At 73.3% G+C, this 115,343-nt stretch carries 95 protein-coding genes, 2 pseudogenes and 1 riboswitch (1 of these 98 cut by a window edge); of the genes and pseudogenes, 67 read left to right on the top strand and 30 right to left on the bottom strand.

Annotated elements, in window-relative coordinates; genetic code table 11:
- Positions 1-280, bottom strand: partial view of a PadR family transcriptional regulator gene (locus tag ACFYPR_RS25065; protein WP_139586621.1) — the 5' end (the start) only. Its footprint begins 308 nt before the window's first position; only the first 280 of its 588 coding nucleotides appear in the window; its start codon is at positions 278-280; its stop codon lies beyond the left edge, outside the window.
- A gap of 112 nt (positions 281-392) precedes the next feature.
- Here ACFYPR_RS25065 and ACFYPR_RS25060 point away from each other — a divergent pair, with 112 nt between their 5' ends.
- Positions 393-1,616 carry an MFS transporter gene (locus tag ACFYPR_RS25060; protein ID WP_387262742.1) on the top strand — a complete coding sequence of 408 codons (1,224 nt, stop codon included), beginning with the start codon at positions 393-395 and terminating at the stop codon, positions 1,614-1,616.
- A 57-nt stretch (positions 1,617-1,673) separates the two neighbouring features.
- Positions 1,674-2,513, top strand: a complete 840-nt coding sequence (locus ACFYPR_RS25055; protein WP_354863316.1) for a GNAT family N-acetyltransferase — start codon at positions 1,674-1,676, stop codon at positions 2,511-2,513.
- A 70-nt stretch (positions 2,514-2,583) separates the two neighbouring features.
- Here ACFYPR_RS25055 and ACFYPR_RS25050 read toward each other — a convergent pair whose 3' ends face one another.
- Complete coding sequence (locus ACFYPR_RS25050; protein WP_387262739.1) at positions 2,584-3,147, bottom strand: hypothetical protein; 564 nt, start codon at positions 3,145-3,147, stop codon at positions 2,584-2,586.
- A gap of 858 nt (positions 3,148-4,005) precedes the next feature.
- Here ACFYPR_RS25050 and ACFYPR_RS25045 point away from each other — a divergent pair.
- The 4 genes from ACFYPR_RS25045 to ACFYPR_RS25030 all read left to right on the top strand — a co-directional run bounded on the left by ACFYPR_RS25045 (position 4,006) and on the right by ACFYPR_RS25030 (position 11,453).
- Positions 4,006-4,941, top strand: coding sequence for an ATP-binding cassette domain-containing protein (locus tag ACFYPR_RS25045; RefSeq protein ID WP_387262736.1), 936 nt, complete (start codon positions 4,006-4,008; stop codon positions 4,939-4,941).
- Complete coding sequence (locus ACFYPR_RS25040) at positions 4,938-7,172, top strand: YhgE/Pip family protein (RefSeq protein WP_387262734.1); 2,235 nt, start codon at positions 4,938-4,940, stop codon at positions 7,170-7,172. Before ACFYPR_RS25045 ends, ACFYPR_RS25040 begins: the two co-directional genes overlap by 4 nt.
- A gap of 10 nt (positions 7,173-7,182) precedes the next feature.
- Positions 7,183-7,776: a TetR/AcrR family transcriptional regulator gene (locus ACFYPR_RS25035; protein WP_354857591.1), complete on the top strand. Its 594-nt coding sequence runs from the start codon at positions 7,183-7,185 to the stop codon at positions 7,774-7,776.
- A gap of 95 nt (positions 7,777-7,871) precedes the next feature.
- Positions 7,872-11,453, top strand: coding sequence for an ATP-binding cassette domain-containing protein (locus ACFYPR_RS25030; RefSeq protein ID WP_387262732.1), 3,582 nt, complete (start codon positions 7,872-7,874; stop codon positions 11,451-11,453).
- Positions 11,454-11,608: 155 nt separating this feature from the next.
- On the opposite strand, the gene ACFYPR_RS25025 is transcribed toward ACFYPR_RS25030, so the two are convergent.
- The 4 genes from ACFYPR_RS25025 to ACFYPR_RS25010 all read right to left on the bottom strand — a co-directional run bounded on the left by ACFYPR_RS25025 (position 11,609) and on the right by ACFYPR_RS25010 (position 15,856).
- Complete coding sequence (locus tag ACFYPR_RS25025) at positions 11,609-12,673, bottom strand: NADH:flavin oxidoreductase/NADH oxidase (RefSeq protein ID WP_387262729.1); 1,065 nt, start codon at positions 12,671-12,673, stop codon at positions 11,609-11,611.
- A gap of 66 nt (positions 12,674-12,739) precedes the next feature.
- A complete protein-coding gene (locus tag ACFYPR_RS25020; RefSeq protein ID WP_354857680.1) occupies positions 12,740-14,032 on the bottom strand; it encodes a dicarboxylate/amino acid:cation symporter in 1,293 nt (430 codons plus the stop codon).
- Between the two features lie 197 nt (positions 14,033-14,229).
- Positions 14,230-14,898 (bottom strand): DUF998 domain-containing protein, encoded by a 669-nt coding sequence (locus ACFYPR_RS25015; RefSeq protein WP_387262726.1) that lies wholly within the window; start codon positions 14,896-14,898, stop codon positions 14,230-14,232.
- The gene (locus ACFYPR_RS25010; RefSeq protein ID WP_387262723.1) at positions 14,891-15,856 is read right to left on the bottom strand and encodes a glutathione S-transferase family protein; all 966 of its coding nucleotides are present in this window, start codon (positions 15,854-15,856) and stop codon (positions 14,891-14,893) included. Before ACFYPR_RS25010 ends, ACFYPR_RS25015 begins: the two co-directional genes overlap by 8 nt.
- A gap of 107 nt (positions 15,857-15,963) precedes the next feature.
- On the opposite strand from ACFYPR_RS25010, the gene pcaF reads away from it, so the two are divergent.
- The 11 genes from pcaF to ACFYPR_RS24955 all read left to right on the top strand — a co-directional run bounded on the left by pcaF (position 15,964) and on the right by ACFYPR_RS24955 (position 31,710).
- Positions 15,964-17,169 (top strand): 3-oxoadipyl-CoA thiolase, encoded by a 1,206-nt coding sequence (gene pcaF / locus ACFYPR_RS25005; protein ID WP_387262721.1) that lies wholly within the window; start codon positions 15,964-15,966, stop codon positions 17,167-17,169.
- A 154-nt stretch (positions 17,170-17,323) separates the two neighbouring features.
- Positions 17,324-18,136, top strand: a complete 813-nt coding sequence (locus tag ACFYPR_RS25000) for an SAM-dependent methyltransferase (protein WP_354857605.1) — start codon at positions 17,324-17,326, stop codon at positions 18,134-18,136.
- A gap of 5 nt (positions 18,137-18,141) precedes the next feature.
- Positions 18,142-20,304: a putative bifunctional diguanylate cyclase/phosphodiesterase gene (locus tag ACFYPR_RS24995; RefSeq protein ID WP_387262719.1), complete on the top strand. Its 2,163-nt coding sequence runs from the start codon at positions 18,142-18,144 to the stop codon at positions 20,302-20,304.
- Positions 20,305-20,350: 46 nt separating this feature from the next.
- Complete coding sequence (locus ACFYPR_RS24990; RefSeq protein WP_354857609.1) at positions 20,351-20,851, top strand: DUF456 domain-containing protein; 501 nt, start codon at positions 20,351-20,353, stop codon at positions 20,849-20,851.
- Positions 20,852-21,151: 300 nt separating this feature from the next.
- Positions 21,152-22,738 (top strand): amino acid permease, encoded by a 1,587-nt coding sequence (locus ACFYPR_RS24985; protein ID WP_354857612.1) that lies wholly within the window; start codon positions 21,152-21,154, stop codon positions 22,736-22,738.
- A 127-nt stretch (positions 22,739-22,865) separates the two neighbouring features.
- Positions 22,866-24,230: a glutamine synthetase family protein gene (locus ACFYPR_RS24980; RefSeq protein WP_387262716.1), complete on the top strand. Its 1,365-nt coding sequence runs from the start codon at positions 22,866-22,868 to the stop codon at positions 24,228-24,230.
- Between the two features lie 87 nt (positions 24,231-24,317).
- Positions 24,318-25,673: an aldehyde dehydrogenase family protein gene (locus ACFYPR_RS24975; protein WP_387262714.1), complete on the top strand. Its 1,356-nt coding sequence runs from the start codon at positions 24,318-24,320 to the stop codon at positions 25,671-25,673.
- Between the two features lie 5 nt (positions 25,674-25,678).
- Positions 25,679-26,446 carry a 3-oxoacyl-ACP reductase gene (locus tag ACFYPR_RS24970; protein WP_354857619.1) on the top strand — a complete coding sequence of 256 codons (768 nt, stop codon included), beginning with the start codon at positions 25,679-25,681 and terminating at the stop codon, positions 26,444-26,446.
- A 55-nt stretch (positions 26,447-26,501) separates the two neighbouring features.
- The gene (locus ACFYPR_RS24965; protein ID WP_387262712.1) at positions 26,502-27,257 is read left to right on the top strand and encodes a gamma-glutamyl-gamma-aminobutyrate hydrolase family protein; all 756 of its coding nucleotides are present in this window, start codon (positions 26,502-26,504) and stop codon (positions 27,255-27,257) included.
- A gap of 46 nt (positions 27,258-27,303) precedes the next feature.
- Positions 27,304-27,855 carry a pyridoxamine 5'-phosphate oxidase family protein gene (locus ACFYPR_RS24960; RefSeq protein WP_354857623.1) on the top strand — a complete coding sequence of 184 codons (552 nt, stop codon included), beginning with the start codon at positions 27,304-27,306 and terminating at the stop codon, positions 27,853-27,855.
- Positions 27,856-28,050: 195 nt separating this feature from the next.
- Positions 28,051-31,710: a SpoIIE family protein phosphatase gene (locus ACFYPR_RS24955; protein WP_387262709.1), complete on the top strand. Its 3,660-nt coding sequence runs from the start codon at positions 28,051-28,053 to the stop codon at positions 31,708-31,710.
- 48 nt (positions 31,711-31,758) lie between these two features.
- On the opposite strand, the gene ACFYPR_RS24950 is transcribed toward ACFYPR_RS24955, so the two are convergent.
- Entirely contained in the window at positions 31,759-32,073 is a 315-nt protein-coding gene (locus tag ACFYPR_RS24950) for an STAS domain-containing protein (protein ID WP_354857627.1), read from the bottom strand.
- A 95-nt stretch (positions 32,074-32,168) separates the two neighbouring features.
- Here ACFYPR_RS24950 and map point away from each other — a divergent pair, with 95 nt between their 5' ends.
- The gene (gene map / locus ACFYPR_RS24945; protein ID WP_354857630.1) at positions 32,169-33,026 is read left to right on the top strand and encodes a type I methionyl aminopeptidase; all 858 of its coding nucleotides are present in this window, start codon (positions 32,169-32,171) and stop codon (positions 33,024-33,026) included.
- Positions 33,023-33,736, top strand: a complete 714-nt coding sequence (locus ACFYPR_RS24940) for a VIT1/CCC1 transporter family protein (RefSeq protein WP_354857632.1) — start codon at positions 33,023-33,025, stop codon at positions 33,734-33,736. Before map ends, ACFYPR_RS24940 begins: the two co-directional genes overlap by 4 nt.
- A 6-nt stretch (positions 33,737-33,742) precedes the next feature.
- Here ACFYPR_RS24940 and ACFYPR_RS24935 read toward each other — a convergent pair whose 3' ends face one another.
- The 7 genes from ACFYPR_RS24935 to ACFYPR_RS24905 all read right to left on the bottom strand — a co-directional run bounded on the left by ACFYPR_RS24935 (position 33,743) and on the right by ACFYPR_RS24905 (position 40,292).
- The gene (locus tag ACFYPR_RS24935) at positions 33,743-34,480 is read right to left on the bottom strand and encodes a nucleotidyltransferase domain-containing protein (protein ID WP_354857635.1); all 738 of its coding nucleotides are present in this window, start codon (positions 34,478-34,480) and stop codon (positions 33,743-33,745) included.
- A 93-nt stretch (positions 34,481-34,573) separates the two neighbouring features.
- Entirely contained in the window at positions 34,574-35,074 is a 501-nt protein-coding gene (locus ACFYPR_RS24930) for a nitroreductase/quinone reductase family protein (protein ID WP_354857637.1), read from the bottom strand.
- A gap of 83 nt (positions 35,075-35,157) precedes the next feature.
- Entirely contained in the window at positions 35,158-37,947 is a 2,790-nt protein-coding gene (locus ACFYPR_RS24925; RefSeq protein WP_387262707.1) for an FtsX-like permease family protein, read from the bottom strand.
- On the bottom strand, positions 37,944-38,669 hold the full coding sequence (locus tag ACFYPR_RS24920) for an ABC transporter ATP-binding protein (protein WP_354857683.1): 726 nt from the start codon (positions 38,667-38,669) through the stop codon (positions 37,944-37,946). Before ACFYPR_RS24920 ends, ACFYPR_RS24925 begins: the two co-directional genes overlap by 4 nt.
- 5 nt (positions 38,670-38,674) lie before the next feature.
- On the bottom strand, positions 38,675-39,277 hold the full coding sequence (locus ACFYPR_RS24915; RefSeq protein WP_354857643.1) for a PadR family transcriptional regulator: 603 nt from the start codon (positions 39,275-39,277) through the stop codon (positions 38,675-38,677).
- A gap of 53 nt (positions 39,278-39,330) precedes the next feature.
- Positions 39,331-39,768: a ferritin-like domain-containing protein gene (locus tag ACFYPR_RS24910; protein ID WP_354857645.1), complete on the bottom strand. Its 438-nt coding sequence runs from the start codon at positions 39,766-39,768 to the stop codon at positions 39,331-39,333.
- Entirely contained in the window at positions 39,765-40,292 is a 528-nt protein-coding gene (locus ACFYPR_RS24905; protein ID WP_354857647.1) for a hypothetical protein, read from the bottom strand. Before ACFYPR_RS24905 ends, ACFYPR_RS24910 begins: the two co-directional genes overlap by 4 nt.
- A 154-nt stretch (positions 40,293-40,446) precedes the next feature.
- Between ACFYPR_RS24905 and rimP the strand changes: the two genes are divergently transcribed.
- The 10 genes from rimP (at position 40,447) to ACFYPR_RS24855 (ending at position 50,251) form a co-directional block, all read left to right on the top strand.
- The gene (rimP, locus tag ACFYPR_RS24900) at positions 40,447-41,163 is read left to right on the top strand and encodes a ribosome maturation factor RimP (RefSeq protein WP_354857650.1); all 717 of its coding nucleotides are present in this window, start codon (positions 40,447-40,449) and stop codon (positions 41,161-41,163) included.
- Positions 41,160-42,203, top strand: coding sequence for a transcription termination factor NusA (nusA, locus tag ACFYPR_RS24895; protein WP_354857652.1), 1,044 nt, complete (start codon positions 41,160-41,162; stop codon positions 42,201-42,203). The genes rimP and nusA overlap by 4 nt, the downstream gene beginning before the upstream one ends.
- Positions 42,204-42,219: 16 nt before the next feature.
- Positions 42,220-42,552 carry a YlxR family protein gene (locus tag ACFYPR_RS24890; RefSeq protein WP_266251254.1) on the top strand — a complete coding sequence of 111 codons (333 nt, stop codon included), beginning with the start codon at positions 42,220-42,222 and terminating at the stop codon, positions 42,550-42,552.
- Positions 42,553-42,645: 93 nt separating this feature from the next.
- Positions 42,646-45,660: a translation initiation factor IF-2 gene (gene infB, locus ACFYPR_RS24885; RefSeq protein ID WP_354857655.1), complete on the top strand. Its 3,015-nt coding sequence runs from the start codon at positions 42,646-42,648 to the stop codon at positions 45,658-45,660.
- A 90-nt stretch (positions 45,661-45,750) separates the two neighbouring features.
- Positions 45,751-46,047, top strand: coding sequence for a DUF503 domain-containing protein (locus ACFYPR_RS24880; protein WP_234588255.1), 297 nt, complete (start codon positions 45,751-45,753; stop codon positions 46,045-46,047).
- Positions 46,048-46,175: 128 nt separating this feature from the next.
- The gene (rbfA, locus tag ACFYPR_RS24875; protein ID WP_354857657.1) at positions 46,176-46,679 is read left to right on the top strand and encodes a 30S ribosome-binding factor RbfA; all 504 of its coding nucleotides are present in this window, start codon (positions 46,176-46,178) and stop codon (positions 46,677-46,679) included.
- Positions 46,676-47,734, top strand: a complete 1,059-nt coding sequence (locus tag ACFYPR_RS24870; RefSeq protein WP_354857660.1) for a bifunctional oligoribonuclease/PAP phosphatase NrnA — start codon at positions 46,676-46,678, stop codon at positions 47,732-47,734. Before rbfA ends, ACFYPR_RS24870 begins: the two co-directional genes overlap by 4 nt.
- Before the next feature lie 127 nt (positions 47,735-47,861).
- Complete coding sequence (locus tag ACFYPR_RS24865; protein WP_355133465.1) at positions 47,862-48,269, top strand: hypothetical protein; 408 nt, start codon at positions 47,862-47,864, stop codon at positions 48,267-48,269.
- Entirely contained in the window at positions 48,269-48,478 is a 210-nt protein-coding gene (locus ACFYPR_RS24860; RefSeq protein WP_234588302.1) for a DUF6186 family protein, read from the top strand. Before ACFYPR_RS24865 ends, ACFYPR_RS24860 begins: the two co-directional genes overlap by 1 nt.
- A 450-nt stretch (positions 48,479-48,928) precedes the next feature.
- Positions 48,929-50,251, top strand: coding sequence for an MATE family efflux transporter (locus ACFYPR_RS24855; protein WP_387262703.1), 1,323 nt, complete (start codon positions 48,929-48,931; stop codon positions 50,249-50,251).
- Positions 50,252-50,266: 15 nt separating this feature from the next.
- Here ACFYPR_RS24855 and ACFYPR_RS24850 read toward each other — a convergent pair whose 3' ends face one another.
- Positions 50,267-51,283 carry a hypothetical protein gene (locus tag ACFYPR_RS24850; RefSeq protein WP_387262701.1) on the bottom strand — a complete coding sequence of 339 codons (1,017 nt, stop codon included), beginning with the start codon at positions 51,281-51,283 and terminating at the stop codon, positions 50,267-50,269.
- A gap of 170 nt (positions 51,284-51,453) precedes the next feature.
- Between ACFYPR_RS24850 and truB the strand changes: the two genes are divergently transcribed.
- The 6 genes from truB to dapB all read left to right on the top strand — a co-directional run bounded on the left by truB (position 51,454) and on the right by dapB (position 58,742).
- A complete protein-coding gene (truB, locus tag ACFYPR_RS24845) occupies positions 51,454-52,356 on the top strand; it encodes a tRNA pseudouridine(55) synthase TruB (protein WP_387262781.1) in 903 nt (300 codons plus the stop codon).
- A 76-nt stretch (positions 52,357-52,432) separates the two neighbouring features.
- On the top strand, positions 52,433-53,362 hold the full coding sequence (locus ACFYPR_RS24840; RefSeq protein WP_354857671.1) for a bifunctional riboflavin kinase/FAD synthetase: 930 nt from the start codon (positions 52,433-52,435) through the stop codon (positions 53,360-53,362).
- A 190-nt stretch (positions 53,363-53,552) separates the two neighbouring features.
- Positions 53,553-53,822, top strand: coding sequence for a 30S ribosomal protein S15 (gene rpsO / locus ACFYPR_RS24835; RefSeq protein ID WP_007456699.1), 270 nt, complete (start codon positions 53,553-53,555; stop codon positions 53,820-53,822).
- A 226-nt stretch (positions 53,823-54,048) separates the two neighbouring features.
- Complete coding sequence (locus tag ACFYPR_RS24830) at positions 54,049-56,448, top strand: polyribonucleotide nucleotidyltransferase (RefSeq protein WP_354857674.1); 2,400 nt, start codon at positions 54,049-54,051, stop codon at positions 56,446-56,448.
- A gap of 47 nt (positions 56,449-56,495) precedes the next feature.
- Positions 56,496-57,893, top strand: a complete 1,398-nt coding sequence (locus tag ACFYPR_RS24825) for a pitrilysin family protein (protein WP_354857676.1) — start codon at positions 56,496-56,498, stop codon at positions 57,891-57,893.
- A gap of 96 nt (positions 57,894-57,989) precedes the next feature.
- The gene (gene dapB / locus ACFYPR_RS24820; RefSeq protein WP_354857678.1) at positions 57,990-58,742 is read left to right on the top strand and encodes a 4-hydroxy-tetrahydrodipicolinate reductase; all 753 of its coding nucleotides are present in this window, start codon (positions 57,990-57,992) and stop codon (positions 58,740-58,742) included.
- Between the two features lie 77 nt (positions 58,743-58,819).
- Here the strand turns inward: dapB and ACFYPR_RS24815 are convergent, their stop codons facing one another.
- Entirely contained in the window at positions 58,820-60,919 is a 2,100-nt protein-coding gene (locus ACFYPR_RS24815; protein WP_387262699.1) for a glycogen debranching N-terminal domain-containing protein, read from the bottom strand.
- Between the two features lie 144 nt (positions 60,920-61,063).
- Between ACFYPR_RS24815 and ACFYPR_RS24810 the strand changes: the two genes are divergently transcribed.
- From ACFYPR_RS24810 to ACFYPR_RS24795, 4 genes are all read left to right on the top strand, one after another.
- A complete protein-coding gene (locus tag ACFYPR_RS24810) occupies positions 61,064-62,053 on the top strand; it encodes a LacI family DNA-binding transcriptional regulator (protein WP_355066850.1) in 990 nt (329 codons plus the stop codon).
- 27 nt (positions 62,054-62,080) lie between these two features.
- The gene (locus ACFYPR_RS24805; protein WP_387183852.1) at positions 62,081-63,331 is read left to right on the top strand and encodes an extracellular solute-binding protein; all 1,251 of its coding nucleotides are present in this window, start codon (positions 62,081-62,083) and stop codon (positions 63,329-63,331) included.
- Positions 63,332-63,415: 84 nt separating this feature from the next.
- Complete coding sequence (locus ACFYPR_RS24800) at positions 63,416-64,537, top strand: sugar ABC transporter permease (RefSeq protein WP_355066848.1); 1,122 nt, start codon at positions 63,416-63,418, stop codon at positions 64,535-64,537.
- 1 nt (position 64,538) lies between these two features.
- Positions 64,539-65,426, top strand: a complete 888-nt coding sequence (locus ACFYPR_RS24795) for a carbohydrate ABC transporter permease (protein ID WP_387262696.1) — start codon at positions 64,539-64,541, stop codon at positions 65,424-65,426.
- Between the two features lie 36 nt (positions 65,427-65,462).
- On the opposite strand, the gene ACFYPR_RS24790 is transcribed toward ACFYPR_RS24795, so the two are convergent.
- On the bottom strand, positions 65,463-66,044 hold the full coding sequence (locus tag ACFYPR_RS24790) for a GNAT family N-acetyltransferase (RefSeq protein WP_354859186.1): 582 nt from the start codon (positions 66,042-66,044) through the stop codon (positions 65,463-65,465).
- A gap of 35 nt (positions 66,045-66,079) precedes the next feature.
- Between ACFYPR_RS24790 and ACFYPR_RS24785 the strand changes: the two genes are divergently transcribed.
- Positions 66,080-67,354: a glycosyltransferase family 87 protein gene (locus ACFYPR_RS24785; protein WP_387262693.1), complete on the top strand. Its 1,275-nt coding sequence runs from the start codon at positions 66,080-66,082 to the stop codon at positions 67,352-67,354.
- Here the strand turns inward: ACFYPR_RS24785 and ACFYPR_RS24780 are convergent.
- Positions 67,253-67,804: a GNAT family N-acetyltransferase gene (locus ACFYPR_RS24780; RefSeq protein ID WP_354859191.1), complete on the bottom strand. Its 552-nt coding sequence runs from the start codon at positions 67,802-67,804 to the stop codon at positions 67,253-67,255. The two genes, ACFYPR_RS24785 and ACFYPR_RS24780, sit on opposite strands and share 102 nt — an antisense overlap.
- An 80-nt stretch (positions 67,805-67,884) precedes the next feature.
- Here ACFYPR_RS24780 and ACFYPR_RS24775 point away from each other — a divergent pair, with 80 nt between their 5' ends.
- The 5 genes from ACFYPR_RS24775 (at position 67,885) to ACFYPR_RS24755 (ending at position 73,463) form a co-directional block, all read left to right on the top strand.
- A complete protein-coding gene (locus tag ACFYPR_RS24775; RefSeq protein WP_387262690.1) occupies positions 67,885-69,114 on the top strand; it encodes a winged helix-turn-helix domain-containing protein in 1,230 nt (409 codons plus the stop codon).
- The gene (locus ACFYPR_RS24770; RefSeq protein WP_387262687.1) at positions 69,104-69,664 is read left to right on the top strand and encodes a DUF2752 domain-containing protein; all 561 of its coding nucleotides are present in this window, start codon (positions 69,104-69,106) and stop codon (positions 69,662-69,664) included. Before ACFYPR_RS24775 ends, ACFYPR_RS24770 begins: the two co-directional genes overlap by 11 nt.
- 343 nt (positions 69,665-70,007) lie before the next feature.
- The gene (gene thyX / locus ACFYPR_RS24765; protein ID WP_145785820.1) at positions 70,008-70,748 is read left to right on the top strand and encodes an FAD-dependent thymidylate synthase; all 741 of its coding nucleotides are present in this window, start codon (positions 70,008-70,010) and stop codon (positions 70,746-70,748) included.
- Positions 70,749-70,795: 47 nt separating this feature from the next.
- Positions 70,796-71,722, top strand: coding sequence for a 4-hydroxy-tetrahydrodipicolinate synthase (gene dapA / locus ACFYPR_RS24760; RefSeq protein ID WP_355066842.1), 927 nt, complete (start codon positions 70,796-70,798; stop codon positions 71,720-71,722).
- A gap of 52 nt (positions 71,723-71,774) precedes the next feature.
- Positions 71,775-73,463 carry a ribonuclease J gene (locus ACFYPR_RS24755; RefSeq protein ID WP_124854118.1) on the top strand — a complete coding sequence of 563 codons (1,689 nt, stop codon included), beginning with the start codon at positions 71,775-71,777 and terminating at the stop codon, positions 73,461-73,463.
- Between the two features lie 68 nt (positions 73,464-73,531).
- Here ACFYPR_RS24755 and ACFYPR_RS24750 read toward each other — a convergent pair whose 3' ends face one another.
- Both ACFYPR_RS24750 and ACFYPR_RS24745 read right to left on the bottom strand, forming a co-directional pair.
- A complete protein-coding gene (locus ACFYPR_RS24750; protein WP_387262778.1) occupies positions 73,532-75,130 on the bottom strand; it encodes a YbjN domain-containing protein in 1,599 nt (532 codons plus the stop codon).
- Between the two features lie 89 nt (positions 75,131-75,219).
- Entirely contained in the window at positions 75,220-75,690 is a 471-nt protein-coding gene (locus ACFYPR_RS24745; protein ID WP_355066841.1) for a YbjN domain-containing protein, read from the bottom strand.
- A gap of 113 nt (positions 75,691-75,803) precedes the next feature.
- On the opposite strand from ACFYPR_RS24745, the pseudogene ACFYPR_RS24740 reads away from it, so the two are divergent.
- Positions 75,804-79,727, top strand: a pseudogene (locus ACFYPR_RS24740) (DNA translocase FtsK 4TM domain-containing protein); the annotation flags it as partial.
- Between the two features lie 87 nt (positions 79,728-79,814).
- Here ACFYPR_RS24740 and ACFYPR_RS24735 read toward each other — a convergent pair.
- Together ACFYPR_RS24735 and ACFYPR_RS24730 are read right to left on the bottom strand one after the other, a co-directional pair.
- Positions 79,815-80,060 carry a hypothetical protein gene (locus ACFYPR_RS24735; RefSeq protein ID WP_354859203.1) on the bottom strand — a complete coding sequence of 82 codons (246 nt, stop codon included), beginning with the start codon at positions 80,058-80,060 and terminating at the stop codon, positions 79,815-79,817.
- A 76-nt stretch (positions 80,061-80,136) separates the two neighbouring features.
- On the bottom strand, positions 80,137-80,451 hold the full coding sequence (locus ACFYPR_RS24730) for an SMR family transporter (RefSeq protein ID WP_354859204.1): 315 nt from the start codon (positions 80,449-80,451) through the stop codon (positions 80,137-80,139).
- A gap of 55 nt (positions 80,452-80,506) precedes the next feature.
- A riboswitch (guanidine-III (ykkC-III) riboswitch) is annotated at positions 80,507-80,577 on the bottom strand.
- Between the two features lie 93 nt (positions 80,578-80,670).
- On the opposite strand from ACFYPR_RS24730, the gene ACFYPR_RS24725 reads away from it, so the two are divergent.
- The 7 genes from ACFYPR_RS24725 (at position 80,671) to ACFYPR_RS24695 (ending at position 87,100) form a co-directional block, all read left to right on the top strand.
- On the top strand, positions 80,671-81,594 hold the full coding sequence (locus ACFYPR_RS24725) for an ornithine cyclodeaminase family protein (RefSeq protein ID WP_354859207.1): 924 nt from the start codon (positions 80,671-80,673) through the stop codon (positions 81,592-81,594).
- Positions 81,595-81,688: 94 nt separating this feature from the next.
- Positions 81,689-83,197 carry a 30S ribosomal protein S12 methylthiotransferase RimO gene (gene rimO / locus ACFYPR_RS24720; RefSeq protein WP_354859208.1) on the top strand — a complete coding sequence of 503 codons (1,509 nt, stop codon included), beginning with the start codon at positions 81,689-81,691 and terminating at the stop codon, positions 83,195-83,197.
- A gap of 77 nt (positions 83,198-83,274) precedes the next feature.
- Entirely contained in the window at positions 83,275-83,871 is a 597-nt protein-coding gene (pgsA, locus tag ACFYPR_RS24715; RefSeq protein ID WP_354859210.1) for a CDP-diacylglycerol--glycerol-3-phosphate 3-phosphatidyltransferase, read from the top strand.
- A gap of 117 nt (positions 83,872-83,988) precedes the next feature.
- Positions 83,989-84,606, top strand: coding sequence for a CinA family protein (locus tag ACFYPR_RS24710; RefSeq protein WP_387262685.1), 618 nt, complete (start codon positions 83,989-83,991; stop codon positions 84,604-84,606).
- Positions 84,607-84,758: 152 nt separating this feature from the next.
- A complete protein-coding gene (locus ACFYPR_RS24705) occupies positions 84,759-85,220 on the top strand; it encodes a helix-turn-helix transcriptional regulator (protein WP_354859213.1) in 462 nt (153 codons plus the stop codon).
- A 201-nt stretch (positions 85,221-85,421) separates the two neighbouring features.
- Positions 85,422-86,294, top strand: a complete 873-nt coding sequence (locus ACFYPR_RS24700; protein WP_355066838.1) for a PspA/IM30 family protein — start codon at positions 85,422-85,424, stop codon at positions 86,292-86,294.
- 20 nt (positions 86,295-86,314) lie between these two features.
- Complete coding sequence (locus ACFYPR_RS24695) at positions 86,315-87,100, top strand: hypothetical protein (protein WP_354859216.1); 786 nt, start codon at positions 86,315-86,317, stop codon at positions 87,098-87,100.
- 15 nt (positions 87,101-87,115) lie between these two features.
- Here the strand turns inward: ACFYPR_RS24695 and ACFYPR_RS24690 are convergent, their stop codons facing one another.
- The gene (locus ACFYPR_RS24690; protein WP_387262683.1) at positions 87,116-90,883 is read right to left on the bottom strand and encodes a hypothetical protein; all 3,768 of its coding nucleotides are present in this window, start codon (positions 90,881-90,883) and stop codon (positions 87,116-87,118) included.
- A gap of 72 nt (positions 90,884-90,955) precedes the next feature.
- Positions 90,956-91,765 (bottom strand): DNA-formamidopyrimidine glycosylase family protein, encoded by an 810-nt coding sequence (locus tag ACFYPR_RS24685; protein WP_354859220.1) that lies wholly within the window; start codon positions 91,763-91,765, stop codon positions 90,956-90,958.
- A 109-nt stretch (positions 91,766-91,874) separates the two neighbouring features.
- On the opposite strand from ACFYPR_RS24685, the gene ACFYPR_RS24680 reads away from it, so the two are divergent.
- Positions 91,875-93,143 (top strand): hypothetical protein, encoded by a 1,269-nt coding sequence (locus ACFYPR_RS24680; RefSeq protein WP_387262681.1) that lies wholly within the window; start codon positions 91,875-91,877, stop codon positions 93,141-93,143.
- Positions 93,144-93,167: 24 nt separating this feature from the next.
- On the opposite strand, the gene ACFYPR_RS24675 is transcribed toward ACFYPR_RS24680, so the two are convergent.
- Together ACFYPR_RS24675 and ACFYPR_RS24670 are read right to left on the bottom strand one after the other, a co-directional pair.
- Complete coding sequence (locus ACFYPR_RS24675; protein ID WP_039905669.1) at positions 93,168-93,410, bottom strand: CPCC family cysteine-rich protein; 243 nt, start codon at positions 93,408-93,410, stop codon at positions 93,168-93,170.
- A 25-nt stretch (positions 93,411-93,435) separates the two neighbouring features.
- Positions 93,436-94,236: an S-adenosyl-l-methionine hydroxide adenosyltransferase family protein gene (locus ACFYPR_RS24670; RefSeq protein ID WP_387262678.1), complete on the bottom strand. Its 801-nt coding sequence runs from the start codon at positions 94,234-94,236 to the stop codon at positions 93,436-93,438.
- A gap of 189 nt (positions 94,237-94,425) precedes the next feature.
- Here ACFYPR_RS24670 and ACFYPR_RS24665 point away from each other — a divergent pair, with 189 nt between their 5' ends.
- On the top strand, positions 94,426-95,040 hold the full coding sequence (locus ACFYPR_RS24665; protein ID WP_355133500.1) for a hypothetical protein: 615 nt from the start codon (positions 94,426-94,428) through the stop codon (positions 95,038-95,040).
- 491 nt (positions 95,041-95,531) lie between these two features.
- On the opposite strand, the gene ACFYPR_RS24660 is transcribed toward ACFYPR_RS24665, so the two are convergent.
- Positions 95,532-100,304, bottom strand: coding sequence for a DEAD/DEAH box helicase (locus ACFYPR_RS24660; RefSeq protein ID WP_387262675.1), 4,773 nt, complete (start codon positions 100,302-100,304; stop codon positions 95,532-95,534).
- 178 nt (positions 100,305-100,482) lie between these two features.
- Between ACFYPR_RS24660 and ACFYPR_RS24655 the strand changes: the two genes are divergently transcribed.
- The 10 genes from ACFYPR_RS24655 (at position 100,483) to ACFYPR_RS24610 (ending at position 110,768) form a co-directional block, all read left to right on the top strand.
- Positions 100,483-100,869 carry a hypothetical protein gene (locus ACFYPR_RS24655; RefSeq protein ID WP_354859914.1) on the top strand — a complete coding sequence of 129 codons (387 nt, stop codon included), beginning with the start codon at positions 100,483-100,485 and terminating at the stop codon, positions 100,867-100,869.
- 131 nt (positions 100,870-101,000) lie between these two features.
- Positions 101,001-103,835 (top strand): Na+/H+ antiporter subunit A, encoded by a 2,835-nt coding sequence (locus ACFYPR_RS24650; RefSeq protein ID WP_354859917.1) that lies wholly within the window; start codon positions 101,001-101,003, stop codon positions 103,833-103,835.
- On the top strand, positions 103,832-104,320 hold the full coding sequence (locus tag ACFYPR_RS24645; protein ID WP_387262672.1) for a Na(+)/H(+) antiporter subunit C: 489 nt from the start codon (positions 103,832-103,834) through the stop codon (positions 104,318-104,320). The genes ACFYPR_RS24650 and ACFYPR_RS24645 overlap by 4 nt, the downstream gene beginning before the upstream one ends.
- Positions 104,321-104,339: 19 nt before the next feature.
- Positions 104,340-105,845, top strand: a complete 1,506-nt coding sequence (locus tag ACFYPR_RS24640) for a Na+/H+ antiporter subunit D (RefSeq protein ID WP_363937062.1) — start codon at positions 104,340-104,342, stop codon at positions 105,843-105,845.
- Entirely contained in the window at positions 105,842-106,447 is a 606-nt protein-coding gene (locus ACFYPR_RS24635; protein WP_354859921.1) for a Na+/H+ antiporter subunit E, read from the top strand. Before ACFYPR_RS24640 ends, ACFYPR_RS24635 begins: the two co-directional genes overlap by 4 nt.
- Positions 106,444-106,707 carry a monovalent cation/H+ antiporter complex subunit F gene (locus ACFYPR_RS24630; protein ID WP_354859923.1) on the top strand — a complete coding sequence of 88 codons (264 nt, stop codon included), beginning with the start codon at positions 106,444-106,446 and terminating at the stop codon, positions 106,705-106,707. Before ACFYPR_RS24635 ends, ACFYPR_RS24630 begins: the two co-directional genes overlap by 4 nt.
- Positions 106,707-107,114 carry a monovalent cation/H(+) antiporter subunit G gene (gene mnhG / locus ACFYPR_RS24625; RefSeq protein WP_354859970.1) on the top strand — a complete coding sequence of 136 codons (408 nt, stop codon included), beginning with the start codon at positions 106,707-106,709 and terminating at the stop codon, positions 107,112-107,114. Before ACFYPR_RS24630 ends, mnhG begins: the two co-directional genes overlap by 1 nt.
- Positions 107,115-107,275: 161 nt before the next feature.
- Entirely contained in the window at positions 107,276-108,631 is a 1,356-nt protein-coding gene (locus ACFYPR_RS24620; RefSeq protein WP_387262669.1) for a hemolysin family protein, read from the top strand.
- A complete protein-coding gene (locus ACFYPR_RS24615; RefSeq protein WP_354859928.1) occupies positions 108,628-109,692 on the top strand; it encodes a hemolysin family protein in 1,065 nt (354 codons plus the stop codon). Before ACFYPR_RS24620 ends, ACFYPR_RS24615 begins: the two co-directional genes overlap by 4 nt.
- A 146-nt stretch (positions 109,693-109,838) precedes the next feature.
- Entirely contained in the window at positions 109,839-110,768 is a 930-nt protein-coding gene (locus ACFYPR_RS24610; protein ID WP_387262667.1) for a sporulation protein, read from the top strand.
- A 6-nt stretch (positions 110,769-110,774) separates the two neighbouring features.
- On the opposite strand, the gene leuE is transcribed toward ACFYPR_RS24610, so the two are convergent.
- On the bottom strand, positions 110,775-111,446 hold the full coding sequence (gene leuE, locus ACFYPR_RS24605) for a leucine efflux protein LeuE (RefSeq protein WP_354859933.1): 672 nt from the start codon (positions 111,444-111,446) through the stop codon (positions 110,775-110,777).
- On the bottom strand, positions 111,446-112,687 hold the full coding sequence (locus tag ACFYPR_RS24600; protein WP_387262664.1) for a bifunctional pyridoxamine 5'-phosphate oxidase family protein/GNAT family N-acetyltransferase: 1,242 nt from the start codon (positions 112,685-112,687) through the stop codon (positions 111,446-111,448). Before ACFYPR_RS24600 ends, leuE begins: the two co-directional genes overlap by 1 nt.
- Positions 112,688-112,721: 34 nt before the next feature.
- Here ACFYPR_RS24600 and ACFYPR_RS24595 point away from each other — a divergent pair, with 34 nt between their 5' ends.
- Positions 112,722-114,062 (top strand): aminotransferase class I/II-fold pyridoxal phosphate-dependent enzyme, encoded by a 1,341-nt coding sequence (locus ACFYPR_RS24595; RefSeq protein WP_387262661.1) that lies wholly within the window; start codon positions 112,722-112,724, stop codon positions 114,060-114,062.
- A 260-nt stretch (positions 114,063-114,322) separates the two neighbouring features.
- Positions 114,323-115,027 carry a UdgX family uracil-DNA binding protein gene (locus ACFYPR_RS24590; protein ID WP_354859940.1) on the top strand — a complete coding sequence of 235 codons (705 nt, stop codon included), beginning with the start codon at positions 114,323-114,325 and terminating at the stop codon, positions 115,025-115,027.
- 84 nt (positions 115,028-115,111) lie between these two features.
- Here ACFYPR_RS24590 and ACFYPR_RS24585 read toward each other — a convergent pair.
- Positions 115,112-115,343, bottom strand: a pseudogene (locus tag ACFYPR_RS24585) (hypothetical protein); the annotation flags it as partial.

The following is a 115,343-nucleotide window of genomic DNA, read 5'->3' as shown; positions in this document are numbered from 1 at the left end:
GGGTGGGGTAGATCGAACCCGGGCTGGGCCGCCAGGCGCCGCCGGTGCGGGAGTCGATCTCCTGGATCATCTCGTAGCCGTGCATCGGCCGCTCGGTGAGCAGGGCCAACACCGCGCCACGGACGTTGGGGCGTCGACCCCTGCCCCGTCCGCGACCGCGTCCGCCCCACGGGCCGCCGTGTTCGTGGCCGTGACCATGCGGGCCGGGCGGGACCGGCGGGAAGCCGAACCCCCGCATCCGGGCCTCGTGCATCGGGTGGTGCTGTCGATGGAACCTCATGAGGTTCTTCCTCTCTGCGTACTGTCGCTGATGCATCAACGATATATCGGCAATGCATCGCTGACAAGCTCCTATCTGCAAACCGTACGTACGTCTTGTTAAAGTGTCCGGCATGCGCCTGCTCCCACCGCCCGGTCCGGCCCGGATCCTCACCCTCAGCACCCTGATCAAGACCGTCGGGCGGGGCCTGTGGCTGGTCGCCAGCGCGCTCTTCCTCACCCGCTCGGTCGGCCTCTCGGCCACCCAGGTGGGTGTCGGGCTGACCATCTCGGCGCTCGTCGGCGTGCTCGCCAGCGCACCGAGCGGCTACCTGGCCGATCGCGTCGGGCCGCGCGGCGCACAGGTCGGCGGGCTGATCGCGGCCGGCGTCCTGATCGCCGGCCTGATCGCCGTCCGATCGTTTCCCGCCTTCCTGCTGGTCGGCGCCGCCACGGCGCTCGCCGACGCGGTCGACCGCGGCGCCCGGGGAGCGCTCATCGCCGGCGCGATCCCGGCCGACCAGCGGGTGCACACCCGCGCCTACCTGCGGGCCACCACCAACGTCGGGATCTCCGTCGGCGCCGTCCTGGGCGGCTTCGCCATCGCGGCCGACACTCGCGCCGGCTACCTCGCGCTGATCCTGACCACGGCGGCGGCGTCGCTGGCCGCAGCGGCGATCTCCGTCCGGCTGCCCACCGTCGCACCCGTCGCCGCCCCGACGCGAGGACCCCGGCTGGTCGCCCTACGGGACCGCCCGTTCCTCGCCTTCACCCTGCTCGACGGACTGATGTCCATGCACTTCAGCCTGCTCACTCTCGCTCTGCCGTTGTGGATCGCCGGGCACACCACCGCACCGGCCTGGATGATCTCGGTGTTGACGCTTGTCAACACCGCGCTGGTGGTGCTCCTGCAGGTACGCGCGGCACGCAGCGCCGTCACCCTGCCGGGGGCCGCCCGCGCGTCCCGCCGGGCGGGGGTCGTCATCGCCCTGGCCTGCGTACTGTTCGCCGCCAGCGGCGCGCTGCCCACACCGGGCGCCATCGGCCTGCTCTGCTGCGGGTCGCTGGCGCACGTGATCGGGGAGCTGTGGCACTCCGCCGCCGGATGGGGGATCTCCTTCGGGCTGGCGCCCGCCGACGCGCAGGGGCAGTACCAGGGGACGTACGGCATGGGTTACGAGCTGGGCAAGATGCTCGCGCCCGTCGTGGTGACCAGCCTCGCCCTCGGTTGGGGCGTACCGGGATGGCTCGCGCTGGGTGGGCTGTTCCTCCTGCTCGGTGCCCTGGTGCCCCCGGTCGTCCGGTGGGCCGGCCGGACCCGTCCGACCAGCCCGGTCGCCGAGCCGATGACCGTGTGACGGCGGGCTCGCCACTCGGCCGGCGGGGCGGGGGGTCGATCTGGCAGGCTGGTAGTCGTGCTGACGGTGCCGGTACGGCAACTGGGGGAATCGGAGCGCCGCGCGGTCGAGCGCCTGCTCGACCGTGACCCGTTCGCGGGCGCGCAGGTCGCGGAGCGCATCGCCGCGCGCGGGCTCTCCTGGTGGCGCGCCGAAGGGCGGATCCTGGGGTACGGCGCCCGGCGCAACCTCGAATCGCTGTGCTGGCTCGGTGGCAACCTGACGCCGGTGCTCGCCACCGACGCCGCCGTGTCCGCCTTCGCCGACCTGCTCGCGGGGGAGGAGCGGCTCTGCTCCTCCATCGTCGGCCGTGCCGACGCCGTCCTCGGCCTCTGGGACCGGCTCTCCGACACGTGGGGCCCGGCCCGCGACGTCCGGCCCAACCAGCCGCTGCTGGCCACCGACACACTGCCGGCCGTACCGGCCGATCCAGAGGTACGCCGCGTCCGCTCCGGCGAGGTCGACAGGCTCTTTCCGGCGGCGGTCGCCATGTACACCGAGGAGGTCGGTGTCTCCCCGCTCGCCGAGGACGCAGGCCGCAGCTACCGCCGCAGGGTCAACGACCTGGTCCGCGCCGGCCGCGCGTACGCCCGGTTCGTCGACGGCAAGGTCGTGTTCAAGGCCGAGCTGGCCGTGGTGACCAAACGGACCGCCCAGGTCCAGGGCGTCTGGGTCGCACCGGAGTGGCGGGGCCGCGGCATCGCGGCCGCCGCGATGGCCGCCGTCGTACGCGACGCGTTGCTCCGGGTCGCCCCCACGGTCAGCCTGTACGTCAACGACTTCAACCTGCCGGCTCGTCGGGTGTACGAGCGCTGCGGCTTCCAACCGGTCGGCACACTCGCCACCGTCTTGTTCTGACCCGAGCCGGGGCTGGGCATGCCAATGGCCGGCACCCCGGGTTCGGGGTGCCGGCCATTGGTTCGTGCGGTCAGCTGTTCCAGTGCTGGGTGACCAGGTCGGTGGCCTGCTGCTCCCACTGGGCGTAGGCGTCCGGGTACGCGGAGACCTGCACGGTCTGCGCAGCCTGGGTCAGCGGCATGTCCTGCCAGCCGTCGACCTGCTTGAGGCCCTTGAGGAACGCGGTGGTGGAGTACTCGGGGTCGGTGATCTGCTCCGGCGTGCCCCAACCACTGGACGGACGCTGCTGGAACAGACCCAGCGAGTCGTGGTCGTTCATGTCGCCGAGGTGGCCGAGGTTGTCCAGCTTCGACTCCTGCAGGCTCGTCGCGATGGAGATGACCGCGGCGCGTTCGGGCAGGCCGGCCTTCTTCGTGGCGGCGATGATCGCCTTGGCGTTGGCGGTCTGCTCGCCGTTCAGGCTGATGTGCGACTGGTTGCCCTGCGGCTTCGACACTGCCGTCTGCACGGCGGCCGCGACGGGCTTGGCGTCGGTGGCGGGGTTGGCGTGGGCGGCGATCGGGCCGGCGAAGACACCGCCGGCGAACGCGAGACCAGCAACGGACAGCATGCTCTTACGGAAGATCGTGTTCATGGGAGTAGCTCCTTCAGGGGTAGGAACACCACACGCCACCACACGGGGGTGGGTGACGCGGGTGTGAGCACCTCGTCGGGCGCTGCACAAAAAAGGGGGGAAAGTTTGGGGGCGGCCTGCGAGCCGGGGCTCGCGGCGCGGCGGCCTGCGAGCGGGGGGCTCGTGGCGCCGGGACGGTGTGTAACGACCGTCGGGCCGGGGGATTCCCGGGGCGGCCCGCGAGTGGGGCTCGTGGCGCCGGGACCGTGTGTAACGACCGTCGGGCCGGGGTCATTCCCGGGACCTCACCGGGGCCGAATAGCGGACCCGGGGGCGAGCCCACGGTCGTTCCGGGGTCTGCAACGACCCGGCCCGGCCGGCCATTCCCCCGCCGGTTGAGCGGGCACGGTGGCCGTGGTCCTGCGATCGTCAGGGTATGTAACGACCCCCGGCCCGCCACGATTCCGCCTCACGGATGCGACCGGTCACACCCCGACACCGCCCGGAAGCGGACATCTCACCCCCGACGGCCGCCGGGAAGCGGACATCCCGCCCCGACGGCCGCCCGGAAGCGGACATCTCACCACGGCGGCCTCCGGGAACGGTCATCTCGCCCGTTCGACGCGATGGACACGGTCGACGGGGTGCGTCCGGGCGGTGATCGACTCGGGATCGCCGATGTCGGGGTGTCCGGGGCGGGTTGATACCCCGACATCGCCGACCTCGTGTTGATCAAGCCGGAGCGGCGGAGCGGGCCCGGTGGCACGCATCCACGCTCCCGTGATGACCGGGATCACGCGTCCCAGGCGGGCGCGAACCCGACGACCACGCCTATGCTGGGTCATGTTTTTAGACTGACCAGTCAGTACAGTGATCGGGGTGGGCGTCGTGGTGGTCGAGGCGAGGGGTCTTGGCCTCCGTACCTCTCGAGGGTGGGTTTTTCGGGATGTCGACCTTGCGGTCAACGCGGGTGAGCTGCACGCGATCGTCGGGGCGCCCGGTAGCGGACGGACCTCTCTGCTCCTCGCCCTGGCGAACCGCTTCCCCACGAGCGAAGGCCAGGTGGAGCTCCGTGCGGCCGCGGCGCTCGGTCAGGTGGCCGGGGTGCACGAGCCCGACCCGGAGTTGACGGTCGCCGAGCACATCTCGGAACGACTGTCGCTGCTCGGGCGGCGAGCTGACCGTGCCGGGCCGACGGCCCTTCGTCCCGGTGCGGCAGACGAGCTCCCGGCAGACGAGCTTGCCGACGCCGAAGCCGAAGCCGAAGCCGAAGACGAAGTCGAAGTCGAAGTCGAAGTCGAAGTCGAAGGCCAAGCCGGAGGCCAAGCCGAAGCCGAAGGCCAAGTCGAAGGCCAAGCCGGAGGCGGAGGCGGGCCCGACCGACGGTCGACGGGCCGTCGAGGGTTTTTCGGGTACGGCACGGTGGGCGGTCGACCGACTGGACGGCGCGGGTCGCCCAGGCAGGGCCGGCGGGACGCGGTCGCCGCGGTGATCACGGGTGCCGGACTGGGTACCGACGTCCCGCTCGACCCGGCCAGCCGAGGACGGGACCTGACCCCGGTGCAGCGCCAGATACTCGGGCTGGTGCTCGCCACTCTCGCGGGGCCGGGGTTGATCCTCGCCGACGACATCGACGCGGGTACGGACGGCGCGGACCGCGCCCTGCTCTGGGACCTTCTCGGTCGGCTGACCGACCGGGGCATCGCGGTGGTGGTGACCGCCCGCGAGGTGGAACCGCATTCGCCGTCGATCGTGCACCGACTGGGCCCACGAGTAACCGCTGCTGCCGACCAGGACACCGAGGTGAACCGATGAGTGTTGTCCGACTGGCCTGGTTCGAGTTGCGCCGGATGACCCGGGGCCGGCTGCCGCGCGCCGCGCTGGCCGTGCTGACCGTCGTGCCGCTGCTGTACGGGGCGCTCTACCTCTACGCCTTCTGGGATCCGTACGGAAAGATGGACCGGATTCCGGTCGCCCTGGTGAACGCCGACCGGCCGGCGACGGCCAGCGACGGGTCGGTGGTGCACGCCGGGCAGGACCTGACCGACGAGCTGATCGACCGCCGGGTGTTCGGCTGGCAGGTCACCGATGCCGAGGACGCCGACGCGGGGTTGCGCAGCGGCCGGTACCACCTGGTGTTCTCCATTCCGGCGGACTTCTCGGCCACGCTCGCCGCGAGCCCCGAGCCCGGCCAGCCGGCCCATCGGGGCGAGCTGAAGGTGGTCAACGACGACGCCACCAACTACCTGTCGGGTCTGCTCGCCCGTTCGGCGTTCAGCGAGATCCGGGCCGCTGCGGCGGAGAGCGCCGCGTCCGGTTACTTCGCCCGGATGCTGGTGGGCTTCACCGATGCCAAGGCCGAGACGGGTCGGGCCGCCGACGGCGCCGGTCAGCTCGCCGACGGGCTGGGCAGCTCCGAGGCGGGCGCGGGTCGGATCGCCGACGGGTTGGACAGCTCGGCCGACGGTGCCGGGCAGGTCGCCGACGGGTTGGACAGCTCCGCCGCCGGGGCGGGCCGGCTCTCCGCCGGCCTGGACGCGAGCGCGCGGGGCGCCGACGAGTTGGCCACCGGGCTGGATCAACTGCGGACCGGCGCCGCGCAGCTCGCCGACGGCACCGCGCGGGCCGCGACGGCGACCCGCGCGGTGGCCAGCAGGGTGGACGGTGCGGCCGCGAGGATCGAGCCGGTCCTGCGGGAGAACGCCGAGCGGATCGAGCGGTCGGCGACGGCCATCGCCGACGGGGCGCAGGCGCTCGCCGACGGCCTGGATGCTCTGCCGCAGCGTGCGCAGAAGGCCCAGGCCCAGGCCCAGGTGGTGCGCGATCGGCTCGACGCCCTGGTTGCCGCGCACCCGGAGTTGGCCGACGATCCGGACGTCGTCGCCGCAAGGGCGGCCGCGGTGGCCGGAGTCGAGGCGGCGCGGGCGGTCGTCGATGGTCTCGATCAGGCCGACCTGACCGCGCTGCGCGAGCGGATGAGCGCGGTGGCCGCCACGGCGCGGCAGATCGCCGCCGCGGCGCCGCACCTGGCCGACGACGTGGCCGCCGCACGTGGCAAGGTCGACGAGCTGGCGGCCGGGCTGGGCACCCTCGCCGACGGCAGCGCCGAGCTGCGCGACGGTCTCGGCGACGCGGCGACCGGGGCCGATCAGCTGCGCGGCGGGCTGTTCCGCCTGGCCACCGGGGCCCGCGAGCTGGACGGCGGGCTCGACCGGCTCAGCGCCGGCGGCGACCGGCTCGCCGACGGCCTGATCCGGCTGGAGAGCGGCGCCGGCGAGTTGGCCTCCGGGCTGACCCGGCTGGGCGGCGGGGCCGGCGACCTCGCCGACGGCCTGGCCGACGGCGAGAAGAAGATTCCGGGGTACGACGACGCGGACGCCCGCTCCGGCGTCCTCGGCGATCCGGTGTCACTGGACCGCTCGGCCCGCCACCCGGCCGGCTCGTACGGGGTCGGCTTCGCGCCGTACTTCCTCGGTCTGGCGCTCTGGGTCGGCGCGATGATCACGTACATGCTGCTGCGGCCGGTCAACCGGCGGCACGTCATGTCCGGCGCACCCGCCTGGCGGGTCGCGCTGGCCGGTTTTCTGCCCGCCGCGGCGGTCGGGCTGGCCCAGGCCGGTGTGCTCTTCACCGTGGTGACACTGGTGTTGGGGCTGGACCCGGTGCACCCCGCCGCGACGCTGGGTCTGCTGGCGCTGGTCTCGCTCGCCTTCACCGCGATCATGCAGTGGCTGGGCGCCCAGCTCGGCCCCGCCGGGCGGCTCGCCGCGCTGGCCCTGCTGATGCTCCAGCTCACGTCCTCGGGCGGCACCTACCCGGTCCAGACCTCGCCCGGCTTCTTCCAGGCGATCCACCCCTGGTTGCCGATGAGCTACGTGGTGGCGGGGCTGCGGCACACCATCAACGGCGGCCCGGCCAGCCCGGTGGTGACGGCGGCGCTCGTGCTGCTCGGCTTCGCGGTGGCGGCGCTGGCCCTGACCACCGGCGCGGCCCGTCGCTCACGCCGGCTCACCCCGGCGAAGCTGCACCCCGAGCTGACCATGTGAGGATGGGCCGGTGACGGACGGACGGTCGAGGCGGCGGGAGGACACGCGTCAGCGGCTCTTCGTCGCCGCGGTGGACCTCATCGCCGAGCGCGGTTTCTCCGCGACCACGGTGGACGACATCGCGGCCCGGGCCGGTGTCGCGAAGGGCACGGTCTACTACAACTTCGAGTCCAAGACGGTGCTCTTCGAGGAGTTGTTGCGCCACGGCATCGGCCTGCTCACCGCCGAGTTCCGGGCGGCGGTCGCCGGGCAGCCGCCGCGCGCCGCGCTGGCGGCCCTGGTCCGCGCCGAACTGGAGTACATCCGCCGGTACCGGGCCTTCGCCCAACTGCTGCTGTCGGAGATGTGGCGGACCAACCGGGAGTGGCAGCAGACGTTGCGGCTGTTGCGCGGCGAGGCGATCGCGGTGATCGCCGAGACCGTGCGGGCCGGGGTGGACAGCGGGGACCTGCCGGCCGATCTGGACGTGCCCACCGCCTCCTCGGCGCTGTTCGGGGTGGGCCTGGTGGTGGCCGTGGACTGGCTGGTGTTCCAGCCCGACCGGCCCATCGCCGACGTGCAGGAGGCGCTGCTCGGCATCGTGCGCCGGGTCGCTCAGACCTGACCGCAAGTCCTGCTCAGGGCGGGTAAATCGGTTGAGTCGACGGGGCTGCTGCCGGCACGCTGGGTGTTCCGCCACCCACGTCCGGAGGAACTCCGATGCGCCTGCTCCGTGATCTGTGGGGCACCTCGCCGCGCCGTCTGACGCTCGTGGCCGTCCTGATCGTGCTCGGCGGCGCCGGTCAGGCGGGCGCGTCGGCGCTCGCCGGCGCGGTGCTGGTACACCGGTCGACGAGCTCCTTCGCGGTCCTGGCCGCGGCGCTGGCCGCCGTGGTGCTCAGCGATCTCGTGGTGAGCCTGTTGATGGCCGGGCTCACCGCCGACTGGTCCGCGGACGTCCGTCGGCGGCTCTGCCGGGTCGCGCTCGGGCAGGACCTGCCGAGCCTCGAGACCACGCCGGTGGGCGAGCTGCTCGACCGCATCGACGGGGACGTCTACCAGGTGGCGTCGGCGGTACGTAACCAGGGCTCGCGCCTCGCCCAGGGGCTCTGCGTCGGCCTGCTGTCGATGGTGGTGGCGCTGGCCGTGTGGTGGCCGGCCGGGATAGCGATGCTGCTGCTCACGGTGCTGCTGGGGGTGGGGCTGCGCCGGCCCACGGCGCGGATCGGCCCCGCTCGGATGGTCGAGGAGGAGGCCTGGTCGGACCTGGCCGCCGTGATGGAGGAGGCGGTGCACGGTCAGGACGACGTGCGGACCAGCCTGGCCCAGCCGTACGTGCTGCGGCTGTACGCCCGGCGGGCCGCCGCCGTGCTGTCCCGCGGCCACCGGGTCTGGGTGCTGTCCGCCCGGGTGGCGACGGTCGCCACCGCGACGATCCGGGCCGGCGTCGGCGTGGTGGTGCTCGGCGGCGCCTGGGCCCTGGCCACCGACCGGGTCGACGCCGCCCGGCTCACCGCGATCTGGCTGCTCGCCCTGGCCTTCGGGGCCACCGCCGAACACGTCAGCCGGATGGTGCCCGAGCTACAGGAGGCCCTCGGCGCGTGGGCCCGGGTGCAGTTGCTCCAGAAGGCCCGGCAGGAGCCGGTCGGCGGGGCCAGTCCGGCCGAGGGTGACCTGCGCATCCGGGACCTGACGTTCGGATACGAGGTGAGCGGCCCGGAGAGCGGGCGGGGTCCGGCCCTGCGCGGGCTCAGCCTGACCTTCGCGCGCGGCCGGTCGTACGCCCTGATCGGGCGGACCGGGTCGGGTAAGTCGACCCTGGCGAAGGTGCTCACCAGGGCCGTGGACGTGCCGTCGGGCACCGTGTTCCTCGGCGGCACCGACCTGTGTGACCTCGACGTCGAAGAGCTGCGCCGCTGGGTGGCGCTGGTGCCGCAGCGCACCGAGATCCTGGCCGGCACGCTCGCCGAGAACGTCGCGCTCTACGACCCGGAGCTGCTCGACGCCGCCGCCCGGGCGTTGGACGAGCTGGGCCTGGCCGGCTGGATCGCCGAGCTGCCCGACGGGCTCGCGACCCGGCTGGGGGAGGGCGGGCACGTGCTCTCCGCCGGCCAGGAGCAGTTGGTGGCGTTCGCCCGGATCCTGGTGCGCGATCCGCACGTGGTGATCCTGGACGAGGCCACCGCGCGGCTGGACCCGGTGACCGAGGCGCGGGTGCAGCGGGCCACCGAACGGCTGCTGCGCGACCGGATCGGCATCGTCATCGCCCACCGGCTCTCCTCGGTGCGTCGCTGCGACGAGGTGGTGGTGCTGGCCGACGGCGCGGTGGTCGAGGCCGGCCCCCTGGAGACGTCGACGCGCTTCGCCGAGCTGCTGGCGACCAGTCACGCCGCCGTGTACGCCGGCGGGGCGTCGGCGTTCCGGTCCGGCGGCGGCACCGACCTGCTGACCGGCCCGCAGACCGCCAGCACCGACCTGTTGACCGGTTCGCAGACCGCCAGCGCCGACCTGTTGACCGGCTCCGAGACCGCCGGCACCCGACCGGGCGCTGGTCCGGTCGGACCGGCCGTGACGGGTGAGCCGGGCCCGGCGGTGCGGGCCGAGCCGCCGCCGTTGCCACCGACCCCGCCGGCCCGCACGTTCCGGGAGATCATCCGGCTCTGCACCAACGACCCCCGGTACGGCGCGGCGGCGATCGCGCTGTTCCTCGGGCTCAGCCTGCTCGGGCTGGACGGCCCGCTGCTGCCGTGGCTCTGGGCCGACCTGGTCGACGGGACCGGCAACCCGTACCTGCCGGCGCTGGGCATCGTGGCCGGGCTGCTGGTCACCCTGCCGCTGCCGTACTACACCCACGTCTGGTTCCCCCACTGGTGGGTGCGGCAGATGCTGCGGATCGGCCTGCGTCTGGTGCACGGCCAGACCGGCCCGCGCCGGGTCAGCTCGCACACCCCGGCCGAGGTCGTGGCGCAGGGCGGTGACACCGAGCGCGTGGTGCAACTCGCCGACAACGTGCTCGACCAGTCCGTCGCGCTGGTCCTGGTGGTCGCCATGACGGCGGTCACCGGCAGCGTCGTACCGGGGCTGTTCTTCCTCGGCACGATGGTCGTCTCCGGGCTGGCCGCGACGCTGTTCGGTCCGAAGCTGGAGCGTGCCGCCCGGGCGACCGTGACGGCGCGGGCGGCGTTCGCCACCGCCCTGGTCTCGGCGCTCTCCGCGGCGCGGACGGTGAAGCTCGCCGGCGCCACGGCGGCGGTGCTGCGTCACCTCGCCGTCCTGGACGCGCTGCGCAGTGACCGGCAGCGACGGGAGATCTCCGTGCAGGTGTGGTCGCGGTCGACGCCGTCGGTGGCCAGTGGCCTGCTGCCGATCGGCGCGTGGGCCCTCTACCTGGGCGGCGAGCTGTCGGCCGGCGCGGTGCTGGTGGCGGTCTCCACGCTGGGCGCGGCCCGGTGGTTCGCCTGGACCACCGCGTCGTTGATCTCCCAGCTGCCGTCGGCGCGGGTGTGGACCCGCCGGACGGTGGCGATGACTGGCGTGGGCGCGTACACGGCGGCGGTGCCGGCGGTCGACCTGGCCGCCGGGACCGCGCCCGCGCCGACGTCGCCGCCCCGGCACCCGCTGTGCCGGTTGGAGCTGCGCCGCTTCTCGGTGGTGCACTCCGACGGCACGGTCGCCGTCCGGGACGTGGACCTGACGGTGCAGCGCGGGCAGTTGGTGCTGGTCGTGGGGCCGGTCGGGTCGGGCAAATCCTCGCTGCTGCGGGCGCTGGCCGGCATCGTGCACCACACCGGCGAGCTGTCGTGGAACGGCGACCCGGTCACCGAGCCCGAGCTGTTCCTGCGCCCCAACCAGGTCGGCTACGTCGGCCAGTTGCCCCGGGTGCTCTCCGGCACGGTGGCCGACAACATCGCGCTCGGCCACCAGGTGGACGCGGCCGGCGCGGTCAGCACCGCCCAGCTCGACCACGACCTGGCCGCCGCCGGCGGTGGGCTGGGTCTGCTCATCGGGCACAAGGGCACCCGGCTCTCCGGCGGCCAGCTACAGCGGCTGGCGCTGGCGCGGGCGCTGGCACCGCGTACCGAACTGCTGGTCGCCGACGACGTGTCGTCGGCGCTGGACGTCACCACCGAGCTGGCGCTGTGGCGGGCGCTGCGGGCGCACGGGGTGACCGTGGTCGGATCGACCGCGAAGCGTGCCGCGCTGGTCCGCGCCGACCACGTGGTGGTGTTGCACACCGGGGCGGTGGCGGCGCAGGGCACCTGGCGGGAGCTGGAGGGCGACTGGTCGCACCTGGCCGGCTGACGGTCGGGGGGGGGGGGGGCCCCCGCCCCCCCCCCCCCCCCCCCGCCCCCCCCGGGGGGGGGGGGGGGGGGGCGGGGCGCGGGGGGGGGGGGGGCCGGCGGGGCGCCGCGGCCGCCCCCCCCCCCCCCCCCCCCCCCCCCCCCCGGCGGAAATCCTCAGGCGCGGGCGTACTGGGCGGGTCCGCTGTACGCGACGCCGAGCTTCGCGGCGGCGCGGCGCGGCCAGTACGGGTCGCGCAGCAGTTCCCGGCCGAGCAGCACCAGGTCGGCCTCGCCGTTGGCGACGATCTCCTCGGCGTGCTCCGGCTCGACGATCAGGCCGACCGCGCCGGTCGGCACGCCCGCCTCGCGGCGAATCTGGGCGGCCAGCGGCACCTGGTAGCCGGGGCCGAGCGGGATGCGCTGGTCCGGGCTGACGCCGCCGGAGGAGGCGTCGACCAGGTCGACGCCGACGCCGGCCAGCTCACCGGCGAGCACCACGCTGTCCTCGACGGTCCAGCCGCCCTCGACCCAGTCGGTGGCGGAGATCCGGGTGAGCACCGGCACGCTCTCGCCGACCGCGGCGCGCACGGCGCGGGCGACCTCCAGGGTGAGCCGCATCCGGGCGGCCCGATCGCCGCCGTACGCGTCGGTGCGGTGGTTGGTCAGCGGCGACAGGAACTCGTTGAGCAGGTAACCGTGCGCGGCGTGGATCTCCACGGCGGCGAAGCCGGCGGCGAGGGCCCGCTCGGCGCCTGCGGCGAACGCCTCGACCACCCTGGCGATGCCCGCCGCGTCGAGGGCGGTCGGCGTCCGGTAGCCGGGCGTGAACGGCTCGGACCCGGGGGCGACGGGCGTCCAGCCGCCCTCGGCGTCCGGCACTCCGCCGCGCTCCGGCGCCCACGGCCGGTAGGTGGAGGCCTTGAAACCGGCGTGCGCGAGCTGGACGGCCGGCACCGCACCGTGGGCGGCGACGAACTCGGTGATCGGTCGCCAGGCGTCCACGTGCGCGTCGGACCACAACCCGGTGTCCTGCGGGGTGATCCGACCCTCGGGGAGTACGGCGGTCGCCTCGGTCAGCACCAGCCCGGCCCCGCCGACCGCGCGGCTGCCGAGGTGGATGAGGTGCCAGTCGGTGGGCAGGCCGTCCGGGCCGGCCGAGTACTGGCACATCGGCGCCATGGCGATCCGGTTGGGCAGGGTGACCCCGCGCAGGGCCAGGGGAGTGAACAGGGAACTCATCAGGTCATCCTCTCCGAAACGGCGACGGGCCCCGGGTAGAGGGGCCCGTCGTCGTGCAGTGACTTGTCAGGCAGGGACGGGGCTGAGCTCGGGCCGGGTGTCGGCGACCGGCTCCGGGTCGACGAGATCCCGGCGGCCCGCGGACTCGTACGCGGCCCGGTCGAGGGTGCCCTCACGGGCAGCGACCACGGTCGGCACGAGCGCCTGCCCGGCCACGTTGGTGGCGGTACGGATCATGTCCAGGATCGGGTCGATGGCCAGCAGCAGGCCGGCGCCGGCCAGCGGCAGACCCAGCGTGCTCAGGGTGAGGGTGAGCATCACGATCGCCCCGGTCAGGCCGGCGGTGGCCGCCGAGCCGACCACCGAGACGAACGCGATGAGCAGGTAGTCGGTGACGCCGAGGTGCACGCCGAACACCTGCGCCACGAAGATCGCGGCGAGGGCCGGGTAGATCGCGGCGCAGCCGTCCATCTTCGTGGTGGCGCCGAACGGCACCGCGAACGAGGCGTACTCGCGCGGGACGCCGAGCCGCTCGACGGAGCGCTGGGTCACCGGCATGGTGCCCACCGACGAGCGGGACACGAAGGCCAGCTCGATCGCGGGCCAGGCGCCGGCGAAGAAGCGCAGCGGGTTGAGCCGGCCGGCGAGGATCAGCACCAGCGGGTAGACCACGAACAGCACGATGGCGCAGCCGACGTAGACGGCGGTGGTGAACTTCGCGAGGGGTGCCAGCAGGTCCCAGCCGTACGAGGCGACGGCGTTGCCGATCAGGCCGAGGGTGCCGATCGGGGCGAGTCGGATGACCCACCACAGGGCCTTCTGCACGATTTCCAGCAGCGAGCGGTTCAGCGCCACGAAGGGCTCGGCGGCGTCGCCGACCAGCAGGGCCGCGGCACCCACCACGAGGGCGAGGAAGACGATCTGGAGGACGTTGCCCTCGACGAACGCGCCGACCGGGTTGGTGGGCACGATGCCGGTGAGGAAGTCCGTCCAGGAGCCGGTGTTCTTGGGCGGGGTCGCGCCACCCAGGTCGAGGCTCACGCCGCGGCCCGGGTTGACGAGCAGGCCGAGGCCGATGCCGATGCTCACCGCGATCAGTGCGGTGATGCCGAACCACATCAGGGTCTTCAGCGCGAGCCGGGCGGCGTTGGCCACGCCGCGCAGGCTGACCACGCTGACCACGATGGCGGTGAAGACCAGCGGCGGCACGGCCAGCTTGAGGAGCTGGATGAAGAGGCTGCCGACGGTGTGCAGGGTGCTGGTCAGCCAGCTCAGGTCGTTGCTGCGGGCCAGGAAGCCGAGCGCGACGCCGAGCACGAGGCCGAGAAGGATCTGCACGGAGAACGGAATTTTGCGCAGGCCGAAGGGCATGAAGTGTCCAATTGTCTGTTCTGGTCGGGGTAGGCGCGAGGAGGGCGGCTACGCCGGACAGATGCCGCTGGCCTGCAGTCGGAGATCGACATACAGGCGAACAGTGAGGCCCCAGACATTGGTCATCGCTCGCCGACAGTACGCCGATCAGCGCGATCTGCAAGGAACGGTGGCCGTGACGCTCCTTACAAGCCCCGCTCGCGGCGGGCCAGGGCCAGGGCCGTGCCGGTGGCCACGCCCCACAGCACCGCGAGCCCGAGAACCAGCCGCTCCACCACGCCGACCAGGGCGCCCCGGCCGACCACGAGCATGGCCAGGCCGACCGTCGCGCACAGCGGCAGGGCGAGCACGGCCGTGCCGGCCGCCAACCGGCGGACCACCGGCCCGGCCGGCCCGGACACGGCCAGCGCGACCATGGCGAGGACCACCGCCGCCGTCGCCGCGATGCTCGCGCCCCCGTGCACCAGGTCGGCCACCGTGGTCCGCTCGAACGGCGGCAGTGGGCAGCCGGCGGAGCAGGTCACCGCCCCGGACACCGCGGTGAGCACCGCGCCGGTGGCGAGCAGCGCCGGCGCCACCCGCACCCCGGGAGGCAGCGCCGCGGCGATCAGCAGCAACGCGCCGGCCAGGGCGAGGACCCCGATCCGGTACGTCACGGCGTGCGCGCTGCCAGCGATGCCCGCCTCGCTCACGTACCCGGTGAGACCGGGACCGGGACCGGCGACGACCGCGACCGTCACCGCGACCGCGCCGGCTACCGCGCAGCCGGCGGCGGCGGACCCGGCGACCCGGCGGGCGACGTCCCCGCGGGCGGCGGGTGCCGTCGCGGTGCCGGCCCGCCCCGGCTCAGCCACGCCCGTGCGGCGTCGTCCAACCGGACTCGTCGGGCCCCAGCGGCACGATGCCGGTCGGGTTGATCTCCCGGTGGGTGCCGTAGTAGTGCCGCTTGATGTGGTCGAAGTCCACCGTCTCGCCGAAGCCCGGGGTCTGGAACAGGTCCCGGGCGTACGCCCAGAGCACCGGCATCTCGGTCAGCTTGCTGCGGTTGCACTTGAAGTGCCCGTGGTACGCGGCGTCGAAGCGCACCAGCGTGGTGAACAGCCGCACGTCGGCCTCGGTGATCGCGTCTCCCATCAGGTAGCGCTGCCCGGCCAGGCGTTCGGACAGCGCGTCCAGTCGGGCGAAGAGCGCCCGGAACGCCTCGTCGTACGCCTCCTGCGAGGTGGCGAACCCGCACCGGTAGACGCCGTTGTTGACGTCGTGGTGGATCTCGGCCATCAGCGCGTCCATCTCCGGGCGCAGCGCGACCGGGTACAGGTCCGGGGCGTCGGGGGCGTGCAGCGACCGCCACTCGGTGGAGAAGTCGAGGGTGAGCTGCGGGTAGTCGTTGGTGACCACCCGGCCGGTCAGCGTGTCGACAAGCGCCGGCACGGTCACCCGGCCGGTGTAGTCCTCGTCGGTGGCCAGGTACGCCTCGGAGAGGAAGCTGACACCGAGGACCGGGTCGAAGCCGTCCGGGTCGAGGGCGAACGCCCAGCCCCGCTCGTCCCGGATCGGGTCGACGGTGCCCAGCGAGATCGCGTCGTCCAGCCCGAGCAGGCCGCGCACGATCCTCGCCCGGTGCGCCCACGGGCACGCGCGGCACCAGATCAGCCGGTACCGGCCGGCCTCCAGTGGCCAGCGGTCCTGCTCGTCCGGGCCGCCACCCGGCGGGGAGGTCGAGTGGGGGGTGACCCGACCGGTGAAGCGGTTGGGCTGGCGGACGAAAGCGCCACCACGGCTGGTCTCTGCGCTGAACTGGGCCCGGGCCATGCCGCCAACCTATCCGCTGGGAGCGTGGATATCCTGGCGGCTGGGGAGTCCCCCGCGACCCGGTGGACGCCCGCACCCCCGCCCTTCCCACCCCCGAAGGACTCGCGATGACCGTGGCATACCTGGTGGCCGGTGTCCGTACCCCCATCGGCCGGTACGCCGGCGCGCTGGCCGGCGTCCGCCCCGACGACCTGGCCGCACACGTGATCCGCGAGCTGGTCGCCCGGCACCCGTCGGTGGACTGGGCCCGCGTCGACGACGTCGTGCTCGGCTGCGCCAACCAGGCCGGCGAGGACAACCGCAACGTGGCCCGCATGGCGGCGCTGCTCGCCGGCCTGCCCGAGGAGGTGCCGGGCAGCACCGTCAACCGGCTCTGCGGCTCCGGTCTGGACGCCCTCGCCATCGCCGCCCGGTCCATCGTGGCCGGCGAGGCGGACCTGGTGGTCGCCGGTGGGGTGGAGAGCATGAGCCGGGCGCCGTTCGTCGTGCCGAAGGCGACCTCGGCGTACTCCCGCTCGGCCGAGATGTATGACACGACCCTGGGCTGGCGGCTGGTCAACCCGCTGATGCGTGACGGCTGGGGGGTCGACTCGATGCCGGAGACGGCGGAGAACGTGGCCGCCGAGTACGGCGTCGACCGGGCCGAGCAGGACGCCTTCGCGTACCGCTCGCAGCAGCGCGCCGCCAAGGCGCAGGCCGACGGCCGGTTCGCCGAGGAGATCGTGCCAGTGTCCGTGCCGGCCGGTCGCCGGGAGACCCGACTGGTCGAGGTCGACGAGCACCCCCGGGAGACGTCGCTGGAGAAGCTGGCCGCGCTGCCCACCCCGTTCCGCGACGGCGGCACGGTGACCGCCGGCAACTCCTCGGGCGTCAACGACGGCGCGGTCGCGCTGCTGGTGGCCAGTGAAGCGGCGGTGCAGCGGTACGGCCTCACCCCGCTGGCCAGCATCGCTGGCGCGGCGACGGCAGGCGTACCGCCGCGGATCATGGGAATCGGCCCGGTGCCGGCCACCCGCAAGCTGCTCGACCGGGTCGGCGTGGAGCTGGGCGCGGTGGACGTCATCGAGTTGAACGAGGCGTTCGCCGCGCAGTCCGTGGCGGTGCTGCGCGAGTTGGGGTTGCCGGTCGACGCCGAGCACGTCAACCCGAACGGTGGCGCGATCGCGCTCGGGCATCCGCTGGGCGCCAGCGGCGCGCGGCTGGCGCTGACCGCCGCCCTGGAGCTGCGCCATCGCGGCGGCCGCCGGGCCCTCGCCACCATGTGCATCGGCGTCGGGCAGGGCATCTCGCTGCTGCTGGAGTCGGCCGCCTGAGCGCGGAAAGTTACGTGAAGGGATCTGCCGTACGTGGGAGTTGTCGGCCTAGAGTGGTCCACACCACACGACCCGCGGGGTCGGCCGGCGGTCGCGCGCGCTCGTCGACGCCGGTGCCGCCTCGCGCCGCGGCGACGAACTGGGGAGCACACTGATGCCGGACGCACTGCCGACCGAGATTGACCTGACCAGGCCGAGCGCGGCCCGGGTGTACGACTATTTCCTGGGCGGGGCGCACAACTTCGAGGTCGACCGGCAGTTGGCCGAGCAGATCGCCAGCATGACCCCGAATCTCGCCGCCACCATGCGCTCCGGTCGGGAGTTCCTGCGCCGAGCCGTCCGGGTGCTGCTCGACGCCGGCATCGACCAGTTCCTCGACATCGGCTCCGGCATTCCGACAGTGGGCAACGTGCACGAGGTGGCCCAGGCGGCCAACCCCAAGGCCCGGGTGGTCTACGTCGACATCGACCCGGTCGCCGTCGCGCACAGCCGTGAGCTGCTCGCCGGCAATGACCTGACCGGGGTGATCCACGCCGACCTGCGCGAGCCGGAGCGCATCCTTGCCGAGACCCGGCGGCTCGGGCTGATCGACTTCAGTCGACCGATGGGCATCCTGCTGGCCGGGGTGGTGCACTTCATCCCGGACGCCGACGGTCCCGAGGAGATCCTGTCCACCCTGCGGGCCGCCGCCGCGCCCGGCAGCTTCCTGGTCATCTCGCACTCGACCTTCGAGGACCAGCCGCAGGAGATGCTGGACGCCCAGCGCCTCTCCGCCCGGACGGCCACCGAGATCACCCTGCGCTCCCGCGCGCAGGTCACCGGCTTCTTCGGCGACTGGACGGTGCTCGAACCGGGCGTGGTGCACATGCCACTGTGGCGTCCCGACTCGCCGGCCGACGTGGATGAGCACCCGGAGCGGTTCGGCGCCTTCGGGGGCGCGGCCCGGTACGACCAGCCCGCCGGCTGATCGCAGTGGCCGCCGTCCCGGACCCCACCGGGGTCGACGTCGGCCGGGGCGGCGCCCAGGGCTACGCCGCCGACTGGGCCCGCGCCGTACGCCGCATCGGTTTCGTGCCGCTCAGCGCGGCCGAGACCGAGCGGCTGCTGCTGCTGCACACCGTCCGGCTGGCCCAGGTGGTGCGGGCCGAGCCGTTCAGCACCCGTCCCGCCGAGGAGGTCGGGCGGGCGCTGGTGGAGGCGCACCTGACCGAGCCGCGGGCGTTGGAGTGGTCGCTGCGCGCGCTCGGCGACGACTTCCCCGATCGGGTCCTGGCGTCCGGCGACCGGCCGGCCGACCTGGGCGAGCGGATCGCGGCGGTGCAGGGCGGGTTGGCCGCCGGGTTCGCCCGCGCGCTGCGCGACCGCACCTTCACCCAGCAGGAGCGCATCGCCCGCTCGGCCTGGCAGGCCCGCGACGAGGTCGAGCAGGCGCTGCGGGACAGTGAGGCGCGGTTCCGGGCGGTCTTCACCGGCGCGGCGATCGGGATCGGCATCGCCGGGGTGGATGGCCAGATCATCGACGTCAACACGGCGTTCGCCGACATGCTCGGCTACTCGATCGAAGAGCTGTGCGAGATGAACGTGGCGCAGCTGTTCCACGCCGACGACGCCGCCGGCATGTGGGAGCTGTACCAGGAGCTGATCGAGGGCAAGCAGGACTCGGTCCGGGTGGAGAAGCGCTACCACCGCAAGGACGGCAGCGTCGTCTGGACGGACCTGGCCGTCTCGTTGATCCGGTACGACGACGGGCGACCCCGGTTCACCGTCGCCATGATCGAGGACATCACCGAGCGGTACGAACTCCAGCAGCGGCTGCGTTTCCAGGCGCTGCACGACCCGCTGACCGGGCTGCCCAACCGGACCCTGTTCTTCGAGACGCTGGGCCGGGTCTTCGACACCGCCGGGCCCGGTCAACGGGTCGGGGTGTGCTTCCTCGACCTGGACGGCTTCAAGGCGATCAACGACAGCCTCGGCCACGACCTCGGCGACCGGCTGTTGGTGGCGATCGGCCGGCGGCTCGCCGAGTGCGTGGCCGACCACGGCCACCTGGTCGCCCGGATGGGCGGCGACGAGTTCGTCATCCTGGTCGACGGCGGCGACGACGTCGATGACGCGGTGGCCGTGGCGGAGTCCGCGCTTGCCGCCGTCGCCGCCCCGGTGCATCTCGGCGACCAGCAGTTGGCGGTCTCCGCCAGCGTGGGCATCGTGGACTGCCCGGCTGCGGAGACCACCGCCTCGGAGCTGATGAAGGCCGCCGACACGACGCTCTACTGGGCCAAGGCGGCCGGCCGCGGCCGGTGGGCGGTGTACGACCCGGAGCGCAGCGCCCGCGACCTCGCCCGGTCGGCCCTGGTCGCCGGGCTGCCGGCCGCGCTGGACCGGGGCGAGTTCGTGCTGCACTACCAGCCGATCGTGTCGCTGCTGGAGGGCACGATGCTCGCGGTGGAGGCGCTGGTCCGCTGGGAGCACCCGGAGCTGGGCCTGATCGGCCCGGACCGGTTCATCGGCCTCGCCGAGGAGACCGGCCTGATCGTCCGGCTCGGCGAGTGGGTGCTGCGGCGGGCCTGCCACGACGCCGAACGCTGGCGGCGGGAGTTCCCCGAGGCCCGGCTGGTGGTCAGCGTCAACCTGGCCGCCCGGCAGGCCGACGACCCGGCGATCGTCGCCACGGTGGCGGACGCGTTGGCCACCAGCGGCCTGCCGGCGGAGCTGTTGCAACTGGAGTTGACCGAGAGCGCCGTGATGGGTAGCGCCGGCGAGCCGCTGCGCAGCCTGCACCGACTCGCGGCGCTGGGCGTCCGGCTGGCGGTCGACGACTTCGGCACCGGGTACTCCAACCTCGCGTACCTGCGGCGGCTGCCGATCCACTGCCTGAAGCTGGCCGGCCCGTTCGTCGAGGGCATCCGCGCCGACGGGACGGACGCGGTGGCGGACCACCGCGACGAGCGGATCGTCGACGCGTTGGTCCGGTTGGCGCACGCGCTGGAGCTGTGGGTCACCGCCGAGGCGGTGGAGACCCCGGTGCAGGCCGAGCGGCTGCGAGCGCTGCGCTGCGACACCGGGCAGGGGCGGTACTTCGGCGCACCGTCGCCGGCCGAGGAGATCACCGCCCGGCTGCGGCGGGCGACGGCGTGAGCGGTGGATCGGGCCGGTCCCGATGGTGGCGACGGAAGGCGACGGTGTGAGCCTGAACGACTCGCAGACGGTGGTGACAGTGGTGGCCGCGCTGGCCATCCTGGCCGGGCTGGCTGGCGTGGTGGTGCCCGGCCTGCCGGCGCTGCCGCTGTGCTGGGGTGGGGTACTGGTCTGGGCGATCTTCGGTGGTGCCGGCCCGGGTGGCTGGGCTGTGTTCGCCGCCGCGACACTGGTCGCTGTCGGAGGCATCGTCGTGAAGTACCTGTGGCCGGGGAGGAACCTCAAACGCACAGGCGTGCCGACGTGGTCCCTGCTGGCCGGGGGCGCGCTCGGCCTGGTGGGGTTCTTCGTGATCCCCGTGGTCGGTCTGCTGCTGGGCTTCGTCGCGGGAGTGTGGGCCGCGGAGCGGCTGCGGCTGGGCAGCAACCGGCTCGCCTGGCCGTCCACCGTGCAGGCGCTCAAGGCGGCTGGCCTGTCCATGCTGGTGGAATTCCTGGCCGGCCTGACCATCGGCGCCCTCTGGGTAACCGGCCTCCTACTAACCTGACCCACCCCCCGCACCCGGGAGCGGAGGGGGCGGCGCGGGGCATTTGTGGGTACGGCGGTTGCCGTACGGAGAGAGAGGCGTGCCCCGCGCCGCCGCGGTGCCGGGCGGTCCGAGTGCCCGGTGGTGGCCCGTCGCGATCGGGCCTGGTCACGGGGTCAAGCATGCGGGCGGGCTGGACGGGCGGCAACGCAATTAGCCGGGACGGCGGTGAGATTCCCACCGGGATCGTATTGACCTGTCTTGATCGGCGGGACGACACTTTGCGCACTCGTTCGCGGAACCACCTCAGGGAGGTGTGCAGTGGCCACGACGCCCGTGCCGACCGCAGAGCAACCGATCGACGACGACGCCCGACGACTCGCCGAACTCGGCTACAAGCAGGAGCTACGCCGCAAGTGGAGTGGCTTCTCCAACTTCGCCATCTCGTTCTCCATCATCTCGATCCTGGCCGGCTGCTTCACCACCTTCGGCCAGGCGTGGAACAACGGCGGGCCGGTCGCCATCTCCTGGGGCTGGCCGCTGATCTCACTGTTCATCCTGATCATCGGGTTCTGCATGGCCGAACTGGTGTCGGCCTACCCGACGGCGGGCGGGATCTACTGGTGGGCGGCGACCATGGGCCGCCCGGTGCACGGCTGGTTCACCGGCTGGCTGAACCTCATCGGACTGGTCGCGGTCACCGCCTCGGTCGACTACGGCTGCGCGACCTTCCTCAACCTCACCCTGTCGGCGCTCTTCGACGGCTGGGCCGGGACGTTGCGGCAGGCGTTCGTCCTCTTCGTGATCATTTTGGCGCTGCACGGCCTCATCAACATCTTCGGGCACCGGATCATCGACGTACTCCAGAACGTCTCGGTCTGGTGGCACGTGGCCGGCGCGGCAGTCGTGGTGGCCATCCTGGTGTTCGTTCCGGACGATCACCAGAGCTTCCAGTTCGTGTTCACCGAGCGGTTCAACAACTCGGGCTTCGGTGACGGGGACACCGGCGGGCTGACGTTCTGGTTCTACGTGCTGCCGCTGGGCTTCCTGCTCACCCAGTACACGATCACCGGCTTCGACGCCTGCGCGCACGTCTCCGAGGAGACCCGGGGCGCCTCGCAGGCCGCCGCGCGCGGGCTCTGGCAGTCGATCTTCTATTCGGCGGTCGGCGGTTGGATCCTGCTGCTGGCGTTCCTGTTCGCGGCCACCGACGTCGAGGCGGTCAACGCCGCCGGCGGCTTCTCCGGCGCCATCTTCGAGTCCGCCCTGACCCCGGTCTTCTTCAAGATCGTCATCATCATCTCCACGATCGGGCAGTTCTTCTGCGGGATGAGCTGCATCACCTCGATGAGCCGGATGGCGTACGCCTTCAGTCGGGACCGTGCGGTGCCGGGTTGGCGGCTCTGGTCGAGAGTGAACCGCAACGGCACCCCGGTCAACGCGATCATCGGCACCACGATCGCCGGCCTGGTGCTGACCCTGCCGGCGCTCTACGAGAGCTCGGCCGGCATCCCGATCGCCTTCTACGCGGTGGTCTCCGTCGCGGTGATCGGCCTCTACCTGTCCTTCCTCATTCCGATCGCGCTGCGGCTGCGCCTCGGCGACCGGTTCGTGCCCGGCCCGTGGACGCTGGGGCGCAAGTACAAGCTGCTCGGCTGGATCGCGGTCATCGAGATCGCGGTCATCGCCGTGTACTTCGTGCTGCCGATCGTGCCGGCCGGCGTGCCCGGCAACGACGACTTCACCTGGTCGGCGGTGAACTACGCGCCGCTCGCCGTGGGCGGGGTGCTGCTGGTGGTCGCGGTCTGGTGGTACGCCTCGGCCCGGAAGTGGTTCGCCGGCCCGGTGCGTACCGTCGAGGAACCCGCGCCGGCGGCCGACCCGGCGCCGGTCGACGGCCCGGCCTGACACCCGCCCGGCGGGACGGTCATCGCGGCCGTCCTGCCGGTGCGGTCACCGGGTTTGCCGCCCTCGGCCCCGGGGGCATTGACGGTGATCCGGTTTGCCAGTAGACCTTGGTGATGGAGGCCCGCGAATGACGAAAGCTCCGCTCACGCTGGAACAACTGCGGGTCGCCGTCGCCGAGGGCGAGATCGACACCGTCGTGCTGGCCCTCGTCGACATGCAGGGCCGCCTGCAGGGCAAACGGTTCCACGCGCCGTTCTTCCTCGACCAGGTGGTGGCCAACGGCAGCGAGGGCTGCAACTACCTGCTCGCCGTGGACGTCGACATGAACACCGTCGACGGGTACGCGATGTCGAGTTGGAAGCGCGGCTACGGCGACTTCGCGATGGTGCCGGACTTCGCCACCCTGCGTCGGGTGCCCTGGCAGCCCGGCTCCGCCCTGCTGCTGGCCGACCTGACCTGGCTGGACGGCTCCGGTGACGTGGTCGCCTCGCCTCGGCAGATCCTGCGCCGGCAACTGGACCGGCTGGCCGAGCACGGGCTCACCGCGTACGCCGGCACCGAACTGGAGTTCGTGCTGTTTCGCGACTCGTACGAGGATGCCTGGCGGCGCGGCTACCGCGACCTCACTCCGGCCAACCAGTACAACGTGGACTACTCGCTGCTCGGCACCGCCCGGGTGGAGCCGCTGCTGCGCCGGATCCGCACCGAGATGGCCGGCGCCGGGCTGACCCCGGAGAGCGCCAAGGGCGAGTGCAACCTCGGCCAGCACGAGATCGCCTTCCGCTACGACGAGGCCGTGGCCTGCGCCGACCACCACGTCATCTACAAGAACGGGGCCAAGGAGATCGCCGCTCAGGAGGGCATGGCGATCACCTTCATGGCCAAGCCGAACGAGCGGGAGGGCAACTCCTGCCACATCCACTTCTCGCTGCGCGACCGGACGGGCGCCTCGGCGATGCTCGGCGACGGGCCGGCGCACCTGTCGGAGACCGGGCAGCGGGTGCTCGCCGGGCTGCTCGCCACCATGCGGGAGTTCAGCCTGCTCTTCGCCCCGAACATCAACTCCTACAAGCGCTATCAGCCGGGCTCGTTCGCCCCGACGGCACTGCGCTGGGGGGTGGACAACCGCACCTGCGCCCTGCGGGTGGTGGGGCACGGGCAGGGCATGCGGGTGGAGAACCGGGTGCCGGGGGCCGACGTCAACCCGTACCTGGCGATCGCCGGGTTGGTCGCGGGCGCGCTGCACGGCATCGAGCGGGAGCTGGAGCTGGGCGAGGAGTGCACCGGCAACGCGTACGACGATCCGCAGGCCGAACGGGTCCCCGGCACATTGCGCGACGCACTGGCGCTCTGGGAGGCGTCGACGGTGGCCCGGGAGGCGTTCGGCGACGAGGTGGTCGCCCACTACGCCAACCAGGCAAGGGTGGAGCTGGCGGCCTTCGACGCGGCGGTGACGGACTGGGAGCTGACCCGTGGCTTCGAGCGCCTCTAACCCCTGGTCCGTCCTCCGTGATCTCGCACGTTGTGTCGGTGGTTCGTGTAGCACCTGCAAGATTGCGCAGGGGTAGGGGGTAGCGGCGTGACCGTGGTGGTGGATCCGGCCAGCGGGGAGGGGTTTCGGGAGGTTTCCGGGGCCTCGGTGGCGGAGGTGGACGCGGCGATCGCGCGTGCCGCGACGGTGTTCGAGGCGTGGCGGGTCGTCGCGCCGGGGGACCGGGCCCGGCTGCTGCGGCGGTTCGCCGCCGTCGTCGACGCGCACCTGAACGAGCTGGCCGCGTTGGAGGTCCGCAACTCCGGGCACACCGTCGGCAACGCCCGCTGGGAGGCCGGCAACGTCCGCGACGTGCTGGACTACTACGCCGGAGCGCCGGAGCGGTTGACCGGACGGCAGATCCCGGTGCCCGGCGGCCTGGACGTCACCTTCCACGAACCACTCGGTGTGGTCGGCGTGATCGTGCCGTGGAACTTCCCGATGCCCATCGCCGCCTGGGGGTTCGCCCCGGCCCTCGCCGCCGGCAACACAGTGGTGCTCAAACCCGCCGAGCTGACCCCGCTCACCGCGCTGCGCCTGGCCGAGTTGGCGCGCGAGGCCGGCCTGCCCGACGACGTGTTCACCGTCATTCCGGGCGAGGGCGCGGTGGTGGGGGAGCGGTTCGTCAGCCATCCGGCGGTCCGCAAGATCTGCTTCACCGGCTCCACCGAGGTCGGCACCCGCATCATGGCCGGCTGCGCCGCCCAGGTGAAGCGACTCACCCTGGAGTTGGGCGGCAAGAGCGCGAACATCGTGTTCGCCGACGCCGACCTGGAGCGCGCCGCCGCGACCGCGCCGGGCGCGGTCTTCGACAACGCCGGCCAGGACTGCTGCGCACGGTCGCGGATCCTGGTCCAACGCCCGGTGTACGACAGGTTCCTGGAACTGCTCGAACCGGCGGTACGCGCGGTGCGGGTGGAGGACCCGTCCCGGGACACCGCCGAGATGGGTCCACTGATCTCGGCGGCCCAGCGGGACCGGGTCGCCGGCTACGTGACCGGGGCGACTGTCGCCTTCACCGGCTCCCGCCCGGACGGCCCCGGTTTCTGGCACGCGCCGACGGTGCTGCTGGCCGACTCGCCGGCCGACCGGCACTGGCGGGAGGAGATCTTCGGACCGGTGGTGTCGGTGCTCCCGTTCGACGACGAGGCGGACGCGGTCCGGCTCGCCAACGACACCGAGTACGGCCTCTCCGGCTCGATCTGGACCCGGGACGTGGGCCGCGCGCTGCGGATGGCCCGCGCCGTCGAGTCGGGCAACCTCAGCGTCAACTCGCACTCCTCGGTGCGCTACTGGACCCCGTTCGGTGGGATGAAGCGTTCCGGGCTCGGCCGTGAGCTGGGCCCGGACGCGCTGCACTCCTTCACCGACGTCAAGAACGTGTTCATCGCGACAGAGGAGTAACGCCAGTGCAGGGTCGATTGCAGGACCGGGTGGCCGTGGTCACCGGAGCGGGCAGCGGCATCGGGTTGGCCACCGTGCGGCGGTTCGCCGCCGAGGGGGCCCGGGTGGTCTGCGTGGACATCGACGAGGCGGCTGGCGAGAAGGCCGCCGAGGAGTGCGGCGGCGAGTTCGTCCGCACCGACGTGGCCGACGAGTCGGCGGTCCGCGACCTGTTCGACGGGGTGGCCGACCGGCACGGCCGGGTGGACGTCGCGTTCAACAACGCCGGCATCTCCCCGCCGGACGACGACTCCATCCTGGACACCGGCCTGGACGCGTGGGAACGGGTCCTCCGGGTCAACACCACGAGCGTCTACCTGTGCTGCAAGTACGCGATCCCGCACATGCGCCGCCAGGGCAAGGGCTCGATCATCAACACCGCCTCGTTCGTGGCGCTGATGGGCGCGGCGACGTCGCAGATCGCGTACACCGCCAGCAAGGGCGGGGTGCTGGCGATGACCCGGGAGCTGGGTGTGCAGTTCGCCCGCGAGGGCATCCGGGTCAACGCGCTCTGTCCCGGCCCGGTGGCCACCCCGTTGCTGCTGGAGTTGTTCGCCGCCGACCCGGAGCGGGCTGCCCGCCGACTGGTGCACGTGCCGATGGGCCGGTTCGGGCAGCCGGAGGAGATCGCCGCCGCGGTGGCGTTCCTGGCCAGCGACGACGCCTCGTTCATGACCGCCGCGCAGTTCGTGGTCGACGGCGGGATCACCGGCGCATACGTGACTCCCCTGTGAGCGCGAGGAGTGAGCCGATGTTGCGAGCCCCGCAGTCGCGAACGCTGGCCGTCCGGTGAGGCGGCCGCTGATCGGGATCAGCGCGTACGTCGAGCCCGCCGACTGGGCCGTGTGGCGCGGTGTGCGGGCGGTGCTGGTGCCGGAGGCGTACGTGCGGGCGGTGACCGCTGCCGGTGGTCGTGCGGTGGTGCTGCCCCCGGACGACTCCGACGGTGACGTGCTGGCGGTCCTCGACGGGCTCCTGCTGGCCGGGGGCGCCGACGTCGGTCCCGGGCGGTACGGCCAGCAGCCGCACCCGCGGAGCGAGGACCGGCCGGACCGGGACGCCGGTGAGCTGACCCTGCTGACGGCTGCCCTCGCCGCCGACCTGCCGGTGCTGGGTGTCTGTCGGGGAATGCAGCTGCTCGCCGTGGCGTACGGGGGCACCCTGCACCAGCACCTACCCGACGTCGTCGGTTCGGAGGCGCACCGTCCGGCCCCGGGGGTCTACGGCACCCATCCGGTGCGGTTCGCGCCGGGGAGTCTGGCGGCGAGGACGCTGGCCGGGGTGGACCGGGTCAACTCGTACCACCATCAGGCGGTCGCCACGCCGGGGCGGCTCGCGGTCAGCGGCTGGGCGGCGGACGGCGTGATCGAGGCGGTTGAGGACCCGGACCGTCCGTTCGTGCTCGGGGTGCAGTGGCATCCGGAGAACGAGCCGGACCCGCGTCCGATCACGGCGTTGGTCCGGGCCGCCCGCCGGCGAGCGTCCGGCCCGCCGGTGCGGGTCCGCCACGAGGGCGTGGACGCGGCGGGGTCGTCGACGGTGTGACGCAGGTCGCCCCGGCGGGGGACGGGCGCGATGGGAGGATCACCGCATGGGCAAGGTCTATCCAGAGATCGACGGTCGTCTGCGGGAGTTCATCGCGGGCCAGCCGGTCTTCTTCGTGGCCACCGCGCCGTCCGGGCCCGAGGGGCACGTCAACGTCTCGCCGAAGGGCATGACGGGCACCTTCGTGATCCTCGGCCCGCACCGGGTGGCCTACCTGGACTACCACGGCAGCGGCGCGGAGACCATCGCCCACCTGCGCGACAACGGCCGCATCACGCTGATGTTCTGCGCGTTCGACGGGCCCCCGAAGATCGTGCGCCTGCACGGCAGGGGCAGCAGCGTCGCGGTGACCGAGGCGGGCTACGCGGATCGGCTCGCCGAGTTTCCCGCGCCGCCGGACGTGCACGCCGTGCGGGCCGTGATCACGGTCGAGGTCGAGCGGGTCAGCGACTCCTGCGGTTATGCCGTGCCGCTGATGGACTACCGCGCGGAGCGTGACCTGTTGCTTACCTCACACTCCCGCCGTACGGCCGATGATCTGGTGACCTACCGCGCCACCAAGAATGCCGCGAGCATCGACGGACTGCCGGTCTTCTGACAGGTCAGGGCGCTCCCGGCGGCCTCCCTGGGCCCGCGTACGCCCCCGCGCTGCCGGGTCGGCGACGGGTGCGGCACGGGTAACCAGCGTCCAAGGGGCGTCATGCGTTACGTTGCTGGTCCGCCGGGGTACAAGTCGGAGCACGGCGCGTGAAGATCAACGGCTGCGGGGTACGGCCGAAGCGGGGGAGGCTGCATGAGCTCGGCCCAGGGGGGCGCGGATGCGGGGCATTCCTTCGCGGACGTCCACGAGATCTCCCCGCTGCTCACCGCCGCGTACGCGGGCGGCGGTGAGCTGGGTGAGCGAATCCGCGCCTTCGACTGGTCCACCCACCCCCTGGGCGGGCCGTCCGGCTGGCCGGCGGCGCTCTCCAACGCGATCGGCATGATGCTCTCCTCCAGCGCGCAGATCGTCATGTTCTGGGGCGACGACCAGCTCGCCTTCTACAACGACGCCTACCGGCCGACCATCGGCAGCAAGCACCCGCACGTGCTCGGCCAGCCGGCCCGACACCACTGGGCCGAGACGTGGGACGTCCTCGGTCCGCTGCTCGACGGGGTCCGGCGCACCGGGCTCTCCTACCGCGGCGAGGACCACCCCTTCCTGCTGGACCGCTCCGGTTTCGTCGAGCAGACCTACTTCGACGTCTCGTACGACCCGATCCGGGGTGCCGACGGCGCGGTCAGCGGCGTCTACTGCATCGTCAACGAGACCACCGGGCGGGTGGTGGGCGAACGCCGGCTGCGGGCGTTGTCGGAGCTGGGCACCGAGCTGGCCGACGTGATCAGCGCGGGCGAGCTGGGCCGGACCGCCGCCGACGTGCTCGCCCGGCACTCCGCCGACGTGCCGTTCGCGCTGATCTACCTGGCCGACTCCACCGGCCGGTTCACCCTGACCGCCGCCAGCCGCGTCGACCCGGCCGCGGTCAATGTCCCGCCCGACACGTTCGGCGAGCTGGTCGCCGAGGGCTCGCCGGCCACCATCGAGGTGAGCGGTCTGCTCGCCCAGCCACCGGCCGACGCCGCCGACGTGGCGCTCGTGCTGCCCGTCAAGGCGGCCAACGAGACGGTCGGCGCGCTGGTCGCCGGCGTCGCCCGCCAGCTGCCGCTGGGCGACGAGTACCGCGACTTCCTCGACCTGGTGGCCGCGCAGATCTCCCGCGCGGTGGGCACCCAGCGGGCGTACGAGCAGGAGCGCGCCCGCGCCGCCGAGCTGGCCGCGCTGGACCGGGCGAAGACCAACTTCTTCGCCAACGTCAGCCACGAGTTCCGTACGCCGTTGACCCTGGTGCTCGGCCCGCTGGAGGACATGCTGGCCGACCCGGAGCTGCCCGCCGCCTACACCGACCGGCTCGTCGTGATGCACCGCAACGCGTTGCGACTGCTCAAGCTGGTCAACACCGTGCTCGACTTCTCCCGACTGGAATCCGGTCGGCTGGCCGCCCGCTACCAGCCCACCGACCTGGCCGGCTACACCGCCCGGCTGGCCAGCACCTTCCGCTCGGCCACCGAGCGCGCCGGGCTGCGCCTGGTGGTGGACTGCCCGCCGCTGCCGGCGCCGGTCTTCATCGACCGGGACATGTGGGAGAAGATCGTCCTCAACCTGGTGTCGAACGCGGTGAAGTTCACCTTCGACGGCGAGATCCGGGTGCGGATCCGGGCCGACGACGCCGTCGCCCGGCTGGAGGTCACCGACACCGGCGTGGGCATCGTGCCGGCCGAGTTGCCGCACGTCTTCGAGCGGTTCCACCGGGTGCCCGGGGTGCGCGCCCGCACCCACGAGGGCACCGGGATCGGGCTCGCGCTGGTCCGGGAACTGGTCGAGATGCACGGCGGCGACGTCGGTGTGACCAGCCAGATCGACGAGGGCAGCACCTTCACGGTGACCGTCCCGTTCGGATCGGCGCACCTGCCCGCCGACCGGGTCGCCGCGTTCGCCCCACTGCCCACGGGCGAGCCCGAGCAGGCCCGGCTGTACGTGGCGGAGACGGCCCTGTGGGCCGACGAGGACATGCCCGGGCCGACCGACCGTCAGCCGACCGACGCGGCCCCGGCCGGCCGGATCCTGGTCGTCGACGACAACGTCGACCTGCGCGAGCACGTGACCCGGTTGCTTTCCCCGACCTGGGAGGTGGTCACCGCGAGCGACGGTCTGGCGGCCCTGACGCTGGCCCGTGCGGGCGGGTTCGACCTCGTGCTCACCGACGTGATGATGCCCCGGCTGGACGGGTTCGGCCTGGTCGGCGCGCTGCGCACGGACCCCCGCACCCGCGACGTGCCGATCGTGTTGCTCTCCGCCCGCGCCGGTTCCGCCGAGGCGGTCGCCGGCCTCTCCGTGGGCGCCGACGACTACCTGACCAAGCCGTTCTCCGGGCAGGAGCTGATCGCCCGGGTCCGCGCCAACGTCGAGCTGGGCCAGCTGCGCGGGCAGATCATCCGTCGGCTTCGGGCGCTGGCCGACGCGGCGGTGGCGGTCAACACCGCCCGTTCCACCACCGATGTGCTGCACGTCGCCGCCCGGCACGCGCTCAGCCTCGCCGAGGCCGCCCGGGTCGTGGTCACCGCGGCCGGCGCCCGCGCCGAAGCCGACGGCGGTGGCGTCACCGCCAACGACCCGTCCTTCGTGGCCGCGCTGACCGGCACCACCCGCGAGCAGCTCGGCGAGTTGCGGGTCTGGCAGGCTGCCGGCGACGACGCGCAGGCCGACGAGGCCGCGCTCACCCAGCTGGCCCGGCTGGTCGGCGTTCGGCTGGAGAACGCCCAGCTCTACGAGGCCGAACACCGCATCGCCGCCACGTTGCAGCACAGCCTGCTGCCGAGGTCGCTGCCCCAGATGCCGGGCGCGGTCGTCGCGAGCCGGTACCTGCCGGGCAGCGCCGACGTCGAGGTCGGTGGGGACTGGTACGACGCGATGAGGCTCGACGGAGACGACCTGGTGCTGGTCATCGGCGACGTGGTCGGCAAGGGCGTCCAGGCCGCCGCGGCGATGGGGCAGCTGCGCAACGCGCTGCGGGCGTACCTGCTGGAGGGCTTCGACCCGGGTGAGTCGCTGACCCGGCTCAACCGGTTGGTCGGGTCCACCGAGGGGCGCTCGTTCGCGACAGTGGTCTGCCTGCTGTTCAGCCCCCGTACCGCCCGGCTGCGCTACGCCAGCGCCGGTCATCCGTCCCCCCTGCTGATCCGAGGAGACGACGTGGCGTTCCTGCACGACCGCGCGCTCGGCCCGCCGGTCGGCGTCATCCCCGACACGACGTACCGGACGGTCGAGGGGGAGCTGCCCGCTGGCAGCCGGCTGCTGCTCTACACCGACGGGCTGATCGAGGACCGTCAGCTCGGTATCGACGCCGCGCTCGCGCAGCTGCGCGCCGACGCCGCCACCCCCGGCGAACACGTGACGGACCTGATCGACACGGTGGTCGAGCGGGTCACCGGACGGCCGCGCCGCGACGACGTGGCGGTGCTCGCCCTGGAGGCGGCCGAGCTGAACCGGTTCGCGTTGCGGCTGCCGGCGGACCCGACCCGACTGAGCGTGCTGCGCAAGCGCCTGGAGGACTTCCTCGTGGCGCACAACGTCGGCGAGACGGACCTGTTCGACCTGACCGTGGCGGTGTCGGAAGCCGCCGCGAACGCCATCGAGCACCCCGTCCAACCCGCCGAGGCGGTGATCAGCGTCGAGGTGGCCATCGAGGACCGGACGGTGATCGCCACCGTGCGCGACACCGGGCAGTGGCGGGAGCCGACCGACTCCGGGTTCCGGGGGCGCGGCCTGTCACTGATCAAGGCGCTGGGTGACCTGATGGTGCGGCGTACCGACGAGGGCACCGAGGTGACGCTGCGCCGGCAGTTGCAGGGCTGACCCCGGACCCGGTGGCCGGGGTGCCGGCGGCCGGGTGCGTCGGCGATCTCAGACCGGGTCGAGCCAGCCCTGGTCGCCCAGGCCGGAGATCTCCAGCACCCGGCGGACCTGCCGGGACGGCAGCACGGTGAGCGTGCCGGAGAACTGCTGGGCGAGCCGGACCAGGGCGTGGATGGCCGCCGAGTCGAAGAAGGTCACGGCGCGCAGGTCGAGGGTGATCCGACGGGCGGGCTCGCGCAGGGCGGTCTGGAGCATCGTGTCGGCGGTCGCCATGTCGACCTCGCCGGTCACCACCACGCGGAGGTGCTCTCCGTCGATCTCCGCGCTGGCGGAGAAGACGGGTGGTGCTCCCCCTTGATCCACGCAGACACCATGGCACAGCCGACCTGGCAGGGCAACAACCGGGACTGCCGGGCCGTGGCACGGGTCACCAGCTCCTCCGGCGATAGGCTTGGGGCATGACCGTCCGTCCGCCGCTGACCCCAGGCACGCTCTCCCCGATGCGACCGGTGCCCGCCCACATTCCCCGCCCGGAGTACGTGGGTAAGAAGAGCCCGCAGCAGTGGCGCGGCTCGCACGTGCAGACGCCGGAGACCATCGAGAAGATGCGGATCGCCAGCCGGCTCGCCGCCCAGGCGACCCAGCTCGCCGGTGAGCACTGCAAGCCCGGCGTGACCACCGACGAGATCGACCGTCTGGTGCACGAGTTCCTCTGCGACCACGACGCGTACCCGTCGACGCTCGGCTACCGGAGCTACCCCAAGTCCTGCTGCACCAGCGTCAACGAGGTCATCTGCCACGGCATCCCGGACTCCACCGTCCTGACCGACGGCGACATCATCAACGTCGACGTGACCGCGTACATCGGTGGGGTGCACGGTGACACCGACGCCACCTTCTGCGTCGGCGAGGTCAGCGAGGAGGCCCGGCTGCTCGTCGAACGCACCCACGAGGCGATGATGCGCGGCATCCGCGCGGTCGCCCCGGGCCGCCAGATCAACGTGGTGGGCCGGGTCATCGAGTCGTACGCCAAGCGGTTCGGCTACGGCGTGGTCCGCGACTTCACCGGCCACGGGATCGGCGAGACCTTCCACAGCGGGCTCTACGTGCCGCACTACGACAGCCCCCGCCCCACCGACATCATGGAGCCGGGGATGACCTTCACCATCGAGCCGATGATCACCCTCGGCACCTACCAGTACGACATGTGGGACGACGGGTGGACGGTGGTCACCAAGGACCGCAGGTGGACCGCCCAGTTCGAGCACACCATCGTCGTCACCGACGACGGCCACGAGATCCTGACCCTGCCGTGACCGACACTCCCGCGGCCCTGCGCGAGGCACACCACGCGGACGTCTCCGGCGGCTGGCTGCGCCCGGCCGTCTTCGGCGCGATGGACGGCCTGGTCACCAACATCGCCCTCATCGCCGGCGTCGGCGGCGGTGGCGTGTCGCCGCGCAGCATCGTGCTGACCGGGTCCGCCGGCCTGGTGGCCGGTGCGATCTCGATGGGGCTCGGCGAGTACACGAGCGTGCGCTCGGCCAACGAACAGGTCGCCGCCGAGGTGGCCAAGGAGCGGCGCGAGCTGGAGCGGCACCCCGAGGCGGAGGCCCGCGAGCTGGCCGACGCGTGGGTGGCCCGGGGCCTGCCCCGCGACCTCGCCACCCAGGTCGCCGAGGCGGTACGGCGGGACCCGGAGGAGGCGCTGCGGGTGCACGTCCGCGAGGAGTTGGGCGTCGACCCCGACGACCAGCCGAGCCCCTGGGCGGCGGCGATCTCCTCGTTCCTGTTCTTCTCGGTGGGGGCGCTGATCCCGCTGCTGCCGTACCTGCTGGGCGCCACCGAACTCTGGCTGGCGCTCGCCGTGGGTGGGCTCGGCCTGTTCGCCGCCGGTGCCGTGGTGGCCCGGTTCACCAACCGACCCTGGTGGACCAGCGGCCTGCGTCAACTCGTGCTGGGCGCCGCCGCGGCCGGCGCCACCTACCTGGTCGGCTCACTGATCGGAGTGCAGGGCGGGCTGTGACGCCGGTCAACCGGTGAGCAGCTCGTCGATCGTGCCGTCGACCGGGCGGCCACGCGCCGCCAACTCCTCGGCCTGCCGCGCCAGCACCGCGCCGACCTCCGTCATGTCCGCGCCGGCCAGCCCCGTGCGCCGCACCGCGTCACCCGGATCACGGAAGTAGGTGCGGCCCAGCAGGCCGGTCACGGTCGCCGCGGCCAACCGCGCCTCACCGAGCATCAGCAACGCCTGGTCCGTCTCGTACCACTCGGCCAACCGGGCGGCCCGGGAGTGCGCCGCGCTACCCCGGTACCAGGCCTGCCGCGCCGCGGTGCTGAACTCCGTCGGCCGGGCCCGGGCGAGCCGGCCGAGATGCTCGTCCCGCAACGTCCGCAGCCAGCTCGTCGGGTCGTAGAGGGACCGGGTGGTGACGTACCGGTCGGCCGTCAGCGGCCACAACGGGGAGAGCACCCGGGCCTGCCCGAGGTAGTCGTCGGCGGCGGCCACGGTCAGATCGACAAGCACCCCGTCCACCCGCCGGGTCGCCGGCGGCGGCCCGGCGCCCGGCCGGTAGGTGACCACCAGCATCCCCACCTCACCGTCCCCGCCACCGTCGTCGTCGCCGTGCGCCAGGGGACCGTGGACCGCGATCGCGAGCACCTCGGCCGGAAACCGCCGCCGGACCACCTCGGCGACCCGCTCCGCCACCGTCCACCGTCGATCGTCGAGGCTCCGGTCGACACCCGACCGCTCACTGCTCGCGCTCACTGGTCAGCCTTTGTTCGCGGCTGCGGGGCTCGCAGGACCGGCTCACTCCTCGCGCTCACGGGTCAACCTCCGCCTGAAGCGACTGGCGTCAGCCTAGCCAGCCGACGGGGGGTCGGCCGGCACGCCGCGCCCGGTCGGCACCAGCCGGAAGATGCGGATCTCCCGGCCGCCGGCCCGCTCGACGTACGTGCGGTACGCCGGCCACTCGGTGACCAGCAGGTGCCACAGGCGGTCCCGTTCGGCCCCGGTGGCCGGGTCGGCCCGCACCGGGAACCGGCGACCCTTCACGTCCACCTCGGCGGCCGGGTCGGCGAGCAGGTTCATCGCCCAACCGGGCTGGTGGGTCTGCCCCCAGTTGGAGCCGATCACCGCGTACGCGTCGCCGTCGGCCACGTAGAGCAGCGGATTGCTGCGCGGCTTGCCCGAGCGGCGACCGGTCGTGGTGATCACGAGGGACGGGAGCACACCGAGCGCGACCACCCGGCCCCGGGTGAGCCGGCCGACGATCCGGTCGGCGGGGACCAGCAGGCGGGCGGCGGACCCGAACCAGCGGTGGTGGCCGAGTCGACGGGTGAGGGTTGCGAGCGCTGACACGTGGCTCAGTCTGCCGGCTGCCCCGCCCCGACGGCACCCCCGGACGGTCCGGTTCCGGCCCCCGGCCCCCGGGTGGCCCGGGTTCAGTCCAGGCGCCGTTCGATCGGCAGCCCCGACCGGGTGAACAGGCCCGCGCCGAGCATCGCCACCACCGGCACCAGCACCAGCACGCCCAGCGCCGGCCACGGCACCAGGTACGGGTACGGCTCCCGTGCCGGCCAGGCCGTGGCGTACTCCCGGTTGGCCGAGAACAGCACGATCGCCGCGGTGCCGAGCCCGGCCACGATGCCGAGCACCGAACCGAGACCGGCGATCACCCCGGCCTGACAGATCGCCAGCAGTCGGCGTACCGCAGGGGCCGCGCCGACCGCGGCGAGGGTGGACAGTTCGGCGCGGCCCTCCGCGGCGGCGAGCGCCGTGGCGATCCCGGCCGCGCCCACCGTGATCATTCCGGCCGCCGCGGCGAGCAGCAGCAGCAGCGGTGAGTCGTCGCGCGGGGCGGCGCCCTGCTCCACCTGGAGGGAGAACGTCCCGAAGGCCCGCAGGTCCTTGGCGAATCGATCCTGCCGGCGCTGGCTGGGCGGCGCCGGAGTGTCGACCACCCAGCCCGCCTGGACAGGGCTCAGACCGAGTTGTCGGGCGGCGGACGCGGAGAGCAGGAGGCGTGGCTGGCCGACCGTGGGCGGCAACGCGTACCCGGGCAGGTCGTGCCGGGTGGTGGTCGCCTCGTCCCGCCCGGCCCGCACCTCGTTGACCTGCACCGTCACCCGGCCGTCGTGCAGGTAGCGCGGGTCGGTCACCACCACGCCCCCGGCGCGCAGCACGGCGGTGGCGGCGGCGGTCGCCGCCGCGTCGGCGCCGGTGAGCAGCGGCAGCGCGCTGCCGTCGTCCACCACTGTCTCGACGCCGTTGCCGAAGTAGTCCGCGGCACGGTTCCGGCAACGCGGGTCGGCCCGCGCCTGGCGACGCTGCGTCGCCGACAGCCTGTCCCCGGGCACAAAGGGGCAGACGCGCTCGGGCGGGATCTCCGGCCCGACGGAGCAGTAGTCCGCCGCGCCGTCGGTCGAGGAGCAGAGCGGCGTGCGTACGGGTGCGACGGCGGTGGCGCCCAGCTGCGCCCGCGCGACGGCGTCGATCTGGGCCAACGTCGGCTCCGGCTGCCGGCCCGGCTCCTGGGGGTTGATGAGGACGTGACCGGTGGGCAGCATCGGCTGGTAGGTGCGCGCGTCGCGGACCCCGTCGCTGGCCAGGTATCCGCCGAGCGCGACGCTGCTGGCCACCGCCGCCATCACGGCGCAGATGGCCGGCGCCGCGGCGGCCCGGTTGCGGCTGGCGTCGCGCAGCGCGATGCGGGGCGCCAGCGGCAGCACCCGGCCGAGCCGGGCGAGCGCGCCGATCAACGTCGGCGTGCAACAGACCAGGCCCAGCTCACCGAGGATCAGGCCGGTCAGGATCACCGCCGGTGATGTCCGGCTGGCCCCGAACGCCGCGAGCGCCGCCCCACCGACCACCAGCGTCAACCCGAGGGTCAGGGCGCGGGCCCGGGGCGGCGGCGGGGTACGTCGCCCGGCGAGCCCGGCGACGACGTCCTGCCGGGCCGCCGTCCAGGCCGGCGCGAGCGCGGCCAGCACCCCGGCCAGCACCGCGACCCCGCCGAGCACGACCAGGGCCGAGGGCCAGCAGCGGTACCCGCCGAAGCGGGCGCCGAAGACGTACTGCTCCATGAGTGGACGACCGGCGAACGCCGCGCCGACACCGAGCAGCAACCCCGCCGCGGCGCCCAGCACGCCCAGCACCACCCCGTCGGCGAGCACGACCCGACGCAGTTGGGCCGCGTCCCCGCCGGCCACGGCAACCAGCGCCAGGTCCCGGCGCCGACGGCGGACCCCCACGGCGAACGCCGGTCCGACCAGCAGCACGACCTCCAGCAACCCGAGACCGGCGATCAGCACGCCGGTGCTCAGGTCGGTGGTGTCCGCGTAGCCGATCCAGCTGCGGGACGACGTCGCCGAGGCGGGTAGGTGGCGCGGCGCGACCACCACCCCGTGGTCGTTGAGCCGCGACACCATCGCCGCGTCGACGACGCCGGGCACGTCGACCAGCCAGCGGCTCTCCGTCTGCGGATCGGCCCGCCCGACGGCCGCCGGGTGCAGCGCCATCACCGGGCCGAGGTCGTCGGGAAACTCGACAACCCCGACCACCGTGTACGTCCTCGCCCGGTCGGCGGTGGCCACGGCGTCGCCCAGGCGTACGTCCAGGCGGCGCAGCGCCGCCGGGCTCACCGCGACCTCGCCGGGCTGCTGCGGCGCCCGCCCCGACCGGAACCGCACCAGACTCCGGGCCAGCGGGTCGGCGAGGTCGAGAACCCGCCCCTGCAGGGTCTCGTCGCCTCTCGGGCCCCGCACCGTCACCGGGCCTCCGGCGCGGACCTCGGTGACCCGGCTGCCGGGGCCGAGCAACGCGGTCACCTCGGCGGCGGTGGCCGGGCGGCCGATCGCTGACTGGCTGTCGTCACGGGGATACCAGCTGTCGCCCCACTCGTCCTGGATGACCGGGGTCTCGGCGAACCACCGCAGCTCCGCGTCGGCGACGCCGAGGCGGCGGTCGACACGCTCCTGCGGGGTCAGTTCGGACATGTCGTAGCTCGCGGCGAGGAAGGCCAGCACCAGCACCGGCAGGGCGATCATCGCGAGCACCAGGGCGGTACGCCGACGTGCCCGGCGCGACTCGCGTCGGGCGATCCGCAGCGCCGCCCGCCACGAGCCGGTCAGTTCGGCGAACCTCCGCCGCCCGACGGGCGTGGGCGGTGTCACCGGCCCGACCGCCGGGGGATCGACGCGGCGGCGTGCCAGCGGCGTCCGGCGCAGGGTCAACGGTCGCTGCCGGACAGCAGTTGCTCGACGCTGCCCAGCGGGGCCGTCGTGTCGACCAGCACGCCGTCGCGCAGGAACACCACCCGGTCGGCCCAGCCGGCGTGGCGCGCTTCGTGGGTGACGAGGATGCCGGCGGCGCCCGCGTCGACCCGGCGGCGCAGCAGGTGCAGCACCGCCTCGCCGGTCTGCGAGTCCAGCGCCCCGGTGGGTTCGTCGGCGAGCACCAGCCGCCGCTCGCCGACCAGCGCGCGGGCGATCGCCACCCGCTGCTGCTGACCACCGGAGAGCTGGTCCGGGAAGCGGTCACCCAGCGCCGGCAGGCCCACCTCGGTCAACGCGGCCAGAGCCGCCGCACGGGCCCGCCGGCCGCCGACGCCGTCGAGCTCCAGCGGGAGCGCGACGTTCTCCAACGCGCTCAGGCTGGCCAGCAGGTTGAGCTGCTGGAAGATGTAACCGATGCGGCGGCGGCGCAGCTGGGCCAGGCCGCGGCGATCCAACGCCCCGAGCGGCTGGCCCTCGACCCGGACGTCGCCGCGGGTCGGGCGGTCCAGCCCACCGGCGAGGGCCAGCAGCGTCGACTTGCCCGAACCGGACGGGCCCATCACGGCGACCAGCTCGCCCGGCCGGACGACCAGGCTGACACCGCGCAGCGCGTGGACCGCGGCCGGGCCGGACCCGTGGGTGCGGTGGACGGCGCGCAGCTCCAGCACCGCGTCGTCCATTCCGCTCACCGTCGCGCCTCCTCGTCGGCCCACCGCGCGCCGTCGGACGCCCCGGCGTCGGGCGGCCGGGTCGGGGGTGGCGTCGGCCCGTTGGGCTGGAGCCGGACCAGACTGGTCTCGCAGTGGTCCAGCCACCGCACCTCAGCCTCGGCCTGGAACACCATCGAGTCCAGCACCAGCCGCCACGGCAGGTCCTCCGGGCGGTCGCTGCCGTACTTCAACCGGGTCAACTCCTGCAACGTGCGCATGGTCGCGCTGCGCTGGGCCTGCACCACCGAGCGGACGTCCACCCCGGGGGTGGTGAGCGCCAGGGCCAGTTTGATCGCCAGCTCGTCGCGGGGGCGGTCGGTGCGGCTGATCGGGGTGGCGAACCACAGCGCGAGGTCCGCCCGGCCGGCGTCGGTGATCTCGTACGGGCGCTGCCCGGCCTCGCTCTCCGGCAGCGGGCGCACCAGACCGTCCCGTTCCAGCCGGGACAGCGTGGTGTAGACCTGCCCGATGTTCAGCGGCCAGGTCGAGCCGGTCGACTCCTCGAACGCGGCGCGCAGCTGGTAGCCGTACATCTGGCCGCGTTCGAGAAGGGCGAGCAGCCCGTGACGGATGGACATGGCAACGGAGTATGCATACCTGGTATGCGCTCCGCAACCGGAGTGGACCAGGTTCAGGTCGGGCGGCCGGGAAATGCGACAGTCGCCGGGGTCACCCCTGCGGTCTTGCGCCACCGCGTGGCCCGTACGGCGTACTCGACCAGGGCGGCCAGCGCCTGGTCGCGGTCCGGGCCCGTGGTGGACGCCAACGCGGCCCGCCAGTGCGCCGCGGTGCGCTCCTCCACCTCGACGGCCAGCCGCAACGCGCTCGCCCGGTCGATGACGGGAAACGGCAGCGCGTACCCGGCCCGGCCCGGTGGAACGGTGCCGCCGGTGGTGCTGAGCTGCACGACCAGCCCGTCGCGCCGTCGTCGGTGTGCGGCCTCCGCCTGGTGTGCGGCCTCGCGTGCCGCCCCGGTGAGCCGGACGCCGATCCGCCCGTAGGCGTAGATGGCCGCGTACTCGGCGGAGAGGGCGGCGGCGAGCGCCTCCCCGGAGGTGGGCTGCCTCACTTCAGTGCCTCCTGGTGGGTGGCCCGCGCGGCGGCGATCGACCCGAGCAGCGCCGCCCGCTCGGCGGGCGCCGCCGCGCAGGCCGCGGTGGCGGACTGCTGTGCGGTCTTCTCCCGCGCGCGCAGGGCGGCCAGCGCGCCGGCCGGCTCGGTCGCCGCGGTGGCGCTCGGGTCGGCGGCGGGTGTGGACGGGAGAGCGAGGCCGATCACCCGGGCCAGCTCGGTGGCGTGCGCGGTGTGTGTCTCGGCGATGGGGCCGAGGCGGTCGGCCAGCTCCGGGTGGGCGGCGGCGCTCGCCCGGTACGCGGCGGCCAGGCCCAGCGACTCGTCGACCATCGGGCGCAGCGGGTCCGGCGGTGGCGCCGGCTCGTCGTCGCGGTCGAAAAGATCACAGCCGGTCAGCGGCGCCGCTGCGCAGCCGAGCGCCAGCAGCGCCCCGACGCGCAGGAGGTTTCGCCGGTTATGTCCGGATACTTGGTCGCGCGGTGTCGTTCTGCCGATCCCCACCGGGCCAGTGAACACCATCCGGGCCGGTCCGGGGGCCATCGCCGTCGGTGCGCCGCCCGGTCCGCCGCCGGGCAGGCGCGTTACGCTCTGCGCAGCCACCGGCGCGTCCGCTCCGGTGGCGTGCCGGCATGGCGGGACGAGGGTCCCGGTCGACCAGGGAGAGGGTGCGCAGATGACGCAGCGTGGCCGTGCCACCAGGTCGACGGGTCGACCCCGCGACGGCGCGGGCTCCCGCGGTCCGCGCGACGGCGCCGCCCCGCGCGGCGGCGGTGATCTCGCGGCACGGCGTACCCGGCTGCGGACCGTGATCGAGCCGGTGGTCAACGGCGTGGGCTACGACCTGGAGGACCTGTCGGTCTCCCGGGCCGGCCGCCGGCACGTGGTGCGGGTGATCGTGGACGCCGACGGCGGCATCGACCTGGACGCCGTCGCGGACGTCTCCCGCGCGGTCTCGGCCGCCCTGGACGCCGCCGAGGAGACCGGCGGCGACATTCTCGCCGGGGAATACCAGCTCGAGGTCAGCTCGCCGGGTGTGGACCGGCCGCTCACCCTGCCCCGGCACTGGCGGCGCAACGTGGGCCGGCTGGTCAAGGTCACCGTCCGGGGCGCGGTCGCGCTGCCCGGCCAGCGCGGCGAGCAGCCCTCCGGGGACCGCCAGCTGACCGGCCGGGTGGTCGGGGCCGACGACGAGGGCGTGCGGCTGGAGACCGACGACGGCCAGACCGTGTGGGCGTACGCCCAGCTGGGCCCGGGCCGCGTGCAGGTCGAGTTCACCCGCCTCGCCGAGCTGGGTGAGCCGGACGAGTTCGACGACGCGGACGAGACCGACGAGAACGACGATTCAGACGACATCGACGACGAAGATGATGTGGAGGACGAGGAGAGGTGAACATCGACCTCGCGGCGCTGCGCGCACTCGAGCGCGAGCGGGAGATCCCGTTCGACACGATTCTCGCGGCGATCGAGACCGCGTTGCTGACCGCCTACCGGCACACCGACGGCGCCGAGCCGCACGCCCGGGTGGAGATCGACCGCAAGTCCGGCGCGGCCCTGGTGTACGCGCAGGAGATGGACGACGACGGTTCCCTGGTGCGCGAGTGGGACGACACGCCGCACGACTTCGGGCGGATCGCCGCGATGACCGCCAAACAGGTGATCCTCCAGCGTCTGCGGGAGGCCACCGACGAGGTGCACTTCGGCGAGTACGTGGGCCGCGAGGGTGACCTGGTCACCGGCGTGGTGCAGGCGCACGAGACCCGTACCGAGAAGGGCATCGTCAGCGTCGACCTGGGCAAGCTGGAGGGCGTGCTGCCGCAGTCCGAGCAGGTGCCCGGCGAGCGGTACGCGCACGGCGAGCGGATCCGGTGCGTGGTGGTGCACGTGGCCAAGGGCATGCGCGGGCCGCAGATCACCCTGTCCCGGTCGCACCCGGCCCTGGTCAAGAAGCTGTTCGCGCTGGAGGTCCCGGAGATCGCCGACGGCACGGTCGAGATCGGCGCGATCGCCCGTGAGGCAGGTCACCGTACGAAGATCGCCGTCCGTTCCACCACCCCCGGGGTGAACGCCAAGGGCGCCTGCATCGGCCCGATGGGCCAGCGGGTGCGCGCGGTGATGAGCGAGCTGCACGGTGAGAAGATCGACATCATCGACTGGTCGGACGACCCGGCCACCTTCGTCGGTAACGCGTTGTCGCCGGCCAAGGCGCTGCGCGTCGAGGTGGTGGACCTGGCCGGTCGGGCCGCCCGGGTGACCGTCCCGGATTTCCAGCTCTCGCTCGCCATCGGCCGCGAGGGGCAGAATGCCCGACTCGCTGCCCGGTTGACCGGTTGGCGGATCGACATCCGGTCCGACGCGGAGCAGACCGCCCCGGCCGCGCGCGGCGCGGCCGAGCATGTGCCGGAGCCGGGCGGCGCGATCTCGGGCAGCTAGGGGTAGACTTCCTCCAGTGGTACGACGCGCGCAGCCGGAGCGCACCTGTGTGGGTTGCCGGCAACGTGCGCCGGCCAGCGAATTGCTGCGGGTCGTCGCGATCGGGGACGAGGCTGGTCACAGCCTCCGGCCTGATCCGCGCCGCAGGCTGCCGGGTCGGGGAGCGAACATGCACCCGGATCCGGCCTGCTTCGCGCTGGCGGTGCGGCGCCGAGCCTTCGGGCGAGCGCTGCGCATCACCGAGGTCCTCGACCACGGTGTGCTGGCAGAGCACGTCGATGCGCCAACCACTACGTCCGGTCAGCCCGACCGGGCGAGGGTCGCTAGCAGGGTAGGACGACCGACATGAGCACACGATGAAGTCCCTGAAATGACCAGGCTTCAAGTGCACGAGTGAGGTCGCTGCGGGTGCTGCCCGCACGACCTCGGAGTGAGGAGTGCAGTGGCAGGCAAGGCCCGCGTACACGAGCTTGCAAAAGAGCTCGGGGTCGAGAGTAAGACCGTTCTCGCCAAGCTGAAGGAAATGGGCGAGTTCGTCAAGTCCGCGTCCAGCACGGTCGAGGCGCCCGTCGCCCGACGGCTGCGTAACGCATTCGTCGCGTCGTCCGGTGCTCCGGCGCCGGCCGCCCCGTCGGCGCCCGCGCCGACGCCGGCTTCGACGCCGACCCCGACGCCGTCTCCGACCCCGGGCGCCCCCCGGGTCTCGGCGAAGCCGATGCCGCCTCGGCGGCCGGCCGCGCCGGCACCCGGTCCGAAGCCCAAGGGTCCGGTGCCCGGTGCGCCGCAGTCCGCGGCCCCGGTCGCCAAGCCGGCGAGTGCCCACGACATCGAGGTGGCGGCCGCGGAGGCGCGTGCCGCCGCGCTGAAGGCTGAGCAGGAGGCCGCGGTCAAGGCCGCGCAGGCCGCCCGCCAGCAGCAGCGGGAAAACCCCGTTCGCCGGGAGCCTCCGGCAGACGGCAACCGCCCCGGTCCGCGGCCGGGTCCGGCCGCGATGCCGCCCCGTCCCGGTTCGCCGGCCGCTCGGCCGAGCACGCCGGCGCCGGGTCCCGGTGCCCGACCGGGCGGTCGTCCGCCGGCGCGCGGCGCCGGTAACAACCCGTTCGGCATCCAGGGTGGCCAGCAGCAGCGGCCGCCGGCCGCGGGTGCGGGTGGCCCCCGGCCCAACAGCCCGGCGGGTATGCCGCCGCGGCCGAGCCCGAACTCCATGCCGCCGCGGCCCAGCCCGGCGTCCATGCCGAGTCAGCGTCCGGCTGCCGGTCGTCCCGGCCCGGGTGGCGCCGGTCGTCCCGGTGGCGGCGCGGGTCGCCCCGGTGGCGGTGGCGGCGGTTTCCGTGGTGGTCCCGGCGGCGGCGCCGGTGGTGGCGGCGGTTACCGCGGCGGCCCCGGTGGTGGCGCGGGTGCCGGCGGTGGCGGTGGCTACCGTGGCGGTCCCGGCGGCGGTGGCGGTGCTCCCGGCGGTGGTTTCCGTCCGGGCGCTCCCTCGGGCGGCGGCGGTCGTCCGGGTGCCGGCGGTCGTGGCCGTGGCGGCGGCGCCGCGGGTGCCTTCGGGCGTCCGGGTGGCCGGCCGACGCGTGGCCGCAAGTCCAAGAAGCAGCGCAGACAGGAGTTCGACAACCTGTCGGCTCCGACCATGAGCTCGGGTGCTCCCCGGGGTCAGGGTCAGGTCGTCCGGCTCTCCCGTGGCGCCTCGCTGTCGGACTTCGCCGACAGGATCAACGCCAACCCGGGTTCGCTGGTCCAGGAGATGTTCAACCTGGGCGAGATGGTCACCGCGACCCAGTCCTGCTCTGACGACACCCTGCAGCTGCTGGGTGAACACCTCGGCTTCGAGGTGCAGATCGTCAGCCCGGAGGACGAGGACCGCGAGCTGCTCGCGCAGTTCAACATCGACCTCGACGCGGAGGTGGCCGAGGAGCGTCTGGTCAGTCGTGCGCCGGTCGTGACCGTCATGGGTCACGTCGACCACGGTAAGACCAAGCTGCTCGACGCGATCCGTAAGGCGAACGTCGTGGCCGGCGAGGCCGGTGGCATCACCCAGCACATCGGTGCCTACCAGGTCCACGTCCCGCACGAGGGCGAGGACCGCGCGGTGACCTTCATCGACACCCCGGGTCACGAGGCGTTCACCGCCATGCGTGCCCGTGGTGCCCAGGTGACGGACGTCGTGATCCTGGTGGTCGCGGCCGACGACGGCGTGATGCCGCAGACCATCGAGGCGTTGAACCACGCCAAGGCGGCCGACGTGCCGATCGTGGTCGCGGTCAACAAGGTCGACAAGCCGGAGGCCAACCCGGACAAGGTCCGCCAGCAGCTGACCGAGTACGGCCTGGTCGCCGAGGAGTACGGCGGCGACACCATGTTCGTCAACGTGGCCGCGAAGCCGGGCATCGGCATCGAGGAACTGCTCGAGGCTGTCCTGCTGACCGCCGACGCGTCGCTGGAGCTGACCGCTCCGATCGACGGGCCGGCGCAGGGTGTGGCCATCGAGGCGCACCTGGACAAGGGTCGCGGTGCGGTGGCGACGGTGCTCGTGCAGAAGGGCACCCTGCGGGCGGGCGACTCGATCGTCGCCGGTGGGGCGCACGGCCGGGTCCGGGCCATGCTCGACGAGAACGGCAACCAGCTCACCGAGGCCGGTCCGGCGCGTCCGGTCATGGTGCTGGGTCTGACCGCGCCTCCCGGCGCGGGCGACACGTTCCTCGCCGCGGCGGACGACCGTACGGTGCGGCAGATCGCCGAGCAGCGGCAGGCACGGCGGCGGGCGGCGTCCTTCGCCAACTCCCGTGGTCGGGCCACTCTTGAGACGCTCATGGAGCAGCTCAAGGAGGGCGAGAAGACGTCGCTCAACCTCATCCTCAAGGGTGATGTCTCCGGTTCGGTGGAGGCCCTGGAGGACGCGCTGTTCAACCTCGACATCCCCGAGGAGGTCCAGCTCAAGGTCCTCGACCGGGGCGTCGGCGCGATCACCGAGAGCAACGTCATGCTCGCGAGTGCCTCGTCGGAGCCGGTCACGATCATCGGCTTCAACGTGCGGGCCTCGAACAAGGTCCGCGAGATGGCCGACCGCGAGGGCGTGGAGATCCGGTACTACACGATCATCTACCAGGCCATCGAGGAGATCGAGGCAGCGCTCAAGGGCCTGCTCAAGCCGGAGTACGAGGAGGTCGAGCTGGGCAGCGCGGAGATCCGCGACGTCTTCCGCTCGTCCAAGATCGGCAACATCTCCGGTTGTATCGTCCGGTCGGGCATCATCCGGCGCAACGCGAAGGCGCGCCTGCTGCGGGACGGGGCGGTCGTGGCGGACAACCTCACGATCACCTCGCTCAAGCGGTTCAAGGATGACGCCACGGAGGTCCGCGAGGGCTTCGAGTGTGGTCTGACCCTGGGTGGTTACAACAACGTCCAGGTCGGCGACGTCATCGAGACCTTCGAGATGCGGGAGAAGGCTCGCGCCTGATCCGGCAGTGACACGCTGATCAAGGGGTTTACGCCAACCGGCGTAAACCCCTTGATCATGCGGGGCGGGTTGCCGGTATCGTCCGGGGCGATGTTCACCGGAAACGCGGTCTTCGACCTGCTGCTGCCGGGCGACTCCCGGTCGCTCAAAGCCAAGAGATCATATGTACGGCCGATCGTGGCGGCGCTGCGCCGCTTCGAGGTCTCGGCCGCCGAGGTGGGTGCGCTCGACCTGCACGGTCGAGCGGAGATAGCGGTGGCCGTGGTCGCCGCCGAAGCGGCGCACGTCCGCGAGGTGCTCGACTCCTGCGAGCGCCTGGTGGCCGCGCGTCCCGAGGTCGAGTTGTTGTCGGTCCGACGCCGGCTGTACGGCGTGGACGACGACTGAAACGGGGTGCCGGCGGTGCCGGGCGACCGGTGCCGCCGCGAAGGTAGTGTTCGAGATGTTGGCCGGTCGGGCCGGCGGCCCCCGGGTCGCCGGGTCGGCCGGGAGCAGGACGCCGTGGAGGTGGCGAGATGTCTGATCCGGCCAAGGTACGCCGGCACGCGGAACGGGTGCGTGAGCTGGTCGCGTCGGTGGTGCGGAGCCAGATCAAGGACCCGCGGCTCGGCATGATCACCATCACCGATGCCCGGATCACCGCTGACCTGCGCGACGCGACGGTCTTCTACACGGTCCTTGGCGACGCGGTGGCCCAGGCGGACACCGCGGCGGCTCTGGAGAGCGCCAAGGGCCTGCTGCGCAGCACGGTCGGCAAGGCGCTCGGGCTGCGGCACTCGCCGACGCTCACCTTCGTCCTGGACGACGTGCAGGACCAGGTCAAGCACATCGACGATCTGCTCGCCGCCGCCCGCAACGCCGACGCGGAGGTGCAGCGGCTGGCCGCCCGGGCGGAGTACGCGGGCGAGGCGCAGCCGTACCGGGTCGACGACGACGAGACCGAGGACGAGACCGACGACGACGAGGCCGACGTGGCCGCCGACGTCACGGAGATCCCCCGGGGTGGGGCAGCGCGGTGACGGGCGCCGCCGGTGCCCAACTCGTCGCGCCGGTCGACGCCGGCCCGGCCGAGGCGGACTGGGCCGCGGCCCAGGCGCTGATCCGCGCCGTCGGGCCGACCAGCCGGGTGCTGTTGATCTGCCATGTCAACCCGGACGGCGACGCGCTGGGCAGCATGCTCGGCTTCGGTCTGGGCCTGCGCCAGCTCGGCGTACACCGGTTGCAGGCGACCTTTCCCGGGCCGCCGGAGGTGCCCGAGCCGTTCCGGGGGCTGCCCGGCTTGGAGCTGCTGGTCCCGGCGAGCGCCGCGGACCCGGCTCCGGATCTGGTGATCTGTTTCGACGCGGCCAGCGAGTCGCGCCTCGGTGAGCTGGCCGGTCGGTTGTCGACGGCTCCTGCCGTCCTGGTGCTCGACCACCACGCCTCGAACCCGGGCTTCGGCACCGTCAACCTGGTCGACCCGAGGGCCGCCGCCACGTCGGTGGTGGCCGAGCAGCTGTTGGCGCGACTGGGCGTACCGCTGGATCGGGCCATCGCCGAGTGCCTGTACGTGGCGCTGACCACGGACACCGGCTCGTTCCGGTTCGAGGCGACCACTCCGGCGGTGCACCAGCTTGCCGCCCGGCTGCTGTCCACCGGCATCTCGCCCGGGGACATCTCCCGGCGGGTGTTCGACACCCGACCCTTCGGCGCGGTCCGCCTCTTCGGGGAGGTGCTCGGCCGTGCTCGGCTGGAGCCGGCCGCCGCCGACGGCCGAGGGCTGGTGTGGACCTTCGCCACGCTCGACGACCTGGCCCGCCACGACCAGCGGCCGTACGTCCTGGAAGCGCTGATCGACTCGGTGCGCTGCACCGCCGAGGCGGACGTGAGCTGCGTGCTGAAGCAGACCGCCCCCGACGAGTGGGCCGTGTCGATGCGGAGCAAGGGCGCGGTGAACGTCAGTCGCGTGGCGGTGGCGCTGGGCGGGGGTGGCCACACGTTCGCGGCCGGGTTCACCGGCCGGGGGACCGCCGAGCATGTCGTCGAGGCGATCCGCGGCGAGCTGGCCGGGGCACTGATCACCGGCGACGCCTGACCGCTCCCGGGCCGTCCGGCGCAGCTGACCAGGCCCGTTCACGTTTCCGTCCGGGGCGGGAAGTTCAGGGTCAGCTCCGGGGGGTGTCGGTCTAGCCGCGCTCCGTGAGAACGGGAAGAATTGCGGGATGGAGCAGCCGCACGACCTCACCGTGGAGGCCCCCCGAGCCTGGGACCGGCCCGCCGTCTCCGTCCCGGTTCTCCTCTGCCTGTCCCTCGTTGGCGGCCGGTTCGCGTCGTTCTCCACCGAGGCCAATCTCTACACGCTCGGCACCGGCGGCGTGTTGATCTGGCTCGGTCTGAGCAACCGGGTGCCCCGGCGGCCGGCGCCGCGTCGGCTGGGCCCGGGAGCGGCCTGGTGGGCACTGCCGGTGGTGGTCTTCGGGGTTTTCGAGGGCGCGACCTTCGTGTTGGCCGTGGGCGACGACTTCCCCACCTTCTCCCGGTTGGCCGACCCCTTGCTGGAGGATCATCTGACCCGGTCGGCGGCCTGGTTCGCCTGGCTGGCCGCGTTCTGGGGGCTGGCGCGGCGATGATGCGGGCACTCGCGATCGGCGGTTTCCTCACCGCCCTGGCCCTGTTCGTCGGGGTCGAGTGGCTGGCCCGGCGGGAGGGATCCCGCATACCGACCCTGGGCGAGGTCTGCGCGTACGTGATGCGCTACGAGGTCGGTTCGGTGCCGGTGGGCAGGATCGGTCTGTTCGGGTTCTGGTGGTGGCTGGGCTGGCACTTCCTGGCCCGCTGAGCCGGGCTGCCGACCGTCCAAATGGCGGGAACCGGGAGCAGCATGTGGACCTGAACGATAACTTGGGAGGCGGCCGGCATCACGTGGTGATGCAGGTCGTGGGCGGTGGTGCCACACCTCGCGCTGCCTCCCTCCAGGGTCGGACCGACCCGGGCTCACGCTGCCCAGTCGGCTGCTCCGGTAACCCCGGACCGCCGTGGGGCGCTCAACACGACCGCCCGTGAGGGCTGCCGCGTGCCGGTGGCTCGCACCCTGGAAGGAGCGCCACCATGCCGAACAAGCCCAAGCCCGAGACCACCACCGACGACGCCCGCGAGCAGGCCCGCCGCGCGCTGCAGACGTCGATGGACACCCGCCAGTGAGCCACTCCGCCGGGCGGTGACGCCGCCGATGGAGTAAGTCCTCGGCGGGATTGCGATCCTTACCGTCGTCGTGCCAGGATCGGCGGCGATGAGCCACCCTGCCACCGCCGACCGATCCGCCTCGCCACGCCGCATCGCCGGCCTCGCGTTGCCGGCCCTCGTCGTCCTCGCCGCCGAGCCGCTCTACGTGCTCGTCGACACGGCCGTCGTCGGTCACCTCGGTCGGGTGCCCCTGGCGGCGCTCGCCGTCGGCGGCACGGTGATGACGCTCACCGCCTGGCTCGGCACCGTCGTCGCGTACGGCACCACCGGGCGGTCGGCCCGCCGCTTCGGCGCCGGCGACCGGGCGGCGGCCGTGGCCGAGGGAGTCCAGTCGTCGTGGCTCGCGTTCGGCGTCGGGCTGCTGGTCGCGATCGGCATGCAGATCGGCGGGGGCGCGCTGGCGCGTACCCTCGCCGGAGGTGCCGGCGACGTGGCCGACGCCGCCGCCGGGTGGCTGCGGATCGCGGCGCTCGGCGCCCCCGGCCTGCTGCTCGCCGCCGCCGGCAACGGCTGGCTGCGCGGCGTGCAGGACACCCGGCGGCCGCTGCTCTTCGTGCTCGGCCCCAACCTGCTCTCCGCGCTGCTCTGCCCGCTGCTGGTCTATCCCGGTGGGCTCGGCCTGACCGGTTCGGCGGTCGCCAACGTGGTCGCCCAGACCATCGCCGGCGGGCTCTTCGCCGCGGCGCTGGTCGCCGAACGGGTGTCGCTGCGGCCCCGACCCCGGGTGATCCGCCAGCAACTCGTGCTCAGTCGGGACCTGCTGATCCGGGGCGTGGCGTTCCAGGCCAGCTTCCTCTCCGCGACGGCCGTCGCCGCCCGCTTCGGCGCCGCCGCCGTCGGCGCACACCAGATCGCCCTGCAGCTCTGGTTCTTCACGGCGCTGGTGCTCGACGCCCTCGCCATCGCCGCGCAGTCCCTGGTCGGTGCCGCGCTCGGCGCCGGCGACGCGGCGGACGCCCGCGCGCTGGCCCGCCGGATCGGCCTGCTCGGCGGCGTCTGCGGCGTCGCCTTCGCGCTGCTCATCGCCGCCGGCGCCGGCGTCGTGCCGTCCTGGTTCAGCTCCGACGAGCAGGTACGCGAGCAGGCCATGGTGGCCTGGCCGTGGTTCGTCGCCATGCAGCCCCTGGCCGGGGTGGTGTTCGCGCTCGACGGCGTGCTGATCGGCGCGGGCGACGTCCGCTACCTGCGCAACCTCACCATCGTGGCGGCGCTTGGCGGTTTCCTGCCGGCCATCTGGCTGGCGTACGGGCTCGACCTGGGGCTGGGCGGCATCTGGGCGGGGCTCACCCTCTTCGTGGCGATCCGGCTGGTCGCCCTGCTGCTGCGCCTGCGCAGCGGCGCCTGGGCCGTGGTCGGCGCGATCCGCTGACGGCCTGCCCCCGGCTCAGCAGTCCTCGCCGTCGCCGGGACGCCAACCCGGGTCGTAGATGTCCCCGGTCGGCGCGGTGTTCGGCAGGCTCACCTCGGGCGCGATCTCCAGGTCGATCCGGCCCTTGCGGATCGCCGCGCAGGTCGCGTTGAGCACCGTCACGTCGGCGCTGTCCACCCACAGCCCGGCCGAGCCCGCCCGCACGTCGTCGGGGTGCGGCACGTGCCAGACGACCTGGTCCCGGAGGGTGACGAGTTCGGCGCCCGGGGCGTACGCCTGCGGGCGGGGCAGGTCGAAGGAGTAGACCCAGATGAACCGGGTGGTGATCGCCAGCACCCGGATCCCGTCGCTGTCGGTCGTCGACCGGTACTCCACGGTGCCGCTGGCCCGGATGCCGTCGGCGAGGTCGAGGTTCGGGTCGGCGGCGCGGTCGACCCGGGTGGCGTAGTTCAGGTTCGTCCCCTGCGCGAAGTCCTTGCGCAGGTCGGCGCGGGCGTCCGGGGCCAGCAGGGCGAGGAACTGGTCCGGATCGCCGAAGAGCATGGACGGGTCGAGTCGGCCCTGGATCAACGCCCCCTTGACCTTCGCCAACGCGTCACCGACCTGCTTGGCGGTGAACGGCGCGGCAGCCTTGGCCGCCGGGAGCGTGATGGCCGCCGCGCCCACGGCGAACGTCTCCGCCGGCGTGCCGACGAACGGTCCGAGGCTGTTGCCGCTCTCGTCGACCGGCCGGGGCGGCGCCGTGGAGGAGCCCTGACCCAGCAGCGGCTCCCCGTCGTGGATCCGCTGCACGGCGCTGTACCCGCTCCAGGCCAGCACGGCCAGCAGCACCAGGGCGACCAGCCCGCCGACGCCGCCGAGCAGCTTGCCCGCGTGCTGCTCCCAGCCCAGCCGCAGCCGATCAGCGCCGGTCACGGGGGTTTCGGTCGCCGGCCCCCGCATCCAGTCCGGCACCCGGATGTCGTCGGTCTCGCTGGCGACCGCGTACGGGTCGGTGGTGTTCGGCGGGCTGGCGGGGTCTTCGCTGGTCATCGTGTAGTCCTGGTTCGGCGGGAACGGGCGTGTGATCTTCGCATCCGGCCGACGACGGCGCTGTCCCGTTCGGCGCGCCCAGCAGCAGCCGGCACCCGGGCGCCGCCGTGCCGACAGCGGGCCGGGGTCGGCCGGAGGGCGCCGGGCGACTCCGGTCGCCGAGAGGCTGTCTGGCAGGCTTGGGCGACGTGAGCACCGATGGTCTGATCGTGGTCGACAAGCCCGGCGGCATGACGTCGCACGACGTGGTGGCGCGGATCCGCCGGCTGGCGAAGACCCGCCGCGTCGGGCACGGCGGCACCCTCGACCCGATGGCCACCGGTGTCCTGGTGATCGGTGTGGGGCGGGCTACCCGACTGCTGACCTACGTGATCGGCGCGGGCAAGAGCTACACCGGCACGATCCGGCTCGGCCAGGCCACCGTCACCGACGACGCCGAGGGCGACGTGATCGCAAGCACCCCGGCCGGTCACGTCACAGACGAGGCCATCCGCGCCGCGCTGACGGCCCTGACCGGGGAGGTCGACCAGGTGCCGAGCGCGGTCAGCGCCATCAAGATCGACGGGCAGCGGGCGTACAAGCGGGTGCGCGACGGCGAGAGCGTCGAGCTGCCGGCGCGGCGGGTCACCATCTCCCGGTTGGAGGTGCTGGCGATCCGCCGCACCGAGCCGGACGTGGTGGACGTGGACGTGGACGTCACCTGCTCCTCCGGCACGTACATCCGGGCCATCGCCCGGGACGCGGGCCTGGCGTTCGGCGTCGGTGGGCACCTGACCGCGCTGCGCCGGACCGCGGTGGGTGGCTTCACCCTCGCCGAGGCGGCCACGCTCGACGAGCTGGAGCAGCGCGCCCCGGCCGTGGTGAACCTGCCGCTGGACGCGGCGGCCGACCGGTTCTTCCCGCGCCGGGAGGCGACACCCGACGAGGCGAAGGTGCTCGGCCACGGCGGTCCGCTGGACCCCGCCGGCATCGCCGGGCCGTACGCCGTCTTCGGACCGACCGGCGGGCTGATCGCTATCGTCAGCGAGCGGGACGGGCGGGCCCGCGCGGAGATCGTGCTCGCCCCGGCCTGACGGCGGGACGAGGTCCGCCGGCTTCCGGCCGGCGGTGTCGACCCGCCGAACAGCGGGACAGCAGGAAAGGAACGGCATGCAGCGGTGGCGGGGGTACGACGCGGCGCCCGGCGGCTGGGGACGCTCGGTCGTCACCATCGGCGTCTTCGACGGCGTGCACAAGGGGCACCAGGCGACCATCGGGCACGCCGTGGCCCGGGCCCGGGAGTTGGGCGTGCAGTCGGTGGTGGTCACGTTCGACCCGCACCCGGCCGAGGTGGTCCGCCCGGGCTCGCACCCGGCCGTGCTCACCGAGCCGGCCCGCAAGGCGGAACTGATCGAGGCGCTCGGCGTGGACGTGCTCTGCGTGGTGCCGTTCACCCCGGAGTTCTCCCGGCTGCCGCCCGAGCAGTTCGTGCACGACATCCTGGTCGAGCACCTGCACGCGGCGTTGGTGGTGGTCGGCGGCAACTTCCGCTTCGGGCACCGCGCGGCCGGCGACGTGGCGCTGCTGGAGCGGCTGGGGAAGACCTTCGGCTTCGGGGTGGAGGGCGGCCCGCTGGTCGCTGAGGACGGCACGGTCTTCTCCTCCACGTACATCCGCTCCTGCGTCGACGCCGGTGACGTGGGCGCCGCGGCGGCCGCGCTGGGCCGCCCGCACCGGGTGGAGGGCGTGGTGGTCCGCGGTGACCAGCGCGGCCGGGTGCTGGGGTTCCCCACCGCGAACCTGCTCTGCCACCGGTACGCGGCGGTGCCCGCCGACGGGGTGTACGCCGCCCGCCTGATCCGTCGCGGTCAGTCCGAGCCGCTGATGTCCGCGGTGTCGGTCGGCACCAACCCGACCTTCTCCGGTCGGGAGCGGCGGGTGGAGGCGTACGCGCTGGATTTCGACGGCGACCTGTACGGCGAGCGGCTGGCCCTGGACTTCGTGGCGCACCTGCGCGGTCAGGTCCGCTACGACTCGATCGAGCCGTTGATCGCCCAGATCGAACAGGACGTCGCACGCACCCGGCGCGCTCTGAGCTGATCATCCACCGGGCCGCGCAGGCCCTTGGCCGGCTGTTACCCGTGGGTGCTGGTAGTCTTGCGGGGACGTCGGGTGACCGGCGTGGGGCCTCGCGTGCCTGCTCGACGCCGCGGGTGCGAGGTACCGGTCCGTTCCCGGTCCATCGGGACGACGGACACCTACTTGATCAACCCATCGAAACAGGGAGAACATGGCGCTCGACCAGGAAGCCAAGGCCAGCATCCGCGCGGAGTACGCGACCGCCGAGGGCGACACCGGTTCGCCGGAGGTCCAGGTCGCGGTCCTCACCAAGCGGATCGCCGAGCTGACCGAGCACCTGAAGGTGCACAAGCACGACCACCACAGCCGCCGTGGGCTGCTGCTGCTGGTCGGCCGTCGCCGTCGGCTGCTCAACTACGTCCAGAAGAAGGACATTGCCCGCTACCGGACGCTCATCGAGCGGCTCGGTCTGCGCCGGTGACGTGACGGGGGAGTGGCCCACCGGCCGCTCCCCCGATCGGCGTCCCACCTGAAGAACACGGGCCGCGCGACCAACCCGAGAGGGAGCCGGTCAGCGTACCGGTCTCCGGTAGTGGCCCCCGGGAACCCGGCAGTACGCCGGCCACCCGGGCGCTTCGATCGAAGACCGGCCGGCTGAGCAGCTCCCCGACGTCGCGGGCCCACGACGCGAAGGAGCACGACAGCACATGACCGAGACCAAACTCGGCACCGAATCCCGCACCGCCGTGATCGACAACGGGTCCTTCGGCACCCGCGAGATCACCTTCTCCACCGGTCGACTGGCTCGCCAGGCCGCCGGTTCGGTCATCGCCCAGCTGGGCGAGACGGTGGTCCTCTCCGCCACCACCGCCGGTAAGCACCCGAAGGAGCAGTTCGACTTCTTCCCGCTGACCGTCGACGTCGAGGAGCGGATGTACGCCGCGGGCCGCATCCCCGGCTCGTTCTTCCGCCGTGAGGGTCGGCCCAGCGAGGACGCGATCCTCACCTGCCGCCTGATCGACCGGCCGCTGCGCCCGTCCTTCGTGAAGGGCCTGCGCAACGAGGTCCAGGTCGTCGAGACCATCCTCGCGCTCGACCCGCAGCACCCGTACGACGTGGTGGCCATCAACGCGGCCTCGATGTCGACCAAGCTCTCCGGCCTGCCGTTCTCCGGCCCGATCGGCGCGACCCGGGTCGCCCACATCGACGGCCAGTGGGTCGCCTTCCCGACCCTGGAGGAGCTGGCCCGCGCCACCTTCGACATGGTCGTGGCCGGCCGCACCCTCGACGACGGCGACGTCGCGATCATGATGGTCGAGGCCGAGGCCACCCCGAACGCCGTCGCCCTCATCTCGGCCGGTGCCACCGCCCCGACCGAGGAGATCGTCGCCAGCGGCCTGGAGGCCGCCAAGCCGGCGATCCGTGAGCTGTGCCGCGCGCAGAGCGAGCTGGCCGAGGTCGCCGCCAAGCCGGTCACCGAGTTCCCGGTCTTCCTGGACTACCAGGACGACGTGTACGACGCGGTCGCCGACCTGGCCCGCGGCGAGGTGGCCGAGGCGGTCACCATCGCCGGCAAGGCGGACCGCGAGGAAGCCCTGGACCGGGTCAAGGCCCGGGTCGCCGAGGAGTTGGGCGCTCGGTTCGAGGGTCGGGAGAAGGAGCTCAGTGCCGCCTTCCGCTCGCTGACCAAGTCCGAGGTGCGCAACCGCGTGCTGCGCGAGCAGGTCCGCATGGACGGCCGCGGCCCGCGCGACATCCGGCCGCTGACCGCCGAGGTCGGCGTGCTGCCCCGGGTGCACGGTTCGGCGCTGTTCGAGCGCGGCGAGACCCAGATCCTGGGTGTCACCACGCTGAACATGCTCCGCATGGAGCAGATGGTGGACACGCTGTCCCCGGAGAACCGCAAGCGCTACATGCACAACTACAACTTCCCGCCGTACTCGACCGGTGAGACCGGCCGGGTCGGCTCGCCGAAGCGGCGCGAGATCGGCCACGGTGCGCTCGCCGAGCGTGCGCTGATCCCGGTGCTGCCGTCGCGCGAGGAGTTCCCGTACGCCATCCGGCAGGTCTCCGAGGCGCTCGGCTCCAACGGCTCCACCTCGATGGGCTCGGTCTGCGCGTCGACGCTCGGCCTGCTCTCCGCGGGTGTGCCGCTGAAGGCGCCGGTCGCCGGCATCGCCATGGGGCTCATCTCGGACGAGGTGGACGGCAAGACGCAGTACGTGACGCTTACCGACATCCTCGGCGCCGAGGACGCGTTCGGTGACATGGACTTCAAGGTCGCCGGCACGCCGGAGTTCGTCACCGCGCTGCAGCTCGACACCAAGCTCAACGGCATCCCGTCGGACGTGCTGGCCGCCGCGCTGCAGCAGGCGAACGAGGCCCGGCAGATCATCCTCGGTGTCATGCGGGCCGCGATCGAGGCTCCGGCCGAGATGTCGGACTACGCGCCGCGGGTCACCACCGTCAAGATCCCGGTGGACAAGATCGGCATGGTGATCGGCCCGAAGGGTCAGACCATCAACGCGATCCAGGACGAGACCGGCGCCGAGATCTCCATCGAGGACGACGGCACGATCTACGTTGGCGCCACCAACGGCCCGTCGGCCCAGGCGGCCGTCGACCGGATCAACGGGATCGCCAACCCGACGCTGCCCAAGCAGGGCGAGCGGTTCCTCGGCACGGTGGTCAAGACCGCCGCGTTCGGCGCGTTCATCTCGCTGCTGCCGGGCCGCGACGGCCTGCTGCACATCTCCAAGGTGGGCGACGGCAAGCGGGTCGAGCGCGTTGAGGACTTCCTCAACGTCGGTGACCGGGTCGAGGTCGAGATCGCGGACATCGACGCCCGCGGCAAGATCTACCTGGACAAGGTTCGCCCGGAGGGCGCCGAGGCTCCGGCCGCCGGTGAGGCCGCTGGCGGCGACCGACCGGCTGGTCGGGACCGGGGTGACCGGGGCCCGCGTGACCGCGGTGACCGTGAGCGTGGCGGCGACCGTGGCGGTCGTGGCCCGGAGCGCGGCGGCGAGGGCGGCAACGGCGGCAACGGCGGCGGCGAGGGTGGTGGCGAGGGCGGCGAGCGTCCGCGCCGCCGGACCCGGCACAGCTGACCACCAGCACCTGCAACACCCACCCCTCGTCGAACCGGGAGCAACACGTGAGTCGGGCCTTCAGTGCGCCGTTTCCACCGGATCGACGGGGGGTGGCTGCGTCCCGGGACAATGGGGCGGGCCGCTCCGGCGGCGCCGCCCGCGCGGTGACCCGGACGCTCAGCGACGACCCGCTGGGCGGCACGGTACGTCGTACCGTGCTGCCCAGCGGCCTGCGCGTGCTCACCGAGGCGATCCCGGCGATGCGCAGCGTCTCCTTCGGCATCTGGGTGGCGGTGGGCTCGCGGGACGAGACCCGTCCGCAGGCCGGTGCCGCGCACTTCCTGGAGCACCTGCTCTTCAAGGGCACCCACAAGCGCACCGCCTTGGAGATCTCCTCGCAGATCGAGGCGGTGGGTGGCGAGACGAACGCCTTCACGACGAAGGAATACACCTGCTACTACGCCCGCGTGCTGGACGAGGACCTGCCGCTGGCGATCGACGTGATGTGCGACCTGGTCGCCGACTCGCTGCTGGAGCCGGCCGACGTGGAGACCGAGCGTGGCGTGATCCTGGAGGAGATCGCCATGCACGACGACGAACCCGGTGACGAGGTGCACGACCTCTTCGCCCGGGCCGTCTACGGCGACCACCCGCTGGGCCGACTGATCTCCGGCACCGAGGAGACCGTCACGCCGATGACCCGCAAGCAGATCCAGTCCTTCTACCGGGGTCGCTACACCGCACCGCAGATCGTCATCGCCGCCGCCGGCAACCTCGACCACGCCGCGGTGGTCAAGCTGGTCCGGCAGGCCGTGCGCGGCACGCCACTGGACAGCGACCCGGCCGCACCGGCCGCACACCGCGCGGCCACTCCGGCGGTACGCACCAAGCCGGCCACCACACTGGTCGAGCCGAAGGAGACCGAGCAGGCGCACGTCCTGCTGGGTTGCCCCGGCATCGACCGCACCGACGACCGGCGCTTCGCCCTCGGGGTGCTCAACAACGTCCTCGGCGGGGGCATGTCCAGCCGCCTCTTCCAGGAGATCCGTGAGCAGCGCGGCCTGGCGTACTCGGTCTACTCCTACGCCAGCCAGTACGCCGACAGCGGCCTGTTCGCCGTCTACGCCGGCTGCGCGCCGGGCAAGGTGGACGAGGTGCTGGCCCTGACCCGCGCCGAGCTGGCCCGGGTGGCCGCCGACGGGTTGACCGAGGCCGAGGTGGCCCGGGGCAAGGGGATGAGCAAGGGCTCGTTCGTGCTCGGCCTGGAGGACACCGGCTCCCGGATGAGCAGGCTGGCCAAGGGTGAGCTGCTCTACGGCGACCTGATGCCGGTGGACGAGCTGCTCCGGCGGGTCGACGAGGTCAGCGTCGCGGACGTGAACACCCTCGCCGCTGAGCTGCTCAGCCGGCCGATGTCGCTGGCCGTGGTCGGCCCGTTCGGCGAGGGCGACTTCTCCGCCTGAGGCCCGTCGCCCGCAGGGCCGGGGGCACATCCCGGTCGGTGGAGCGGACCGGATCCGGCGGCGGTGGCACGTCCCGATTGGGATAGGTTGTGCCGCGTGACTGACGAGCAGGAGAAGACCCGCGTCGGCGTGTTCGGTGCCCGCGGCCGGATGGGCATCGAGGTCTGCAGGGCGGTCGACGCCGCCGACGACCTCGAACTGGTGGCGTCGATCGACCAGGGCGACAGCCGTTCCGCCGTCTCCGGTGCCGACGTGGTCGTCGACTTCACCACGCCGGACGTCGTCATGGACAATCTCAAGTGGTCCATCGAGCAGGGCATCAGCGCGGTGGTCGGCACGACCGGCTTCACCGAGCAGCGGCTGGAGCAGGTGCGCGGCTGGCTGGCCGAAAAGCCGGAGGTCGGCGTGGTCATCGCCCCGAACTTCGGCATCGGCGCGGTGCTGATGATGCAGTTCGCCGCGCGGGCCGCCCGGCACTTCGAGTCCGTCGAGATCATCGAGCAGCACCACCCGCGCAAGCTGGACGCCCCGAGCGGCACCGCCACGCACACCGCCCGGCAGATCGCCCAGGCTCGCGCCGAAGCCGGTCTCGGCCCGGTGCCGGACGCCACCAAGGACGAGGTGCCGGGTGCGCGCGGCGCCGACATCGACGGGGTACGCGTCCACGCGGTGCGCGCCACCGGCCTGGTCGCCCACCAGGAGGTGCTCTTCGGGGGCACCGGCGAGACGCTGACCATCCGGCACGACTCGTACGACCGGGTGTCCTTCATGCCGGGCGTGCTGCTGGCCGTCCGCGCGGTGCGCAACCGCCCCGGCCTCACGGTGGGCCTGGACCCCCTCCTCGGCTGACCCCGCCCTCCTCGCAGATCTTGGACAGTTTCCGTTAGCTGACGGAAACTGTCCAAGATCTCCCGCCGCAGCGCCCGCTATGCCGGGTGTTCCGCTGCGCGGCGTTGGGTGGGGAGGGTTGGGGTGAGCGGGGTGGGGAGGTTGGTGACCCTGGCCTCGCCAGAGCGGTCGACCTCGACCGTCACCGGGGTGTCGGCCACGCGGAGGCCCTTGACCGTGACGGCGCCCAGCTCCGCGCCGGCCAGCGGGGTCAGCCGGACCGTGCCGCCCGGCACGTCGGGGTAGAGGCCCGTCGCGGCCTGGAGCAGCAGCACCGCGCCCGCCGCGGCCCACGCCTGGGGCCGGCACGCCGCCGGGTACGGCACCGGGCGATCGAGCAGCGTCCGGTCGTCGCCGCCGTACAGCTCCGGCATCCGGTAGTCGAACGCCTCGGCCGCCGTGAGCAGCCCCTCGGCCAGGCCGAGCGCGGCGTCGCGGTGCCCCGCGCGGGCCAGCCCGGCGAGCACGATCGCGGTGTCGTGGGTCCAGATCGAACCGCAGTGGTACGACAGCGGGCTGAAGCCGGCGTCGTCGGTGGACATCGTCCGTAGTCCGAAGCCGCCGGCCAGCGTGTCAGTGGTGAGCAAGCGGGCGACCTGGGCCTCCTCGTCGACGGTGAGCAGGCCGGTGCCGAGCAGGTGACCGATGTTGCTGGTCAGCGAGTCGACGGGGCGCTTGTCCCGGTCGAGGGCCAGGGCGGGCTGCGGGCCGTACCGGCCGTCGACCCAGAAGGTGTCCCGGAACCGGCGGGCCAGCATGGCGGCGTGCTCGCGCCAGTGGTCCCCACCGGGGCGGCCGAAGGCGTCCAGCAGGGCGGCGCCGTTCACCGCCGCCTCGTGCGCGTACCCCTGCACCTCGGCCAGCACGATGGGCGCGGTGGCCAGGGAGCCGTCGTGGAACCGTACGGCGTCGCCGGAGTCCTTCCAGCCCTGATTGGACAGCCCGTGGCCGGTGGTGTCGATGTACTCGACGAGGCCGTCGCCGTCGGGGTCGGCGTGCTCGCCGAGCCAGCGCAGGGCGGCCTCCAGGTGCGGCAGCAGTGGCTCGACCTGCTCGGCCGGCAGGCCCCAGCGCCACGCGTCGTGCAGCAGGTTGACCCAGAGCATGGTGGCGTCGACGGTGCCGTAGTAGGCCGGCGGGAGGCGCAGCCCGTTCCCGGGCAGCGCGAACTCCTGCCCGCGCAGCTCGTGCAGGATCTTGCCGGGGGCCTCCCCGGTGGCCGGGTCGACGCGGGTGCCCTGGCGGCGGGCGAGCACGCGCAGGGTGCCGGCGGCCAGGTCGGTGCCGAGCGGCAGCATCATCCGGGCGGCCCAGAGGCTGTCCCGGCCGAACAGGGTGAGGAACCAGGGGACGCCGGCGCCGAGGAAGACGTCCCCGGGCGCGCCGGTCTCGGCCAGGCGTAGCCCGCGCAGGTCGTCCAGGCTGCGGTCGAGGAAGCGGACCAGCCGTCGATCGTCGGCGGTCACCTCGGGTCGGGCCCACTCCGGTTCGCCGACCGGGCCGATCACCACGGCGCGCGGGTCCTCGACGGTCAGCTGCCAGCGCAGCACCGACTCGCCTCCGGGGGGCAGGTCGATCGGCCAGGCCAGCCGCGGCGCGGTGGCCCGTTCGTCGGCGGCGAGCACGTCGGCGTCGGGCGCGGTGACGGTGACGGTGATGCCGTCGGCCGACCAGGTGAGCAGGCCCGGCTGGCCGGTCTTGGCCTCCAGCGGCGCGGCGGCGCCACCGGACTTGACCACCTCGATGGGTGCCAGGTCGCAGCCGAGGTCGACGCTCACGGTGGCCCGTACGCCGACCGTGGCGGTGGAGACGATCCGCAGCTCCTCGGTGAGGCCGTTGCGAGTGGCCCGGCGGAGCCGGTCGACGCGGACGGTGGGGTCGGGCGTGGGATCGCCGAGCCAGCGGGCCAGGCCCACGAAGCGGGCGCCGTGCGGGCCGTCCGCGCCGCGGGTCAGCCCCTCCAGCTCCTGGTCGTCGACCCGCAGTTCGGCCCGGGAGAGCACGCGGGCGTCGGCGTGGAAGACGCCCTGGACGCCGGTCGGGCGGATCTGCCCGGTCGCGTCCCCCAGCGCACTGGTCGGGGCGAGCACCACCGGAACCAACTCGTGCAGGAGGGGTTGCAGCTGGCGTTCGATCACGGCGCGGCTCCAGATCTCGGGGGGCGGGGCGGACATCTTGACAACGCGCCCCTGGCGGTGCAAAGTGCGAAACATTCCAGAAACTTGAACGATCTAATCCTGCACTATCCGAATTGGATCGTTCAAGACGGCGAGAGGGATTAAGTGCCCGAGAAGGTAACCATTGCGACGGTGGCCCGGCACGCCCGAGTAAGCCGGCAGACGGTCTCCAACGTGCTCAACGCGCCGCACATCGTGCGGCAGGAGACCCGCCAGCGGGTCGAGGACGCGATCAGCGCGCTCGGCTACCGGGCCAACCAGGCGGCCAGACAGATGCGCACCGGCCGGTCCCGCCTCATCGCCGCCCGGATCGAACCGACCCGCGACGGCATCAACGGCTCCGTTCTCGACCGCTTCCTGCACGGCCTCACCGAGACCGCCGACGCCGCCGGCTACCGGGTGCTGCTCTACACCGCCACCGACGACGAGCGGGAGATCGCCACCTACGACGACCTGCTCGGCACGTACGAGCTGGACGCGTTCGTGCTCGTCGGCACCAAGTACGGCGACCCGCGTACCGCCTGGCTCGCCGACCGGGACGTGCCGTTCGTGACCTTCGGCCGCCCGTGGGACGCGCTCGACGCGCACCCCTGGGTCGACGTGGACGGCGCCGCCGGCACCGCCGCCGCCACCCGGCATCTGCTCGACGCCGGGCACCGGCGGATCGCGTTCATCGGCTGGCCCCTCGGGTCCGGTGTCGGCGACGACCGGCGGGCCGGCTGGCACGACGCGCTGCGCGCCGCCGGTGTCGACCCGACCGGGCTGCACCGCGAGACCGAGGACGGCATCGCCGAGGGCGAACGGCTCACTCGGGACCTGCTCGCCGCCGAGGCGCCGACCGCCGTGCTCTGCGCCAGCGACTCGCTCGCCCTCGGCGCGCTGCAGGCGATCCGGGGCACCGACCCGCCGGTGTCGGTGATCGGCTTCGACGACACGCCGGTCGCAGCCGCGGTGGGGCTGACCAGCGTCAGCCAACCGCTCGGCGAGGCCGCCGCCCGCTGCGTGGACCTGCTCACCGGGGTCCTCGACGGCAACCACGAGACCCCCACCCACGTGCTGCTCCAGCCCTCGCTGGCGCTTCGGCACACCGCGTAGTCCCATCCCCCACCAGGAGAGAACCCCATGGCACCTCGAAACCTCACCCGGGCGGCGGTGGCCGGCCTCGCCGCCGTCGCCCTTCTCGGTTCCGCGGCCTGCGGCAGCGGCTTCGACGACTCGTCCGGCGACGCCGCCCAGTCCAGCGGACCGGCCAGCCTGCAGATCCTGATCGGATCCTCCGGCGAAGCCGAGACCAAGGCCGTGCAGGACGCCGCGGCGAAGTGGGCCAGCGGCTCCGGCAACACCGCCACGGTCACCCCGGCGCAGGACCTCACCCAGCAGCTCGGCCAGGGCCTCGCCGGCGGCACCCCGCCGGACGTCTTCTACGTCGACGCGGCCCGCTTCGCCGACTACGCGAGCGTCGGCGCGCTGGAGCCGTACGGCGACAAGATCTCCAACCCGGACGACTTCTACGAGAGCCTGCGCACCACGTTCTCGTACGACGGCAAGCTCTACTGCGCGCCCAAGGACTTCTCCACCCTGGCCCTGCAGATCAACACGGACCTGTGGGCGAAGGCCGGACTGACCGACGCCGACGTGCCGACCACCTGGGACCAGCTCACCGCGACCGCCCAGAAGATCAAGGCGAAGGGGCAGGTCGCCCTGGCGCTCGGCGACACCCGGGACCGGATTGGCGCCTTCCTGGTGCAGAACGGCGGCTGGCTGCTGAGCAAGGACGGCAAGCAGCCGACCGCCGACACCCCGGAGAACCTGGCCGCCCTCCAGTACGTCAAGTCCCTGCTCACCTCGGGCCTGGCCAAGTACCCGAAGCAGCTCGACTCGGGCTGGTCCGGTGAGGCGTTCGGCAAGGGCAAGGCCGTGATGACCATCGAGGGCAACTGGATCAAGGGCGCGCTGCAGAACGACTTCCCGAACGTGAAGTACAAGGTGGTGGCGCTGCCGGCCGGCCCGAAGGGGCAGGGCACGCTCTCCTTCACCCAGTGCTGGGGCATCGCGGCGAAGAGCAAGTACAAGGACCAGGCCATCAAGTTCGTCGAGGCGATGACCAGCGGTGAGCAGCAGCTGACGTTCGCGAAGGCGGTCGGTGTCATGCCGTCGCGGCAGTCGGTGCGCGACCAGTACACGGCCGCCTCCCCGGCCGACAAGGTGTTCATCGAGGGCGTCGCGTACGCCCAGGGCCCGGTGAACGCGCCGAAGATGGACAGCGTCCTCAAGGACCTGGACACCGGTCTGCAGAGCCTGGCCAACGGCGACCCGAAGACCGTGCTGCAGAACTTCGACAAGAACGCCAAGGCGGCGCTCGGCGGCAGCTGAGGTGACGGCGGGGGCCCCGACAGCGAGCGGGGCCCCCGTCCGCACCTCCGGCCCGGAAGGGCCCGAGAGAGGGAGGGAGGGGAGATGGCAACCGAGACACTGACCGCCGTGGCCACCGCGCCCGGGACGAGCCCCCGGCGACGGCGGGGTGGCGTCCGCGGCAACGAGAACCTCGCCGGCTGGCTCTTCGTCGCACCGGTGATCGTCATCCTGGGGCTGTTCCTGCTGCTGCCGATCCTGATGGCGCTCTGGGTCAGCCTGACCGACTGGAACGGGCAGGGCAGCCCGTTCACCGGCGACGTCCCGTTCGTCGGCGCGCACAACTACACCCAGTTGTTCACCGAGGACGGGCTGCCCCGCCGCGACTTCATGACCAGCATCCGCAACAACATCTACTACGTGGCGATCGTGGTGCCGGCGCAGACCGTGCTCGCGCTCGGGCTGGCGCTGGTGGTCAACAACCGGATGCTCAAGGGCAAGAGCTTCTTCCGCAGCGCGTTCTACTTTCCCTCGGTCACCAGCTCGGTCGCGATCAGCGTGGTGTTCCTGTTCCTCTTCGCCAACTCCGGCGCGGTGAACGCGCTGCTCGGCTTCCTCGGGATCGACGGCCCGGAGTGGTTCGCCGACTCCCGGGGTGTGCTGCACCTGCTCTTCGGCGCGGTCGGCGTCGACTCGCCCCCGGCGGCGCTCACCGACGGCGGCCCGTTCGGGCTGAGCTGGTGGGACTGGCTGGCCGGCCCCAGCGTGGCGATGATCTCGATCATCACGTTGGTCATCTGGACCACCTCCGGCACGTTCATGCTGATGTTCCTGGCCGGCCTGCAGAACGTGCCGGTGACGCTGGACGAGGCCAGCACGCTCGACGGAGCCTCCCGCTGGCAGCGGTTCCGCTACGTCACCCTGCCGATGATCAGGCCGACCACCTTCCTGGTGCTCACCCTCGGCATGATCGGCTCCTGGCAGGTCTTCGACCAGGTGTACGTCATGAGCCAGGGCGACCCGGCCAAGACCACCGTCACCCCGGCGTACCTGTCGTACCGGACCGCGTTCCGGGACTTCGACTACGGCTCCGGCGCGGCGATCTCGTTCGTGCTGTTCCTGATCATCATCGTGCTCACGCTGATCCAGCGTCGGGCGCTCGCCGAGCGGGACACCGACCGGCCGCGCCGCGGCTGGCGGCGTCGACGCGTACCGGAGAGGTCCTGACATGGCCGTGCTGACCGACCGCCCGGCGGGGGCGCCCGCGCGCGGCGACCAGCGCGCGGCCCGCACCCTGGTCACCCGCTTTCTGGGGTACGCCACGCTGGTCTTCTTCGGGCTGGTGTTCCTCTACCCGTTCGTCATCCAGATCGCGAGCTCGCTCAAGACCGAGCCCGACGCGGCGGCGAACCCGCTCTCGCCGATTCCGGACCCGCTCAGCCTCGCCGGCTTCGACCGGATCTTCGCCGGCACCAACTTTCCGCTCTGGCTGGGCAACTCGCTGCTGGTCACCGTGCTGGTGACCCTCGGCCGGGTGTTCTTCGACTCGCTCGCCGGGTACGCGTTGGCCCGGCTGCGATTCGCCGGGCGCGCCGAGCTGTTCGCCGCCGTCATCGCGGTGATGGCGGTGCCCGGCGTGGTGCTGCTGATCCCGAAGTTCCTGGTGCTCAACCAGCTCGGCCTCTACAACAGCTACGCCGGCCTGGTGGTGCCGCTGCTGGCCGACGCGGCGGGCGTGTTCATCATGAAGCAGTTCTTCGAGTCGATCCCGGTGAGCGTGGAGGAGGCCGCCCGCATCGACGGGGCGAGCATCTTCCGCACCTTCTGGTCGGTGGTGCTGCCGATGGCGAAGCCGGCGCTGATCACCCTGACCATCCTGTCGTTCCAGGGCTCCTGGAACGAGTTCCCGCACAGCCTCGTGTCGGTGCAGGACCCGGACCTGTTCACCCTGCCGCGCGGCCTCGCCGACCTGGTCAGCGGCTCGCTGGGCAGCGGCACCCAGTACCCGCTCAAGCTGGGCGCGGCGCTGCTCGCCACCATCCCGGTGGCGATCATCTTCGTGGTGTTCCAGCGCTACTTCGTCCGCGACGCCAGCGACGGCGCGGACAAGGGTTGACCGTACCGGTGCGGCGGCCCCGGGCCGCCGCACCGGTCACTCGGCCGGAACCTTCTCGGTCGGCACGGCCACGTGCAGGCGCACCTGAGGCACCAGCATGTCGTCGACGTCCAGCGCCCGGGCCGCGCCGTCGGGCTCCCAACCGGTGCTGGTGAGGAACTTCCGGGTCGCCTCGTCACCGTCGAACGCCCAGGCCACCGCCCGACTCATGCCGTCGGACCGCCACAGGTCGACGGTCGCGGCGAGCAGCCGACTGCCGTGCCCGCGCCGGCCCCAGCGCGGCTCCACCAGCAGGTCGGTCACCGCCGCCACGTCCGGGCCGAGCGCGTCGGCCGGCTCACCCGGGGCGAGCGCCTCGCCGTCGGCCGGGCCGGAGGCGGCGAACCCCACCAGATACGATTGCTCGGCCTGTTCGACGGCGACCAGCACCCGGTGCGCGCCCGAGGGCGGCTCCAGCACCGCGGCGCTCCACCGCCGGGCGAGGAACGCCTCGTCCAGGTTGTCGAGCACATGCCGAGGCAGAATGCGGCGGTACGCGACCCGCCAGGTCGCGAGCTGGATGCGTGCGATCTCGCCGGCGTCCTCGGGACGCGCCGGGCGGACGTACCCGAGAGCCATGGGACGGAAGCCTACGCAGGGCGAGGGAGGCGACGGTGGCGCAGGGTGCCAACAGGACGACCGCGCAGGTCGTCGGGGTGGTGGTGCTCGCCGCGGCGGTCACCGCGTTCCTCGCCGTCGCGGCCGTCCGGCACGGCTTCTTCGACCTCAAGGTCTACTACGGCGCGTTGACGTGGTGGGTGCACGACGGCGGGGAGATCTACGACTACCTCAAACCGGGGACCCAGTACGGCTTCACGTACCCGCCGTTCGCGGCGCTGGTCATGCTGCCGATGGCGTACCTGCCGTGGTCGGCCGCGATCGTGGTGAGCGTACTCGCCAGTGTGGTCACCACGACGGTGCTGATCTGGTGGCTGGTCGACCCGATCGCCCGCCGGGCCGGGTGGACTCCCTGGTTCGCCCTCGCCGTCGCGCTCTGCCTGGCCGCCGCCTTCGAGCCGATGCGGGAGACGGTCAACTTCGGCCAGGTGAACACACTGCTGCTGTTCCTGGTGGCGGTGGACCTGCTGCGGCTGCTGCCGGTCGGCGACCGGTGGGCCGGGGTGGGCATCGGCCTGGCCACCGCGGTCAAGCTGACCCCGGGCATCTTCATCGTCTATCTGCTGGTCACCGGGCGGTGGCGGGCGGCGCTCACCGCCAGTGGCGCGGCCGCCGGGGTGACGTTGCTGGCCGGCGCGCTCTTTCCGGACGCCTCCCGGGAGTTCTGGACCGAGGCGCTGTGGAACACCGGGCGGGTCGGGGAGTTGGCGTTCGTCTCCAACCAGTCGCTGCGCGGGGTGGTCGCCCGGCTCGACCCGCAGCACCCGAGCACCCTGCTGTGGCTGCTGCTGGTGCTCGGCGCCCTGGCGCTCTGGGCCTGGCGGTCCCGGGTCGCCGTCGCCGCCGGTGACGAGGCGACCGGCCTGGCCCTGACCGGCGCGGTGATGTGCCTGGTCAGCCCGGTCACCTGGGTGCACCACCTGGTCTGGCTGCTGCCCGGGCTGATCCTGCTGGTCGACAACGCGATGGCCGCGCCGGCCGGCCGTCGACGGCGCGTCCTGCTGGCCGCCGCGACCATCGGCTACGTGCTGCTGATCAGCCGGACCGTCTGGTTCTGGGAGAAGGACTTCACCGGCGTCGACGGCTTCGTCGGCAGCAACGCGTACGTCTGGATCAGCCTGGCCCTGCTGGCCTTCCTGCCGGTTCGCCGGTGGCTGACACCGGGCAGGTCAGTCGTCGAGGCGTCCGGCGTACCGCAGCTCGACCAGTCCGACCGGCCCGCGCCCGCCGGCGAGCGGCACCTGGTAGGTCGACCGTTCACCGTCCGGTGACAGCCCCGACCGTTCGTAGAACCGGCGGGCCCGCCGGTTGTCCGCCAGCACCCACAGCCGGTAGCCGGTCCAGCCCCGTTCGCTGAGCCCGGCGCGGGCGGCGGCGAGCAGTTCGGCGGCCATCCCGTCGCCCCAGAACTCCGGCTCGACGTAGAGCGCCAGCACCTCGCCGACCGTCGGGTCCAGATCGTCGCGGTCCTGGTTGCGGCGGTACGGCCCGAACGTGGTGAAGCCGACGACCAGCCCGTCCACCTCGCCGAGCAGGGTGCTGAACGGGTGCTCCGGGTCGGCGGTGCCCAGGTCACGACGGCGCTGCGCCCAGGCCCCCACGTTGAGCCGTCCGAGCACCTCGTCCGGCATGAAGCCGGCGTAACCCGCCTGCCAGCCGTGCACGTGCACCCGGGCGACCGCCTCGGCGTCGTCGGGCTCCTCCCGGCGGATGGTCAGCATTGCACCGTTCTATGCCCCCGTAGCCGTCGGAGTCCAGCTTCCCGCACCGGCGTCGTACCGATGATTTATCGTCGCCGACGATGGCCGCACCGGAAGCACTCTCACTCGCCCAGGCCCGCCGGGTGGCACTCGCCGCCCAGGGTTTCGCCGACCCGCCGCCGGTCGGGGTGCCCACGCGTCGACATCTGCGCCGGGTCCTCGACCGGGTCGGGTTGATCCAGATGGACTCGGTCAACGTGCTGCAACGCGCGCACTACCTGCCCCTCTACAGCCGGCTCGGTCCGTACCCCACCGCGCTGCTCGACCAGGCCGCCTACCGCCGCCCCCGCGAGCTGTTCGAATACTGGGGCCATGAGGCGTCCCTCGTGCCGGTCGGGCTGCACCCGCTGCTGCGCTGGCGAATGGCCCGCGCGCAGAGCGAATCCTGGGGTGGCATGCGGCGCATCGCACAGGAGCAGCCGGAGCTGGTCGCCTGGGTCCGGGCCGAGGTGGCCGCGCGGGGTCCGTTGACCGCCGCCGAGATCGAGCACGACGCGCCCCGGGAGACCGGCAACTGGGGGTGGAACTGGTCGGCGGTGAAGCGGGCGCTGGAGTTCCTGTTCTGGGCCGGCGAGGTGACCGCCGCCGAGCGCAGCACGTCCTTCGCCCGCCGCTACGACCTGCCCGAGCGGGTGCTCCCGCCGGCCGTGCTGGCCGCGCCCACCCCGACCGACGCCGAGGCTTACCGTGCTCTGGTGGCCCTGGCGGCGCGGTCGCTCGGGGTGGCCGCCGAACCGGAGCTGCGCGACTACTTTCGGCTGCCACTGGCCGGCGCCCGGCAGGCCGTCGCGGAGCTGGCCGAGGCCGGCGAGCTGGTGCCGGTCACCGTGGCGGGCTGGCGACAGCCAGCCTGGCTGCACGCGTCCGCCCGGTTGCCCCGGTGGATTCGGGGCAACACGCTGGTCAGCCCGTTCGACCCGCTGATCTGGGAACGTGCCCGCACCGAGCGGCTGTTCGACTTCAGCTACCGGATCGAGATCTACGTCCCGGCGCCACAGCGGGTGTACGGCTACTACGTGCTGCCGTTCCTGCAGGGCGACCGGTTCACCGCCCGGGTCGACCTGAAGGCCGACCGCAAGGCCGGGGTGCTGCTCGTTCCGGCCGCCTGGGTCGAGCCCGGCGCCGACCCGGGGGAGACCGCCGTGGCGCTCGCCGCCGAGCTGTACCGGCTCGCCGGCTGGCTCGGGTTGGACGCGGTGGCGCCGCCCGCGGCCGGCGACCTGGCCGGTCCGCTCACCGCCGCGTTGGCCGGCGTGTCCGGTGTACCGTGAGCGCGTGACGAGCGTTCCCGGACCGGTCGACCAGCCGCAGCCCGCCCCCGCTGCGAGCTGGCCGGCGAGCCCGCCGGATGGCTACGGCTACCCGGCGCCCGAGCCCGACCGGCTCACCCGGGGCGTTCTGTGGCTCTACGAGCGGTCACCGCGCTGGGCGGCGCCGCTGGCCGCGGTCGGGTGCGTCGGCCTCGGCATGGCCTACGCGCTGCTGAGCAACCCGGCCCACGCCGACCCGGACGCCGCGCCGACCTGCCTGCTCAAGCTGACCACGGGGCTGGACTGCCCGGGCTGCGGCGGCACCCGCGCGCTCTGGTACGTGCTGCACGGCGACCTGCCGGCCGCCGCCCGACACCACTTCCTGTTCGTCTTCGCGCTGCCCTTCCTGGCGTACCTCTTCGTCGCCTGGGCGGGCCATCAGGCGTTCGGTTGGCGGCTGCCGGAGCTGCGGATCAGCTCGAAGGTCATCGTCGGGTTCCTGGGCGTGTGGCTGGCCTTCTCGGTGCTGCGCAACCTGCCCTGGGCGCCGTTCACCTCGCTCTACGTCTGAGGCCTGCCAGCCCCGGCCCGGCGTGCCGTGGATCGGCCTTCCTCGGCCTTCCTCGGGCGGGCCGTGAGGTCCTGCGCGTCCTGTAGAGCTGCCCCGGATATGGGGCGTGGCGGTGGTGCGCCCGGCGTCGTGCCGCCTGCCCCACTTCTGGGGCAGCTCTACAGGGAACCGGGGGTGTGCGAGACCCGCGAGCCACCGGATCCGCGCGTAGAGATCTTGGACACCTCCGGGCGCCGGCGCGTCCGCGAGCACCGGTGATTCGGCTGCGGTTGGCGGCTTCCACACCGCGAGCCCGACTTGGGTCGCAAGGCGCCCCGCCACTACAGTCCCAGGAATGCCGGAGATGGTGCAGCCCCAGGTCAAGTTGATCGCGTGGACCCAGTTCGCGGCCCCGGACGACGTGCCGTGGTCGACCGACGCCGAGGGCGGCCAGGCGCTCGCCGAGTTCGCCGGGCGGGCCTGCTACCAGTCGTGGAAGAAGCCGAACCCGGCGACCGCCACGAACGCCGGCTACCTCGCGCACATCCTCGAGGTCGGGCACCTCAGCGTGCTGGAGCACGGCTCGGTCACCTTCTACTTCACCGGGGTGTCCCGCTCCTTCACCCACGAGTTGATCCGGCACCGGCACTTCTCGTACTCCCAGCTCTCCCAGCGCTACGTCCCCGAGCGGGACGCGGCCATGGTCGAGCCGGCGGTCATCGCCGACGACCCCGAGCTGCACAAGAAGTTCACCGAGGCCGCCGAGGCGAGCGTGCGGGCGTACACCGAGCTGCTGGAGGGTCTTGAGCAGCGCTTCTCCGACGAGCCCAACCCGACGCTGCGCCGCAAGCAGGCCCGGCAGGCGGCCCGCGCGGTGCTGCCGAACGCCACCGAGACCCGGATCGTGGTCACCGGCAACTACCGGGCGTGGCGGCACTTCGTCGCCATGCGGGCCACCGAGCACGCCGACGTGGAGATCCGTGAGCTGGCTGTGGAGTGCCTGCGCCAGCTCCAGGGAGTCGCACCGAACGTCTTCGCCGACTTCGTGATCTCGACGCTGCCGGACGGCACCGAGGTGGCGGCCAGCCCGCACGAGGCGTCCTGAGCCCTTCCCCGGCAGGCTCCGGCTGGTCGTCCGCTAGGTTGGAGGGTATGACGCACGACCACCCCGACGCCGCGGCCCAACCGGCGTCCCGCCCCTTCGGCCGGGTGCTCACGGCCATGGTGAGCCCGTTCACCCCCGACGGCTCGCTCGACCTCGACGGCGCCGCCCGACTGGCGAGCCACCTGGTCGACGAGCAGGGCAACGACGCGCTGGTGGTCAACGGCACCACCGGTGAGTCGCCGACCACCACCGACGCGGAGAAGGAACGCCTGATCCGGGCCGTGGTGGAGGCCGTCGGTGACCGAGTCAGGGTCGTCGCCGGGGTGGGTACCAACGACACTCGGCACACCATCGAGCTGGCCGCCGCCGCCGAGAAGGCCGGCGCGCACGGCCTGCTCGTGGTCACCCCGTACTACAACAAGCCGCCGCAGAGCGGTCTGCTGCGGCACTTCACCGCGGTGGCCGACGCCAGCGGACTGCCGGTGATGCTGTACGACATCCCGCACCGCTCCGGCGTGCCGATTGACACCGAGACACTGGTCCGGCTCGCCGACCACGCGCGGATCGTCGCGGTCAAGGACGCCAAGGGCGACCTGACCGCCACCAGCTGGGTGACCAGCCGGACCGGCCTCGCCTTCTACAGCGGCGAGGACGCGCTCACCCTGCCGGCGCTGGCCGTCGGCTGCGTGGGCGTGGTCGGCACCTCGACGCACTTCACCGGGGCGCTGACCGCACAGATGATCGAGGCGTACGACGCGGGGGACATGCCGGCCGCGCTTGCCCTGCACCGGCGGCTGCTGCCGCTGTTCACCGGCATCTTCCGCACGCAGGGCACCATCCTGGTGAAGGCGGGCCTGGCGTCGCTGGGCCTGCCGGCCGGCCCGGTGCGACCCCCGCTCGTGGACGCCACCGACGACGAGATCGCCCAGCTGCGCGCGGACTTCGCGGCAGCGGGCCTGGAGCTGCCCGAATGATCGAACGACACGATGGGCGCCGAGTGATGGCGTCGCAGAATGAGGTGGACGCGTGACCGAGGCGCACATCGAGGCGGAACTGCCCCCGCCGCTGCCGGAAGGTGGCCTGCGGATCATCCCGCTCGGCGGGCTCGGCGCCATCGGTCGGAACATGACCGTCTTCGAGTACGACGGCAAACTGCTGATCGTCGACTGCGGGGTGCTCTTCCCCGACGTCGAACAGCCGGGCGTGGACCTGATCCTGCCCGACTTCGGCCCGATCCTGGACCGGCTGGCCGACGTCCAGGCGATCGTGCTGACCCACGGCCACGAGGACCACATCGGCGCGGTGCCGTACCTGCTCGCCCACAAGCCCGACATCCCGCTGGTCGGCTCGCAGTTCACCCTCGCCCTGGTCGAGGCGAAGCTGGCCGAGCGGCGCATCCAGCCCTACACGCTGACCGTGCGGGAGGGCGGCCGCGAGCGGCTCGGCCCGTTCGAGTGCGAGTTCTTCGCGGTCAACCACTCCATCCCCGACGCGCTCGCCGTGGCCATCCGCACCCCGGCCGGCCTGGTGCTGCACACCGGCGACTTCAAGATGGACCAGCTCCCGCTGGACGGCCGGATCACCGACCTGGCCGGCTTCGCACGGCTCGGCGCCGAGGGCGTCGATCTGCTGCTGTCCGACTCCACCAACGCGGAGATCCCCGGCTTCGTCACCCCGGAGCGGGAGATCGGGCCGGTGCTCGACTCGATCTTCGCGAAGGCCAAGGGCCGGATCATCGTGGCCTCGTTCGCCTCGCACGTGCACCGGGTGCAGCAGGTCTTCGACTCCGCCGCGGAGCACGGCCGCAAGGTCGCGCTGATCGGTCGGTCCATGGTCCGCAACATGGGCATCGCCCGGGACCTCGGCCTGCTCAACATCCCGGCCGGCCTGGTCATCGGGATCGAGGAGGCGACCACGCTGCCTCCCGAGCAGATCGTGCTGATGTCCACCGGTTCGCAGGGCGAGCCGATGAGCGCGCTGGGCCGGATGGCCAGCGGCGACCACCGGCACATCACCATCGCGCCCGGCGACACAGTCGTGCTGGCGTCGTCGCTGGTGCCGGGCAACGAGACCTCGGTCTACCGGGTCATCAACCGGCTCGCCCGGGCCGGCGCGGTCGTCGTGCACAAGGACGTGGCGAAGGTGCACGTCTCCGGGCACGCCCCGGCCGGCGAACTGCTCTACCTGCTCAACGTGGTTCGGCCCAGCAACCTGATGCCGGTGCACGGCGAGTGGCGTCACCTGCGCGCGCACGCCCGCCTCGGCATCGAGTCGGGGGTCGCCGCCGACCGGGTCGTGATCTGCGAGGACGGCGACGTGGTCGACCTCGTCGAGGGCCGGGCCAGCCTCGTCGGGCACGTGAAGAGCCGGTACGTCTACGTCGACGGTCTCGCCGTCGGCGACGTCAGCGAGTCGCTGCTCACCGAACGGCGGATCCTCGGCGACGGCGGTTTCATCGCCACCACAGTGGTCGTCGACTCGGTCACCGGCAAGGTGGTCGCCGGCCCGACGCTGTCCGCGAAGGGCTTCTCCGAGGACCCGGAGGCGTTCAACCCGGTGGTGCCGCTGGTCACCGAGGCGCTCAACCGGGCCGCCGCGGACGGCATCACCGACCCGCACCAGCTCCAGCAGATCGTCCGGCGGACCGTGGGGCGGTGGGTCAACGACAAGTACCGTCGTCGACCGATGATCGTGCCCACCGTCGTCGAGGTCTGAGCACGTCGCGCTGACGCCGGTCCACCCGTTGCGGGTGGGCCGGCGTCGCCGTGTCGGCCGCCGGGCGGTCAGGGCAGGTCGGCCACCGCTTCGGCGTACGCGACGCCGGTGGCGATCGCGGCGTCCACCAGCACCAGCAGTTGCGCCGGCGCCACCCCGTGGGTCAGGTCTGTCGCCACGTCCCCGGCGAGCACGATCTCCGTGTCGAGATCGTGCGCGTACGCCTTGGGCAGCAGCCGGTCGTGGTTCCAGGCGTTGCAGAAGGCGTACGCCTCGGCGCGGCGCGCGGTCGGCAGCCGGCGGGCGGCCATCGCCCGGGTGTGCAACACCTCGCCGCGTTCGCCGGCCCGACGGAACTGGATCACGGCCGCACCCCACCGGCCGACCACGGTGCCGCCGTCGTCGACCAGGTACCGGTCGCCGCGCCTGTCCAGCGTCGAGGTGATCATGTCGGTGGTGAGCGCCATCACCTCCCGCTCGGAGTCCGCCTCCGCGCCGGCCTCGTCCGCCCCGGGCTCGTGCGCGCCGGCCTCGTGCGCGCCGGCCTCGTCGCCAACCTCGTCGGCGGCCTCGTCGTCGGCGGGCAGCGGCGCTGCCGTCGCGGATGGGCGCTCGGCCAGCCAGGCCGCCATCCGGCCGGACTGGTGACCGGTGCCGTTGCGGGCGTCGAAGCTGCCCGCCAGGTCGGTGGCGAGGCCGAGCAGCAGCGCGCCCAGGGTGCCCACCTCCAGCTCGGTGGCCGGGCGATCGGCGTACGCCGGGCGGTGCACCGTCCGGTCACCCAGCCCCGCCTCCTCGGCCAGCCCGCAGACCAGCGCCCCGGCGGCGGCGAACTCCATCGCGGCGAGGTCGTCGGTGGGCCGGTCCAGTCGGGGCAGCTGCTCGGTCAGGACGGTCAGCCCGCGTTCCAGGTGCCCGCCGAGCGCGCAGAACCGCAAATGCGTGGCGAGGTACGGAAAGGCGGAGCGCTCGCGCCGGTGTCGCCGGTACGCCCGCACGTGCGCCGCCGCTGCCTGCTCTGGTTCGCCGAGCCGCAACAGCGGCAGCAGATCGGCGACCAGCGCCCGCTCGGGCTGGTCGGTGCACTCCTGAGCGTCGCCGTCGTACGCCCGCAGCTCACTGCGTGCGGCCTGCCACTCGCCCCAGCCGGCGAGCAGTTCCGAGCGTCGGGCCGGGGCGCAGCCGGGGCATCCACCGGCCGGGCCGGGACGCGTGCCCGCCCACCCCTGGAAGAAGCGGCGGGCGGTGGGTTCGTCGCCGAGGTGGTCGGCGATCCGGCAGCGCAGCTCGGCGACGGTCGGCGCGTCGGGGCCGTCCGCCCCCACCCGGTGGGCCAGGTCGTCCAGCAGGAGTCGGGTCTGGTCCAGCCCGACCCGAGGCGTGCCGAGCAGCGCCTCCACCGCGTAGCGCTGGTAGCGCGCCAGCAGCTCAGCCTCGGCGTCGGTGAGCAGCGCGGGCCACCGGTCGGCGGCGGCCCGGCAGCGTCGCAACGGCTCGACCAGCCGCCACCGCTCGCCGTGCAGCAGGTACGCCTCGGTCAGGGCGAACCGGGCGTCCATCGCGGACCGGACGTCCCCGGCGGCGTCGGCCCGTTCGGCGACCCGTTCCAGGGCGACCAGCCGACCGGGCCCGTCGGGCAGGTCCCGGGCGTCGGCGAGCGCGGCCACCAGCGCCAGGACGCGCTGACCTGCGACCCGGCCATCGGAGGGGCCGTCCGCCCGGTCGGTGCGGCTGCCCGCCGCCTCCTCCCGCCCGGTCACGCCGACACCGCGCCGGGCAGCCGGCCGACGGCGACGGCGAGCTGGCAGCCGGCCGTGATGCCACAGTCGAGCAGTTGGTCGAGCTGGTGCGGTGTGACCCCGCGCTCCAGGTCGGTGATCACCTCACCGTAGATCCGGGCCTGACCGCCGTCGTCGACGTGCACGAACGCCTTCGGCCAGAGCCGGTCGTGGTTCCAGGCGTTGCAGAAGGCGTACAGGGCGGGCACCTGCTCGATCCCGAAAGCGGGCGCGACCATGGTGCGGACCTGGAGCAACTCGCCGTCCACCCCGAGACGCAGGAACCAGATCAGGTTGTCGTCGAAGCGACCCACGAGGTCACCGTTCACGGCGCGGCCGACCGGCCGGCCACGCGCGGCGAGCACCGCGGCGACCAGCTCGTCGGTCAACGGGCGCAACCTACCGGGGTGCCCGGCCAGCGGATCGTCCTCGAGTCTCGGCGACGCCATCGGGCATCCCTTCTGAGGCGGATATCACGACCGGCGGCGGGGTCAGTGCTGCGACGCGCGGACACGACCCGGAAAAGCGGCGATCTGCCCGGCCCCACCGTTACCGTGACTCTATGGCGGGCCGTACCTCTCAGGCGAGCCGGCGACGCGGCGCGTCGCCGCGCGGTGGCACCAACAGCCGTGCCCGTCAACCGGCGAAGAAGACCCGGGCGCCGGTACGGCGGCGCACCACACCCGCCCGCCCGGGGCCGGCCGTCTACGTTGGCCGCGCGATCGGTGCACTGTGGATGGGGTTGGCGCACGGGATGGGCTGGGCGGTGCGGGCCGCCGGCCGGCAGGCCGCCTCCGCCCGCGACCTCGACCCCGAGCACCGTCGCGACGGCGGCGGGCTGCTGCTGTTCGGGCTGGCCCTGCTCAGCGCCGTCGCGCTCTGGTTCTCCGGAGCGGGCCCGGTGGGCGCGCGGCTGGCCGACACGATCCGGCTGTTTTTGGGCGCGATCTCCGTGGTGGTTCCGGTGCTGCTGATGATCGGGGCGTGGCGGCTCATGCGCCAGCCGGCCGATCCGGAGCACCGGGGTCGCGGGTTGGTCGGGTGGGGCTCGCTGCTGGTGTCGACCGCCGCGCTGCTCCAGATCGGTCAGGACCCGACGAACACCGTGCAGCGTGACTACGCCGGTGGCCTGGTCGGCGCCGGCGTGGGCGGGTTGCTGGAGCGGGCGGTCACCGCGTGGGTGGCCGTACCGTTGCTGGTCCTGCTGTTGCTCTTCGGCCTGCTCGTGGTCACCGCGACGCCGATCAACAAGATTCCCGAGCGGCTGGGCCTGCTCGCCGGAGGGTTGATCGCGCCTCCGGAGGCCACCGAGGAGGACGACGAGCCGGTCGCGCGGCCCGCGCGCAAGCGTCCGGCGAAGCGGATGCCGCCACCGATCGACCCGGACGACTTCGATGATCTGGAGGGCGCCGACCTCCAGGAGACCATGGTCCTGCCGCGCAAGGCGCCGGCGAAGGTGCCGGCCAGCCGCAAGCCGGCCGAGCCGCCGGAGCACTCGCCCGCGCCCACCCGCGCCGAGCAGCTCGCGTTGACCGGTCTGTCCGGCGACTACACCCTGCCCCCGGCGAACATGCTCAGCGCCGGTGCCGCCGCGAAGACCCGCAGCAAGGCCAACGACGAGGTGATCGCCGCGCTGACCGGCGTCTTCGACCAGTTCGACGTGGACGCCGCGGTCACCGGCTTCACCCGGGGCCCGACTGTCACCCGCTACGAGGTGGAGCTGGGGCACGGGGTCAAGGTCGAGCGGATCACGCAGCTCTCCCGCAACATCGCGTACGCGGTGAAGTCGCCGGACGTACGGATCCTCAGCCCGATCCCGGGCAAGAGCGCGGTCGGCGTGGAGATCCCGAACACCGACCCGGAGAACGTGGCGCTCGGCGACGTGCTGCGCTCGCGGGCGGCGACCAGCGACCACCATCCGATGGTGGTGGCGCTCGGTAAGGACATCGAGGGCGGCTACGTGGTGGCCAACCTCGCCAAGATGCCGCACATCCTCATCGCCGGGGCCACCGGCGCGGGCAAGGCGCTGGCCCTGGACACGCCGATCCCGACACCTGACGGCTGGTCCACGATGGGCGACCTCCAGGTTGGCGGGAAGGTTTTTGACGAACACGGCCGTAGCTGCACCATCGTCGCTGCCACCCCAGTGATGTACGACCGCCCCTGTTACGAAGTGGAGTTCTCCGACGGCACGGTGATTGTCGCCGACGCGCAGCACCAATGGGAGACGACGACCAGAGCTGGCCGGACCCAGCGAACCCATCGTTGGAGGGACGGGACCTACTGGTCGGCGGATGATCGGCACCGGCTGGCTACAAAGACCGACGAGGTGTTGGCAGAGCCTGATCGTTCGGTATCGACCGACGAGGTTGTCTCCGATGTCGGCCAGCAGTTTCGGAACGCGCTGTACAAGGTGGTGCGTGGGCTGCCGAAGGAGTTCGGCAATACCCTGACCAGCTATGTGCGGGGCGGACGCGAGGTGGCCCGCCGAGTTCCCGCCTATTCCCGCCACCGTCTTTATCAGGCGTTGAACGAACTCGTCGCTGATCCAGGCCGGTCGGGTCGGAGGCGCAGCTTCGACGACCGGCCAGTGACGACCGAAGAGATCGCAGCTTCGCTGCGGGTGGTCGGGCGTGGCGGGTCCTGGGCCAACCATGCGGTTGCGGTGTGTGGACCACTCGACTATCCGGAGCAGGATCTACCAATCGCTCCGTACACGATGGGTTGTTGGCTGGGTGATGGCACGACCGGCTCGGCCTCCTTCACCTGCAACGAGGATGAGTTACTGGACAACATTCGGCTTGACGGGTACGTGGTGACGAAACGCCCCTCCAGCCGGAGGCATTACACGATCTCCAACAAACCAGAACGGGACGGGCGAATCGCCGAGGCTGTGAATCTGTTCGCTCAGGGTGTAAGCCTCGTTCGGGCGTCTCGGCAGGCCGGGGTCGGCCTTTCCGCTGTATGCCTGGCGGCTCGCGGTCGGGCCAGGGTTGCACGGCCGGGCCGCCGCGAGCCAGACTCTGCGCTCCGAGAGCAGTACCGGACGTTTCGGCACTTGTTCCGCGAGATCGGTACGAAACACATTCCTGCCAGCTACCTGCGCTCCTCGGAGGAGCAGCGGCGGGCTCTGCTGGCTGGTCTGTTGGACACGGACGGAACAATTTCCCCTCGGGGCGGAGTCGAGCTGGGGCTCACAAACCAACGTCTGGCACAGGATGCTCTAGAGCTGATCATCGGGCTCGGCTACCGGGCGACAATGACGACCAAGCGGGTGAAGGGCCGGAGCGAGTCGTCCTCCACCTTCTATCGAATTCACTTCACCCCGGCCGACAAGGTCTTCCGGCTGACACGCAAAGCGAGCCGCCAGGTGGTCGGCGGGCGTGCCACGACTGCCCGTCGTTACATCGTGGATGTACGACCAATCGCCTCGGTGCCCGTCCGGTGCATCGAGGTCGACAGTCCGAGTCATCTGTACCTGGCCAGCCGCGCGTGCATCCCCACCCACAACTCCAGCTGCCTCAACACCCTGCTGGTGTCTGTCCTCACCCGGGCCACCCCGGACGAGGTGCGGCTGCTGCTGATCGACCCGAAGCGGGTCGAGATGACCGGCTACGAGGGCATCCCGCACCTGGTCACCCCGATCGTGACCAACGCCAAGAAGGCGGCCGACTCGCTGGACTGGGTGGTCCGCGAGATGGACATGCGCTACGACGACCTCGCCGCCAACGGGGTCCGGCACATCGACGACTTCAACCGCAAGGTCCGCAACGGCGAGATCAAGGCTCCGCCGGGCAGCGAACGGGAGATGCGTCCGTACCCGTACCTGTTGGTGATCGTGGACGAGCTGGCGGACCTGATGATGGTCGCGCCGCGCGACGTGGAGGACTCGGTCGTCCGGATCACCCAGCTGGCCCGGGCCGCCGGCATCCACCTGGTGCTGGCCACCCAGCGCCCCTCGGTCGACGTGGTGACCGGTCTGATCAAGGCGAACGTGCCGTCCCGGCTGGCGTTCGCCACGTCGTCCCTCGCGGACTCGCGGGTCATCCTGGACCAGCCCGGCGCGGAGAAGCTGCTCGGCCGTGGTGACGGTCTCTTCCTGCCGATGGGCGCCTCGAAGCCGGTCCGGATCCAGGGTGCCTGGGTCACCGAGCGCGAGATCGCCGACGTGGTGAAGTTCTGCAAGGACCAGCGCGAGCCCGAGTTCCGCCCGGACGTGCTGGCCCCCGCCCAGGAGAACAAGAAGAAGATCGACGAGGACATCGGCGACGACCTCGACCTGCTGGTGCAGGCGGTGGAGCTGGTGGTCACCTCGCAGTTCGGCTCCACCTCGATGCTCCAGCGCAAGCTGCGGGTCGGTTTCGCGAAGGCGGGTCGTCTCATGGACCTGATGGAGACCCGGGGCGTGGTCGGGCCGTCGGAGGGGTCGAAGGCGCGCGACGTGCTGGTCAAGCCGGACGAGCTGGAGGACGTCCTGGCCGGCCTGCGTGGCGACGTGGACTGACAGCGCCGGCCCGGCCCGCTGACAGCGACGGGCCCGCCGGAAGCCGGCGGGCCCGTGCAAGCAGAACGCTCAGTTGTTGATCAGCGCGCCGATGATCACCAGGCTGATGATCGCGGCGACGACGCTGGCCGCGGCGGCGTACCAGCCCAGCGGCTTGTCGCCCAGGACGGCGCCGACGACGCCGGCGATCACGCCGAGCACACCGAAGATGATCGGGTTGAGCAACAGGGCGAGCACGGCGAAGACGAAGCCCACGATGGTGAGGATGCGGGCGGCGTTGTTACGCGGGCGGGCGGTGGTGGGGACGTCGGCCATGTCTTCCTCCGGTGTGAGAGCCTGTCGTGCCAGACCGATCAACTACCCACCGTGGACATTGGTCACGCGTACCTCTTCAATGGAAGATCTTCAGTCCGACCACGCCGGCGATCACCAGCAGCAGGCAGAGGACCCGGGGCAGGCTGGCCGACTCGCCGAGCGCCAGCATCCCGACCAGCGCCGTCCCCACCGCGCCGATGCCGACCCAGACCGCGTAGCCGGTGCCGACCGGGATGTCGCGCAGCGCGTACGCCAGCCCGCCCATGCTCAGCACCAGGGCCAGCACGAACACCGCCGACGGGAGCAGCCGGCTGAAGCCGGCGCTGCGGTCCAGGGCGATCGCCCAGACCGTCTCCAACAGTCCAGAGATCACCAACACCAGCCAGGCCATCGTCCACCTCACGAAGGAGCGCCCGGGCTGCCGCACCGGACGAGTCGGGTCGTCACGTGGGGCGTCTTGGCCTGACCGGGTACGCCCACCACTCGTCCGGAGTGGTCACCGGCATCCGGGGCCACCGTGGCCGACGCTAGCACCGGCCCGGCGGCCGGGATGGTGACTCCCGCCACCACGCGTTGACCTCTACCTCGCTTCAACTTGCAGTATGGCGAGATGGCCCTGCTCTATGCCGATCCCGAGATCGCCGCCGTCCTGGACGCCACCACCACCGTCGACGCCATGCGCGTCGCCCTGGTGGCCGCGTACGAGGGGCGGCTGGTCGCCCCACCCCGGGCCGCCGCCCCGCTCGGCGGGGGACGGATGGTGCTCACCGCCGGGCACCTGGTCGGCGAGTGGTACGGCTACCGCTCGTACGACACGTTCGGCCACCCGCAGGGCGAGCAGCTGGTGGTGCTGCACGACGCCCGCACCGGCGCGGTCCGGGCGGTAGCCGTCGGCGAGGAGCTGGGCTCCCGGCGTACCGGTGGGCTGGGTGGCGTCGCGGTCGACGCGCTGGCCCGGCCGGACGCGGCGACCCTCGGCGTGATCGGCTCCGGGCGGCAGGCGTGGACCCAGGTGTGGGCCGCGGCGGCCGTCCGTCCGCTGCGCGAGGTGGTGGTGCACAGCCGCTCGGCGGCGCGACGGGACTCCTTCGCCGCCCGGGTGCGCGCCGAGCTGGGCGTGCCGGCCCGCGCGGTCGCCGACCCGGGCGCGGCGGTCACCGGACGGGACATCGTGGTGCTCGCCACCACCAGCCCCACCCCGGTGCTGCGCGCCGCCGATGTGAGCCCCGGCACGCACGTCAACGCGGTCGGTTTCAAGCAGCACGACCGCAGCGAGTTCGGCACCGACCTGCTGGACGTCGCCGACCTGCTGGTCACCGACTCGCCGGCCCAGGCGGCGGACTACCAGCCGCCGATGCTCGCGGCCCTGCCCCCGTACGCCGGACAGTTGCGTGACCTGGGCGGCATCCTGGCCGGCGCGGTCCCCGGCCGGACCACCGCGGACCAGCTCTCCGTCTTCTGCTCCACGGGCCTGGCCGGCACCGAGGTCTTCCTGCTCGACGCGCTGACCCGCGTGGGCGCCGCGACCCGCTGACGGGTCGGCGCCCGGCGACGACGCGCGAGGTGTGTGCCGGACGACCACCCCGGCCCGCGTGCGCGGGCTTCCGCGGCCGGCCCGGTACCCTCGGATGGTGTCTGCCACCTCTCCTTCTCCTTCCGACAACGCCGACGGCCGTCGCGTCGCCTTGCTGACCCTGGGCTGTGCCCGCAACGAGGTCGACTCGGAGGAGCTGGCCGCCCGCCTGCACGCCGACGGCTGGCAGGTGACCACCGACGGCGAGGGCGCCGACGTGGTGGTCGTCAACACCTGCGGTTTCGTGGAGAAGGCCAAGCAGGACTCCATCCAGACCCTGCTCGCCGCCGCCGGCACCGGCGCGAAGGTGGTGGCCGCCGGCTGCATGGCCGAGCGCTACGGCCGGGAGCTGGCCGACAGCCTGCCCGAGGCGCAGGCGGTGCTGAGCTTCGACGACTACCCGGACATCGCGGCCCGGCTGAACGCCGTCGTCGCCGGGGAGCAGATCACCGCGCACACTCCCCGGGACCGCCGCGAGCTGCTGCCGCTGACCCCGGTGCAGCGCCAGAGCGCCACCGTGTCCCTGCCCGGGCACGGCACCGTGGCGCGCACCGTCGTCGACACCGACGAGCACACCCCGGCGCACCTGCGCCAGGTGCTGCGCCGCCGACTGGACACCGGCCCGGTCGCCTCGCTGAAGCTCGCCAGCGGCTGCGACCGGCGCTGCGCGTTCTGTGCCATTCCCGCGTTCCGTGGGGCCTTCGTCTCGCGTACGCCGGACGAGCTGCTCGCCGAGGCGGAATGGCTGGCCAAGACCGGCGTACGGGAGCTGGTGCTGGTCAGCGAGAACTCCACCTCGTACGGCAAGGACCTCGGCGACCCCCGCGCGTTGGAGAAGCTGCTGCCGCAGCTCGCCGCGGTGTCCGGCATCGTCCGGGTGCGGGTGAGCTACCTCCAGCCGGCCGAGACCCGGCCCGGTCTGGTCGAGGCGATCGCCGGCACACCGGGGGTGGCCCCGTACTTCGACCTGTCGTTCCAGCACTCCAGCGAGCCGGTGCTGCGTCGGATGCGGCGTTTCGGCTCCACCGACCGGTTCCTGGAGCTGCTGGCCAGTGCCCGCGCGCTGGCCCCGGAAGCGGGCGCGCGGAGCAACTTCATCGTGGGCTTCCCCGGCGAGACCCGCGCCGACATCGACGAGCTGACCCGGTTCCTGACCGAGGCCCGACTCGACGCGATCGGCATGTTCGACTACAGCGACGAGGACGGCACCGAGGCGGCCGGCCTGCCCGGCAAGGTCTCCGCCGCGACCATCAAGCGGCGCTACGACCGGCTCAGCGCGCTCGCCGACGAGCTCTGCTCACAGCGGGCCGAGGACCGGCTCGGCTCGACCGTCGAGGTGCTCGTCGACGCGATCGTCGACGGCGTGGTGGAGGGCCGGGCGGCGCACCAGGCGCCGGAGGTGGACGGTTCCACCACCCTGGTCGCACCTGCCGACGGCGGGGTCGACCTGGCCGCGTTGCGCCCGGGTGACCTGGTGCGGGCCACGGTGACCGGCACCGAAGGGGTGGATCTGCTCGCGGTGCCGGATGAGATGATCTCGGCGGCGCCCGGCGCGGCACGGTGACGGCGGGCCCGGACGAAGCGGGGGAGCCAGGTGGTGCGGTGCCGGAAACGCCATGGCGACCCGAGCGGAGCGAGGCGGTGACCGGGGCGACGGAGTCGACGCCGGCCCGGGTGGTCGCGCGGGTGCCCGTGCTCAACGCGGCCAACGCGCTGACCGCGCTGCGGCTGGTGCTGGTGCCGGTCTTCGCCGCGTCCGTGATCGTGTCGGGGATGACCCACGCGGGCTGGCGGATGGCGGCCTGCCTGATCTTCGCGGTGGCCTCAGCGACCGACCTGGTGGATGGCTGGATCGCCCGCCGGTTCGCTCTGGTCACCTCGGTCGGCAAGGTGGCCGACCCGATCGCCGACAAGGCGCTCACCGGCGCGGCCCTGGTGCTGCTCTCCTGGTACGACCGGCTGCCCTGGTGGGTGACGGCGCTGATCCTCGTCCGCGAGCTGGGCATCACCGGGCTGCGGTTCTGGGTGATCCGGCACGGGGTGATCGCGGCCAGCCGCGGCGGCAAGATCAAGACTGCGCTCCAGATCCTGGCCATCGCCTGGTACCTCTGGCCGATGCCGGCCGCCCTCGTGGCCGTCGGCCCCTGGATCATGGGTGCCGCCGTCCTGGTCACGGTGGCGACGGGCTTCGACTACATAACCCAGGCCCTCCGCCTCCGCCGCCCCCACCACCCCTGACCCCCCGGTGATCATGAAGTTATTGCCGTCCGGGCCGGCGTGTCGGGGCGATAACTTCATGATCGACGGGGTTCGGCCGGGAGGGTTGGGGGTCGGCGGGTGGGGAAGGACGAGCTCATGCGGCGGGAAGAGCGGGACGAGAACGCGACGGGTAGCGCGGCGGCGGGTGTCGTGCACAGTCTGTCGCAGCGCCACGAGACAGTGGCCACCGTCGAGTCGCTCACCGGCGGGCTGCTGGCCGCGTCGATCGTGGAGATCGCCGGGGTCAGTGGGATCTACCGGGGCGGGCTGGTCGTCTACGCCACCGAGTTGAAGTCCACGCTGGCTGGCGTACCGGCCGATCTGCTGGCCGAGCGCGGCCCGGTCGACCCGGACGTGGCGGCGGCGCTCGCCGAGGGCGGCCGGCGGCGCTGCGGCGCGGACTGGGGGCTCGCCACCACCGGGGTCGCCGGCCCGGAGCCGCAGGACGGCAAGCCCGTGGGCCTGGTCTACGTCGCGGTCGCCGGCCCGAGCGGTGTCGAGGTCCGCCAGCTCGACCTGGACGGCGGGCGGGACCACGTACGCTCGGCCGCCGTGGTCGAGGCGCTGCGGCTGCTCGCCGAACGGATCCACGCCGCCGACGAAGCCGCCCGGGACGGGTTGGAGACGGCCGACGAGGTCGCCCGGGACGGCGTGGGGACGGCAGACGAGGTTGCCCGGGACGGTCTGGGGACGGCCGGTGCGGGGCGTCGATGAGCCGCCCCGGGCGAACCAACGGGCGGGGCGGGATGTCGCCGGGCCCCACAGCGGGTACGGTTGCGGGAAGGCTCCGACGCTCGGAGTCGGCGCGGTCCGCTGCGGCCGGCCGCCCGACGCCGGGCGAGAGGTATCCCTCAGGGGGAGGTGCGATGGTCCTGCTACGCCGGGTGATCGGTGACGCACTGCGGGCGCGCCGGCAGGGACAGCAGCGCACACTGCGTGAGGTGTCCACCGCCGCCAACGTCAGCCTCGGCTACCTCTCCGAGATCGAGCGGGGGCACAAGGAGCCGTCCAGCGAGCTGCTCGCCGCGATCTGCGACGCGCTCGGCGCCCGCCTGTCCGAATTGCTGCGCGAGGTGAGCGACACCGTGGCCCTCGCCGAGCAGATGCCCGCCGGGGTGCTCGTCGGCATGCAGGACGAGCCGGCCGAGGCCGCGCCCGTCGGCGCGACGACCGCCGTGCGCAAGGGCGCCAACCGGGGCGTCCGTCAGGTCACCTCCGATGGCAAGGTCGCCGTGTCGGTCCGGCAGGACTCGCCGCTGCGGGCAACCCTGCGCAGCACCCGGGTCCGCCCCACCGAGCGCGACCGGGACGTGGTCTGCGCCGCCTGAGCCCGTCGAGCGGTTGACCATGGGCGACGTGGCCACAGCCGCGTAGGGTGGCCCGCAGGAGCCGACGGTTCCCGTCGAGCACCCGGTACGGATGCCTCGGTGGCGTTCGGCTGGGACGATGGAGACCGGCCGGTCCGCGGTCGGTCGGCTGAACCCGGCCCGATCGCGGTGGAGCGACGCTACTGAGGGGATACCGCGGAGATGGCGAACCCGTTCGTCAAGGGCTGGAACTACCTGATGGCGCTCTTCGGTGCCAAGATCGATGAGCACGCCGATCCCAAGGTGCAGATCCAGCAGGCCATCGAGGATGCCCAGCGGCAGCACCAGGCGCTGGTCCAGCAGGCTGCGGCGGTCATTGGCAACCAGCGTCAGCTGGAGATGAAGCTGTCCCGGCAGATGTCCGAGGTCGAGCGGTTGCAGGGCAACGCCCGGCAGGCCCTGGTGCTCTCCGACCAGGCCCGCGCCAAGGGCGACGAGGCCGAGGCGGTGCGGTTCGAGCAATCCGCCCAGGCCCTGGCCACCCAGCTGGTCTCGGCCGAGCAGGCCACCGAGGACCTGAAGACCCTGCACGACCAGGCGCTCGGCGCCGCCGCGCAGGCCCGCCGCGCCGTCGAGAACAACTCGATGATCCTCCAGCAGAAGCTCGCCGAGCGCACCAAGCTGCTCAGCCAGCTGGAGCAGGCCAAGATGCAGGAGACGGTGGCCCGCTCGCTGGAGTCGATGTCGTCGATGACCGCCCCCGGCACCACCCCGTCGCTGGACGAGGTGCGTGACCGCATCGAGCGGCGGTACGCCAACGCGATGGGCCGCGCGGAGCTGGCCGGCAACTCCGTCGAGGGCCGGATGCTGGAGATCCAGAAGGCGACCATCGACTCGGCGGGCTCGGCCCGGCTGGAGCAGATCCGGTCCAGCATGGCGGGGGAGCAGCTCGGCGGCACGGCGCAGCGCCCGGCGGTGCCGCAGGGTGAGACGGCGAGTCCGGGCAGCGACCCGACCGCCGCGGCCCGGCTGGACGAGCTGCGCGCCAGCATGGCCCGCGAACGGGGCACCGGCGACCCGACCGCCGCCGGCTGAACGGTCCGAGGAGGTCTTCGGTGGCAGACGAGCGGACGCGGTACTTCCGTCGGCTGGGTCGGCTGCGCCGGTCCGCCCGGCGGTGGAGCGTACTGGCCGGTGGGCTCGGCGGCGCCGCGGCGGTGCTGACTCCGTACGCCGGCCTCGGTCTGCCGGACGCGGCCTGGGCCGGCGCCGCGGGCAGCGCGGTGGCGTTGGCCGCCTGGCGCTGGATCGATCTGCGGGCGCTGGCCGCCCGCCCGGCGCCCCCGGCGCTGGATCCGGCCGAGGCTGCCGCCCGGTCCCGAGCCCGGCTGGTGGCCGCCGTCGAGCGACTGCCGGTCGGCTCGGGCGTGCTCGCCGAGGTGCGCCGCGTTCGCAGCCGGGTCGCGCTGCGCGGCACCACCGCCGGGCAGCAGTGGGCCCGACTGGACCGGGCGTCGCTCACCCTGGCCGGGATGGCGCCCCGGCTTACCGGGCTGGCCGAGCCGGCCGTGCTGGAGGCCGCTGCCGCCGACCGGTCGTTGCGCGACCTCGCCGCGCGGGTGGCCAGCGTGGAACGGGCCCTGCGGCTCGCGCCGACCGACGCCCGGGCGCCGTTGGCCGAGGCGCACCGCACGCTGACCGCCCAGCTGGAGAGCGGCGTGGCGGCCTACGAGCGGCTGGTGGTCGCCGCCGCCGGCTACCTCGCCGAGGACGCCCGACCGGAGCCCACCCACCCGGCAGCCGACCGGCTCACCGAGGCGACCGACCTGTTGCACGGGGTGGCCTCCGCCCTGGCCGAGCTGCGTGCCGGCGGCTCCGGGCTGCGGGCACCCACCAGCTGAGCCCCGCCCGGCCCGTCACGGTGGGGTCGTGACCGGGATCGGGCCGGTGTACGGCGAGCTGCCCACGACGTTGAACGACCGGATCCGGTAGTGGTAGGTCACGCCCCGGGCCAGCCCCGTGTTGGTGAAGCCGCGACCGGTCACGGTGAAGGTCGCCACCTCCTGCCCGAACGCCGGGTCCAGCGCCCGCTGCACGATGAACCCGGACCCCGGACCGGCGGGCGTGTGCGCCGTCCAACCCAGCACCACGGTGGCGGTGTCCGGCCCCGGCGCGCTCGCGGCGGCGGTCACCTCGCTCGGGGTGCCCGGCGCGGGCGGGGTGCTCGCCGCGGCCACCGTCGACCAGGCCGAGGCGGCACCCAGGTACGTGGTGCGGACCCGGTAGTAGTACGTGGTGTCCGGGGCGGCCGTGGTGTCCAGGTGGTTGTCACCGACCCCGATCGCCGTGGTGCCGGGGCCGCTGGTGAAGGTCGGGTTGGTGGCCCGCTGCACGTCGATGCCGGTGGCGAAGGAGCGGTTCGTCCAGCGCAGGGCCACCCGCAGCGGCGCGGCGGGCGGGATCGCCGCGATCAGCCCGCCCGGCGCGGCGAGGTGCACCGAGGCGGGCACGCTGTTCGACCAGGACGAGTAGCTGACGTCGTTCTCCGCGCGGATCCGGTAGTGGTAGGTCGTGCCGGGGGTGACGGTGGCGTCGGTGTAGCGGGTGGCGGCGGCCGCGACGGTGATCGTGGTGACGTCGCCGCCGAAGGTCGCGTCGGTGGCTCGTTGCAGCAGGTGGCTGGTCGCGGGCGGGCGTCCGCCGTTGCCGGTCCACGCCAGGGCGATCGCCGGCAGCGCGGTGGCCGAGCCGGGCACCGGCGTGGCGGTCAGCCCGGTGGGGGCCCTCGGGGTCACCCGCAGCACCAGCGGGCGACTCATGCCCAGGTCGCGGTGGCCGGCGAGCTGGCTGTGCCAGCGGTACTCCCAACCGAGGTTGACCATCTGGTTGACCACCACGGCGGGTCGCCCGTCGGTCGGGCTGATCGGCGTCGACCCGGCCCGCGCGCCGGGTGGACGGCCGGGGTCGAGCAACCGGACGCTGTCGCCCAACTTGAACGGCAGGGCCGGGGCCACGGGGCGGAGCGCCACCACCACGTCCTCCCGCGGGTTGACCCGGACGATCTGCTTCCAGCCCAGCTCGGCCCCGTGCGGGGGGCGCTGCGTGCCGTCCCAGCCGACCCGGTTGACGAGCTGCACGTCGCAGCCGCCGAAGTGCAGCGGCTCGGTCTGCCGGACGTTGCCGCTGATCCGCCAGAGCTGGGTGCCGTCGGCCGGCGCGCCGACCGGTATGGCCGGGTCGGCGGCGTACAGCACCTCGGTGACCGGGTCGGTCGGGCCGAGCGGCAGGGTCGCCGGGGCGAGCGGCCCGGCGTGCGGGTGGGCGACCCCGAGCCGCCCGGCCAACCGCCCGTGACCGGGTTCGAAGACCTGCTGGGCGGCCTTGACCTCGATCGGCAGGGTCACCGGGCCGGCGCCGCCCAGCGGTGTGAACGTCACGGTGTCGGCGTGCGCCGACACCGTCGTCCCGGCCGCCGTCCGGCTGCCGAAGGCCGGGTCGTACGCCGGCTGCGGCACGATCGGCGGGCGCTGGCTGGCCGCGTACGCCCCGGGCAGCCGCTCCCGCAGCCGGGCCAGGTCGTACGCCGGTTCGGGCACGCCGCTCACCCGGAACTGGAGCAGGGTGCGGGTGTTCGGGCCGTACCCTGGCTCGGTGGGCGGCGGGCCGCCCTCGGCCGTCCGGTCCGGCGCGTCGGTGTGCTGGTCGTAGCGCGGGTCGAAGCCGGGCAGCGGTGCCGGAGCGTCGTTGTAGAGGATCAGCGTGCTGCCCGGTGCCACGGTGGAGAAGTCGACGAGCACATCGGCGCGCTCACCCGGGGCGAGCAGCAGCGTGTGCCCGTCCACGTTCAGCACGGTCGGGTCGAGCCGGTCGTAGCGGTACCCGATCGGCCGGTTCGGCAGCACCACCGGGGCGGGCAGCAGCCCGGCCTCGTTGCCGATCTGGACGAACTCCGGGCCGGCGGCCCGTGGGTCCGGCACACCGCCGTCCCGCCCGTCGCTCGGCCAGGCGGCCGGCCGGTCCGGCGCGCGTACGGCGGGCACCATCGGCACCTCGCCGGCGTCCGCGTCGGCCAGGACGCCGTCGTCGGTCCACATCGGCGCGTCCGAGCAGGCCCGGTAGAGCTGGAGGTTGAGGCTGCGGTCCAGGCAGGCGTTGAGGATGCGGAACCGGTACGCGCGTGGACGCACCTCCAGGTACGGGTAGGCGACGCCGTTGACGAGCGGGGTGTCGCCGTACGCCGCGGGCACCGCGGACGGGTGCGGCACCCCGGGGCGCAGCGGCGGCTCGGTGGGCGCGCCAACGGGGTCGTGGTGCGGGTTGGGCACCGGCCCCGGTCCGGTCGGCGGTGGCCCGCCGGTGATCCGTTCCGCCAGCGGCCAGCCGTCCACCGTGGGCTCGCCGTCGGCCCGGCTGCCGTCCGGGGCGGGACTGCGCGACCAGGGGCCGTAGTCCCACCGGCCGGTGGGATTGCGCCCGCCGGACCGGTACGGGTCCTGCCGGGGCTGGTAGACGTGGGGGTGCCACAGGCTGCCCCGGGCCCCCCACCGTTCCCGGTCCCAGGTCGGGTCCTCGGCGGCGAGTTGGGTGTCGTCCGGCACGAACGTCTTGTCCTCGATCACCAGGGGCAGCTGGTCGGCCGGCAGCACCCCGTCGGCGACGAGCTGGTCCTCGACCGGGTCGGTGAGCAGGTAGGGCGCGAGCTGACCACCGTAGACGGTGAGCCGGGCCAGGCCGAGGGTGTTGTCGTGGAACCAGAGCAGCCGGCCGCTCTGCTCGTTGGGGAAGTAGAGCGTGGTGGCGCCGGCACCGGGCGGGGGCATGTCCGGCACGGGCGTCAGGCCCGTCCCGGTCGGGTACGGGGTGATCTCGCCGGCCGGGGTGATCCACTGGCCGGGGTTGCCCGCGCTGGTCCAGCCGGTCTGCGCCCCGGCCAGGTGCAGCACCGCTCGATTCTGCGGGTACGGCGCCGGGCCGTCCAGCGGGCCGATGCCGGCCCCCTCGACCGTCTCGTCGACCGGCAGGAACAGCTCGCCGGCCCGGCCGGTGGGGAGCTGGTTGATGAACTTCACCCGGACCGGCCGGCCCCGCCGGGCGTGGATCATCGGGCCGAGGTGCCAGGGCCGTTCCGGGGGCGCCACCGTGTTGTGGCCGGACGCGTCGGTGCCCAGGTTGAGCTGGCGGTAGCCGCGCAGCCGGGTGGCCGGCAGGTCCCGGTGCAGGCGTTGCGTGTACTCCTGGAGCCCGATCTCGTAGTAGTCGCAGCCCGGGTAGCTGATCGTGTCGGGCACCGCCACCGGCAACCGCCCGCCGAGGTCGGTGCCGCCCGCCCGGCCCGGGATCGGCAGCGCGTCGACGAACTTCCGCAGCCCGGTGCCCGGCACCGGCCGGCCGTCGGGGGCGCGCGTCGGGCGGGGACTGTACGCGACGTTCGGCACCGGCCCGAAACAGCGCGGCACGGCGGTCGGGTCCAGGCTCGCCGCGGGGGCCCCCTCCTCGGCGGTACGCGCGGCCGGGACGGACACCGTCCGGGCGAGGCTGTCGGGGGTGGGCCGGTAGAAGAAGGTGGAGCGGAGTCTGCGGAAGATCGCCATGACTCTCCCCGGGGTTGGGGCACGAGGATCGCCACCCCGGCGTGGCGACCCCCGGCACTCTGCTGACGGGCGGTGAGCATTCAACCGCAGCATGCGACGTCGGAGGCCGGATAGGAATTACCCAATCGTCCGTATCTGGGCTGGCCCCGGTCGGTGGGGGCCCGGTCAGCCGGGCGGTGGGGTGTGCGGCTGCTCCGGCTGGCAGACCGGGCACCAGTAGGTGACCCGTTCGCCCAGCTCCTCCTTGCGGATGGCGGTGCCGCAGCGGCGGCACGGCTGGGCGCGGCGGCCGTACACGTAGCTGGTCTGACCCCGATGCAGCGAGCCGGTGGTGCTCTGCGTCCAGCGGCCCCGGTTGGCGGCCAGCAGCCGCTGGGCGAGCGCCACCGTGGCGGGCAGGTCCGGCACCGCGGCGACGGGCGTCCACGGCGACACGCCCCGCAGGAACAGCACCTCGCACTTGTAGAGGTTGCCCACCCCGGCCAGGTTGCGCTGGTCGAGCAGGGCCTCGCCGATGCTCTGCTCCGGGTGCGCGGCGAGCCGGTGGACCGCCTCGGCCGGGTCCCAGTCCGGGCCGAGCAGATCCGGCCCGAGGTGACCCACCAGACCGTCCTCCTCGGCGGTCGGCACCAGGGCCAGCTCGTGCAGGTGGTAGCCGACCGCCACCGCGCCGGGGGTGCGCAGCACCACCCGGATCAGGTGGGCGGGCCGACCGCTCCACCGTTCCCCCGGCGCGTACGCCCGCCACGCGCCGTCCATCCGCAGGTGGGAGTGCAGCGTCCACCGCGCGTCGTCCGGGGCGGTGAGGCGCAGCAGCAGGTGCTTGCCCCGGCTGGCCGACTCGCGGACGGTCCACCCGGTGAGGTCGGTGGTGGCCAGCTGCGGCACCCGGAAGTCGGACCCGGTGAGCCGCGCGCCGGCCAGCGCGCGGTGCAGCACGCGGGCGGTGTTCCAGACGGTGTCACCTTCGGGCACCCTGCCATCCTCCCTCTTTCGAGCAAGATTCGCATGTGTCGCTATTTGTAGGCAGGTTCCTCATGATCTCCTGACATGCGAGGGTCAGGGGGTTCTGAGGAGAATGCCCATGACGCGACCTCATTGTCGTATCCGATCCGCTACCCTCACCGCCACCCTCGCCCTCGCGCTCACCGCCGCCGTCGCGCCCGCCACCAGCCTTTTCCCCAGCGCCGTACCCGCAACCGCCACGTCGCTCACCCTGACCGCCGCCGTGCCCGGTGTGGAGCGGTGGAGCGCCAACCTGTCGGTCGTCGACCGTGACGACGTCAACGTCCGGCGTACCGCCGCCGGGCTGCGGCTGCGCGAGGCGCGCACGGCCGGGCGCAGCCCGCGCAGCCCGCACAGCGCGGTCGCCGAGGGCATGCTGCTGACCGCACCACGCACCCTCGCCCGACCGGCCACCCGGGTCCGCGCCGAGATCAGCGCCGACGTCCCCGCCGGCGCCAGCGTGGAGGCGCAGGTCCGCGGTTGGCGGGTCAGCGGCTGGACCGAATGGCGGTCCGCGACCGCCGGCGTGGTCTTCGACCGACCGGTCCGCCGGGTGCAGACCCGGGTGGTGCTGACCGCGCGGGCCGGCGGCGCCACCGCGACGGTACGCGGCGTCCAGCTCACCGCCGACGCGACGGCAGCCGTCTCCGCCGCCACGCCCGGCCTCACCTACCGGGTGTACGCCACCCGGATCGGGCTGGTCGGCGAACTGACCGCCAACGGCCGCACCATCGCGCCGCGCGACCACTTCGCGGCGCTACCGTCGCGCCGGAGCCTCTCCCCGCTCAACAGCGGCGACTACACCGTGCGGGTCTGCACCACCACGGGCGCCCGCTGCGAGTACGCCCCGGTCTGGGACGTCGGGCCGTGGAACACCCGCGACGACTACTGGAACCCGTCCGCCGTACGGGAGAACTGGAAGAACCTGCCGCAGGGCCGGCCCGAGGCGCAGGCCGCCTACCAGTCCGGCTACAACGGCGGGCGGGACCAGTTCGGGCGTACGGTGCTCAACCCGGCCGGCGTCGACCTGGCCGACGGCACGTTCACCGACGGCCTGCAACTCACCACCAACGCCTGGGTGGACGTCGCCTACCTGTGGACCGGCGGCGGGCCGCGCGGCGTCGTCGGTGCCGGGCCGCTCAACATCCGCAGCGGGCCCAGTACGTCGTACAGGGTCCGCGGCCTCGCCGCCCGGTTCGCCAACGTGCCGATCCAGTGCTACGTCACCGGTCAGTCGGTCGCCGGCCCGTACCGCACCACCACCAGGTGGAACCGCCTGGCCACCGGGCAGTACGTCAGCCAGGCGTACATCTCCGCCGTCTACGGCGGCGGCGTGCCGGTCTGCTGAGTCGGCCCTACCCCGGCGGGGTCGTCAGGGACGCTCGTCGGGGCGGGCGGGGCGCACCATGTCCTGGTAACGCGGGTGGCTCGCCCCGTACACGGCGTAGTTGAGCCGGGCGTGCGACAGGCTCAGGTCGCCGTTCGCGCCGCCGCGCACCGCGTCGGCGTCGGCGTCGCTCTGACCGTCGTCGGTCCAGAAGCAGACCGGGCAGGTCCCGCCGCCGGTCCGAGAGGCACAACAGGGACAGCCCACGGGAACTACGTGTTCACCCACCGGGGCAGCATTCCATAGTCGAATGTCACCCGGCCACCCGCAGGAGGTCGCCCGGACGCACCCCGAGGACGTCCACCGCTCGGCCGCCGTTGACCGCCACCGCTACCAGATCGGCCGAATCGACGTACACCACCAGGCCGCCCTCCGGTGCGTCGCCGAACGTCCGTCCGCGCACCGCCGCGTGGGCCGGTGCGGGCCCCGGCAGGCCCACCCGGACGGTGGCCGGGAGCGGGCCGAGCACCTCGGCCGGTGCGGCCAGTTGGACGTTTCCGAAGTGGTCGACGGTCAGCACCTCGGCGGTGAAGCCCTCGGCGTCGCGGGCCACGACCGCCGGCGGCAGCCGGACGAGCCCGTCCGGGTCGACCGCCGGACCCGCCTCGGCCAGCGGCGCGCCGAGCGCCAGCCGGGCCGCCACCGGGGCGAAGACGTCCCGGCCGTGGAACGTGCCGGACACCCGGGCCGCCAGCCAGCGCGGCTCGGTCAGCTCCACCGCGGCGGTCACCCCGCCGAGCGCGGCAGCGGCGTCCGGCAGCAGCCCGTTGTCCGGGCCGACCAGCAACCCACCCGGGGTGGCCAGCGCGACGCCCCGCCGGGCGGTGCCCACCCCCGGGTCGACCACCGCCACGTGCACGCCCACCGGCAGGTACGGCACCGTCTGCGCCAGCACGGCGGCACCGCGTCGGACGTCCGCCGGCGGCACCAGATGGGTCACGTCGATGACCCGGGCGGCCGGCGCGATCCGGGCGATCACCCCGTGGCAGGCGGCCACGAATCCGTCGGTGAGGCCGTAGTCGGTGGTCAACGAGACCCAGGGCGTGACAGCCATGCCGGCAGGTTAACCGTCGACGTCGGTCCGCGGTTCCACCAGTGGGATCTCCGGCTTGAGCCGACGGGCGCGTCGGTGCCCGCCGGAGCGTACCCAGGCCGTGCGGCCGATCGCCGGTGGCGGATATGGGACAGCGCGGTGGCTGACCGGCCACTGCCGCCGTCGGGCGTGGCCCGGCAGACTGCCCTGGTGACACATCGGAGCCTGCCCGCCGTCGGGATCCTTCTGGTCGCCGTCGCGCTGACCGCCGGCTGCGGCAGTGACGACGACAGCCCTCGGGCGGCCCCGCCGGCGTCGCCCGTCGCGACCCTGGCGGCGAGCGACCTCGCGAGCGCGCCGACGCCGTCGGTGGTCCCGTCCGGTTCGGCCGATGCCGCCGGGCCGTCGGGTCGCCCCGCTCAGCCGACCCCGCCGCCCGCCGTGCCGCCCGCGCCGCCGCAGGGGCCGGTCGAGCGCCGGCCGGCCAGCCCGCCGCCGGTGGTGCTGCCCCCGCGCCCGGCCGGTGCGCCCGGTGCCCGCCAGGTGGTCGACGCCTTCAAGGCCGCCGGTCTGCGAGTGACGCACCCCAAAGACCGCTCCGTTGACTGTGGACCGGACGGTCTCGGTCTGGGCTGTTCCGAGATCGTCGCCACCGATGGCGTGACGGTCTACGTGTTCCCCGACGAGACCAGCGCCGGCGACATCGCCGAGACGTGGGGCGGCCAGTCGTACCGGCGCGGCGCCGTGGTGCTCAACTACCTCGAGGCGAAGACCCCGGCGGCCGACCGACTTCGCTACGAGAAGATCCTCAACAGCCTCCACTGACACCGAGCGCCGGCCACCAGCCGCCGCCGCCGACCGCCGACTGCCGACCGCCGACCGCCGACTGCCGACCGCTACGGGCCTTAGCGTCGGTGGCCGGGGCATGTCTGTCTCGTGAGCGATATGACTGTGAGTCATAAATATGACTCACAGTCATATCGCTCGACGGGAGATTGGCTAGCCGGTGGGCCGGTGGGCCGGTGGGCCGGTGGGCCGGTGGACCTGGCGGGCCAAGTGGACCTGGCGGGCCCGGGCCGGGTGGGCCTGGTGGGCCGGTGGGCCGACACCCCCCGGCGCAGCATGTCGCGTGGGCCTGGTGGCCTAAGTGGGCCGGGTGGGCGCGGGCCGGGTGGGCCCGGTGGGCCGGGTGGCCCAGGTGGGCCGGGCGGGAATGGCGGGCCGGTGGGCCGGACGGGCCGGGTGCGCCGAGTGGCCCAAGCGGGCCGGACGGCCAGTGGGCCAGGTGGCCGCCGCGCTGGCGTCGCGCGGTCTGATCAGCCGCGTAGGCGCAGGCCGCGCGGGGTGGCCCGGAAGCCGGCGGCGGTCAGCGCGTCGCTCAGCGGCGAGGAGTGCACCGCCTCGCCGTCGGCCCGCTCCACCGACATCGCGCCCAACGCTCCGGAGTGGACGGCGTCGGCGAGCGCCTTGCCGGCCGCCGCGAGCGTTTCGGCGTCGTCGGTGAAGGAGAGCAGCGTCCGGCCGCCGCGTTCCACGTACAACACCAGGTCACCGGCGACCTGCACCACCAGGGCACCGGCCTTGCGGCCGGCCCGGTGCCCGGTCGCGGGGGCGGCCCCGTCGCCGGAGTCGACGACGCGTTCCGGCCAGGGCAGCGCCGCGCCGTACGGGTTGGCGGGGTCGGTGGCCGCGAGGACTGTGGTCGGCCCGCTCCGGCCGCGCGTGCCGTCGGCCGGGTCGGCAAGCGCGCGGAGCCGGTCCACCGCGCCGGGCACCGCGAACTGCGCCGCGCCGAGGCCCTCGACGAAGTAGCCCCGGCGGGCCGCGCCGCGCTCCTCCAGCGCCGACAGCACCGGGTAGACGGCGGAGAACCCGCCGACCACCTGCTCGGCCATCACCGCGCCCCGGGTGACCACGCCGTGCCGTTCCAGCAGCACGTCGGCGAGGGCGGCGGCCCGCCTGGTCGGGTCGAGGTCCCGCTCGGGAAGACGCGACCAGCGGCCGGCGACGGTCGGTGGGCCGCTCCGGGTGGGCAGCGCCACCCGGCCGGGCCGCCGGTAGCGGGTGCGCGGCGCGGAGGGCCGCGACCGGTGCGCACCACCGGCGCCGAGCACCGCCCGCAGCGGGGCGAGGGTGTCGTTGGTGAGGTGGCCTGCCCAGACCAGATCCCAGATCACCCCGGTCAGCGCGGTGTCGTCGGTGGAGCCGACCCGGTCGGCCAGCGCGCGGAAGAACAGCGCCTGCCCGTCGCCGAGCGCGTCGAGTACCGCGTCGTGCAGCGGGGTACGGGTCAGCGCCTCGTCGGGCGGCGGGAGCAGCAGCGGCGCGGCGTCCGCGTACGCCAGGGTGACCCAGCCGTCGCCCCCGGAGATCGCCCCGGACCCGGCCCAGAGCACCTCACCGCTGGCGCACAGCTCGTCGAGGTGGGCGGGGGAGTAGTCGGCGACCCGGCCGGGCAGCACCAGCCGCTCCAGCGCGGACGCCGGCACCGCCGCGCCCTGCAACTGCTCCACGGTGGCGGCGAGCGCCTCCACGCCCCGGGCGGACGAGCCGACCTGCTGCCAGCGCGGCAGGAACGTGGCCAGCGCCCGGGGCGGCACCGGCTCGATCTCCCGGCGCAGCGCCGCGAGCGAACGGCGGCGCAGCATCCGCAGCACCTCGGCGTCGCACCACTGGGCGCCGGCCGTGTCCGGTGTGAACTCCCCGGAGACGACGCGGCCGGTGGCGGCGAGGCGGCGCAGCGCCTGCTCGACGACGAACACCCCGAGCCCGAAGCGCGCCGCGCAGCTCGCCGCCGCGAACGGCCCGTGGGTGCGGGCGTAGCGGGCCACCAGGTCACCGAGCGGGTCAGCCACCGGGGCGAGGTACGCCTCGGCCACCCCGACCGGCAGCGCCACGCCGAGGGCGTCGCGCAGCCGGGCGGCGTCCTCGATGCCCACCCAGCGCTGCTCGCCAGCGATGCGGACCCGCAGCACCCGGCGGGTGGCCTCCAACTCGGTCAGCCAGCCCTCCGGCACACCCCGCTCGGTCACCTCGGCGTCGCTCAGGTCGCCGAGCACCCGCAGCAGCTCGACCACGTCCTCCGCGTCGCGCGGGCGGCGCTGGTCGGTCAGCCAGCGCAGTTGCCGATCGGTCTCGGCGAGCACCGCCGGATCCAGCAGTTCGCGCAGGTCGACCCGGCCGAGCAGCTCGCCGAGGAGGGTGGAATCCAGCGCGAGGGCGGCGGCCCGGCGCTCGGCGAGCGGGGCGTCGCCCTCGTAGAGGAACGCCCCGACGTAGCCGAAGAGCAGCGACCGGGCGAACGGGGACGGCGCGCTGGTCTCCACCTCGACCAGGCGGACCTTGCGTGCCGCCAGGTCGCGCATGAGCCCGGCCAGCGCCGGCTGGTCGAAGACGTCCTGGAGGCACTCCCGGGCGGCCTCCAGGGTGACCGGGAAGTCGGCGTACTCACGGGCGACGTCGAGCAGTTGCGCGGCGCGTTGCCGCTGCTGCCAGAGCGGCTGGCGGCGGCGCGGGTCGCGGCGGGGCAGCAGCAGCGAGCGGGCGGCGCACTCCCGGAAACGGGCGGCGAAGAGCGCGGACGTGCCGACCGACTCCTCCACGAGCTGGGCGATCTCGTCGGGTTCGAAGACCACCACGTCGGCGCCGGGTGGCTCGTCGGCGGTGTCGGGCAGGCGCACCACGATCCCGTCGTCCGACGGCATCACCTGAGCGTCCACCCCGTACCGCTCGGCCAGCCGGCGGCCCACGGCGAGGGCCCACGGCCCGTTGACCCGCGCGCCGAGAACGCTGTGCACGGCCAGCCGCCAGTCGCCCAGCTCGTCGCGGAACCGCTCGACCACGATGGTGCGGTCGTCGGGCAGCGAGCGGGTGGCCTCCCGCTGGTCGCGCAGGTAGGCCATCAGGTTGGCGGCGGCCCAGTCGTCCAGCCCGCCGTCGCGCAGCGCGGCCAGCGCCGCCTCGTCGCTCAACCGCAGGAGGGTGCGTACCCGGGCGCCGATGGCCCGACCCAGCTCGACCGGGCGGCCCAGCTGGTCGCCCTTCCAGAACGGCATCCTGGCGGCCTGACCGGGCGCGGGGGAGACCAGCACCCGGTCGGGTGTGATCTCCTCGATGCGCCACGACGAGGAGCCGAGCAGGAAGACGTCGCCGACCCGCGACTCGTAGACCATCTCCTCGTCCAGCTCGCCGACCCGGGCGGCCCGCTCGGCGCCGGCCAGGAAGACCCCGAACAGACCCCGGTCGGGGATGGTGCCGCCGCTGGTCACCGCGAGGCGCTGCGCGCCGGGGCGGCCGGTGAGCAGGTCGCTGGCCCGGTCCCAGACCAGCCGGGGGCGCAGCTCGGCGAACGCGGTGGACGGGTAGCGGCCGGAGAGCATGTCCAGCACGGCGTGCAGCGCGGAGTCGGGCAGCTCGTTGAAGGGCGCGGCCCGGCGGACCAGCACGGCCAGGTCGCCGACCCGCCACGGCTCCAGAGAAACCATCGCGACGATCTGCTGGGCCAGCACGTCCAGCGGGTTGCGCGGGTAGTGCAGCTCCTCGATCGCGCCGTCGGTCATCCGCTCGGCGACGACCGCGCAGGACAGCAGGTCGCCACGGTGCTTGGGAAAGACCACCCCGCGGGAGACCGCGCCCACCTGGTGCCCGGCCCGACCGACGCGTTGCAGGCCGGCGGCGACGCTCGGTGGGGCCTCGATCTGCACCACCAGGTCGACCGCGCCCATGTCGATGCCCAGCTCCAGGCTGGAGGTGGCCACCACCGCCGGGAGCTGGCCGGACTTGAGCGCCTCCTCGATGTGCTTGCGCTCCTCGCGCGAGACGCTGCCGTGGTGCGCGCGGGCGATCACCGGCGCGGCGCCGGTGGCCGCGCCGGACTGGGCCATCACCTCGGCCGGCGCGCGACTGCTGCCCGGACCGGGCGCCGAGCCGCCGTTGGCCGGCGCGCGACTGCTGCCCGGACCGGGCGCCGAGCCGCCGTTGGCCGGCGCGCGGTTGCGGACCGGACCGGCCGGGCCACCCCACCGCTGCGCGCCGGGCGCCGGGCCGCCGTCGGCCGCCGGCTCGTCGCCCACCGACAACCCATCCGGTACGTCGATCGCGCCCGCGCCCGACGCGGAGGCGATCGCGGCGGAGGTGACCTCCTCGGCGGCCAGCTCGTTGAGCCGGGCGCACAGGCGCTCGGCGCTGCGGCGGGAGTTGGTGAAGACGATGGTGGAGCGGTGCTGACCGATGAGCGTGAAGACCCGCTCCTCGACGGCCGGCCAGATCGAGGCACGGCGTGGCCCGGGACCGCCGAGGGAATCCTCCGGCGGCTGCTCCTGGTCGTCGAGGCGGGTCATGTCCTCCACGGGGACCTGCACGCTGACCTCGATGGTCTTCGCCGTGGCCGGCTGCACGACGTCAACCGGCCGGGCGCCGCCGAGGAACCGGGCGCAGGCGTCGACCGGCCGGACGGTGGCGGAGAGGCCGATCCGTTGTGCCGGCGTGGGCAGCAGCTCGTCCAGGCGTTCCAGCGAGAGGGCGAGGTGGGCGCCGCGCTTGCTGCCGGCCACCGCGTGCACCTCGTCGACGATCACCGTCTGGACGCCGCGCAGCGAGTCCCGAGCGGCGGAGGTGAGCAGCAGGAACAGGGACTCGGGCGTGGTGATGAGGATGTCCGGTGGGGTGCGGGCGAAGGCCCGTCGCTCGTCGGCAGGTGTGTCGCCGGTGCGCATGCCGACGGTGATGTCCGGCGGCGTCACGCCGAGCCGGGCCGCCGCCTGCCGGATGCCGGCCAGCGGGGCGCGCAGGTTGCGCTCCACGTCGACGGCGAGAGCCTTGAGCGGGCTGACGTAGAGCACCCGGCACCGCTGCCGTGCCTCGGCCGGTGCGGGCTCGCGGGCCAGCCGGTCCAGCGACCAGAGGAAGGCGGCGAGCGTCTTGCCGGAGCCGGTGGGCGCCACGACGAGGGCGTTGCGGCCGGCGGCGACGGATCGCCAGGCACCGGTCTGGGCGGCGGTGGGCGCGGCGAAGGCGGCGTCGAACCAGGCGCGGGTGGCCGGGCCGAAGCCGTCAAGCACCCCGCCCTTGTCCGCATCTCCCCCGCTCACCGATCCATCCTGCCCCGCCGGTACGACAACGACGAGCGGCCCACGGGGGAACGTGCCGAGCTGGATGGAAAAAGCGATGGATGCGCCATTAATACGTTAAGTCTCACTTAACTGCTTGCTTGTAAGGAGCAACATAAAGTAACTTCACCCGCAACGCGAACCGGGTGGAGGGGATCGGATGGCCGGCGAGCCGCGACACGTCGAACCCGCCACCGATGTGCTGATCCGCAAGGTCGACAGTCACCTCGCCACGCTCCGCGGCGGCCTGCACGGGCCCGAGCTGGAACTCGCCGAACGCCTCGCCCGTTGCCTGCGCGAGATGGTCGTCTCCACCGCCCAGGCCAGCGCCGCCGACCGGGGGCAGGTCCGCGTCGCCGTGCACTATTTCGTGCTCCGCCGGGAGAGCCGCGGCCGGCTGCTCTCGATGCGGTCCCTCGCTGTCGCGGAGCGGGTCGTCGCGAAGGTCGCCCGCCAGCTCGGCCGCGTCGATCTGCTGAGCGAGCTGCACCTGGAGAGCTCGGACCTCGACGACGAGCTGACCATCGGCGACGCCCTGCTGCGCTGACCGCCGACCGCACACCAGGGCTCATAGCGGGCTTATTCCGGCAAAACCGCCCGAAGGGCGGAGAACTGGCGTTCGATCGCTGCTAGGCGCCACCGCTGCACGGGCGTCGGCCACCTCGATCGGGAGTGCGGGTGCTGGTACTGCTCATCCTCCACCTCGTGGCGGCCCTCGCCGCGCCGCTGCTCGTCCGGTGGTGGGGTCCGCGCGCGTGTTATCCGCTGGCGCTCGCGCCGGCCGCCGCGTTCGGCTGGGCGCTGGCCCGCACCCCGGCAGTCGGTCACGGCGGCGCGGTGGTCGAGACGTACCCGTGGATCGGGCAGTTGGACCTGGACATCGCGCTGCGCCTCACCACGCTGTCCTGGCTCCTGACCCTGTTGATCGGCGGCGTCGGCGCGCTGGTGCTGGTCTACAGCGCCCGGTACTTCGACGCGGGCGCGCCCGGGATGGCGCAGTTCGCCGCCGTCCTGGTCGCCTTCGCCGGCGCGATGCTCGTCCTGGTCTTCGCCGACGACCTGCTGCTGCTCTACGTCGGCTGGGAGCTGACGACGATCTTCTCGTACCTGCTGATCGGGCACAGCACCGAACGCCGGTCCAGCCGGTGGGCGGCGGCGCAGGCGTTGACCGTCACCACGGCGGGCGGGCTGGCCATGCTGGTCGGGTTCATCCTGCTCGGCCAGCACGCCGGCAGCTACCGCTGGTCGGAGATCGCCACCCACCCGCTGCCCGGCGGCGGCTACCTGATCACGGCGGTGCTGCTGATCCTGGCCGGGGCCCTGTCCAAGTCGGCGGTGCTGCCGTTCAGCTCCTGGCTGCCGGTCGCGATGGCGGCGCCCACCCCGGTCAGCGCGTACCTGCACGCCGCCGCCATGGTCAAGGCGGGCGTCTACCTGGTCGGGCTGCTCACGCCGGTGCTCGCCACGGTCGGCCCGTGGCGGCCCGTGGTGCTCATCGCCGGTGTGGCCACCATGCTCGTCGGCGGCTGGGCGGCGCTGCGGCAGACCGACCTGAAGCTGTTGTTGGCGTACGGGACGGTCAGCCAGTTGGGCCTGCTGGTCGCGGTGACGGGCGCGGGCACCCCGGACGCCGCGCTGGCCGCCACGGCGATGCTGCTGGCGCACGCCCTGTTCAAGGCGGCGCTGTTCCTGGTCGTCGGCGTCATCGACCACGGCGCCGGCACCCGCGACCTGCGCGAGTTGTCCGGGCTGCGGCGCTGGTCGCGGCCGTTGTTCGCGGTCGCGGTGCTGGCGGCGGCGTCGATGGCCGGCGTGCCGCCGCTGGTCGGGTTCGTCGCCAAGGAGGCGGTCTTCGCGGCGTTCACCGACGACCCGGTGCTCCTCACCGGGCTGGTCGCCGGGACGGTGCTCACCGTGGCGTACAGCGCCCGCTTCCTCTGGGGCGCGTTCGCCGACCGGCCGGGCGTCGAACCGGTCGAGCCGGTGCCGATCGCGCCGTCGATGCTGGTCCCCCCGGCCGTGCTCGCCGTCGTCGGGCTGCTCGCCGGCCCCGCCGCCGGCGTGCTGGACGGTCTGCTCAGCCCGTACGCCGAACTGCTCGGCGCGGTCGACGGGCACCTGACGCTCTGGCCCGGGCCGACCGCGGCGCTCGGTCTGTCCGTGCTGGCGCTCGCCGGCGGCGGCCTGCTCTTCGCGCTACGCGGACCGCTCGCCCCGGTGTTGGCCCGGCTCCGCGCGCCGGTCAGCGGCAATCAGGGGTACGAGTGGACCGTCGGCCGGTTCGACCGCCTCGCCATCGAGGTCACCGGCGCGACCCAGCGGGGCTCCCTGCCGCAGTACCTGGGCATCATCCTGATCACCCTCGTGCTGCTGCCCGGTGGGGCGATGCTCGCCGCCGGGCCGTGGCGGGCCGGGCTCCCGCTCTGGGACAACCCGTTGCAACCGGTGGTCGTGGTGGTGATCGCGGTGGCCGCGCTGCTCGCGGTCGGCGCCCGCCGGCGGTTGACCGCGATGCTGCTGGTGGGGATGACCGGCTACGGCACCGCCATGCTGTTCATCCTGCACGGCGCACCGGATCTCGCGCTCACGCAGTTCCTGGTGGAGACCGCGACCATCGCCGTGTTCGTGTTGGTGCTGCGCCGCCTGCCGGAGCGTTTCTCGGCCCGTCCGCTGCGCCGCAGCCGATGGACCCGCCGGGTGATCGGCGTGGCGATGGGCGTGGCGGCGGGCGGGCTCGCCCTCGTCGCGGCCGGGGCCCGTCGCGCACCGGACATCTCCGCAGTCTTCCCGGACCTGGCGGTGGGCGAGGCGTACGGCCGCAACGTGGTCAACGTGACCCTGGTCGACATCCGGGCCTGGGACACCATGGGGGAGGTGGCGGTGCTGGTGGTGGCCGCCACCGGGGTGGCCAGCCTGATCTTCGAGCGGTCCCGTACCGGGCCGCGACCGCGCCGGCCGGAGTCGGCCGATCGAGCGGCCCGGTCCGACCGGCCGGTCTGGTTGCGGGGCGGCCCGACGCTCTACGAGGAGCAGCGTTCGCTCGTGCTGGAGGTGGTCACCCGGCTGATCTTCCACACGGTGGTGCTGTTCTCGCTGTTCCTGCTCTTCTCCGGGCACAACGCGCCGGGCGGCGGGTTCTCGGGCGGACTGGTGGCGGGGCTCGCGCTGGCGGTCCGCTACCTGGCCGGCGGCCGGTACGAGCTGACCGAGGCCGCCCCGGTGGGCGCCGGCCTGATCCTCGGCGCGGGGTTGGCCGTGGCGGTGGGCTCCGGCGCGGTGGCGCTGGCGGCCGGTGGGTCGGTGCTGGAGAGCGCCAAGCTCGACCTGTCCCTGCCGCTGATCGGCGACGCCCACCTCGTCACCTCGCTGTTCTTCGACATCGGCGTGTACCTGATCGTGATCGGGCTGATGCTGGACATCCTGCGCAGCCTCGGCGCCGAGGTGGACCGGCACATCGAGGCCACCGGCACGGCGAGCGGCGGTCTGGCCGTCGACAAGGGCGGCCGGACATGACGGCGAGTGGCCCCGGACCCACGATGGTGTTGGTGCTCGCCGTCGCGGTGCTGGTCGGCTGCGGGGTGATCCTGCTGCTGGAGCGCAGCCTCACCCGGATCCTGCTCGGCGTGATCCTGCTCGGCAACGGGGTCAACCTGCTGATCCTGCTGGGCGGCCGGTCCGGTGGCGCGCCGGTCGTGGGCACCGGGCCGGTGGACCAGATGAGTGACCCGCTGCCGCAGGCGATGGTGCTGACCGCCATCGTGATCACATTCGGGTTCACCGCGTTCCTGCTCGCCGTCGCATACCGGAGCTGGTATCTCACCGGCGACGACGAGGTGCCCGACGACCTGGAGGACCGCCAGATCATCCGCCGGGCCGGGCGCAACGAGGTGGGGGCCGTCGACCACGGCGGCGAGGGCCCGGACGCCGACCCGGAGCAGGTCGATCCCGAGCCGGCCCGCCGACGGCTCCGGCGTGGCAGAGGGGACGGGGCGCGGTGAGCGGGGCGCGGGGGACGTGGTGAGCAGGCTCCTGCCGCTGCCGGTGGTGGTGCCGCTGCTCGGCGCGGCGCTGACCCTGCTGCTGGCCACCCGGCCCCGGGTGCAGCGGGCGGTCAGCGTGCTCTGTCTGGCCGTCACGTTCACCGTCGCGGTGGTGCTGCTGGTGCAGGCGTACCGGCACGGGCCGGTGGTGCTCGCGATCGGCGGGTGGCCGCCACCGGTCGGCATCGTGCTGGTGGCCGACCAGTTGGCCGCGCTGATGCTTGTGGTGTCCTCGGCGGTGACCCTCTGCGTGCTGCTGTACTCGATCGGCCAGGGCCGCAGCGAGACCAGCGAGAGCGCGCCGGTGGTCATCTTCCACCCGACGTACCTGGTGCTCACCGCGGGTGTCACCAACGCGTTCCTGGCGGGCGACCTGTTCAACCTGTTCGTCGGCTTCGAGATCCTGCTGGCGGCCAGCTTCGTGCTGATCACGCTGGGCGGCACCGAGACGCGGATCCGCACCGGGTCGACGTACGTGGTGGTCAGCATCCTCTCCTCGATGATCTTCCTGGCCGCGGTGGGGCTGGTGTACGCGGCCACCGGCACGCTCAACCTGGCGCAGCTCGCCCAGCGCCTCGACGACCTGCCGGACAACGTCCGGTTGACCCTGCAACTGATGCTGCTGCTCGCGTTCGCGATCAAGGCAGCGGTCTTCCCGCTGTCGGCCTGGCTGCCGGACAGCTATCCCACGGCCCCGGCCCCGGTCACCGCCGTGTTCGCGGGGCTGCTCACCAAGGTCGGCGTGTACGCGATCATCCGTACCGAGACGTTGCTGTTTCCGGGTGGTCAGGTCGACGGTCTGCTCATGGTCGTCGCCGGGCTGACCATGCTGGTCGGCATCCTCGGCGCGGTGGCGCAGTCGGACATGAAGCGGCTCTTCTCGTTCACCCTGGTCAGCCACATCGGCTACATGATCTTCGGGGTGGCGTTGAGCACCGCCGCCGGTCTCGCCGGCGCGATCTTCTACGTGGTGCACCACATCACCATCCAGACCACGCTGTTCCTGGTGGCCGGCCTGGTCGAGGAGCGGGCCGGCAGCACCGACCTGCGCCGTCTCGGCGGCCTGGCCCGAATGGCGCCCCTGCTCGGCGTCCTCTTCTTCGTCCCGGCGATGAATCTCGCCGGGGTGCCGCCGTTCTCCGGGTTCCTCGGCAAGCTCGGCCTGCTCCAGGCCGGTGTGGCGGCCGGCGGGGCGCTGCCCTTGACGCTGGTGGCGGCCGGCACGCTGACCAGCCTGCTCACCCTGTACGTGGCCTCCCGGGTGTGGAACATCGCGTTCTGGCGGGCGCCCCGGACCGTCTCCAGCGAGCCCACCGTCCGGCTGCCCACCGTGATGGTCGGCGCGACCGCCGCCCTGGTCGCGTTCGGGTTGACGCTCACCGTGCTGGCCGGCCCGCTCTTCGACGTCACCGCCGACGCGGCCACCGACCTGCTCCTGCGTACGCCGTACGTGCGGGCCGTCCTGCCCGGTGTCGTGCCGTGACCGGCCCGCGTGCGACGACCCCGACGGGCGCGACCCCGCCGGTGCGGAGCCGGTTCGGGCGTTGGCGGGACCAGGCGTTGGCGCTCGGCTGGCTGGTGCTCGTCTGGAACCTGCTCTGGGGTTCGATCAACCTCGCCAACATCATCGGTGGCCTGCTGGTGGGCGGCGCGGTCCTGGTGTTCTTTCCGCTGCCGGCGGTCAGCTTCGGCGGCCGGCTGCGGCCCGGTGCCCTGGTGGCGTTCGCGGGCCGGTTCGCCGTCGAACTCGTCAGCGCGAGCCTGCACATCGCCCGGATCGCCGTGCAACCCGGCTACCGCCCGCGCGGGGCGATCATCGCCGTGGCGCTGCGGGTTCCCACCGACCTCAACCTGGCGCTCACCGCCGAGGCGGTCTCGCTGGTGCCGGGCACGCTGATCCTCGAGGTGGACCGGGAGTCGGCGACGCTCTACCTGCACGTGCTGGACACCCACGGGCCGGCGGACCTGGCCCTCTCCCGGGAACGCACCCTCGACGTCGAGCGACGGATCGTCCGGGCGGTGGGCAGCGCGGCCGAACTGCGCCGCGTCGGGCCCCATCCCGTCGAGAAGGGAAACTCCCAATGATCACGTTCCTGGCCGTCGTCCTCACCACCCTGCTGTCGGTGACCGCGCTGCTCGCGCTGATCCGGCTCTACCGGGGCCCCTCGCTGCTGGACCGGGTGATCGCGGCGGACATGCTGCTCGCCACCATGGTCGGCGCGGTGGGCGCGGAGGCGGCGGTCAACCGGCACGCCACCACGCTGCCCGTGCTGGTGGTGCTCTCCCTGCTCGGTTTCGTCGGCTCGGTGTCCCTGGTCCGCTTCGCCGTGCGGGAGCAGGCGTGATGGTGGCGACCGGCGGACACTCGGCGGCCGGTGTGCTCGCGACGGCTGCCGACTGGCTCGGCGCCGCCTGCCTGGTGACCGGCGCGCTGCTCGCCCTGTCCGCCGCGATCGGTGTGCTGCGCTTCCCGGACGCCCTGTCCCGGATGCACGCGGCCACCAAACCCCAGGTGCTGGGAGTGCTCCTGCTGCTGCTCGGCATCACGCTACGGCTGCGGTCCGCGGCCGACGTCGGCACGATCCTGCTGGTGGCGGTCTTCCAGTTGGCCACCGCGCCGGTCGCGGCACAGATGATCGGCCGGGCCGCGTACCGGTCCGGCCGGTTCGACCGCGGCCTGCTCGACGCCGACGAGTTGGCCGAGCGCCCGGCGGGCGGCGGACCCGGCGACGGCCGCGCCCGGCCGGAGTGAACCGGACGATCGACGCCTTCGGCCCACCCTCAGCGGAGTCCCAGGCAACGCCGATAAAATAGCGGCATGATCGACTCTTCTGCCCAGGAGGGCAGCAGTAGCCAGCCGGGTCGTGCCCGGCATATTCCCGTCCCGACGGCCCCGGGAGCCCTGAGCGACCCGTGTTGATCGTCGTCGGCCTTCTCTTGATCATCCTGCTCACTGCCGCCACCGGTTACTTCGTGGCGCAGGAGTTCGGCTATGTCGCCGTGGACCGGGGCAAGCTGCGCCAGCTCGCCGACGACGGCGACCAGGCCGCCGCCCGGGCCCTCACCGTCACCAGCCGGCTCTCCTTCGTGCTCTCCGGTGCGCAACTAGGCATCACCGTCACCGCCCTGCTGGTCGGCTACGTCGCCGAGCCGTACCTCGGCGGCGGCCTCGCCGACCTGTTCGGCGTCGCCGGTCTCCGCGAGTCGGTCAGCCTGCCGCTGTCGGTGGCGCTGGCCCTGGTCATCGCCACCGTGGTGCAGATGGTCCTCGGCGAGCTGGCCCCGAAGAACCTCGCCATCGCCCGGGCCGAGTCACTCGCCCGGGCGCTGAGCCGGTCCACCCTCCTCTACCTGGCGATGGCCGGGCCGGTGATCCGGCTCTTCGACCGCGCGTCGATACGCCTGCTGCGCCGGGTCGGCATCGAGCCGATCGAGGAGCTGCCCAGCGGCGCCACCCCCGCCGACCTGGAACAGATCATCGCCGAGTCCCGCGAGGAGGGCAGCCTGGACGCCGAGATGTCCACGCTGCTCGACCGCGGGCTCGACTTCCGCGAGCTGACCGCCGGCGAGGCCATGGTGCCGCGCGTCGACGTGCACACCGTCCGGGCGCACGAGCCGGTGAGCCGGGTGGTCGAGCTGCTGGACACCGGCCACTCCCGCTTCCCGGTGCGGGGTGCCGAGGGCGTCGACGACCTGATCGGCATCGTCGGGATCGCCGAGGTGCTCGGCGTACCGCCGGGGGAGCGGGCCACCACCCCGGTGAGCGCGGTGGCGGGGCCGCCGCTGCTCGTGCCGGAGACCCTGCCCCTGCCCACGGTGCTGGACCGCCTGCGGTCCGGGCACCGGCAGATGGCCTGCGTGGTGGACGAGTACGGCGGCTTCGCCGGTGTGATCACGCTGGAGGACATCGCGGAGGAGCTGGTCGGCCCGATCCGGGACGAGGACGACCCGCCGGAGCGTGCCCCCGCGCGGCAGGACGACGGCTCGTGGGTGGTGCCGGCCCGCTGGCGGATCGACGAGGTCGCCGACAGCACCGGCATCGCGCTGCCCGAAGCCCCGGAGTACGACACGCTGTCCGGGCTGGTCATGCGCGAGCTGGGCCGGGTGCCGGAGGTCGGCGACCGGCTGGAGATCAGCCTGCTGCCCGAGGGTGCCGAGGTCGAAGACGGTGAGGCGGAGCCTCGGGCCCTGGTCGAGGTGCTCGCCGTGGACCGGCACGTCGCCGACTCGGTACGGCTGCAACTGAGCACGCCGGGGGTGACCGCGTGAGCCCCGGCATCGCGTTGTTCAGCTCGGGGGTCCTGCTGGCGCTGAACGGGTTCTTCGTGGCCGCCGAGTTCGCCCTGGTGGCCAGCAAGCGGTACCGGCTGGAGCAGGCGGCGGCCAGCGGCGGCCGGGCGGCCCGGGCCGCGCTGGACGGTGTCCGCGAGCTGTCGCTGATGCTGGCCGGGGCGCAGCTGGGCATCACGCTGTGCACCCTGGGGCTCGGCGCGCTGGCCGAACCGGCGATCGAGCACCTGATCAGCCCGCTGCTGCACGCGGTGGGGCTGCCCGACGCGGCCAGTCACGTGGTCGCCCTGGTCTTCGCCCTCGCTCTGGTGACCTTCCTGCACCTGGTGGTGGGGGAGATGGCGCCGAAGTCGTGGGCGATCACCGACGCCGAGCGTTCGGCGACGCTGCTCGCGCTGCCGTTCCGGGCCTTCGCCCGGGTGTCCCGGCCGGTGCTGTCGGCGTTGAACGCGCTGGCCAACGCGATCCTGCGCCTGGTCGGGGTCAACCAGCAGGATCAGCTCGCCCAGGTGCACGGCCCGGACGAGCTGCGGATGCTGCTGGAGCAGTCCCGCGAGCACGGGTTGCTCGGCGCTGAGCAGCACCAGCTGCTCACCAGCATGCTGGAGTTGCAGGGCACGTCGGTGGCGCAGGTGATGGAGCCGTTCGCCACCATGGTCACCGTCCGGCGCGACGACCCGGCCGAGCGGATCGAGCAGGTCAGCCGGGACAGCGGCCGGTCGCGGCTGGCGGTCCTGGACTCCAGCGGCGACGTCTGTGGCCTGGTGCACGTCCGGGAGGCGGTACGGGTGGTCACCACCGGCCGGGCCGCCACCGCCGGGGAGCTGATGACGCCGGCTTTCACCCTCCCGGCGACGTCCTCGGTCACCGAGGCGGTGGCCGCGATGCGCGCCCGGCAGTCCCAGCTCGCGCTGGTGCGCAACGGCGGTGGTCCGGCCCGCCCGATCGGCTTCGTCGCTCTGGAGGACCTGCTGGAGGAGGTCATCGGCGAGTTCGACGACGAGACCGACACGGTGCCGCGGGGCCGGCGGTTGCGGTGAGGCGCACGCCGACCCGACCGCGCTGCTGCGGTGCGGCGGGTCGGCGCGTCAGCATCCGGTCGAGGCGGCGGGCGTGAGGTGACCGCGACCGGGTAGGCGCGGTCGGTCCGGGGCCAGGGGGGCCTCGTCCCGCGAGGGGGCGCGCGGTGCGATTGACGGGGGTGTCTCGGGACTCCGGCTGGACCGGGCTGTCCGTGCGGACCACGCTGCCGAACCCGAGCACCCGTCCGGGCCTGCGTCTGCCGGGGCGGGTGACCCTCGCCGCCGGGCCGGACGACGTGCTCGTACGCCACATCCGGCTCGGCCTGGTCACCACTGTCGAGCCGGACGACCCGGCCGCGCCCCGGCGCCTCGTGCAGTTCTTCTCGCTGCCGATCGCCGGGCGGTTCGTGGTGCCGGCGGGTCGCCGGCGGGCGGTCGACTTCGCGTTGCCGTTGCCGTGGGAGATCCCGGTGACCACGTTCGGCGGGGTGCCGTTGCTGAGCCTGCGGATGGGTCTGCGGACCGAGGTGTCCGTCGACCCGGATCTGGACCAGGGGGCCATGGTGCCGGTCCTCGTGCACCCGATCCCCACCCAGCAGCACGTGCTGGCGGCGCTGGCCACGCTCGGCTTCATGATCCGCCAATCCGGGTTGCAGGAGGGCGGGCTGCCGGGGGTGGAGCACACCCTGCCGCTGCACCAGCGGTGGGGCTACTGGGTGGGCCCGCTCTACGCCGGCCCGGTCACCGAGCTTGAGCTGATCTTCGTGACGAACTCGGCGGGCCTGGAGGTGATCATGTGGCTGGACCGTCGGCTGTCGCTGGCCGGGATCACCCACCAGAGCATCAGCCGGTTCCGGATCTGGCACGCGGACGCCGGGCAGCGGGACTGGGTCGCCACCGTGGACGGCTGGCTACGTCAGGCGATCAACCGGCACGCTGCGGCTGCCGCGCACGCCGACTGGTCCGCCACCATCAGCCGGTCCGCCCATGTCAGCCGCCACCCCGACCAGCCGATCAAACCCGGTTACGGGCTGGGCGGCACGGCCGGAAGCGGAGGCGTGGGAGGCGGCTCCGGCGGCGGCGACGGCACCTGAGGGAGGTCAGCCGGCGCTGGCGGTGGCGAGCTTGAGGCTGAAGGCGAGGAAGAGGGCTGCCACTGCGGTGGTGCCGCCCACGGCGAGGCGACGCCGTTGGCGGAACTGGGCGGCCAGGAACGTGCCCGCGAAGATCAGCGCGGTCAGGTAGAGCGCGCTGGTGACCTGGGCGATCAGGCCGAGCAGCAGGAACGACAGCGCCGGCCAGGCGTAGTCGGGATCGACGAACTGGATGAAGAACGAGATGAAGAACAGGATCGCCTTCGGGTTCAGCAGGCTGATCACCAGCGCCTTGCGGAACGGGCTGCGCATCTGCGCCGGTTCCGCGGCGTCGATGAGCCGCGGCGTGTCCGGGTCGTTGCGGTCGCGCCAGCGCCGCCAGGCGCCGCGCAGCATGGTCACCCCGACATAACCGAGGTACGCGGCACCGGCGTACTTGATCACCAGGAACAGCGGCGGGTACGCCTTGAGCAGCGACGCCACCCCGGCGGCGGAGAGGACCATCAGCACCGCATCGCCGACCCACACCCCGCTGGCGGCCCGGTAGCCGACCCCCACGCCCCGCTTGGCGGCGGTGGACAGCACGAAGAGCGAGTTCGGTCCGGGTAGCAGGATGATGGCCACGGTGCCCAGCACGTACGTCCAGATGTCGGTGATCCCCAGCACGCCCGCCATCATCACGCCACCGACGCCGTCCGCAGAAGTCTTTCCCGCAGCCTGGCCTGTGCGTTAGGCCACTCGTCGACGGTCATCGCGTACTGCACGGTGTCCCGCCACGAGCCGTCCGGACGCTGGCAGTGCATCCGCAGCACCCCCTCCCGGGTGGCGCCGAGTCGTTCGATGGCCGCCTGCGAGCGGACGTTGCGGATGTCGGTGTGCCAGACGACCCGCACCGCGCCCAGGTCGTCGAAGGCCCGGCCGAGCAGCAGCAGCTTGGCCTCGGTGTTGATCCCGGTACGCCACCACGGCCGGCCGAGGAAGGTGTACCCGATCGCCACCGACCGTCGTTCCGGGTTGATCTCGTAGTAGGACGTGGTGCCGACCACCGCCCCGGTCCTCGCGCAGCGCTGCACCCAGGGCGCCCGCTCGCCGCGCTGCTGTGCGGCCAGCGCCGCGGCGACCACCTCGGCGGTCCCGGCCGGCTCGGTGGGCCGGGTAACGGTGAGGTGCCGCCAGACGTCGTCGTCGGCGGTGGCGCTGTGCAGGTCGTCGGCGTGCGCCAGGTCCAGCGGCTCCAGCAGGACGTGTTCGCCGCGCAGTGACACCGGGTCGTGCCAGGGCGTGCGGGCCGTCCGCAGGTACGCCGGCAGGGGCGCGGTGACCCCGCCGGCGGGTTGCGGCAGGCCGGCGGTCAGCCGCAACGGCAGTACGCCGGCCCAGTGCGGCAGGTGCAGGTCGGCCTCGTCCTCGCGGACCCCGCCGGTGCGGGACCGGACGGACACCTCCCGCAGCGGCAGGGCCAGCACCGCGGTCTCGGCCAGCTCGCGACGGTTCGGCGGGCGGCTGTCCGTGCTGCGTCCCGCGCCCACCTTGTCGACCAGCGCGGTGAGCATGGCGCTCTTCTCCTGCTCGTCGGTGACCAGCCGGGCGGTGCCGAGCGCGACCACCGAGCGGTAGTTGGCGCTGTGGTGGAACTGCGAGCGGGCGTAGACCAGGCCGTCGAGCAGGGTCACCGTGACGCAGACGGGCAGCCCGTCGCCCCGGGCGGCGAGCAGGGGCCGGCTGCCGGTGGACCCGTGCAGGTAGAGCGTGTCGCCGATGCGCACGTGCAGGGTGGGCAGCACCCGGGGCTCGCCGTCGACGGTGAAGCCGAGCGCGCAGTGGTACGCCTCGTCGAGCACGGCGTGCGCCGCCTCCCGGTCGTAGCTCATCCGGTCGCGCGAGCGGGTGGGAGTGGTCCGGGCGGTGGGTGGATACATGCGCGCCCCTTTGTTCTAGTACAATCTCCCGTTTGTGTCAGCACGCTATCAGTTCAGCGGGACGACGGCCGTCGCGATTTCGGCCAGCATCGAGTCGGGCATCCGTACCGGCGCCCTGCCACCCGGCGCCGCCCTGCCGCCGGTGCGGGCCCTCGCCGCCGAGCTGGGCGTCAGCCCGGCCACTGTCGCCCGCGCCTATCGGGAGCTGCGCCAACGCGGCGTGCTGGCCACCGCCGGCCGCCACGGCACCCGCGTCCGTCCGCGCCCACCGGTGGCCGCCCGCCGCTCCGTGCTACGCCCCGCACCGCTGCCGGACGCCCGCGACCTGTCCCGGGGCGAGCCCGACCCCCGACTGCTGCCCCCGATCGGCCCGCACCTGGCCGCGCTCGCCGCCGACGCGGGTCCTCCGGTCGGCTACTCGCAGGCCGGCGTGCTCCCGGAGCTGGCCGAGGCCGCCCGCGCCCGGTTGAGCGCCGACGGCGTACCCGCCGGGGACTTCACCCTCACCGGCGGCGCGCTGGACGGCATCGAGCGGTTGCTCGGCGCCCACCTTCGTCCCGGTGACGCGGTGGCGGTGGAGGATCCCGGCTGGGCCAACCTGCTCGACCTGGTCGCCGCGCTCGGGCTGCGGCCGATCGGTGTGCCGCTGGACGACGAGGGTCCACTGGTGGCCGGGGTGGCGGCCGCGCTGAGCGCCGGAGCGCGGGCGCTGGTGATCACCAGCCGGGCGCAGAACCCGACCGGCGCCGCCGTCTCCGCCGCCCGCGCCGAGGAGCTGCGCGCTCTGCTCGCCGGCCGGCGGGACCTGCTGCTCATCGAGGACGACCACGCCGCCGAGCTGGCCCGCGTACCCCTGCATTCGCTCGCCGGCGTGACCGGAAGCTGGGCCTTCGTGCGGTCGGTGAGCAAGCCGTTCGGCCCCGACCTGCGGCTGGCGGTGCTGGCCGGTGACGAGACCACCGTGGCCCGGGTGACCGGCCGGACGCGGGTCGGCGCCGGCTGGGTGTCCACCGTGCTGCAACGGCTGGTGCTCGCCCTCTGGGGGGACCCGGCGGTCGACGAGCTGGTGCGGCGGGCGGCGCAGAGCTACGACCTGCGGCGCGAGGGCCTGTTGGCCGCGCTCGCCGAGCATGGCCTGACCGCGCACGGCCGCAGCGGCATCAACGTCTGGCTGCCGGTGCCGGACGAGACCAGCGCGCTGACCGCGTTGCGGGACGCCGGCTGGGCGGTGGCGCCCGGCGCCCTCTACCGGATCGCCGCCCCGCCCGCCCTGCGCATCACCGTCAGTTCCCTGGCCGTCGAGGAGCTGACCCCCCTGGCCGCCGCCCTGGCCCGCGCCATCCATCCCTCCCCTGAAATGGGCTTCTCCACCTGACCTGCGAGCGGGGGTATCACGGCGATTCGGAGCGATTGGGGCGGGTATGCGGGCCGCCGGAGGTGCCTGATCATGGCTGCAGGTGGGAACCGCAAGGGGCTGTGGATCGCGATCGCGATCGCCATCATCGTGATCATCATTGTGCTGATCGCCATCGCGTCCGGTGGTGGCGGGGGCGGCAACGGCTACTGACGCGGCCGGGCCGCGCCCACCCGGGGCGTACCCGGCAGGCGATACCGAACGGGTATATAACAGTCGGCATGGCCGAGCAGACCGACAGCGCTCCCGGCGCCCAGCGGTTCATCCCGCCCGACGCCGACACCATCGACGAACTCCGCGCGGCGTCGGGTGGCTGTCGGGGCTGCGAGCTGTACCGCGACGCCACCCAGACCGTCTTCGGCCGGGGGGACGAGAGCGCCCGCGTGGTCCTCGTCGGCGAGCAGCCCGGCGACATGGAGGACCAGAAGGGCCTGCCCTTCGTCGGCCCCGCCGGACGGCTGCTGCGCCGCGCCGTCGACGACGCCAAGCTGGACCCGACGCAGCTCTACCTCACGAACGCCGTCAAGCACTTTCGTTTTGAGGCGCGCGGCAAGCGGCGCATCCACCAGACCCCGGACCAGGTGCACATCACCGCGTGCCGGCCCTGGCTGGTGGCCGAGTTTGCCCGGCTGCGCCCGGAGATCGTCGTCGTGCTCGGCGCCACCGCCGCCAAGGCGCTGCTCGGCCCGTCCTTCCGGGTGACGAGACAGCGCGGCGAGCTGCTGCCCTGGCCCGCGTCGGCCCAGCGCCCAGAGGACTTCCAACGGGTGCCGGTGGACGACACGGGGAAGCGGGCCGACGCGCCGCCGGCTCGGTTGCTGGCCACCATCCACCCGTCCGCGGTCCTGCGCGCCGACGACCAGGACAAGGCGTACGAGGGACTGGTCGCCGACCTGACGGTCGCCGCCCGCGCCCTGCCCGCCTGACCCAGGTGTTCCCGCCGGTGGTCGGGCGGTGCCCAGGCAACGCCGACGCGCCCGGCCAGAGGCCGGGCGCGTCGACTGAGGGTGTCAGATGATGCTGTTGAAGCCGCCCCAGCCGCTGCCGATCTGCTGGTTGCCGCTGAAGGGGACGCCGTTGTCGCGTTCGATGTTGTTGGGGTACAGCAGGAGGGCACCGCTGGTCGTGCGGCCCACCAGGTCCGTGTAGCCGTCACCGGTCACGTCCGCGCCGACCAGCGTGTCGAAGCCGCTCCAGCCGCTGCCGATCTGCCGGTTGCCGCTGTACGGGACCCCGTTGACG

This window comes from Micromonospora sp. NPDC005254 (assembly GCF_042872525.1).
Taxonomy (GTDB): domain Bacteria; phylum Actinomycetota; class Actinomycetes; order Mycobacteriales; family Micromonosporaceae; genus Micromonospora.
Note: the sequence above shows the minus strand (reverse complement) of the source record. Positions and strands in the feature narration are given on the sequence as shown.

What these genes read in the sequence shown, in the direction of transcription:
- ACFYPR_RS24655 (WP_354859914.1), top strand. Translation starts at nt 100,483, where the DNA reads ATGGCCGGCGAGCCGCGACACGTCGAACCCGCCACCGATGTGCTGATC.
- rpsO (WP_007456699.1), top strand. Translation starts at nt 53,553, where the DNA reads ATGGCGCTCGACCAGGAAGCCAAGGCCAGCATCCGCGCGGAGTACGCG.
- ACFYPR_RS24630 (WP_354859923.1), top strand. Translation starts at nt 106,444, where the DNA reads ATGATCACGTTCCTGGCCGTCGTCCTCACCACCCTGCTGTCGGTGACC.
- ACFYPR_RS25050 (WP_387262739.1), bottom strand. Translation starts at nt 3,147, where the DNA reads ATGAACACGATCTTCCGTAAGAGCATGCTGTCCGTTGCTGGTCTCGCG.
- ACFYPR_RS25030 (WP_387262732.1), top strand. Translation starts at nt 7,872, where the DNA reads ATGCGCCTGCTCCGTGATCTGTGGGGCACCTCGCCGCGCCGTCTGACG.
- ACFYPR_RS24880 (WP_234588255.1), top strand. Translation starts at nt 45,751, where the DNA reads ATGTTCACCGGAAACGCGGTCTTCGACCTGCTGCTGCCGGGCGACTCC.
- ACFYPR_RS24920 (WP_354857683.1), bottom strand. Translation starts at nt 38,669, where the DNA reads ATGGACGACGCGGTGCTGGAGCTGCGCGCCGTCCACCGCACCCACGGG.
- thyX (WP_145785820.1), top strand. Translation starts at nt 70,008, where the DNA reads ATGGTGCAGCCCCAGGTCAAGTTGATCGCGTGGACCCAGTTCGCGGCC.
- ACFYPR_RS24855 (WP_387262703.1), top strand. Translation starts at nt 48,929, where the DNA reads ATGAGCCACCCTGCCACCGCCGACCGATCCGCCTCGCCACGCCGCATC.
- ACFYPR_RS24840 (WP_354857671.1), top strand. Translation starts at nt 52,433, where the DNA reads ATGCAGCGGTGGCGGGGGTACGACGCGGCGCCCGGCGGCTGGGGACGC.
- ACFYPR_RS24805 (WP_387183852.1), top strand. Translation starts at nt 62,081, where the DNA reads ATGGCACCTCGAAACCTCACCCGGGCGGCGGTGGCCGGCCTCGCCGCC.
- ACFYPR_RS24690 (WP_387262683.1), bottom strand. Translation starts at nt 90,883, where the DNA reads ATGCTGCGGTTGAATGCTCACCGCCCGTCAGCAGAGTGCCGGGGGTCG.
- ACFYPR_RS24590 (WP_354859940.1), top strand. Translation starts at nt 114,323, where the DNA reads ATGGCCGAGCAGACCGACAGCGCTCCCGGCGCCCAGCGGTTCATCCCG.
- ACFYPR_RS25025 (WP_387262729.1), bottom strand. Translation starts at nt 12,673, where the DNA reads ATGAGTTCCCTGTTCACTCCCCTGGCCCTGCGCGGGGTCACCCTGCCC.
- rbfA (WP_354857657.1), top strand. Translation starts at nt 46,176, where the DNA reads ATGTCTGATCCGGCCAAGGTACGCCGGCACGCGGAACGGGTGCGTGAG.
- ACFYPR_RS24700 (WP_355066838.1), top strand. Translation starts at nt 85,422, where the DNA reads ATGGCGAACCCGTTCGTCAAGGGCTGGAACTACCTGATGGCGCTCTTC.
- ACFYPR_RS24865 (WP_355133465.1), top strand. Translation starts at nt 47,862, where the DNA reads ATGGAGCAGCCGCACGACCTCACCGTGGAGGCCCCCCGAGCCTGGGAC.
- ACFYPR_RS25000 (WP_354857605.1), top strand. Translation starts at nt 17,324, where the DNA reads ATGCCGGACGCACTGCCGACCGAGATTGACCTGACCAGGCCGAGCGCG.
- rimP (WP_354857650.1), top strand. Translation starts at nt 40,447, where the DNA reads ATGACGCAGCGTGGCCGTGCCACCAGGTCGACGGGTCGACCCCGCGAC.
- ACFYPR_RS24800 (WP_355066848.1), top strand. Translation starts at nt 63,416, where the DNA reads ATGGCAACCGAGACACTGACCGCCGTGGCCACCGCGCCCGGGACGAGC.
- map (WP_354857630.1), top strand. Translation starts at nt 32,169, where the DNA reads ATGACCGTCCGTCCGCCGCTGACCCCAGGCACGCTCTCCCCGATGCGA.
- ACFYPR_RS24905 (WP_354857647.1), bottom strand. Translation starts at nt 40,292, where the DNA reads ATGGTGTTCACTGGCCCGGTGGGGATCGGCAGAACGACACCGCGCGAC.
- ACFYPR_RS24745 (WP_355066841.1), bottom strand. Translation starts at nt 75,690, where the DNA reads ATGGCGTCGCCGAGACTCGAGGACGATCCGCTGGCCGGGCACCCCGGT.
- mnhG (WP_354859970.1), top strand. Translation starts at nt 106,707, where the DNA reads ATGGTGGCGACCGGCGGACACTCGGCGGCCGGTGTGCTCGCGACGGCT.
- ACFYPR_RS24600 (WP_387262664.1), bottom strand. Translation starts at nt 112,687, where the DNA reads ATGTATCCACCCACCGCCCGGACCACTCCCACCCGCTCGCGCGACCGG.
- ACFYPR_RS25060 (WP_387262742.1), top strand. Translation starts at nt 393, where the DNA reads ATGCGCCTGCTCCCACCGCCCGGTCCGGCCCGGATCCTCACCCTCAGC.
- pcaF (WP_387262721.1), top strand. Translation starts at nt 15,964, where the DNA reads ATGACCGTGGCATACCTGGTGGCCGGTGTCCGTACCCCCATCGGCCGG.
- ACFYPR_RS24645 (WP_387262672.1), top strand. Translation starts at nt 103,832, where the DNA reads ATGACGGCGAGTGGCCCCGGACCCACGATGGTGTTGGTGCTCGCCGTC.
- ACFYPR_RS24860 (WP_234588302.1), top strand. Translation starts at nt 48,269, where the DNA reads ATGCGGGCACTCGCGATCGGCGGTTTCCTCACCGCCCTGGCCCTGTTC.
- ACFYPR_RS25040 (WP_387262734.1), top strand. Translation starts at nt 4,938, where the DNA reads ATGAGTGTTGTCCGACTGGCCTGGTTCGAGTTGCGCCGGATGACCCGG.
- ACFYPR_RS24670 (WP_387262678.1), bottom strand. Translation starts at nt 94,236, where the DNA reads ATGGCTGTCACGCCCTGGGTCTCGTTGACCACCGACTACGGCCTCACC.
- ACFYPR_RS24795 (WP_387262696.1), top strand. Translation starts at nt 64,539, where the DNA reads ATGGCCGTGCTGACCGACCGCCCGGCGGGGGCGCCCGCGCGCGGCGAC.
- ACFYPR_RS24710 (WP_387262685.1), top strand. Translation starts at nt 83,989, where the DNA reads ATGCGGCGGGAAGAGCGGGACGAGAACGCGACGGGTAGCGCGGCGGCG.
- ACFYPR_RS24830 (WP_354857674.1), top strand. Translation starts at nt 54,049, where the DNA reads ATGACCGAGACCAAACTCGGCACCGAATCCCGCACCGCCGTGATCGAC.
- leuE (WP_354859933.1), bottom strand. Translation starts at nt 111,446, where the DNA reads ATGATGGCGGGCGTGCTGGGGATCACCGACATCTGGACGTACGTGCTG.
- rimO (WP_354859208.1), top strand. Translation starts at nt 81,689, where the DNA reads ATGGTGTCTGCCACCTCTCCTTCTCCTTCCGACAACGCCGACGGCCGT.
- ACFYPR_RS24705 (WP_354859213.1), top strand. Translation starts at nt 84,759, where the DNA reads ATGGTCCTGCTACGCCGGGTGATCGGTGACGCACTGCGGGCGCGCCGG.
- ACFYPR_RS24955 (WP_387262709.1), top strand. Translation starts at nt 28,051, where the DNA reads ATGAGCTCGGCCCAGGGGGGCGCGGATGCGGGGCATTCCTTCGCGGAC.
- ACFYPR_RS24980 (WP_387262716.1), top strand. Translation starts at nt 22,866, where the DNA reads ATGACGAAAGCTCCGCTCACGCTGGAACAACTGCGGGTCGCCGTCGCC.
- ACFYPR_RS24775 (WP_387262690.1), top strand. Translation starts at nt 67,885, where the DNA reads ATGGCCGCACCGGAAGCACTCTCACTCGCCCAGGCCCGCCGGGTGGCA.
- ACFYPR_RS24725 (WP_354859207.1), top strand. Translation starts at nt 80,671, where the DNA reads ATGGCCCTGCTCTATGCCGATCCCGAGATCGCCGCCGTCCTGGACGCC.
- dapA (WP_355066842.1), top strand. Translation starts at nt 70,796, where the DNA reads ATGACGCACGACCACCCCGACGCCGCGGCCCAACCGGCGTCCCGCCCC.
- ACFYPR_RS24680 (WP_387262681.1), top strand. Translation starts at nt 91,875, where the DNA reads ATGACGCGACCTCATTGTCGTATCCGATCCGCTACCCTCACCGCCACC.
- ACFYPR_RS24915 (WP_354857643.1), bottom strand. Translation starts at nt 39,277, where the DNA reads ATGTCCATCCGTCACGGGCTGCTCGCCCTTCTCGAACGCGGCCAGATG.
- ACFYPR_RS25010 (WP_387262723.1), bottom strand. Translation starts at nt 15,856, where the DNA reads ATGGCCCGGGCCCAGTTCAGCGCAGAGACCAGCCGTGGTGGCGCTTTC.
- ACFYPR_RS24790 (WP_354859186.1), bottom strand. Translation starts at nt 66,044, where the DNA reads ATGGCTCTCGGGTACGTCCGCCCGGCGCGTCCCGAGGACGCCGGCGAG.
- ACFYPR_RS24735 (WP_354859203.1), bottom strand. Translation starts at nt 80,060, where the DNA reads ATGGCCGACGTCCCCACCACCGCCCGCCCGCGTAACAACGCCGCCCGC.
- ACFYPR_RS24780 (WP_354859191.1), bottom strand. Translation starts at nt 67,804, where the DNA reads ATGCTGACCATCCGCCGGGAGGAGCCCGACGACGCCGAGGCGGTCGCC.
- ACFYPR_RS24730 (WP_354859204.1), bottom strand. Translation starts at nt 80,451, where the DNA reads ATGGCCTGGCTGGTGTTGGTGATCTCTGGACTGTTGGAGACGGTCTGG.
- ACFYPR_RS24850 (WP_387262701.1), bottom strand. Translation starts at nt 51,283, where the DNA reads ATGACCAGCGAAGACCCCGCCAGCCCGCCGAACACCACCGACCCGTAC.
- ACFYPR_RS24960 (WP_354857623.1), top strand. Translation starts at nt 27,304, where the DNA reads ATGGGCAAGGTCTATCCAGAGATCGACGGTCGTCTGCGGGAGTTCATC.